We start from the raw sequence: 112,278 nt of genomic DNA, 5'->3' as shown, positions 1-112,278 counted from the left end.
GCTGGTTCGCGCCGCTGGAGAACGGCACGGTCGCCGTCGTCCACGGCCGCGGCACGACCGCGCTGGGCATACTCGACCCGGAGAGCGGCGAACTCGTCGACGCGCCGGGCCCCTGGACGGAGTGGGCCCCGACGCTGGCGGTCAGCGGTACCCGCGTCCTCGGCGTAGCCGCCGGCCCCCGCACCGGCTACGAGGTGGTGGAGCTCGACACCTGCACGGGCCGCAGCCGGGTCGCCGCCGCCGGGCACACCGACGCCGTGGACCGCGCCTACTGCCCCGAGCCGCTGATCCGCGTCTTCACCGGGCCGGACGGCCGCGACATCCACGCCCACGTCCACCCGCCGCACAGCCCCGACCACGTGGGCCCCTCCGACGAGCTGCCGCCCTACGTGGTGTGGGCCCACGGCGGCCCCACCGGCCGCGTCCCGCTCGTGCTCGACCTGGAGATCGCCTACTTCACCTCACGCGGCATCGGCGTCGTGGAGGTCAACTACGGCGGCTCGACGGGGTACGGGCGCGAGTACCGCAACCGGCTGCGCGAGATGTGGGGCGTGGTCGACGTCGAGGACTGCGCCGCCGTGGCCGAGGCGCTCGCCGACGAGGGCACCGCCGACCGGGCGCGGCTCGCCATCCGCGGCGGCAGCGCGGGCGGCTGGACGACGGCCGCCTCGCTCACCTCGACCGACCTCTACGCCTGCGGAACCATCAGCTACCCGGTCCTGGACCTCGTCGGCTGGGCCTCCGACGGCACCCACGACTTCGAGTCCCAGTACCTGCACACCCTGATCGGCCCGCTCGCCGAGGTGCCCGACCGCTACCGCGACCGCTCGCCGCTGCACCGCTCGGCCCACCTCTCGGTGCCCTTCGTGCTCCTCCAGGGGCTGGACGACCCGATCTGCCCGCCCGTGCAGTGCGAGCGGTTCCTCGAAGCGATCAAGGGGCGCGGCATCCCGCACGCGTACCTCTCCTTCGAGGGCGAGGGCCATGGCTTCCGCCGCGCCGACACCATGATCCGGGCGCTGGAGGCCGAACTCTCCCTGTACGCGCAGACCTTCGGCTTCGACGCCGCGGACGTGCCGGAGCTGCGGCTCGCCGAGTGAGCGTCCCGCGTGCCCCGGCATCCGGCCGGGGCACGCGCTAGAGGTCCTGTTGTCGCCGCGCCCCGTCGCTGACCTTGATCATGACGGCGACGAGCAGCCAGTTCGCGACCATGGACGAGCCGCCCTGGGCCAGGAACGGCAGCGCCTTGCCGGTCAGCGGCATCAGGCCGGTGACGCCGCCCGCCACCACGAAGACCTGGAGGGCGAGGACGACGGCGAGGCCGAGGGAGAGCAGCTTGCCGAAGGGGTCGCTGGCGAGCAGGGAGGTGCGCAGACCGCGCTGGATGAGCAGCGCGTAGAGCACGATCACGGCCATGGTGCCGGCCAGCCCCAGCTCCTCGCCGACGCTGGTCAGGATGAAGTCGGAGCGGCCCGCGAACTGGATCAGCTCCGGGTGGCCGAGCCCCAGGCCCGTACCGCTGACGCCGCCGGAGCCGAAGCTGAACAGCGCCTGCGCGGCCTGGTCGGAGACGAGGCCCGGGGGCCGCTGGTCCGGCGGCAGGTAGATGTCGAAGGGGTGCAGCCAGGCGACGATGCGGCCCTTGACGTGCGGCTCCGTCGAGCCGACCGCGAACGCGCCGACCGAGGCCATCAGCACGCCGCAGATCACCCAGCTGGTGCGTTCGGTGGCGGCGTAGAGCATCACCACGAAGAGGCCGAAGAAGATCAGCGAGGTGCCCAGGTCGCGCTCGAAGACGAGGACGAGGAGGCTGATGATCCAGATCGTGAGGATCGGGGCGAGCTGTCGGCCGGGCGGCAGTCGCATGCCCAGGAAGCGGCGGCCCGTCAGGGTGAGCGTGTCCCGGTGCGTGACGAGGTACCCGGCGAAGAAGATCGCGATCATGACCTTCACGAACTCGCCCGGCTGGAACGAGAGCTGCCCCAGATGCACCCACCGCTTCGCGCCGTAGGAGTCGCCCTTGAACATCGCCGGGGCGATGAGCAGCACGAGCGCCGCGGCCATGGTCAGGTAGATATAGCGCTGGAGCCGCCGGTAGTCCTTGAGGGCCGCGATCACCGCGATGGCCACGCCGACGCCGACGACGGTCCATATCAACTGGCCCGGCGCCATCGCGCCGGAGTGCCAGCGCTCCTTGTAGGAGTGGTCCAGCCGGTGGATGAGGACCAGCCCGAGACCGGTCAGCAGCATCGCCAGCGGCAGGATCAGCGGATCGGCGCGCGCCGCGAACCGGCGCACCGCGACATGCGCCACCAGCGAGCAGCACGCCTGCGAGGCCACGAAACCGGCCAGCCCGTCGGGGAGCGAGCCGGTCAGCCCGAGCCCCGCGTCGGTGTAGCCGAAGGTGACGATGAACAGGACGAAGACCAGCAGCAGCGCCTCGGTGCGGCGCGGGCTCCCGGCCACGGACGCGGCGCGCCATCTGCCGCCGTGGGCCTCCTCGCCGGGGCCGGTGAGGGTGGTCGCCTCGCCGGTGTCGGTCATGGCCAGGGGCTCGGTGCTCCGTCCACGCACGGGCGTCCTCCCGGTTCAGGCGGTGGTACGGCCCGCGGGGACCACGTCCGTACGGGCTGATCCGATCATCTCGGACCGCCGCTGAAGAGAACCTGAGGTTCCTGAAGGGGCCTTCAGGAACGAGGGCCCCGCCGGCCGTCCGCGCTCGCGGGGAAGAGGGCCGCCAGCCACGCCCCGGGGGCGTCCTTCGGCGCGGGCTCCACGCGCAGCGTCCCGCCGTGCGCCTGGGCGATCTCCCGGGCGATGGCGAGCCCCAGCCCGGTGCCGCCGCTGCCCCGGTCGCGGGCCGGGTGCAGCCGGGTGAAGCGCTCGAAGACCCGCTCCGCGGACTCGGGCGGGATGCCGGGCCCGTCGTCGGACACCCGCAGCGACGCCTCGCCGGTCGCCGGGTCCAGGGCCGCGGAGATCCGTACGGCGGCGCGCGCGTACCGCTGGGCGTTGTCGACGAGGTTGGTCAGCAGCCGCTCCAACTGCGCGTGGTCGCCCCGGACCGGCACCGGCTCGTCGGCGGCCAGCGTGATGGGCACGCGCGGCGAGCGGCGCCGCGCGATCTCCTCGGCGGCCAGCAGCGCCAGGTCCACCGCCTGGTCCGGGCGCTGCACGCGGGCGTCGAGCCGGGCGAGCAGCAGCAGGTCGGTGATGATCTGCTGGAGCCGGTCGGCGTCGCCGAGCGCCTGCCGTACGGACGCGGCGAGCCGGGGGTCGCTGGAGCCGGCGAGCCCCACCTCCAGCTCGGCGCGCAGCGCCGCGATCGGGTTGCGCAGCTCGTGCGAGGCGTCGGCGACGAACTGCCGCTGCCGGCAGACCGCCTGCTCCAGCCGGTCGAGGGTGGCGTTGACGGTGCGGGCGAGCCGCGCGATCTCATCGCCGCTGTCCGGGTCCGGGACCCGGCGGTCCAGTTCGCTGGCGGTGACGGCGGCCAGTTCGCCGCGGATGGCGGCGACGGGGCGCAGCGCCAGTCCGGTCACCGCCCAGGCGATGCCGACGGTCAGGGCGATCAGCAGGGGCGCGCCGATCAGCAGGGTGAGGGCGAGGGCGCTGGTGGCGTTGGAGACGTCGTTGAGGACGGTGATGCCGTAGACGTAGCGGTCGCCCCCCGGGGAGGGGGCCCGTACGACGACGGCCACGCTGCGCTGCCCGCCGGCGGCCTTCGCGCAGCACAGGACGCGGGTCGCGGAGTCCTGGCCGGGCGGCGGCCGGAAGCCCGCGAGGCCGGCGGCGCGGGCCGCCGGGTCGGGGCCGGTGCCCGCGAGCACCTGTCCGCGCGGGCCCAGGACGAAGACGGAGTCGACGCCGCCGTCGGGTTCGGGGAGGCCGGCCGAGAGGCGCCCGCCGCCCGGTCCGGCGCCGAGTCCGGCGGCGGTCTTGCGGGCGGCCAGTTCGGTGCGTTCGGCGGCGTTGTCGAGGAGGTTGTGGCGCAGTACGAGGTAGAGCCAGCCGCCGCCGGCGGCGAGGATGACGGCCATGGTCAGGGCCGCGGCGACGGTGGCCCGGGCCCGTACGGTGCGGGGGCGGAGCCGGCGGAGGGGGCGGTCAGCCGTCATCGGGCGTCACCCGGTAGCCGACGCCCCGCACGGTGCGGATGGAGCGCCGGCCGAAGGGAGCGTCGATCTTCTTGCGGAGCGAGCTGATGTAGACCTCGACGATATTGGGGTCGATGTCGCCGGGGGCGTCCCAGACCTCGTGCAGGATGTCCGCTTTGGCGACCGCCTGGCCGTCGCCGGCCATCAGGCAGGACAGGACGGCGAGTTCGCGGGTGGTCAGCTCGATCTCCCGGGCGCCGCGCCGGCAGGCGCGCGCGGCGATGTCCAGGACGAGGTCGCCGGCCTGGAGGGTGGTGGGCCGCTCCCGGCCGGCGCGGCGGCCGAGCGCGCGCAGCCGGGCCAGCAGGACCACGAAGGAGAAGGGCTTGGCGAGGTAGTCGTCGGCCCCGGCGTCGAGCCCCTCGGCCTCGTCGTACTCGCCGTCCTTCGCGGTGAGCATGAGGATCGGCGTACGGTCCTTGAGCCGCCGCAGCCGTCCGCAGACCTCGTAGCCGTCGAGGCCGGGCAGCATCACGTCGAGGACGAGCGCGTCGTACCCCTGGGCCAGCGCGAGTTCCAGGCCGCGCCGGCCGTCGTGCGCGACGTCGACCCAGTGGCCGGCGGCGGCCAGCCCCCGCCGGAGGGTGTCGGCCAGCCGCTCTTCGTCCTCGACCACCAGAATGCGCACCCGCAAAGACTACATTTGCGCTCTCTCCCGGCCGGCGGGCGCGGGGGCGGGTGCGGCCGTGGGCGTACGGGCGGCGGGGACCACGACGGGGGAGCCGTCGCCGGGGGCCGCGAGGACGTCGGCGTCGATGCCGTACAGCGTCCGCACCAGCGCGGCGTCGACGACCTCCCGTGACGGGCCGTCGGCGACGATCTCGCCGTCGCGCATGGCGACGATGACGTCGGCGTAGCGGGCGGCGCTCATCAGGTCGTGCAGGACCATCACGACGGTGCGGCCCGCGGCGGCCACCGACCGGACCAGTTCCAGGACCTCGACGGCGTGGCCGAGGTCGAGGGCGCTGGTGGGCTCGTCGAGGAGGACGAGGGGGGTCTCCTGGGCGAGGACCATGGCGAGCCAGCAGCGCTGGCGCTGGCCGCCGGAGAGCCGGTCGAGCCGGCGGCCGGCCAGTTCGGCGGTGCCGGTGGCGTCCAGGGCGGCGCGCACCGCCCGCTCGTCCTCGCGCGACCACTGGCGGAACAGCCCCTGGTGGGGGTGGCGCCCGTACCGTACGAGCCCGGCGACGGTGACGGCCTCGGGGGCCTGCGGGGCCTGCGGGAGCAGCGAGACGAGGTGGGCGGCGCGGCGCTGGCCGAGCTGCCAGATGTCGGCGCCGCCGACCGTCACCGTGCCGGACCGGGGCTGGTGGAGGCGGGCGATGGTGCGCAGCAGGGTGGACTTGCCGCAGCCGTTGGGCCCGACGATGGCGACGACGCGGCCGGCCGGCACGGTGAGGTCCACGCCGCGGACGGCGAGATGTCCGGGGTAGCCCGCCTCGACCCGTTCGACGACGAGGTCGTGGGTGGTCTCTGCCACGGTCATGCCTTTCTGGAGGAGCGGCGGGAGGGGCTGCCGGTGCGCGAGCGGCCGTCGCCGCTGATCAGGACCCACAGCAGGAACGGGCCGCCGAGGACGCTGGTGACCACGCCGACCGGGATCTCGACGGGGGCGATGACGCGGCCGAGGGCGTCCGCCGCGGCGATGAGGCCCGCGCCCACCAGCGCGGAGCCCACGATGGGCACCCGGGTGGGGCCGCAGAGCCGGCCCGCGAGGATGGGGGAGGCGAGCGCCACGAAGGCGATCGGGCCGCCGATGCCCACCGCGACGCCGGCCAGCGCGACGGCGAGCGCCAGGGTGAGGCCGCGTACGAGCCGGATGTTGACGCCGAGGGCGGCGGCCATGTCGTCGTCGAACCGCATGACGTCGAGGCGGCGGCCGGCGATGAGGGCGAGCGGGATGAGCACGACGAGGCAGAGCAGCAGCGGCCGCCCGACGGCGTAGTCGCGGCCGTTGAGGCTGCCGACGCTCCACAGGAAGACGCCGCCCGCGGTGTTCTGGTTCTGCCGCGACATCACGAGGTTGGTGACGGCGCCGATGAGGGTGGAGACGCCGATGCCGACGACCAGGACGCGGTAGCCGCGGGTGCCCGCGCCGCCGGCGCACGCGACCACGACGACCGCGGCGGCGACCGCGCCGAGCGGGCCGAGCCACCAGTCGCCGACCATCGCGGTCGAGCTGCCGACGACGGACGCGACGACGGCGGCGGTCGCGCCCTCGTTGACGCCGATGACGTCGGGGGTGGCGAGCCGGTTGCCGGCCAGCGTCTGGGTGAGGCAGCCGGAGACGCCGAGGGCCGCGCCGACCATCAGCCCGACCAGGATGCGCGGCAGCCGGAAGTCCTGGATCAGCATCACGGTCATCCGGTCGCCCGTGCCGAACAGCCCCCCGAGGGTGTCGGCGGGGCTCAGCCCCGTGGAGCTGGCGAAGGTGGCGAGGGCGACGACGACGGCGATGACGAGGGCGAGGCCGACGGAGACGAGCGCGGTGCGGCGCGGGAAGAGCCAGGAGAGGGTGCCGGTGCGCAGCACGACGCTGTCCGGCGGGGTGAGGGGCGCGTCGGGGACCGTACGGGCGTCGGCGCGCGGTTCGGTCACGCCCTCGGTCGTGCGCTCGGTCATGCGGAGGCCCCCGCCGCGCCGAGGCCGCTCATCCGGTTCGACCGGGCGATCCAGATCAGCAGCGGCCCGCCGAGGAGCGCGAGCAGCACGCTCACCGGGGTCTCCCAGGGGCGGATGACGACGCGCGCCAGGATGTCGGCGGCGATCATCACGTCGGCCCCGATGAGGGCGGAGAGCAGGAGTTGGGGCGCCATGCGGGGGCCGGTCACGGTCCGCGCCGCGTAGGGGGCGAGCAGCCCGAGGAAGGCGATGGGCCCGGCGAGCGCCACGGCGGCCCCGGCGAGGAGAGTGACCGCGCCGGCCACCACGAGGCGGATGCGGCCCGGGTGGTGGCCGAGTGCGCGGGCGGCGTCGTCGCCGAGGGCGAGGGCGCCGAGCGGGCGGGCGGAGCCGAGCGCGACGAGGAGGCCGACGACGACGAGCGGGGCCATGGTCAACGCGGTGGAGGTCTCGATGCCGGCGAGGGAGCCGATGGTCCAGTAGCGGTACTCGTCGAAGGTGGCCTTGGTGCCGAGGAGTACGTACGAGGTCGCGCCGTGGAAGGTGGCGCCGAGCGCCGATCCGGCGAGGACGAGCCGCAGCGGCGAGGCGCCGGCGCCGCGGCCGGAGGCGGCGAGCAGCAGGACGACGGCGCTCGCGGCGAGCCCGCCGGCCAGGGCCCAGACGAGCATCGCGTACGAGGAGTCGGCGCCGAAGTAGGTGAGGCCGACGACGACGCCGAGCGCCGCGCCGGAGTTGACGCCCAGGAGGCCGGTCTCGGCGAGCGGGTTGCGGGTGACGGCCTGGAGGAGGGCGCCGGCGGTGCCGAGGGCGACGCCGACGAGGACGGCGGCGATGGTGCGCGGTACGCGGACGTCCATGACGGCCAGGTGGAGTTGGGCGTCGGCGCGGGCGGCCCGGTCGCCGAGCAGGAAGTCGAGTGCGCGGCCGACGGGCTGGCTGCCGGTGCCGATGAGCAGCGAGAGCAGGGCGAGCACCAGGAGCGCCAGGGTGAGCGCGAGGGCCGTCCAGCGGACCCGGCCGCGTGAGCCGTCGGATATCGGGGGCTCGGGGTCGGGTGGCGCGGGGATCTGGGCCCCGCCCTCTTGCGCAACCAGCATGAGGTTAGCCTAACCTAATGCATGGTGGGGTCTCGGGCGGGTTGAGCCGACGCGTCCGACACTCTGCCATGCCCTCGTGTACCACGACGCGTTGACCTCATCTCGTCGTCCGCCCCTCATGTCGTCCCCAGAGCTCGGAGATCCACACATGTCCTCGCCCCGTTCCTCGCGCACCCGGCTGACCGCCGCGGCCGCGATCGCCGTCGCCGCCGCGCTCTCCCTCACCGCCTGCGGTTCGGACGGCAAGGACAAGACGGACAGCGCGAAGGCGGACGGCGCCCAGGGCGATGTCCACCGGGTCACCGACGCGACCGGCGCGCAGGTGGACGTGAAGAACGCGCCCAAGAGGGTCGTCGTGCTCAGCGAGATGGACCTCGACAGCTCGCTCGCGCTGGGCGTGAAGCCGGTCGGCCTCACCGCGGGCCGCGGCCAGCAGGGGGCCCCGGAGTACCTCAAGGACAAGGCGCAGGACATTCCGGTGGTCGGCGCGGTCACCGGGCCGGACGTGGAGAAGGTCCTCGCGGCCAAGCCGGACGTCATCCTGGCGGGCCAGATCAGCGACCGCCAGGTGCTCACGCAGATGCGGCAAATCGCGCCGACGGTCGTGACGATCGGCAAGGACAAGGACTGGAAGTCCGCGCTCTCCCTCACCGGAAAGATCCTCAACAAGGAAGCCGACGCGAAGAAGTTCCTCGCGGACTACGACAAGAAGGCCGGCGAGGTGAAGAAGGCGATCGGCGCGAACGCCGGCAAGACGGTCAGCGTCGCCCGCTACTCCGGCAAGGGCACGGCCGTCATGCAGCAGGGCGTCTTCGTCAGCGATGTGCTGAAGGATCTGGGCTTCAAGCGCCCCGGTATCCAGAACCAGAAGGGCGCGGGCCACTCCACGCCGATCAGCGATGAGGACATCGAGCAGATCGACGCGGACTGGCTGTTCATCGGCACCCTCGCGGCCAAGGGCAAGGACGCGGACCTCTTCGCGGCGCTGAAGAAGAAGCCGGCGTACGAGCAGCTGGGCGCGGTCAAGGACGGCCACCTCACCGAGATCGACGGTTCGAAGTGGACGAGCCTGGGCGGTCCGCTGGCCGCGATGTCGGTGCTGGACGACATCCAGAAGGCCATGGCCAAGTGAGCTGAGGGCGACGCGGATTGGGGGAGTGGTGGACGCCGGCCGATGCGACGCTCACCACTCCTCACCAGGCTCAGCGCCATGTTAGGTTAGCCTTACCTAACTTCCAGGAGGGGATTCCGTCGTGCAGCAGCCAGAACTCGCCGGACGCGTCGCGCTGGTCACCGGCGCCGGGCAGGGCATAGGCGAGGCGGTCGTCCGCGCACTGATCGAACGCGGAGCCCGGGTCGCGGCCCTCGACGCGACCCCCGACGGCATCAAGGCGCTCGAAGCCGAATTCGGCGCCGCCCGCGTCACCGCCCACCTCGCCGACGTCACCGACAGCGCCGCCGTCGAACGCGTCATGGACGACGTGGAACGCACCACCGGCCCCCTCGGCATCCTCGTCAACGTCGCCGGAGTGCTGCACACCGCACCCGTCGTCGACCTCACCGACGAGGACTGGAACGCCACCTTCGCCGTCAACACCACCGGCGTCTTCAACACCTCCCGCGCCGCCGCCCGCCGCATGAGCGAGCGCCGCGCCGGCTGCATGGTGACCGTCGGCTCCAACGCCGCCGGCGTGCCCCGCACCAGCATGGCCGCGTACGCCGCCTCCAAGGCCGCCGCCACCATGTTCACCAAGTGCCTCGGGCTGGAGCTCGCCCGCAGCGGCATCCGCTGCAACGTCGTCTCGCCCGGCTCCACCGACACCGCCATGCAGCGCAACATGTGGACCGACCCGCAGGCGCCGCTGCGCGTCATCGACGGCGACCCCTCCAGCTACCGCGTCGGCATCCCGCTCGGCCGCATCGCCGAACCCTCCGACATCGCCGACGCCGTGGCCTTCCTCGTCTCCGACCGGGCCCGCCACATCACCATGCACGACCTCTACGTCGACGGCGGCGCGACGCTGCGGGCCTGACGCCCCGTGCTACCCGCCCGGCCGCTCCCCGCGGCCACCGCGGACGGCCGGCGACCGGCGGAACCGGAGCCCGACCGGCCCCGCGCCCACCCCGCCCCCACGCCGCCGGAGCCCACCGGCCCCGCCGCGGCGAGCACTTCCCCCACCCCAGCCGGCGCCACGAGCGCCGGAGAGACGGAGCACCAGGTGACCAGGGCGCATGACGTCGCCGAGCGTCCGATACCCGGCACCGCCGGCGGCACGGCCGTCCCGGCGGACCCGAAGACCGTGAGCCCCGCCCCCGAGGCCGCGCACCGCCCGGCGACCTCCGAGACCCCGGCCGCCCCCACCCGGCCGAAGGCCCCCCGGACCCGCGCCGCCGCCTCCGGCGCTCCCGGAGCCGACACCGTGGGCGTGGCCACCGGCCTCCTCGACGCCTACGCTCCCGGCGACACCCGCTTCTTCGCCTCGCCGACCAGGACCCTCCTCGCCCACGGCGTACGGGCCGAAGTACCGCACGACGAACGGCCGCTGGCCCGCCGCGTCGCCGAGACCCTCGAAGCCCGGCGCGCCGCGGGCGACCCCGCGCCGATCGTCGTCGGCGCCGTCCCCTTCGACCAGGACGCGCCCGCCGCCCTCGCCGTGCCCGAGAGCACCCGCTGGGCGCCGCCGCTCGCCGAGGACCCGCTGATCGCGCTCCCCGCCGCCGCCCCCGAGGCCACCCGCTGGCGGATCCGCCCCGCCCCCGAGCCCGCCGGCTACGGCGATGCCGTCGCCGAGGCCGTACGCCGCATGCGCCGCGGCGACTTCAGCAAGGTCGTGCTCGCCCGCACCCTCGAACTCACCGCGCCCGACGACCCCGACGCGCCGGACCTCCCCGGCCTCCTCCAGCGCCTCGCCCGCCGCGACCCCACCGGCTACACCTTCGCCGTGCCCACCGGCCCCGGCCGCACCCTCCTCGGCGCCAGCCCCGAACTGCTGGTCTCCCGCCGCGGCCGCCGCCTGGTCGCCAACCCCCTCGCCGGCTCCGTGCCGCGCAGCGCCGACCTCGCCGAGGACGTCCGCCGCGCCGCGGCCCTCCTGGAGTCCGCCAAGGACCTGCACGAGCACGCCGTCGTCGTCGACGCAGTACGCGACGCCCTCGCCCCGTACTGCGCGGACCTGGACGTACCCGCGCACCCCACGCTCGTACGCACCGCCGCCATGTGGCACCTGTCCACCACCGTCACCGGGCAGCTCGCCGAACCCCGCGCCTCCGCCCTGGAACTGGCGTGCGCCCTGCACCCCACCCCCGCCGTCTGCGGCACCCCCACCGGCACCGCCCGCGACGTCATCCGCGAACTCGAACCCTTCGACCGCGGCATGTACAGCGGCGTGGTCGGCTGGGGCGACGCCGACGGCGACGGCGAATGGGTCGTCACCATCCGCTGCGCCGAGGCCGACCGGGGCGCGCTGCGCCTCTACGCGGGTGCGGGTATCGTCGCGGCGTCCACGCCGGAAGCGGAGACCGCCGAGACCGGCGCCAAGTTCCGTACCTTCCTGCACGCCGTGGGGGCAGACCAGTGATCCTCGAAACACCCGCGACACCCGACGCGCCGACCTGGCCCGCCGACTACGCGGAGCGCTACCGCGCCGCCGGCTACTGGCGCGGCGAGACCTTCGGCTCGATGCTGCGCGAGCGCGCGCTGAACCACCCCGACCGGGTGGCGGTCGTGGACCCCGCGGGCGAGGGCCGCCGCTGGACGTACGGGCAGCTCGACGAGCGCGCCGACCGGCTCGCCGCCGGGTTCCTGGCCCGCGGCATCGCCAAGGGCGACCGCGTCGTCGTCCAGCTCCCCAACATCGCCGAGTTCTTCGAGACGGTCTTCGCGCTCTTCCGGATCGGCGCGCTGCCCGTCTTCGCGCTGCCCGCCCACCGCGAGAGCGAGATCCGCTACTTCTGCGAGTTCACCGAGGCCGTCGCCTACGTCATCCCCGACGTCAACGGCGGCTTCGACCACCGCGAACTGGCGACGAAGGTACGCGCCGACGTCCCCACCCTGCGCCACGTCTTCGTGGCGGGAGACCCCGGCGAGCACAGCGGGCACACCGCGCTCGCCGACGCGGCGAGCGAACCCGTCGCCGTCGAGAACGGCCCCCGCCCCGACGACCTCGCCTTCCTCCAGCTCTCCGGCGGCTCCACCGGCGTCCCCAAGCTCATCCCGCGCACCCACGACGACTACATGTACTCGCTCTGGGGCTCCAACGAGATCTGCGCGGTCGACGAGGACAGCGTCTACCTCTGCGCGCTCCCCGCCGCCCACAACTTCCCCCTCAGCTCGCCCGGCACGCTCGGCGCCCTCTACGCCGGCGCCCGCGTCGTCCTCGCCCCGCAGCCCAGCCCCGACGTGGCCTTCCCGCTCATCGAGCGCGAAGGCGTCACGATCACCGGCGTCGTGCCGCCGCTCGCCCTGGTGTGGACCGAGGCGGCCGCCACCACCTCCTGCGACCTCAGCAGCCTCGACGTACTGCTCGTCGGCGGCGCGAAGTTCAGCGAGGAGGCCGCCCGGCGCGTCGGCCCCGCCATCGGCTGCACCCTCCAGCAGGTCTTCGGCATGGCGGAGGGGCTCGTCAACTACACCCGGCTCGACGACCCCGACGAGACCATCGTCACCACCCAGGGCCGCCCGATCTCCCCCGACGACGAGATCCGGGTCGTCGACGACGAGGACAACGACCTCCCCGTCGGCGCGACCGGCCACCTGCTGACCCGCGGCCCGTACACCATCCGCGGCTACTGGCGGGCCCCCGCCCACAACGCCAAGTCCTTCACCCGCGACGGCTTCTACCGCACCGGCGACGTGGTGCGCATGACCGAGGACGGCTACCTCGTCGTCGAGGGCCGGGCCAAGGACCAGATCAACCGGGGCGGCGAGAAGGTCGCCGCCGAGGAGATCGAGAACCACATCCTCGCCCACCCCGCCGTCCACGACGTGGCCATCGTCTCCATGCCCGACGACTACCTCGGCGAGCGGACCTGCGCGTACGTCGTGCTCCGCGACGGCGCGGAGCCGATCCGGCCCGTCGCCGTGAAGAAGTTCGTACGGGAGCGCGGGCTCGCCGCCTACAAGGTCCCCGACCGCGTCGAGTTCGTCGAGGCCTTCCCGCAGACGGGCATCGGCAAGATCTCCAAGAAGGATCTGCGCGCCGCCATCGCCGAGCGGCTCAGAGCGCAGACCACCACGCGCTGAGCACCGGCCGGGCGCCCGCACCGCACGGCGGGCCGGGCGCCCGGCGGCAACGCAGCGCACGACACAGCACCTGAAAGGCACCCCATGGCACTGCCGGCCATCGCCCCCTACCCGATGCCCACCGCGGCCGACCTCCCGGCCAATCGCGTCCAGTGGACCGTCGACCCCGACCGCGCCGTCCTGCTCGTCCACGACCTGCAGAACTACTTCCTCGACGCCTTCACCGCCGACGCCTCCCCGGTCACCGAACTCCTCGCGGGCGTCGAACGGCTGACGAAGGAGAGCCGGGAGCGCGGCGTCCCCGTCGTCTACTCCGCGCAGCCCGGCGGCCAGACCCCCGCCGAGCGCGGGCTCCAGCAGGACTTCTGGGGGCCCGGCCTGCCCGACGACGAGCGGCTGAAGGCCGTCGCCGAGCGCGTCGCGCCGCAGGACGGCGACACCGTGCTGACCAAGTGGAAGTACAGCGCCTTCGTCCGCACCGACCTCGCCGAGCGGATGGCCGCACAGGGCCGCGACCAGCTCATCGTGGTCGGCGTGTACGCGCACATCGGCGTGCTGATGAGCGCCTGCGACGCGTGGATGCGTGACATCCAGGCGTTCCTCGTCGCCGACGCCGTGGCCGACTTCTCCGAGGCCGACCACCACATGGCGCTGCGCTGGGCCGCCGCCAAGTGCGCGGTCGTCACCACCGCCGACCGCATCTTCGAAGGACGCTGACCCCATGGCGCTCACCATCCAGCAGATCCGGGACGACGTGGCCGATGTGCTCGGCGAGGACCCGGCCGACATCCCCGACGACGAGAACCTCGTCGACTACGGCCTCGACTCCGTCCGCATCATGACCCTCATCGAGCGCTGGCGCCGCGACCACGGAGCCGAGGTCACCTTCGCCGACCTCGCCGAAGCGCCGGGAATCGACCGCTGGTGGGCGCTGCTGGGGGAGCCGGCATGACCGTACGCACCCCCGAACGGACCCCGGCCGGGGCCGCCGATCCCGAGCCCGCGGGACTCGCCCTCACCGCGGCCCAGGCGGGCATGTGGTTCGCCCAGGCCCTCGACCCCGACAGCCCGGCCCAGAACACCGCCGAGTGCATCGAGATCCACGGCCCCGTCGACCCGGCGCTGTTCGCCGAGGCCCTGCGCCGCACGGCCGGCGAGGCCGAGGCGCTGTGCGTACGGCTCGCGGAGACGGCAGAGGGGCCCCGCCAACTGCCGCTGGCCTTCGGGCCCGTGGACCCCGCGATCGCGCCCGTATCCCTCGGCGCCTCCGCCGCGGGCACCACCGCGCCCGGCGCCTCGGACGCGTTCCTCGGACTGCCCGCGGGCGCGCCGAGCACGCCGCACGACGGCGAACTCCCCTTCCCCCTGCGGGTCTTCGACGCCCGCGCCGAGGCCGACCCCGACGCCGCCGCGCGCGCCTGGATGCGCGCCGACCTCGACATCCCCTTCGACCTCGCCGCCGGACCCCTCTTCGCCCACGCCCTCTTCCGCGTGGCCGACGACCGCTGGCTCTGGTACCAGCGCGTCCACCACGCCGTCATGGACGGCTACGGCTACTCCCTCCTCGCCCGCCGCGTCGCCGAGACCTTCACCGCCCTCGCCGCCGGCGAGGACCCCGGCCCCAGCCCCTTCGGACGCCTCGCCGAACTCGTCGCCGACGACGCCGAATACCGCGGCTCCGACGCGTACGAGAAGGACCGCGACCACTGGGCCGAGGCGTTCGCGGACCGCCCCGACGCGCCCTCGCCCGCCGGCCGCACCGCGCTGCCCTCGCGCACCTTCCTGCGCCGCACCGCCCACCTCGCCCCCGAGGCCACCGAACGGCTCCGCGCCTTCGCCGCCTCCGCACGGGCCACCTGGCCGGACGTCCTGCTCGCCGCGCAGGCCCTGTGCACCGCGCGCACCACCGGCGCCGGCGAGGTCGTCCTCGGCCTGCCGATGATGGGCCGCATGGGCTCCGTCGCGCTGCGCATCCCCGGCATGGTCATGAACGTGCTGCCGCTGCGGCTGACCGTCGGCCCCGACGCCACCCTGGCCCAGCTCACCCGCCAGGTCGTCCTCGCCATCCGGGCCGCCCGCCGCCACCAGCGCTACCGCTACGAGGACATCCGCCGCGACCTCGGCCTCCTCGGCGAGGGCCGGGCGCTGGTCGGACCGCTCGTCAACGTCATGCCCTTCGACTACGCGCTGACCTTCGCCGGCGCGCGCTCGGACGCCCACAACCTCTCCGCCGGCCCCGTCGACGACCTCACCGTCAACGTCTACGACCGCACCGACGGCCGCGGCCTGCGCATCGACTACGACGGCAACCCCGCCCTCTACACCGAGGACGAACTCGCCGTCCACCAGGGGCGCTTCCTCGACCTGCTGGCCCGCGTCGCGGACAGCGACCCGCACACCCCGCTCGCCGCGTTCCCGCTCGCCACCGCCGAGGAGCGCGAGCTGATCCTCGGCGAGTTCAACGACACCGCCGTGGCCGTGCCGCCCACCACCCTCATCGGGCCCATCGAGTCCCGCGCGGCCCGCACCCCCGGCGCCACCGCCCTCGTCCTCGGCGACGAGTCGCTCACCTACAGCGAGCTGAACGCCCGCGCCAACCGCCTCGCCCGCCGCCTCGCGGCCCTCGGCGTCGGCCCCGGCAGCCTCGCCGCCGTCGCCGTGCCGCGCTCCGTCGACCTGGTGGTCGCGCTCCTCGCCGTCCTCAAGGTCGGCGGCGCCTACCTGCCGCTCGACCCGGACTACCCGGCCGACCGGCTCGCCTACACCCTCGACGACGCCGCGCCGGTCTGCGTCCTGACCGACGCCGCCACCCGCCCCGCGCTGCCCCCCACCGAGCTGCCCGTCCTGGTCCTCGACGACCCCGCCCTCCGGGCGGAGCTGGCCGAATACGCCGCCACCGACCCCGGCCGCGCGCTCACCCCGCAGCACCCCGCGTACGTCATCTACACCTCCGGCTCCACCGGCCGCCCCAAGGGCGTCGTCGTCCCGCACTCCGCGATCGACAACCGGCTGCGCTGGATGCAGGCCGAGTACCGGCTCGCCCCCGACGACCGGGTGCTCCAGAAGACGCCGTCCGGCTTCGACGTCTCCGTCTGGGAGTTCTTCTGGCCGCTGCGCGTCGGCGCGACCCTCGTCCTCGCCGAGCCCGGCGGCCACCAGGACCCCGCCTACCTGGCCCGTACGATCAGCGAACAGCACATCACCACCGCGCACTTCGTGCCCTCCATGCTCCAGGTCTTCCTGACCGAGCCCGCCGCCGCCGCGTGCACGAGCCTGCGCCGCGTCTTCTGCAGCGGCGAGGCGCTGCCGCGCGAGTCCGTCGACCAGTTCCACCGCCTGCTGCCCGACGTGCCGCTGCACAACCTGTACGGGCCGACCGAGGCCGCGGTCGACGTCACGTACCACCCCTGCGCGCCGGGCGAGGAAGGGCCCGTGCCCATCGGCAGGCCCGTCTGGAACACCCGGCTCTACGTCCTGGACGCCGCCCGCGCGCTCTGCCCGCCCGGCGTCCCCGGCGAACTGCACCTGGCGGGCGCCCAGCTCGCCACGGGCTACCTCGGCCGCCCCGACCTGACCGCAGAGCGGTTCGTCGCCGACCCCTTCGGCGAGCCCGGCGCGGTCATGTACGCGACCGGCGACCTCGCCCGCTGGCGCCCGGACGGCAGCGTCGAATACCTCGGCCGCACCGACCACCAGGTCAAGCTGCGCGGCCTGCGGATCGAACTCGGCGAGATCGAGGCGGCGCTGAGCGCGGACGAGTCCGTCGCCGCGGCGTGCGTCCTGGTCCGCGAGGACACCCCCGGCGACCAGCGCCTGGTGGGCTATGTGACTCCGGCCTCGGCGGATGCCGCCGCCGAGGCCGGCCCGCCCGACGCCGCAGTGGACACGGCGGCGCTGCGCGACCGGCTGGCGACCCGGCTGCCCGACTACATGGTGCCCAGCGCCCTCCTCGTCCTGGACGGCTTCCCGCTCAGCGCCAACGGCAAGCTGGACCGCAAGGCGCTGCCCGCCCCCGAGATCGCCGCCACCGGCGGGCGCGCGCCCCGCGACCACCGCGAGGAGACCCTGGCCCGGCTCTTCGCGGAGGCGCTTGCGCTGCCCCGCGTCGGGGTCGACGACAGCTTCTTCGACCTCGGCGGCAACTCCCTGCTCGCCGCGCGCCTCGTCGCCCGGGTCCGGGACACCCTCGGCGCCCGGCTCGCCATCGGCGCGCTCTTCCAGGCCCCCACCCCCGCCGCGCTCGCCGCGCGGCTGCACGAGGCGGGCGACGCCGAACAGGCCCTGGACGTGGTGCTGCCGCTGCGCGAGCGCGGCGGGCGCCCCCCGCTGTTCGTCGTGCACCCGGCGGGCGGCATCAGCTGGTGCTACTCCGGGCTCCTCGCCCACCTCGGCCCCGACCAGCCGGTGTACGGGCTCCAGGCGCGCGGCCTCACCCCCGGCACGGCCGTCGAGCGGCTCCCGTCCACCATGGACGAGATGGCCGAGGACTACCTGGCCCGCATCCGGGAGGTACGGCCGCACGGACCGTACCGGCTGCTGGGCTGGTCGGTGGGCGGCGTCATCGCGCACACCGTCGCCGTGCGGCTCCAGGAGGAGGGCGAGGAGGTCGAACTGCTCGCCATGCTCGACGCCTACCCCTCCGACCAGTGGCGCGGCCGGGCCGGGCCCAAGGAGGCGGACGCGCTCGGCGCGCTGCTGCGGATGGCCGGGTTCGAGTTCGACGCGAGCGGGACGCTCACCCGGGAGCAGGTCACCACCACGCTGCGCACCGAGGGCAGCGCACTGGCCAGCCTCTCCGACTACACCCTGACGGCCGTCGTCGACATCGTCGTCAACAACGCCACCCTGATGCGGGAGCACCGCCACCGCGTCTTCGACGGCGACGTGCTCTTCTTCACCGCCACGGCGCCCCGCGCCGAGGACTGGCTGACGAGGGACGCCTGGCGGCCGTACGTCACCGGCGGCCTGGTCAACCGCGACATCGACTGCCTGCATCCGCAGATGACGCAGCCGGGCCCGATCGCCGAGGTCGCCGAGGCGGTGGCCGGGTACCTGGGGGAGCGCGGGGCCGTCCGTACGGGCTGAGCGGCGCGCGGGCGGCCTTCCGCCCGGCGGCCTCCGCCCGGGCGGCCCCGCCGGGCGGAACGGCCGACTCCGGCCCATCCTGGAACCGGAGGCGGTCGGCCGCCGGGCCCGGTGTGCGGGCCCGCGGCCCGCACACCGACGGAAGGGTCACGCCATGAGCTCCAAGACCTCGACGAAGACGAGCGGCGGCGCCTCGGGCGGCAGGGTCAGAGAGCTGGCGACGCCGGGCCGCGTGGTGCTGCTGGTGATCGCGGTCCTCGCGCTCGTCTTCGTCTTCGAGAACACCCGGCAGGTCAAGATCCGGCTGCTGCTGCCCGAGGTGACGGTCCCGCTGTGGATCGCGCTGGCCGTGATGCTGGTGATCGGCTGGCTGGTGGGCCGCTACGTCACCTTCGGCCGCCGCAAATAGCGGCCCCGATCCGCTACGCCACCGTGCCCGCGGGCTCGTCGGCGGTGCGCCGGAACTCGGCGCGGGCCAGTGAGGTCAGCGTGCGCAGGGCCGAGGTGGGCTGACGGTCCTTGTGCAGCACGAGATAGACGCCGAGGACGGGGCGGGAGGTCCACGGCAGCGCGGTGAGCCGGCCGCGCCGGATCTCGTCGGCGACCGTGGTGCGCGGCAGCAGCGCCACGCCCAGCCCGGCCTCGGCGCACCGCTTGAGCGCTTCCGTGCTGACGAACTCCATCGTCGCGGGGCGCACCGCGGCCTTCCTCAGCTCCCGGTCCATCACCTCGCGCTGCGCGCAGCCCTTCTCGATGAGCAGCAGCGTCTCGTCCGCCAGATCCGCGGTACGGACGACCTCGCGCCGCGCCAGATGGTGGTCCGGCCCGGCGACCAGGCGCAGCGCCTCCTCCGCCAGCCGGTCGGCGGTCACCATGGGGCCGCTCACCTCCTCTTCCAGGAGGAAACCGGCGTCGAGGTAGCCCTCGCTGAGCGAGGTCATCAGCGAGGTCCGGTTCGCCGCGCCGAACGCCACCTGGAGGAGCGGGAAGCTGTTCTTCAGCGCGCGCAGCACCGGCGGCAGGCGGTGCGCGCACAGGCTCTCGGGGGCGGCGATGCGCAGCGTGCCGCGCACCCGCCCCGGATCGCCGCCCGCCCGCTGCACCGCCTCCGTGGCCTGCTCGGCGTAGTTGAGGAGGTTCTGGGCGTGGTTGCGCAGCTCGCGGCCCGCGTCGGTGAGGACGACCCGGCGGCCGAGCCGGTCGAAGAGCGGCATGCCGAGATCCCGCTCCAGGGCCTTGATGTGCGCGGTGACGCTGGACTGCACATAGCCCAGTTCCTGCGCGGCGCCGGTGAAGTTCAACCGCTGGGCGACGACCACGAAGGTCGAGAGATGTTTCAGCTCCACTGATCAATCGTATTCTCGAATGGAAGCCATCGCAATCGTTCGTTGGACGCGATCGACGCCGACCGAAAGACTGGCTGGCATGCACCCATCCAGCACACAGCGCCGCCGCGGCTCCGCCGGCGACGAGCGCACCGGCCTGGCCGGACGGGACTTCCTCCTGCTGCTCGCCGCGACGGTGGGGACCTTCGCCAACTACGCCCCCCTGCTGTCGGTCGCGCCGCTATGGTCCGCCCGGGGCGGCTCCGGGAACGCCGGGGTGGGCGCCGTGACCGGCGTGACGATGGCGACGACGGTGGGCGTCCAGCTGTGCATGAGATGGCTGCTGCGGCGGATGAGCCTGCGTCAGGTCCTGGTGACCGGCGCGCTGCTGCTGGGGCTGCCCACCTTCGCGTACCCGCTCTCGACCGGGCTGGGCTGGGTGCTGGCGGTCTCGGCCGTGCGCGGCGTCGGCTTCGGAATGGTCGCGGTGGCGGGCAGCGCGCTGGTGGCCGAACTCGTCCCGGCGCACGCCAGGGGCCGGGCCGTCGGTTGGTACGGCGTCGCCGTCGGCCTTCCCCAGGTGCTCTTCCTGCCGCTGGGCGTGTGGCTCGCCGAGCACATCGGCTTCACCCCGGTCTTCGTCGCGGCGGGCGCGCTCAGCGTGCTGGCCGCGGCGGCGATCAAGGCGCAGCGGCCCGGTCAGGGGACACCGGGCGGAAACCGGGGCGCCAAGGCCGACAAGGTGCCGCTGCGGCCCTTCGGCCGGCCCTTCACCGTCCTGATCACCTCCGCGTGCGCGCTGGGCGGGGTGACGACGTTCCTCCCGCTGGCGCTCACCGGGTCCTCGGCCGCGCCGGTCGCGCTGTTCCTGCTCTCCGGCGCCATCGTGATCGGGCGGTGGGCGGCGGGGTTCTACAGCGACCGCAGAGGCACCGGGCGGCTGCTGGTGCCCAGCGTGCTGGCCTGCGTCGCGGGCATGGGCGGCTTCGGGCTGGCGACCGCGTCGTCCGGCGACGCCGCGGTACTGGCCGCGGTCGCGGGCTTCGTCTACGGCCTGGGCTTCGGCGCTCTCCAGAACGACACCCTGGTGATCATGTTCCGCCGGGCCGGACCGCACGGCCACGGAGCGGCCAGCACGGCGTGGAACATGGCCTACGACGCCGGCACGGGGATCGGCGCCGCGGCCGTCGGACTCACCTCGCACGCTCTGGGCGTCGACGGCTCCTTCACCGCCGCCGCGGTCCTGATCCTCCTGGCCGCCCCGCTCGCACTGCGCGACGCGCGGGCCGAACACCGCATCGCGGAGCTCTCCCCGGACGAGTTGCAGGCCGAGGCCCCGGCCCACACGACGTAGTGACTCCGGGTGGCCGGAACACGACGGGCCTTCTTGTACAGCGCCAGACCCTCCAACGATCATTGCCCATTACATAGAAGAGAAGGTGGACCCTTCATGGTGAACAGCTCCCCTCCCTCTCGTTCCCAGGGGACCTTCCGCCACGGCGGCCCCGGGGACGTGTGCGTGGACCTCAGCCACGAGATCGTCGCCGGCGCGACGGCCTATCCGGGGATGCCGCAGCCGGTGCTCACGGACCACATCTCCCGCGAGCAGTCGCGCGAGATGTACGCGCCGGGGACCGAGTTCCACCTGGGCAAGATCTGTATGGTCGGACAGACCGGCACCTACCTGGACGTCCCCTTCCACCGCTTCGCGGACGGCTACGACCTCACCGCCCTCGACCTGGCCCGCGTCGCGGGCGTGCCCGTCACCTTGATCGAGACGGACGAGCAGACCATTTCGCCGGAGTGCTTCGAGAAGGCCGACCTGCGCGGCCGCGCCGTCCTCATCCGGACCGGCTGGTCGCGGCACTGGGCCACGGACACCTACGTCAACGGTCAGCACCCCCACCTGTCCGCCGAGGCCGCGGCGCTGCTCGCCGAGGCCGACCCGGCGGTGGTGGGAATCGACTCCCTCAACATCGACGCCACACATATTCGCGAACGCCCGGCGCACACGGAATTGCTCGGCGCGGGCATCCCGCTGGTCGAGCACCTCACCAACCTCTCCCTCGTCCCGGAACAAGGGGGAAGATTCACCGCCGTTCCCATCAAGGTCGCCGGCCTCGGCACATTCCCGGTGCGGGCATTCCTTGGATACTCCCGATGGGCCTGACGTCGTCGGCCCTCCGACGAGAGCGGAGAAATGGCCAACCTACAGCAGCTCAGGACATTGGATTCGGTACGCTGCCACGGCGGAATCCACGCCGCGGCCAAGGCATTGCATTTATCCCCGTCCGCGGTGTCCCAGCAGATCAAGGCGCTGAGTTCGGAATGCGGATTTCCGCTGGTGGAGCCTGAAGGGCGCGGTATCCGGCTGACGGACAGCGGTTCGGTGATCGCCCAGGTCGCGTCGAAGATCGCCGACCTGTGGGAGACCTCCGTCTCGGAGCACCAGGAGCACGGGGCGACGCCGACCCGAGGCAAGCCGTGTGTGCGGCTCGGGGCCTTCCCCTCGGCGATGGGTAACTGCGTACTCCCGGCTCTCGGAGTCGGGAGTGACCTTCCCTTCGGCCTCGAACTGCACGAGACGAGCCCGCACGAGGGGCGGGACCTTGTGCAGGCCGGCAGCCTGGACGCCGCGATCTCCATACAGGAGGCGACCGAACCCGCGGACGTGCGCTTTCGCACGGTGCCGCTGCGGCACGAGGCCTTCGTCCTCGTCGGCCCGCCGAAGCTGCTCTCCGCCGCGGTCCGTTCCGGCTCGGACTCGCTGTCCGCCTTCCCCTGGATACTGCCGCGCGTCGGCTCGGACTGCGACCGCCTCGTCACCTCGCACTTCGCGCGCCACGGCATCCTCACCCGGACGGTCGGCCGTACGGACGACTGGGCCCTGGCCCAGGAGATGGCCATAGCCCTCCGGGCGATCACCTACGTTCCCTCGTCGGCGCTGGTACGGCGGGACGGGCTGACCCGGTCCGTGGACGTCGCCGGCATCCCGGCACCGGCGCGGACCATCGTTCTGGTCGCCAAGTCCTCGGCGGCGGTGACGAGCTGGTTCCTCATCCTGCGGCAGCGCCTCAAGCGCGCCTACTCGCGGACCTCGGCCCTCGCGCACAGCAGCTGAAAATCTGTCAGGAATTCCGCAGACGTACCAGACCCTGATATTCGTCCTTCAGTTTCCAGTCCGGGTCGGGCGGGGCGTGGTGGGGACGGGGGACATGCTCCGAGTACTGCTCCACGCGCACGTCATGCAGGTAACGGGGGCAGTTTTCGAATACCTGCCGCACCCGCACCTCGACCACGGCGTCCGCTTCCGGGAACGCGTCGAGGAGCCCGCGGTCCGTTGACACCCGCGCGGTGCCGTTCACCCGCAACTTGATCGGTTTGTCGTAGTCGATGAACAACATGCCGACCTGCGGATTGTCGAGAATATTGCCCAGGCTCCGGAACATGCCGTTTCCGTCGTAGCTGGGAAAGCGGAGCAGTCCGGGATCCGGAACGTGGACGAACCCGGGCAGGCCGCCCTTGTAGGAGCAGTCGGGGTAACCGTCCGCGTCGGCCGTCGCCAAGTAGAAGCAATCCGCCCGCCGCAGCATCGCGGCGGCGGTCTCGTCCAGGTGGTCGGTCACGTACTTGCCGGCGATGTGATCCGCCAGCCGTTGCGTGCGCAGGGTTTCCTGCATACGCAGCGCCCCTTCGCGATAGAAGTGCTGTTCCGTCATCAATGCCTCCCCTGTCCGTTGTGCGTGCCGATACGGAAATCGTTCCGCCTGCGCGCGCTGACACGGGAATCGTTCCGTCGCACCCACGGTCGCACAATGATTGTTCAAGCAATGAGCATGATGACGTACGCCTTTCACACACGACATCGTGCAGCCGCCGCGCCAAGCGGAATGAATCATTCACCCCACGGACGCGCGGCAGGGCCGCGGCCCTGCGGTGGATCACGCCCGCGACCGCGGCCAGTCGATCATTCTCATCTTCTGATGTATTCGGATCTTCCTCGGCCGGCAGCGGAAGGATCTCTACCAGTTGCTCGGCACGGCTCGGTCCGGGGCAGCGCCCCACGCGAACCGTGCGGCGTGGAGCCGTGTTGAGCACACCACGGACAGAACCACGGTCCTCGCTCTGGCAGAGAGGAAGAATATCGTGACATTCACCGCCGTGGGGACGGCGCTCGCCGCCTCGCACACCGAGCAGATCAGCAGCGCATTTCCGCGGCAGGGCGCACCCGATCCGATAGCGAGGGAAGCCCTGCTGAGCCGCCTGCACGCCCACTACGTGGCCTACATGGGCGGCCCCGAGGAATTCGGCAGCATCCCGCGGCTCAACGCGGACCAGGAAATCGTCGACATCGAGGAAGCCTGGCTGGCCTGGGAGGACGCGCAGGTCGACACGGCCACACTGCCCGCGACCGGGGAGGCCTTCCACGACTGGTTCCTGCAAGTGGCGGCACAGCACACGCAGCCGGACTTCTGCGATTACCTCGCCCATGAGGCGAGCCTGGAGGAGATGGCGCTCTTCTTCATGGGCGAGGAACTCGTCGACAGCAAATTCGACGACCTCATGGCCATGGTGCAGATCGGCACGGAGGGACACACCAAGCTCACCATCGCCGAGAACTACTGGGACGAAATGGGCGAGGGGAACATCGACCACGTCCACACCCGCATGTTCGAGCACTCCGCCGTCTACATGCGCAAGCGGCTGGCCGAAGCCGGCATCGGGCGCGAGGCGCTCTTCTGCCCCGAAGCCTTCGAGAACGCCAGCATGCTTCTGATGTACGGCATCCACCGCCACCTCAACCCCCGCGCGCTCGGGGCGATGGGGGTACTGGAGCAGAGCGCCTCACCGCGCTTTCAGGCCATGGTCGACGGCTGCAACCGGCTCGGCGTGCCCGCGGACGTCATCGACTACCAGCGCGTGCACGTGCACGTCGACGCCGACCACGGCGCCGAATGGTTCGAGGGCGTCTTCCTGCCGCTGGTCGGCCGCTCGCCGGAACTCCTGCGGGAGATCTCCTTGGGCGTGGCCACCCGGGTCCGGGTCGCCAATGCCTATTACCGGCGGATCTGGGACGCCATGCGCGGATTGCCGAAGCAAGGGTCGGAGCGATGACCACCGCGGCGTCGAAAGACTCACCCGGACTGCTCTTCCGCAAGAGCCGGGTCTCGGGCTGGGACGAGGCGGTCTTCACCTTCAAGTTGGTTCTGGCCATCGGCCTCGCCGTGGCCTGCGGCTATCTCGCACTGAGTCCGAATTGGCTCCTCGCGCTGACCGGTGCACTGCTCCTCGGCGCGTTATACACCCATATGGTGGAACTCCAGCATCAGTGCCTGCACCACTCCTCCTTCCGGTCCGCCAAACTCCACCGACTGGTGGGAATTCCCCTCGGCGTCCCTTTGCTGGTCTCCTACAGCCACTACCGCGTCAGGCATCTCCAGCACCACCGATATCTGGGCACTCCGCAGGACTCGGAGTTCTTCGGGTTCGACACCCGCAAACCGCTCACTTCGGGGCTGCTGCTCCGCGGCCTGCTGGACTACCCGCGGATCGCCGGCGTGTTCCGCGATGTGCTGCGCAGCTGGTCCGGCAACTGGTCGTACGACATCGGCCAGATCGCCGAGCGGCGGCGCAGAGAGATCATCGCCGAGTACCGGCTGTTCGGGCTGGTAGCTGTCGCCGCCGTGGCCGCCGCCGCCCTCGGCTTCGGCGGGCCCGTGCTCCGGCTGTGGGTCATCCCGCTCGCCTTCGCCGTGCCCCTGCACTTCCTGGTGGAGCTGCCGGAACACCTGCTGTGCGAATCCAGCACCACGGACGTACTGCGCAACACCCGCTCGATCCGGGGCAGTTGGCTGACCACCTGGTTCACCAACGGCAACAACCTCCATGTCGAGCACCACGCGGCGATGGTCGTACCGATCAACAGACTCCGGGAACGCCATCCCGAGGTCGAGGAACTCGCCGTGTACGTCGAGCGGAACTACGCCGGTTTCTTCCGCAAAGTCGCCGCCGTCGCGTGGGAGAACCGCAAGGGAACCGCCGGCGCCGAGCCCGGGGGGAGCCTGTGACGGCGGCTGGGCGCGGACCCCGGATGTCGGTCGCGGGGAGCGCCGCACGCCACGCCGCCCTGCTGTGCACGGAAGCCGTGCCCGACGCGGTACGGATGTCCTGTGTCGGAGACGTCGTCCGGATCGAAGTGCCGGAGGCCGACTTCCACATCCGCCTGGAGGCGGTGTCGGACGCGGTGACGCGGCTCCGCTTCCACGTCACCTTCCGGGAGGACAAGCCCGCGGGCGGCACATGGTGGTCGAGCCGGGAGATCGAGGTCCCCGCCGGGCCCGGGTCCGCGCCGGTGGGCCGGGCGCTGGCCGCCGAGATACGCCGCAGCCGGGACACGTTCACGCACGCGGTCAGCGAAGCGCCGCCCCTTGTGTCCACGGCCTGAGCGCCGGGGAACGAGGCGCCCGCCCGCGAACGACACCGTGCCGCGCCGTCCTCGCTCATGACCGAGGACGGCGCGGCACGGCCCACCACCGCATCCCCCGGACCACCGCCACCGCATTCGGCGGCACTGAGTGCCACACTGGATGTGTGCTGAAACGATCTATTGACGGAACGGCTCACGCCTGGGCGGCCCTCGGCGGAGACCCCGCCCACCTGGCGGCCATCAGCCACCACGGCCCCGACGACGCACTCCCCGCGCGACTGCCCGTACGGGAACTCGCGCGCTCTACCGTCGCCGTCGCCTCGCTCGCCGCGGCCGAACTCTCCGCCGCCCGCGCCGGCGGACCACTCCCCGCCGTCCGGGTCGACGACGGAGCGGTTGCCACCGCGTTCGTCAGCGAACGCCACCTGCGGATCGACGGCCGCGGCGGCTCGACCTTCGCGCCCCTGTCCCGGTTCTGGCACACCGCGGACGGCTGGCTGCGCACCCACGCCAACTACCCGCACCACCGCGCCCGGCTGGCCGCGGCCCTCGGACTCGACGCCACCGCGGACGACGAACTGCTGGTCGAGCAGGCCGCCGCGGAACTCGCGGGCCGCCAGGCCGAACAGGTGCAGGAAGCGGTCTACGCGGCGGGCGGACTCGCCGTCGCCGTCCGAGGGCCCCGGAGCTGGGCCGAACACCCCCAGGGCACGGCGGTCGCCGGACACCCGCTGCTGACCCTCGACCGGATCGGCGAGGCCCCAGCCCGTACGCTCCCGCCCGCCCCGTCCCGGCCCGCCGAAGGGCTGCGCGTCCTCGACCTCACCCGCGTCATCGCCGGCCCCGTGGCCACCCGCACCCTCGCGCTGCTCGGCGCCGACGTGCTGCGCGTCGACGCCCCGCAGCTCCCCGAGAGCCAGGCCGCCCACTCCGACACCGGCTTCGGCAAGCGCTCCACCGTGCTCGACCTCGGCGACGCCGCCGACCGGGCCGTCTTCGAGGAACTGCTCGCCACCGCCGACGCGGTGGTCACCGGCTACCGGCCGGGCGCGCTCGACTGGCACGGCCTCTCGCCCGAAGCGCTCGTCGAGCGCCGCCCCGGCCTGATCGTCGCCCAGCTCAGCGCCTGGGGCCCGTACGGACCCTGGGGCGAGCGGCGCGGCTTCGACTCCCTCGTGCAGGCCGCGAGCGGCATCGCCGCCATCGAGGCGGACCGGGACGGCCACCCCGGCGCGCTGCCCGCCCAGGCGCTCGACCACGGCACCGGCTACCTGCTCGCCGCCGCCGTGCTGCGGGCGGCCACCCTCCGGCAGGCGTCGGGCGGCTCATACCTGGCCCGCCTCGCGCTCGCGCAGACGGCGGCCTGGCTGGTGGACGACCTGAAGCCGGACGCCGGCGAGCCGACGGACGCGTACACCCCCGGCCGGTGGCTCACCGAGGCCGACGGCCCGCTGGGGCACATGCGGTACGCGCTGCCGCCCGTCTCCTTCGACGGCGGCCCGCGGGACTTCCCCTCGCTGCCGGGTCTGTGGGGCGCCGACAAAGCCGCTTGGCGGTGATCGGGCGCCTTCCTGTTCCTAGGATGGTCCGATGCCTGAAGACGACGCATATCTCGCGACCGGCCCCCGCGTGGGCATCCGCTCCGTCGAACGCGGTGACGGCGAGCGGTTCACGGCCCTGGCGCGGGCCAGCGTCGGACTGCACCACCCGTGGCTGGCGCCGCCCACCACGGACGAGGCGTGGGAGACGTACATCAGCCGGCTCGACGCCCCGGACCGCGAGGGCTTCATCATCTGCGAGCGGAAGACGGGCGAACCCGCCGGGTTCGTGAATATCAACAACATCGTGCGCGGCCTCTTCCAGTGCGGGGCCGTGGGCTACGGCGCGTTCGCGCCCAGCGTGGGGCGCGGCTATATGACCGAGGGCATGGGGCTCGTCCTGCGCCATGCCTTCGGGCCGCTCGGCCTGCACCGCCTCGAAGCCAATATCCAGCCGGGCAATGAGCTCTCGCTGGCGCTCGTGAAGCGGCACGGGTTCCGGCTGGAGGGCTTCTCGCCGGACTTCCTCTTCATCGACGGGGCGTGGCGCGACCATGAGCGCTGGGCCGTCACCAGCGAGCTGGCGGGGCGCTGAGCGCTCCGCCACGGCGCTCCGCCACGGCGCTCCGCCACGGTTCTTCCGCCGCCGCGGGCCGGTCCGTCGGCCGCGGGCGCGTCTCGGCTGGTCGCGCAGTTCCCCGCGCCCCTGCGGTGTCCTGAGCGTCACCGGGCCGAGCGGGGCGCGAGTCCGTCTGCTGCGGGCGCGCTGTGGCTGGTCGCGCAGTTCCCCGCGCCCCTTTGGGGCGCCAGGTATCGCTGAGCCCTGCGGGTGCGTCGTGGCCGGTCGCGCAGTTCCTCGCGCCCCTGCGGGGCACGAGTCCGGCCCCTGCGGGTGCGTCGTGGCTGGTCGCGCAGTTCCTCGCGCTCCTGCGGGGCTCGGGGCGTTCAGGTTCCGAGCAGGTGCACCAGGCCCTCGGAGAGTTCTGTGCGCCAGCACAGGTAGTCGTGGCCGCCGTTGAATTCGCGGTAGCGCACGTCGTGGCCGCCGGCCTCCAGTACGTCGCGCAGGCGGCGGGTGGCCGGGAGCAGTACCCATTCCTGTTCTCCGGCCGAGAGGCAGAAGCGCACGGGCAGGTCCTTCGCGGCCGCTATGACGCTCGTCAGCCATTGGGGGTCCGGGCCGTTGGGCCACCAGAAGGAGCCGGACTGGGCCAGCGCGTTGCCGAAGCGGTGCGGGGCGCGGACGGCGGCGTGGGCGGCCATCAGGCCCCCCAGGCTCTGCCCGGCCAGGACGGTGCGGGCCGGGTCGGCCGTCAGCGGCCAGCGGGCCTCCGCCCACGGCAGCAGCTCGTCGGCGAGGAAGTCCACGAAGTCGTCGTTGCAGGTCAGCTCCGCCCAGCGGGCGTCGCTGCCCCGGGACTCCGGGAACAGCGCGACCAGTGGCGGAATGCGGCCGTCCGCGATCAGGTTGTCGAGCAGCGTCGCGACGCCCAGGTCCGGCTGCCACATCTCGCCGTCGAAGAGGACGAGTACGGGCAGGTCGCGGTGGCCGTCGCCGGGCGGCGCGTACGCGCGTACCCGCCGCTCGTTGCCGAGGACGCCGCTCGCGACCGTATGCGTGGAGACCGTGCCGGCCGGAACGCCGGGGCGCGGCAGCCAGTCGGACTGGGCGGGCGCGTCGGGGAGTTCGACCACGGACACCGGCTCGCCGCCCCACCGCGGGGGGAACGAGCGGGGGTTGAGGGGGTCGCGGCGGCCCTGGCCGCGCAGCCACGCCCGGTGCTCGGCGCCTTCGAGCCCCGGCGACCCCTGCCCCTCGTCCACGCAGAGCGCGTACGTGGCCCGCCAGTCGCGGCGCATCCGCACCGACCAGTGCCAGATGTCGGTGCCCGGCACCCGGTCCATGAGGTTGTGCTCCAGCGCGCGCGGGTCGGCGACCTTGTTCGGCAGCACCAGGACGGCGCGCGTCGCGGCCGAGCCGCGCCACAGGAAGGTGACCACGGCGTGCTCGGCCGATCCGGCCGGGTCGGGCTCGATCAGCGGCGTGCCGGGCAGCGAGCGCCAGAATCCGGCCGCGTCCGGGCGCGGCCCGAGCGAGGCGATCAGCGGGCTGCTCGCCCGTTCTACGGGCGCGGGCCGGGGGATGGGCGGCGGGCGCTTGGCCGTACCGGTCGGCGGGGCGGACACCGGCATGGACACGACCTCCGAGGACGGGGCGAACGAGTTAGGTTCACCTTACCCAATGCGCCGCAGCCGCCCCGGCGGCCTCACCGGCCCGCGCGGCCGGCCCGCCTAGGGCCGTGACCGGCACAGCTTGCCGGGAGGGGCGCCCGCGTCCATGTCGGTGGCCTCGCTGCGCAGCTCCGCGTAGCCGTAACCGGCCTCGTCCAGTGTCTGGACCGCCCGTTCCTCCGCGAGCAGCGACGCCAGTTCGTCGCCCTCCTCGGAGTCGGCGGTGACCAGATAGCGGAAGGCGAAGGACGTCAGGTCCGGCCGGTACCGCAACGTCCCGCCCTCGGTGAACCGCCCCCGCTTCGCCTCGAACGCGTCCGCCTCGGCCAGCAGCCGCTCGCGCGCCTCGGGGTCCAGGGAGTCGAACCGCCCCCGCACCGTCACCCGGTAGGTGTGTTCCGTCGCCACCGCTTCCCGCCCCTCGGGTCCTGGCCTCATCGTTCTCGGGTCGGGGTTCAGGTTAGTTACCGCTCTTTGCGCAACCCTGACCGGGGGCGGCCCTGTTCACGGGGGCCCGAAGCGTGTTCCATGGTCATCGGGGGCCGCCGGGCACGGCGTGCCGGAGCGCCGCCGCGAGGCGGCGCCAGACGAGGAGCGAGGTTGCCGTGGCCACGACCATCCGACGTGCCGTCCTGACCCTGCCCGCCGCACCGCTCGGGCCCGAGAACCCGCTGCCCGCCCTGCTGCCGCGCGGACCGCACGGCGACGCGCACGTGCTCGACGCCCGGCAGCGCGCCGCCCTCCCCGCCGACATGGCCCTCCAGAGCGGCTACGCGCCGCTGCGCTCCGTCCTGCCGGTCCGGCTGCGCGACGGCTACACCCGCCACCGCGCCCCCGCCGACCTCGACGCCCTCGTCGTCGAGAACGACCGGCTGCGCGCCACCGTCCTGCCCGGCCTCGGCGGACGCGTCCACTCCCTGCGCCACAAGCCCACCGGGCGCGAACTCCTCCACACCAACCCGGTCCTCCAGCCCGCCGACTTCGCGCTCCACGGCGCCTGGTTCTCCGGCGGCATCGAATGGAACATCGGCGCCACCGGCCACGGCCCGCTGTGCACCGCCCCGCTGCACGCCGCCCGCGTCCCGGCCCCCGACGGCGGCGAGATGCTGCGGCTGTGGGAGTGGGAGCGGCTGCGCGACCTCGTCTTCCAGGTCGACCTCTGGCTCCCCGAAGGCGCCGACTTCCTGTACGCGGGGGTGCGCGTCCGCAACCCCGGCGAGCGCACCGCGCCCGTCTACTGGTGGTCCAACACCGCCGTACCCGAGGACGAGCGCACCCGCGTCCTCGCCCCCGCCGACGCCGCCTGGCACTTCGGCTACGACAGATCCCTGCGCCGCGTGCCCGTCCCCGGCGCGGGGGACGCCGAGTGCACCTACCCGCTGGGCGGCGAGCACCCCGCCGACTTCTTCCACGACATCGAGGACGGCGCGCGCCCCTGGATCGCCGCGCTCGACGGGCAGGGCCACGGCCTCGTACAGACCTCGACCGACACGCTGCGCGGCCGCAAGCTCTTCCGCTGGGGCTCGGGCGCCGGCGGACGCCGCTGGCAGCGGTGGCTGACCGAGCCCGGCGCCGGCGGCTACGCCGAGATCCAGGCGGGCCTCGCCCGCACCCAGCTGGAGCACGTACCGCTGCCGCCGGGCGGTGAGTTCGCCTGGCTGGAGGCGTACGGGCCGCTGTCCGCGGACCCCGCCGCGGTCCACGGCGCCGACTGGGCGGCGGCGCGCGCCGAGGCCGGGCGCCGGCTCGAAGCGGCCCTGCCGCGCGCCGACGTGGACGCCGCCTACGCCGCCTGGCGGCCGTACGCCGACACCGAACCCAAGGAGAGCCTGGCCACCGGCTCGGGCTGGGGCGCGCTCGAAACCGAACGCGGCGGCCACCGGCTGCCCGGCACCCCCTTCGACGCGGCGACCCTCGGCCCGCAGCAGGCCCCCTGGCTCGAACTGCTGCGCACCGGCGCCCTGCCGCCGCACCCCCGGCACCTGCCGCCCGGCCCCTCGCTCGTCGGCCCGTACTGGCGCGAGCACCTGGAGGCGGCGCGGCCGACCCCCGACGTCCGCTACCACCTCGGGGTCGCCCAGTGGCACGCGGGCGACCGCTCCCAGGCCGCCCGCAGCTGGGAGCACTCGGCCAGGGACCACTGGCCCTCGCTGCGCTGCCTGGCCGTCGCCGACCAGGAACGCGGCCACCGCGACCGGTCCGCCGAGCGCTGGCTCCAGGCGTTCCAGGACGCCGGCGACCGCTGCTGCGACGGCGTCGAGCAGCGGGCCGCGCTCGCCGCGCTCGGCCAGGAGGCGGTCCTCGCCCTGCTCGCCGCGGGCCGCCCAGGGGACGCGGCGGACGTGCTCGACGCGCTGCCCCGTGTCACCCGCGACCGCGGCCGCTTCCGGCTGCTGGCCGCCCGCGTCCTGCTCGCCCAAGGGGACGCGCCCGCCGCGCGGGAGCTCTTCGACCGGGGCTTCGAGGTGGACGACCTGCGCGAGGGCGACGAGGCGCTCGGCGACACCTGGTACGCCATCGCGGAACAGCTCGTGGCGGGCGGCGGCCCGGTCACCGACGAGGTGCGCGAGCGCGCGCGGGCCGAGCACCCGCTGCCGGCGGAGTACGACTTCCGGATGCGGCCCATGTGACGGGAGCGCTCCGACGATGGCGCAGAAGGTGCTTTATCGGGCGCGGAGCCGGGAAATATCCTCGCGGACGCTCCATATGTCCGTCAGGTTTCCGTCTCCCGCGTGCCGGCACCGGCATGCGTCCCGTCGTCAGGAGTACCGGCCATGCCCGCGCACCCCCGCCCGCAGCGCCCCGACGACAGCGCCCGACGGCGCGGCCGGCTCAGGCCGGCGGTGGCCGCCGAGGGCGGCGGCATCCACAAACCGCTGCCGCCCGATCTCTTCACCCTGCGCGGCACCAACGCCGAGACCGCGCCCGCCGCCCTGCGCCGCACCGGCTACCACACCCCCAACGACCGGTTCTTCGTGCGCAACCACACCACGACGCCCCGGCTGGACGCCGAGAGCTGGCGGCTCACGGTCTGGGGCGACGGGCTGCGCGGCGCGCCCGTCCGGTTCAGCTACGCCCAACTGCGCGCCCTGCCCGCCGTGGTCCGCGCCGCCTGCCTCGAATGCGCGGGCAACGGCCGCAGCTACTTCACCAGCCAGCAGGGCGACGATGTCACCGGCACGCCCTGGACGCTCGGCGCCGTCGGTGTGGCCCGCTGGCGCGGCGCGCGCCTCGCGGACGTACTGCGCCTCGCGGGCATCCGGCCCGAAGCCGTCGACGTGATGCCGCGCGGCCTCGACGACGCCTATGTCAGCGACGGCGTCGACCACGGCCGGGTGCGCCGGCCGATGCCCGCGGCCAAGGCGCTGGACGACGTGATCCTCGCCTACGAGATGAACGGCGAGCCCCTCCCGTACGACCACGGCTATCCGGTCCGGATCATCGCCCCGTCCTGGGTGGGCGTCGCCTCCGTCAAATGGGTCGGCGACATCGAGGTCTCCGACCGGCCGCTCAGCTCCCCGTGGACCACCGAGTTCTACCGCCTCTTCGGGCCGGACCACCCGCCCGGCGGCGCGCCGATGACCGTGCTCCCCGTCCGCAGCGCCTGGGAGCTCGACGCCGGAACGGCCCTGCCCGCCGGGGTCACGCACCGGCTCACCGGGCGCTCCTGGTCGGGCGGCGGGGGAGTGGCGCGGGTGGACGTCAGCACGGACGGCGGGGCCCACTGGAGCGCCGCGCGGCTGCGCGACGAGCCGTGCGGGGACGGCTGGGTGCGCTGGGAGACCGACTGGCGGCCCCGCGACCCCGGCCCCGCCGAGCTCCTGGCCCGGGCCACGGACACGGCGGGCCGCACCCAGCCCGACCGGTCCGTGCCCAACACCCAGGGCTACTTCTTCGACGCCGTGGTGCGCTGCCCGGTGACCGTGGTCTAGGGACCGCCGCCGGATACGCCCGTCACAGCGCCGGTTTGCGGTCCACGTACTCGAAGACGGAACCGTCCGGATGGCGGGCGACGAGGTTGCGCCCGATGGGCGACGGCACCGGCCCGGCGATGACCTGCGCACCCACCGCCCGCAGGTCGTCGACCGCGACGTCCACGTCCGCCACCGCGATGGTCGCGGTGATCTTGCGGAGGATCGACAGCTCCGCCTCCGGGCCGCTCATCAGGAAGAAGCAGCCGACGGCCGCGACCGAGACGGCGCCGCGCTGGAAGCGCTGCGCCTCGGCCCCCGTCAGCCGTTCGTACACACCGATCGCGGCGTCCAGATCGTTCACGCACACCCTCAGTGAGGTCCCCAGAATGTCCATACGGGACAGCCTAGTTGGGGAAGATCACGCGCGGCAGAGGAGTTCGCCGTTCAGTACGCCGAACCAGGCGTCCGGCTGCCGGCCCCACTCGCGCCACGCCTCGGAGATCTCGGCCAGCTCCCCCTCCGTGGCGTGCTCGCCGTCCACCGCGACCCGCGCGTACGAGGAGGCGACGGTGCGGTCCGCCCACAGACCGCTCCACCACGCGATCTCCTCGGGTGTGGAATAGCACCAGGTCGCCGCCGACGCCGTGACGTCGGTGAACCCCGCCTGCCGCGCCCAGGAGAGCAGCCGCCGGCCGGCGTCCGGCTCGCCGCCGTTGGCGCGGGCCACCCGCCGGTAGAGGTCCAGCCACCGGTCGAGGGCGGGCGGCTGCGGGTACCAGGTCATGGCGGCGTAGTCGGCGTCCCGTACGGCCACGATCCCGCCCGGCTCGCAGACCCGCCGCATCTCGCTCAGCGCCCGCACCGGGTCCCCGACGTGCTGGAGCACCTGGTGGGCGTGGACCACGGAGAAGGAGTCGTCCGGGAAGTCCAGCTCGTGGACGTCGCCGACGGCGAAGTCGACGTTGTCCAGGCCGCGTTCGCGGGCCACGCCGCGCGCCTGCTCCAGTACCCCGGCGGCGGCCTCCAGCCCCGTCACGCCGCCCTGCGGCACCAGCTCCGCGAGGTCCGCGGTGATGGTGCCGGGGCCGCAGCCGACGTCCAGGACGCGCATGTCCGGCTTGAGGGAACCGAGCAGGTAGGCGGCGGAGTTGGCGGCCGTGCGCCAGGTGTGCGAACGGAGCACCGACTCGTGGTGCCCATGGGTGTAGACGGCGGTCTCCTGCGGCATGGCGTCCTCCTCGGCCTGCGTGAAGCGGTGCCGCCACCGTACGCGCGCATCTCGGATTACGAGAGAGTCGTCTCACAGTATGGGCGCTCCCCGCCTGCCCCTTCACTCCTCCAACAGCCGGTAGACCACCAGCGCCTCGTTCTCCTTCTCCAGCGTCAGCCGCTCCGGGCACGGCATGACCTCCCCGTCGAAGGCCAGATGCGTGCCGTTCCGGAACCCGCTGATCCGCAACTGCCGCTCCCGCGCCGAGCCGAGCACCGGCGAGTGCTTCAACGCCCCCGTCAGCGCCGCCGTGAGCAGCCGCGTACGGGCCAGCCGACCGCCGTAGACGGCCCGTACGTCCAGCACCCCGTCCGCCAGGTCGTGCCGCCGCACCGGGGCCAGGCCGAGGCCGCGATAGGTGCAGTTGCCCACGAACAGCAGCCACAGCGAGCGCCGCCGCCCGTTCACCGTCACCTCGATCGGGGTCGCCGTGCGCAGCACGTGCACCGCCGCCAGCACCCCCGCCGGCCAGGCGCCGACCCGCGGCGCCCAGCGCTCGCGGACCCGCACCAGCTCCGGATAGGCGCCGATGGAGAAGGTGTTGAGGAAATACTCCCCGTCCCCGAACCGCGCCAGATCGACCGCCACCGCCTCGCCCCGGTTCACCGCCCGGCACGCGTCGGCGACCGTCTCGATGCCCAGGTCGTACGCGAAGTGGTTGCGGGTGCCGCCCGGCAGCACCGCCAGCGGCAGCCCGTGCCGGACGGCGGCGGTGGCGGCGGTGTTGACGGTGCCGTCCCCGCCGAACACGCCCAGCGCGCCGCCGAGTTCACGCGCCCGTTCCGCCGCCGCCTCCACCGCCTTGTCCAGCGGCTCGCCCTCGTCCGCGGAGCACTCGACGACCTCCGCGCCGGGCAGCGCGTCGCGCACCTCCTGGGCCCGGTCCGGGCGGGTCGACGTCCGCTGCCCGGAGCCGGCGTTGGTGACCACCACCAGCCCGCGCCCCTCCGGCAGCGCCGGCGCGTCGGCCTGCGGCCGGGCCGGGGGCGCGAGCTGGGAGCGCGTCGGCGCGAGCCCGCGCACCGCGTAGGCCGCGCCGGCGCCGAGCGCGGCGCCCGCCAGCACATCGCCCGGATAGTGGACGCCGGTGTAGACGCGGGAGAAGCACACGGAGGCGGCGAGCGGCGCGAGAGCCAGCCCCCACCAGCGGTTCTCGAACGCGACGCCGGTCGCGAAAGCAACCGCCGAAGCGGCGTGCCCCGACGGGAAGGAAGTGGTGAACGGCTGCCGGGCGAGCCGCCGTATCACCGGCACCGAGTCCAGCAGCGGCCGCCGCCGCCCCACCGACCTCTTGCCCAGGGTGTTCACGGTGGCCGAGGCAGCGGCGAGCGAGACCGCGCCGCGCAGCGCGGCCCGCCGGGCGGGCCGGCCTCCGAGCACGGCCGCGCCGGCGGCGATGCCCAGCCACAGGGCGCCGTGGTTCGCGCTGCGGGAGAGCCCCGGCAGCACGCGGTCACCGCCCGGCCAGTGCCGGGTGGCGACCTGGTGGAAGGCCGAGCGGTCCCATGTGTTCAACGGATTTCGCATGCGCGACGTCTACCCCGGCGCGCCGCCGGGATGCGGCACCGACACCAGGGGCCGGGGGCGGCGCCGCGTGCGCATGGCCGCTCGCGCGTGTTCAGGCCGAGGCGGTGCCCGGCCAGGTGTTGGGCGAGGCGCGGCTGATGTCGGCCAGCGCCGAGCCGGGTTCCTGTTCCTGGAGGAGGTCCCCGATGCTGATGACGCCGAGCGGCCGGCCGTTCTCGACGACGGGCAGCCGCCGTACGGCGTGCTCGCGCATCAGGCGGACGGCCGCCCGTACCTCTTCCTCGGGGCCGACCGTCACTGGTTCGCGGGTGCACACGGAGTGGCAGCTCACGGTCAGCGGGTCCACGCCGTCGGCGACGGCGCGCAGGGTGATGTCGCGGTCGGTGAGCACGCCGAGGAGCCGCCCGCCCTCGGCGATCAGCACATCGCCGATGCCCTGCGAGCGCATCAGCTGCGCGGCCTCGACCAGTGAGGCGTCTGGGGAGACCGAGGCGATCGCGGGTGTCATGACGTCCTTTACGAACTGGGCCATCTCTGTTCGACCTCTTATCGGTTTCTCGGTGATTCCCTTCCGTGCCGGCCCGCCGCGGTACCCGCGACGCGCGGGTGAGCACGTCAGAGCCGGATTGCGTGGAGCGGGTACCCGAGACGGCGTAATCGACACGAGGGGATCGCGGCCGTCCGCCCGCGGTCGCCGGGGTCGCAGCCGGCCGGCCCCGCGGTGACAATGGCGGCATGGCCGATCCGTTGCACACCACACTGCACAATCCGCTGCTCACCCGGCACGAAGAGGCGCTCGACCTGTTCACCGAGCGGCTGCGCGCCGTCCGGCCCGATCAGTGGGGCGCGGCGACGCCGTGCGCCGAATGGACCGTACGCGACCTCGTCAACCACCTCACCGTCGAACAGCTCTGGGTGCCGTCGCTGGTCCGCGACGGCTCCTCCATCGACGCGCAGGGCGACGCCTTCGACGGCGACCGGCTCGGCGACGACCCCGCCACGACCTGGGTCCGGGCCGCGGCGGCGGCCCGGGCGGCCTTCGCGGAGCCGAACGCGCTGGAGCGCACGGTCCATCTCTCCTACGGGGACAGCTCGGCCGCCGACTACTGCGCGGAGATGATCACCGACGCCGTGGTGCACTCCTGGGACCTGGCGCGCGCCATCGGCGGCGACGAGCGGCTGCCGGGCGAGCTCGTCTCCTTCGCGGCCCGCCAAGTGGCGCCGCACGCCGCCGACCTGGCCAAGAGCGGCCTTTTCGCGGAGCCCGTGGAACCGCCGCCGGGTTCGGACCCGCAGACCAAGCTCCTGTGCCTGCTGGGCCGCCGGCCCTGAGACCGAACCGTAGGGGCCGTAAGGGGCCGTAAGGGGCAGTACGGGCCCCTACGGCACCCGCGGGCGGCCGTGCTCAGCCGCCGGCCTTGTCGAATGCCTGGGTGAACGCCTCCCGGAACGCCTTGAGGTCGTCCGGCTTGCGGCTGGTGATCAGCGTGTTCGGCCCGCCCGTGCACACCTTGACCTGCTCGTCCACCCAAGTGCCGCCCGCGTTGCGGATGTCGGTGGCCAGGCTCGGCCAGGAGGTGAGGGTCCGGCCGCGCACCACATCGGCCTCGATCAGCGTCCACGGCGCGTGGCAGATCGCCGCTACCGGCTTCCCCGCGTCGAAGAAGCCCTTGACGAACGCGACGGCCCGCCCGTCCATCCGCAGCGCGTCGGGGTTGGCCACGCCGCCCGGCAGCACCAGCCCGTCGTAATCCGCCACCGCCGCCTCGTCCAAGGTCCGGTCCACGGCGAACGTGCCGGCCTTGTCGAGGTGGTCGAACGCCTGGATGCGGCCGGACTCCGTCGACACCAGCTCGGGCGTGCCGCCCGTGTCGAGCACGGCCTGCCAGGGGTCGGTCAGCTCGATCTGCTCCACGCCTTCGGGCGCCACCAGAAAAGCGATCCGCATGATGCTCACTTCCTTACACGCTGCGCGCGCGGTTCTCCCGCGAACGGTGGGACTCCTACGAACGTAGGCGAGGCGCGGACATCCCGACACTCGACGGGCTCCGCCGCCCCGCGGAGACGGGTGTCCGCGGGAAGCGGGAAGAAAACCCCGTTTGGGCCCCGCACGGCGGGGCACCCGAAAGTATGTGCTTCGGACTGGAGGCACGCCCGTGGGAGCGGATCATCGCTCCAGGCGTGCTCTGTCCGCCTCGCGCAGTGCGCTCCCGCGGTGCCACCACCCACCCACCGCTGAGGAGACCAGCAATGGCCACCGCGATCACGGTACGCACACACCGTCGGCACCCCCATGACGACGCCCCTGACACGATGGGCGACTTCCGCCGCATCGTCGCCATGCCCGACGGCCCCGAGAAGGACGAGCTGAGGCAGCGCGTGGTCCGGGCCTGGATACCGATGGCCGAGCGCCTGGCGCGGCAGTTCCGCAACCGCGGCGAGTCCGTCGAGGACCTTCAGCAAGTGGCCCTGCTCGGCCTCGTCAAGGCCGTCAAGAGGTACGACCCGGACCGCGGCACCGCCTTCGAGAGCTTCGCGGTGCCCACCATCGTCGGCGAGGTCAAGCGGCACTTCCGCGACCACATGTGGGGCCTGCACGTCCCCCGCCGCGTCCAGAACCTCCGCAACCGGGTGCGGACCGCCACCCACGAACTGACCCGCTCGCTCGACGGCCACGGCCCGAGCGTCGCCGCCCTGGCCCGCCACACCGGTCTCACCGAGGAAGAGGTGCTGGTCGGCCTGGAGGCGATGGAGAGCTTCACCACCCTCTCCCTGGACGCCGAACTGCCGGGCGCCGAGGACGGCTACTCCCTCGCCGACACCCTCCGCTCGCCCGAGCACGGCTTCGACCTCGTCGTGGACCGCGAGGCCCTCAAGCCCAAGCTGCGCGCCCTGCCCGAGCGCGAGCGGAACATCCTCTACATGCGGTTCTTCTGCGACATGACGCAGAGCCGGATCGCCGACCAGCTCGGCATCTCCCAGATGCACGTGTCCCGGCTGATCAGCCGCACCTGCAACCGGCTGCGCCGCCAGGTGCTCCAGGAGGCCGCGTGAACCCAGCGGAAGTGAGGCGGCGTCAGGAGGCGGCCTCCGCCGTGTCCCGGCCCCGGGACGGCTCGACGGCCGCCATGGCCAGCGCCACATGCCGGGATATCCGGTCCACCACACCCGCCTCCGCCATCTCGAACGCGTGCCGCGCGCCCGAGCGCAGGAGCGTCAGCGCGCCCCGCACCGGCGACGCCGGGCCCGGCCGCAGCGGTACGCACACCAGCGAGGTGACCTCCGCCCGTACCAGCAGCGCGGCCCCGTCCCCATCGCGGCCGAAGAGTTCAGGATCGTCCGGGCGCACCTGGAGCGCCGAGGTCCCCGCGGCCGTCGCCTCGACCACCAGCGGGCAGTCGGCCGGGTTGCCCTCGGCCACCGCCGCGCGCAATCCGTCCGCCTGCGACGGGCCCAGCACGACGACGCGCCGCAGCGTCCCCCCGTCGTTGAGGTCGGCCACCACCCAGTCCGCGAACTGGCCCTGTAACACCCGCGCCGCCCGCTCCAGCAGTTCGGCCGGGCCGCCCGCGCGCCGGCCCAGCAGCGCCGTCGCCATCGCGTCGAGGAGGTCCATCAGCTCGGCGTGCCGGGTCACTTCCGCCAGGTACGGACCCGCCGCGGAGCCCTGGGCCGCGACCTGCTTGGACTGGGCGGCCTTCGAGGCGGCCGGCGCGGGGCCCGGCCGTTCGCCGTCGGCGGCGGGCTGGAAGACGGCCAGCACCGCGTTCCGCAGCTCGCCCGACGGCCGCAGCGCCGTCAGCGTCACCCGCAGGGCCGCGCCCGCCCGGCCGCCGGGCAGGTGCACCAGCAGGCTGCGCGCCCCCTCGCCGCGCGCGACCGCCGCGACTTGACCGCGCAGCGCCGCCCGCCCGTCGTGCCGCAGCGACCCCGTGAGCCGCCGGCCCGTCGCGAACCCCGCGCGCATCCCGAACAACTGGGTCGCCGCGAAGTTGAGCCGCCGGACCACCGTCTCCCGGTCGAGCAGCGCCACCGCCATCGGCATCCGCTGGAACAGCGCCCGCAACAGCTGCTGTTCCTGTCCGCTCTGCCCGCGCAGACCCTCCGCGCCGCCGCGCGCGGCGGCGGCCAGCTCCTCGTACCGGGGCCACAGGACGTCCGCGGCGTGCTCCAGTTCGAACAGCGCGGCGTCCAGCGCGGACAGCCGCTCCTGCGCGGGCAGTGCCCGCGCGGTGCGCAATTCGTCGACGCGGCTGCGGAAGTCCGCCAGTTCCGCACCGAATTCCTCAGCCCCGGTCATGGGCACACCGTAGCCCGGACGGGTGACGGCCAGCCCAGCAGATTCGGCCTGTTGTCATCGCTCCGTATTCGCCGTCCGTTTCCGGTACGGGCCCGGCGGGCAGCCGGACAGTTAGGGCACGGGAGGAACGAATCGAACCGAAGGGACTGATCCAGCCCATGCCGGACCGTATGAGCACCTCAATCGCGCAGGTCGCCGGCGCCTCCGAGTACGGCGCGGCGTCCCTCGACCGCGGCCTCGCGCACCTCGCCGAGCAGACCGCCTGGTGCGCCCCCGAGATCTGCGGCGCCACGGTCACGGCCGTAACCGACGGCGCCGACGACGCGTCCACGGCCGCCACCCACCCGGACCTGTCGACCCTGGTGACGGCCCAGTTGGAGACCGGCGAAGGCCCCATACCGGCGGCCCTCGACACCGGCCGGGAGGCCGCCGCGGACGACCTCCTCCACGACCGCCGCTGGCCCGGCTTCCGGGCCCGCGCCCTGGACGCGGGCGTGCGCTCCAGCGCCACCCTCGTCTTCAGCCGCGACGCCCTCACCGTCACCGTCAGCGTCTACGGCTTCCGCCCCGGCCCCCTGCGGCAGGAGACCCACGAGGCCACCGAGATGCTCGGCGACCTCGCCCTCACCAACTTCGTCCGCGACCGCCGCTACCGCCGGGCGCTCGCCGAGGTCGACCAGCTCGACACGGCGCTGCGCCGCCGGCCCGTCGTCGACCAGGCGTGCGGCATCGCGATGTACGTCCTGGGCTGCGACGCGGAGGAAGCGTTCGACCTGCTGCGGCGCCACTCCCAGCGGGCCAACCGCAAGCTCGCGGACCTCGCCGAGATCGTCGTGCGCACCCGCGGCCACGGGCTCGAAGGCGAACTGCGCAAGCTCCGCCGGAACGCCGCGCCCGCCGCCGAGGACGCGCCTGCCGCCGGGCCCGCCGCCGCGGCCCGCCCGACGGGGACCTGACCCGGCGCGTCCGCTCCGGCCACGCGCCACCCCGCGCCTGTAGCCGCGAGGTCTGCGAAGGTGGACGGGTCCGCACTCTGCCGACGGCCCGTCCACCCACTCGCAGCCGGAGGTCCGGATGCAGCCCACCGCCCCGGCTCTGTCCGCGCCCGAGAGCGGGCTGCCCGTCCTCGCGGAACTCGCCGAACAGCTCGCCGCGGCGGCCGGCCGCTCCGCACCGGAGCCCGCCGGGGGAGGGCCCGCCCTGCACGCCGCCGCCCGCGGATACTTCGCCCGGCGCGGCCTGTGGACCGACGCCGGCCAGCTGATCGCGGCCCCCGGCGCCCAGCCCCTGCTGCTCGCGCTGCTCGCCTCGCTCGGCGGCGACGTGCTGCTGACCCGCCCCTGCGCGGCCTGGTACACGCAGGTGGCCCGCCTCGCCGGCGGCGCCTCGTACCACGTGCCCGTGCCCGCCGAGTGCGGCGGCGTCCCCGACCCGTTCGCGCTGCTGGAGACCGTGCGGCGGATTCGCGGCGAGGGCGGCAGGCCGCGCGCCCTGGTGCTGTCCGTCGCCGACGACCCCACCGGCACGCTCGTACCGCCCGAGACGCTGCACGAGGTGTGCGAGGCCGCCACGGCAGAGGAACTGCTGGTCATCAGCGACGAGACCTGGCGGGACACCCGGTACGACGCGCACGGCACCGTGGTCGTCGGCCCCGCCGAGATGTGCCCCGAGCACACCGTCGTCCTCACCGACCTCGCGGGCTCCCTCACCCCCACCGCCTGGCCGGCCGCCCTCGCCCGCTTCCCGGACACCGGGCCGGGCCGGGCGCTGCGCGCCCGTACGCTCTCCACCTGCACGGCCCTACGGGCGCTGCTCGCGCCCCCGGTCGCCGCGGCCGCCGCCCACGCGCTCGACGAGCCCGCGCCGGTCCGGGCCCGGACGGCCGCCGCCGCCCGGCTCTTCGGCGCGCTCGCCACCGCCGCGTACGGCCGCCTCACCCTCGCGGGCGCGCTCTGCCGGCCGCCGCAGGCCGGTCCGTTCCTCTACGCCGACCTCGGCGAACTGCGCACCGCGCTCGCCGCCCGGGGCATCACCGACTCCGTGGAGCTGGAGGACCACCTCAGCGCGCGCCTCGGCTGCCACACCCCCGGCGGCCACCGCTTCGCCGACAGCCCCGACGCGCTGCGCGTCCGCTTCTCCCCGCTGGCCCTCCTGACCGGCGACGCGGCCCGGCAACGGGCCCTGGACGCCGCCGAGCCGCTGGAGTCACCGGACGTCGCGCAGGCGCTGGCCCGCTTCGGCGCGGTGCTGGGGGAGCTGGCGGGGGGCTGAGCGAGCGGCGCTCCCGCCTCAGCGCTCCCGTGCCCGCCGCCTCACCGCTGCCGCACCTTGCGCCACACCGTCGGCGCCGCGCTGACCAGCAGCGTCAGGCCGACGGCGGTCGCCACGCCCTCCCACGGCCGGGGGAAGAGGGAGCCGCCGAGGATGCCGATCAGCTGGTACGTGGCGGCCCAGGCCAGGCAGGCGGGGACGTCGCCGCGGACGAAGCGGCGCATCGGCGTCCGCGACAGCAGGCACGCCAGCATCACCGGGATGCGGCCCGCCGGCATCAGCCGGGAGAGGACCAGCACGGCGACCCCGTGCTCCTCCAGCTTGGTCCGCGCCTGCGCCAGCCGCTCCGGCGCGGCCCGGTCGCGCAGCCGTTCCAGCCATCGTGAGCCGTTGCGGGAGCGGACGCCGCGCTGTCCGAGCCAGTAGAGCGCGATGTCGCCGAGGAACGCGCCGAAGGACGCGACGCCGAAGACCACCAGCAGGGCGAAGGGGTCCGTCTGGTGGACGGCGACCACGGCGGCCGAGCTGACCACGGCCCCCGTCGGCACCACCGGCACCAGCGACCCCAGGAACACCAGCAGGAACAGCGAGGGGTAGCCCACCGCCTGCTGCGTCGACTCCGGCGGCACCTGGCGGGCCAGCTCCGCCAGGGCCATGCGGCCGTTCACCCCGCGGCCCCCAGCCGCACGCTCTCGCCGTGCCCCAGCCGGTGCACCGCGGTCCGCGGCGCGAGCCGGGCCGCGTGCCGTACGAAGTCGTCGCCCGGCGCGTGGAATTCGTGCGGGCGCACCGCGTCCATGCCGATCGGCCAGTACGTGCCGTAGTGCACCGGCACCGCGTCGCGCGCCGCGAGGCGGGCCAGCGCGAGCGCCGCCCGGCCCGCGTCCAGATGGCCGTGGCCCAGGAACGGGCCCCAGCCGCCGACCGGGAGCAGCGCCACGTCCACCGCCCCGACGGCCTCCGGCATCTCGTCGAAGAGCCCGGTGTCGCCCGCGAAGTACGTCGCGGCCTCCCCCCGCACCACATAGCCGAGCGCGGCCGCCCGGTGCGGCCCGTACGGCAGCCGGCGGCCGTCGTGCGCGGCGGGCACCGCCCGCACCACGACGTCCCGCACGCGGAGCTCGTCGCCCGCCGCCACCTCGGTGACCCGCAGCCCCCGGTCCGCCGCCACCTTCCGCAGCCCCGGCACGGCACGGCCCGCGCCGCGCGGCACCACGAGCCGGGTGCCGGGCGCGAGCCGGCGCAGCGAGGCGGGGTGCAGGTGGTCGGCGTGTAGATGCGAGACGAGCACGATGTCCGCGGCCGCGGCGGCGGGCGGCGGCACCGGGCCCCGGCGGCGGCGCAGGTGCGCGAGGCGGCGGGCGAAGAGGGGGTCGGTCAGCACCCGCACCCCGGAGTCCTCCACCGTCGTGGTGGCATGACCCCACCAGGTGATCTCGACCGGCACCCGCCGCCTCCCATCGTGTCGTGTCCGCGTGTCCGCTGCTGTCCGCGCTCCGCCTGAGCGTAGTTGAGTCCGGTTCGCACGCGAATCCGCCCATTCCCCACCGGGGCGGCAGCCCTCGGCAGGCGCACCGAACAGGAAGTAAAGTGTGCCGAGTTGACGGAACAGCGGTTCGATTGGTGGGCAGTTCGCAGTGGTGGACGTCTCGCGGCTGGCGGTCTGGAGCGCGGAGGGCTACGACAGCGCCCGGCCCCGGCTCGTACCGCATCTCAACGCCTTCTACGAGGTCGCCGTCGAGCTGGCGGCGGCGGGCGAGCGGCAGGCGCCGAAGGTGCTCGACCTGGGCGCGGGCACGGGCCTGTTCGCCTGCGGGCTGGCCTCGGTGCTGCCCGAGGCCACCTTCGACCTCGTCGACTCCTCGGAGCGGATGCTGGCGGCGGCCCGGCCCGCCCTCGACCTGTTCGCGGTGGGGCACACCCCGCACGTACGGGACCTGCGGGAGGCGCTGCCGCCCGGCCCGTTCGACATCGTGGTCTCCGCGCTCGCCATCCACCAGCTGCCCCGGCCCGACCAGCGGCGGCTCTACGGGCGGGTCCGGGAGGTCCTCGCGCCGGGCGGGGTGTTCGTCAACGCGGAGCAGGTCGCCGGGCCCGAGCCGGGCCTGGACGCGCTGTACGGCGAGGTATGGCTGCGCGAGGCGGCGGACCGCGGCGCGAGCGGGGAGGAGATCGACGCGGTGCGCGAGGAGCTGGTGCGCGGCGACCCCGCCCCGGTCGCGGACCATCTGGCGTGGCTCGCGGAGGCGGGCTTCCAGGGCGCGGACTGCTTCTACAAGCGGTACGGCTTCGCCGTGTTGGCGGGCTGGGGCTGAGCGCGTCGCGGGAGGCGGGGAGTTCCCCTCGATCTGAAGTTAGGTTAGCCTAACCTTGCATCGGAAGGGGTGGGCATGTCAGTGACCGCGGCGACCGGAATCCCGGCGGCCGAACGCGAACGGGCCGCCAGGCCATGGCTGTTGATGGTCCTGGCCTGCGGAGCGCAGTTCCTCGTCGTGCTCGACGCGACGATCATCTCCGTCGCCCTGCCGCCCATCGCCCGGGACCTCGGCTTCACCGCCTCCTCCATCGGCTGGGTCGTCACCGCCTACACCCTCGCCTTCGCCGGATTCCTGCTGCTCGGCGGACGGCTGGCCGACCTCTTCGGCACCCGCGCCATGTACCTGACCGGCCTCGGCGTCTTCACCGCCGCCAGCGTCGGATGCGGAGTGGCGAGCGGCTCCGGCTGGCTCGTCGCCGCCCGCGCCGTGCAGGGGATCGGCGGAGCGCTGCTCATGCCGACCACCCTGACCATCGTCCACCAGGCGTACGCCGAACCGCGGCGCAGGGCGCGGGCGCTCGGGCTCTGGTCCATGGTCGGCGCGGTGGGGGCCGCCGCCGGCACCCTGTGCGGCGGGGTGCTGACCGACACCCTCGGCTGGCGCTGGGTGTTCCTGGTGAACGTGCCGATCGGCGTCGCCGTCCTCGCCATCGCCGCGCTCACGCTCGCCCGCCGGGCCCGTACGGAAGCCCGCCGCCAGCCCCTGGACCTCACCGGCGCACTGCTGGTCACCTGCGGCCTCGTCGCACTGGTCTACGGCGTGGTCTGCTTCGGCGGCGACGGGGGAGCGGCCCGGGGCGGCTGGTTCCTCGGGGCCGCCGCGGTGCTGCTCGCCCTCTTCCTCATCAGCCAGCACAAATGGGCGCGCAGCCCGCTCGTACCGCTGCGGATCTTCACCCACCGCTCCGTGAGCAGCGCCAACGCGGTCATGTTCGGCCTGGGCCTCGGATACCTGGCCAGCCCCGTGCTGATCTCGCTCTACCTCCAGAACGTCCAGCACTTCTCGCCGCTCCGCGCCGGGCTCGGCTTCCTGCCCGCCGCCTTCGCGGTGATGATCGGCGCCCAGTTCGCGGGCCGGCTCACCCCGCGCTGGGGCGCCCGGCGCACCGCCTTCACCGGCCTCGTCCTGGTGTCGGCCGGCTTCCTGCTGCTCTCCCGCCTCGGCCCGCACACCTCCTTCTTCCCCTCCGTCGTGCTGCCCGTCGCGCTCTTCGGCCTCGGCGCGGGCCTCGCCTTCACCCCCATCACGGTGGCCGCCACCGGCGGCGTGGACCCCGCCATGACCGGCCTCGCGTCCGGCCTGCTCAACACCGTCCGCCAGGTCAGCACGGCGCTGGGCATCGCCGGGTTCTCCGCCGTCGCCAACACCCGCACCGGCGGGGACGGCTACGGCCTCGCCTTCCTCCTCGCGGGCATCATCGCGGCGCTCGCCGCCGCCGGGGCCGCCACCCTGATACCGGGGCGGACGCCCCGCGTCACCCCGCGTACTCGCTGAGATCGATCGCGTGCACCCGCAGCGGGAAACCGTAGAGCGGGTGCGTCGTCTCGCGCTCCAGCTCCATGCCGAGCTTGCGCATCACATTCTCGGACGCCGTGTTGCCCGTCCGGTGAATGCTGATCACCCGGTCCAGCCCCCGGTCCTGCAGCGCGAACTCCAACGTGGCCTGCGCCCCCTCCGACGCGTACCCCTGCCCCCAGAACTGCCGCGCCAGCCGCCACCCGATCTCCACCTCGTGCTCCACCTCCGGGAGGAACGACGGCACGGACAGCCCCACGAACCCGGCCAGCTCACCGGAGGCCAGCAGCTCGACGGCGAACAGCCCGAAGCCCTCGTCGTCCCACTCCTCCTCCCACCGCTCGACGGCCTCGGCCGTCTCCTCCCGGTCCCGGACCGAACCGTCCCCGATCCACTCCATGACCTGCGGATCGGCATTGATCTCCGCCATCGGGCCGAGGTCGTCCTCGTGCCAGCGGCGGAGCAGAAGTCGGGGCGTACGGATCTCAGTCACGGCGCTCATACTGCCCAGGGCGCGCGCCCGAACGCCAACCGGCTTGCGCCGGGGCAGTGGCGGGTGGCGCGCTGCCGCGCCGGCGGGCTCGCGCGGGAGGTCCGGCCTGCGCGTGCCGATGTGCCGATCGGCGTGTGCCGGTGCGCGCTGCCGCGCCACCACGTCGTACGCGCTGACGCCCGACCCCGCACGTGCCGTGGCTGCGGCCCGTACGTGCTGCTGGACCGTCGGCCTGTGCGTGTCCGAACGTCGGCCCGTGCGCACCGCCGCGCCGACTGGCGTGCCGCCGGAACGCCGGCCCGTACGCCCCGGAGCGCCCACCGGCGCGTCCCGGAGGTCCGGCCGGTGGGTGGCGTCGCGCCGGCGGGCTCGCGCCGGAGGTTCGGCCTGTGCGTGCCGATCGGCGTGTGCCGGTGTGCCGGCCGGTGCGTGCTGCCGCGCCACCTTGTACGCGCCGGAGTTCGACCCTGCACGTGCCGTGGCTGCGGCCCGTACGTGCTGCTGGACCGCCGACCTGTGCATGCCGGAACGCCGACCCGTGCGCGCCGGAGCGTCGTATAGGCGTCCCGGAGGCCTGGCCCATGCGCGCCGGAGTTCCGGCGTGCGCGTGCCGATGTGCCGATCGGCGTGTGCCGGTGCGCCGGCCGGTGGGCGCTGCCGCGCCACCTCGTGCGCGCCGGGGCTCGACCCTGCACGTGCCGTGGCTGCGGCCCGTACGTGCTGCTGGACCGCCGACCTGTACGCACCGGAGCCTCGTATGTCGCGTCCGCGCGCTACCGCGCCGACTGGCGTGCCGCCGGAACGCCGACCCGTACGCCCCGGAGTGTCCACCGGCGCATTCCGGAGGTCCGGCCGGTGCGTGGCGTCGCGCCGTCGGGTTCGCGCCGGAGGTTCGGCCTGCGCGTGCCGATGTGTCGACTGGCGTGTGCTGGTACGCCGGCTGGTGCGCGTTGCCGCGCCACCTGGTACGGGCCGGGGCTCGACCCCGCACGTGCCGTGGCTCCGGCCCGTGCGCGCCGCCGGACCGCCGGTCTGTGCGTGCCCGAACGCCGGCCTGTACGAGCCGGAACGTCGTATGGCGCGTCCGCGCACCGCCGCGCCGACTGGCGTGCCGCCGGAACGCCGACCCGTACGCCCCGGAGTGTCCACCGGCGCGTCCCGGAGGTCCGGCCGGTGCGTGGCGTCGCGCCGGCCGTCGGCTCCCGGCCGCTCCTCTCGGCGCTATGACAGGCTGTGAAGCGAGTCCGCGTGCGCGATGCGGGCGGCGGACGTGAGGTGAGAACGGCGTGCAGGTGCCCCGATGGCGGACCGTGGGCATGGCCCTGTTCCGGGTGCTGGTGGTCTGGGCGGTCGGCACCGCCACCATGGTCGTCCTCGCGGCGATCCTCCCCGACTTCCGGCTCCAGTCCGCCGACGGCGACAGCGCCACCCGGATCGCGATCACGGCGGCGGCCGGCGCCGGGGCGTTCGGCCTGCTCAGCGCCCTGGTCTGGCCCGTGCTCGTACGGGCCCTGCTGCTCGTGCCCGCCTTCGTGCTCGGCCTCCTGGTCTTCTTCCTCAACGCCTCGCTGCTGCTGATCGCCCTCGACCTGGTGCCCGTCGGCAACGGCAGGGTCGGCCTGAAGACCGCCGTCGTGGTCGCCGCGGTGATGTCCGCCGCCTCCTCCGCCACCAGTACCGCGCTCACCGTCCACGACGACGGCGCGTACCGGCGGCGGCTCGCCCGCCTCGCCGACCGCCGAAGACGCCGCGAAGACGCCGAGGCGGCCGACGCCGCCGGGGACGCGGCCCGTCCGCTGCCGCCCGGCACGGTCTTCCTCCAGCTCGACGGCGTCGGCCACGACGTCCTGCGCGACGCCCTGCGCGAGCGGCCCGGCACGGGCGGCCGGCCCCGGCCGCCGCTGATGGAGCACGTCGCCGAATGGGCCGCGACCACCCACCGCCTCACCCCGTGGCGCACCGACTGGTCCAGCCAGACCGGCGCCAGCCAGCTCGGCATCCTGCACGGCTCCAACGAGGACGTGCCCGCCTTCCGCTGGTACGAGAAGGAGAGCGGCGAGGTGATGATCAGCAACCGGCCGACCAGCGCCGCCGAGCTCCAGCGCCGCGCCGCCGCCCGCAGCGGCCACGGCGGGCTGCTCACCGACGACGGCGCCAGCCGCGGCAACCTCTTCACCGGCGGCGCCGACCAGCTCGCCCTGGTGCTGTCCATCGCCGCCCGGCGCGGCCGGAACAACCGCTCCCGCTCCGGCTACTTCGCCTACTTCTGCGACCCCGCCAACGCCGCCCGCACCGCCGCCTCCTTCGTCGCCGAGCTCTTCCGGGAGATCGGCCAGTCCCTCGCCGCCAGGGCGCGCCGCCGGCGCCCCCGGGTGGGGCGCGGCGGGCTGTACCCCTTCATCCGCGCCTTCGCCACCGTCGTCGAGCGCGACGTGGTGGTGGCCGCCGTCATCGGCGACATCCTCTCCGGCCGCACCGCCGTCTACGCCGACCTGGTCGCCTACGACGAGGTCGCCCACCACTCCGGGCCGCGCAGCCGCGACACCCACCAGGTGCTGCGCCGCCTCGACCGGTCGCTCGCGCTGATCGCCAAGGTCATCGACCACGCGCCGCGCGACTACCGGCTGGTGCTCCTGTCCGACCACGGCCAGAGCCCCGGCGCGACCTTCGCCGACCGCTACGGCCTCACCCTCCAGGACCTGGTACGGGCCGGGTGCGGGCTGCCCGTGCCGCGCCGTGCCCGGCGCACCCGCAGCGGCGCCGAGGCCCGCGTCGCGGTGCGCGCCGCACTGCGACGGCCGGAGGCCGCGGAGGCCCCGGAGCGGGAGACCCGGCCCGGCCCGTCGCGGGACCCCGTCGTGCTCGGTTCCGGGAACCTCGGCCTCGTCTCCTTCCCCGACCTCCCCGGCCGCGCGAGCCGCGAGGAGATCGAGCGCCACCACCCGGCCCTGCTGCGCACCCTCGCGGAGCATCCGGGCATCGGCTTCCTGCTCGTACGCTCCGCCGAACACGGCCCCGTGGTCCTCGGCCGCGACGGGGCCGAGCACCGGCTGGACACCGGCGAGGGCGCCGAGCGCAGTCCGCTCGACGCCTTCGGGCCGGGAGCCGTCGAGGCCGTGCGCCGCACCGCCGGCTTCCCGCACGCCGCCGACATCATGGTCAACTCCGCCTGCGACCCGACGACCGGCGCCGTGCACGCCTTCGAGGAGCAGATCGGCTCGCACGGCGGGCTCGGCGGCGAACAGGGCCGCCCCTTCCTGCTGTGGCCCCGCGAGCTGACCCCGCCGACGGCCGACGGGGCCGAACTCGTGGGCGCGGAGGGCGTTCACGCGGTCCTGCGCCGCTGGCTCGACGAAGCCGCCGCCCTCCGGCCGCGGACCGGACCGCCGCTGGACGAGAAACTGGCCGCGGGCCGCGTCCCGTAGTTCCTTATGCCGTTCCTGCTCTTCTTTTCCCCCGGTTTCTCCGTAATGCACACTGGTCCGGCCATGTGCCTGGCGGGCCCTATAATCCCCCCATGGCACAGAAGGTAGTTACCACTTACGTTGACGATCTGACCGGCGAAGAGTCGGCGGAGATCGCGAAGCACACCATCCTTGTCGACGGCGCCGGAGTCGAACTCGACCTCACCGACGAAAACTACGACAAGCTGCTGGAGCTGCTTCAGCCCTATCTGCACGCCGAGGGCGCCCGGCGGGTCCGGGGGAGCGTGGCGGCCTCCAAGGGCAAGCCGCGCAAGGCGCCGGCCGCCGGGGAGAATACGGCGGAGATCCGCGCCTGGGCGAAGGCGAACGGATACGAGGTCAACGACCGCGGCCGAGTGCCGGCGTCGGTGAAGGAAGCCTACGAAAAGGCCGGCCGCTGAGTCCGTGCGTTTTCGGGAATGCCGGGCCCCAAGGTAATCGCCTTGGGGCCTTTGCTATTGGCGCGGCCGGCCGGCCGCCGAAATCCGGTGCGTACTCGCGGCTACGATCCCGCGCCTACGAACCGTACGTACGATTCGCCGTACCGCCGTCCGCACCGCGGCCGATGCGGTGGACGAATCGTCGCGGTGCGCGGTGATCGCTGAACGTTTTACGGTCGCGGACAGCGCCTCGCGCAAGGAAACGCGGTGATTTGTCCGTGCGGCGTGGTTCGGTGAGCATGTTCTGTCGCCCGGAACCGTACGGGGGCCTGCACGACGAGAGGCGCACCACCTCATGCACGACACCGACGGCACCCACACCCGCCGCTTCGGGCTCCCCACCGCGACCGCCCTGGTCATGGGGAACATCATCGGCGGCGGCATCTTCCTGCTGCCCGCCTCGGTCGCCCCGTTCGGCACCGTCAGCCTGGTCGCCTTCGGCGTGCTGACCATCGGGGCCATCGCGCTCGCGCTCGTCTTCGGGCGGCTCGCGAAGCGCGACCCGCGCACCGGCGGACCGTACGTCTACGCGCGATCGGCCTTCGGCGACTTCGCCGGGTTCCTGTCCGCCTGGTCGTACTGGACGATGACCTGGGTGAGCAACGCCGCGCTCGCCGTGGCCGGGGTCGGCTACTTCCATGTGCTGGCGGGCGGCCGGCACTCCATGGGCGTGGACCTCACGGTCGCCCTCGTCGCGCTCTGGCTGCCCGCGCTCGCCAACCTCGCGGGCACCCGCTGGGTCGGCGCGGTCCAGCTCGTCTCCACCGTGCTGAAGTTCGTACCGCTGCTCTTCGTCGCGGTCGTGGGCCTCTTCTTCTTCGATCCGGACAACCTGGGCGCGTTCAACGAGGGCGGCGGCAGCGCGGTGGGCGGGCTCTCGGCCGCGGCCGCGATCCTGCTCTACAGCTATGTGGGCGTCGAGTCGGCGGCGATGAGCGCCGGCGAGGTCCGCGATCCGGAGCGCAACGTGGGCCGGGCCAGCGTGCTCGGCGTGATCGGCGCGGCCGTCGTCTACCTGCTCGGCACGGTCGCGGTCTTCGGCACGGTCGCCCATGACAAGCTCGTCGCCTCCACCGCCCCCTTCTCCGAAGCGGTGAATGTGATGTTCGGCGGCGAGTGGGGCGGCACGCTCATCGCGGTCGCCGCCGTCGTCTCCATCGTCGGCGCGCTCAACGGCTGGACGCTGATGAGCGCGCAGGCCCCGTACGCCGCCGCGAAGGACGGGCTGTTCCCGGTCTCCTTCGCGCGCAAGCGGCGCGGCGTGCCGACGTTCGGGGTGCTGGTCGGCACGGTCCTGGCCTCGCTGCTCACCGTCGTCAACTACGTCTCGGGCTCCGGCGGCGTCTTCAAGATCCTCGTCCTGATCACCACCTTCTCGGCCACCGTGCCGTACCTGCTCGCCGCCGCCGCGCAGCTCTACTTCCTGCTGACCGGGCGGCGCGAGCAGGTCCGTACGGGCTCCTTCGCGCGGGACGTCGTGCTCGCCGCCGTGGGCTTCGGTTTTTCCTTCTGGCTGGTCGCGGGCGCCGGGTACGCCGCGATCTACCAGGGCGTGCTGTTCCTCTTCGCCGGCATCCCGGTCTACGTGTGGATGGCCGCCCGCCGTCAGGCCGTGGCGCCGCCGTCGACGACCAGGTCCGCGCCGACGGTGGACGCGGCGTCCTCCGACGCGAGGTAGAGGACGGCGGCGGCGATCTCCTCGGGGCGGGCGGCCCGCCCGGTGAGCATCTCCCGCCGCATCCGCTCGGTCTTCTCCCGCGGGCTCTCGCCCGGCAGCGTGGACATGGGGGCGTCCACCTTGCCGGGGCTGACCGCGTTGACGCGGACGCCGTCGGCGATGTGGTCGAGGGCGGCGTTGCGGGTCAGCGCGGACAGCGCCGCCTTGCTCGCGACGTACGCGCCGAGGCCCGCCGCCCGCTGGTGCGCGCCGAGGTTGGACGAGACGTTGACGACGGCGCCGCCGCCGTGCGCCCGCATATGGGCGATCTCGTGCTTGAGGGACAGGAAGACGCCCGTGACGTTGGCGTCCAGGGCCTGCCGGAAGTCCGCCTCGGGGATGTCGGCGACCGGGGCCGACGGCACGAACAGCCCGGCGTTGTTGACGGCGACGTCGAGCGAGCCGAAGCGGTCCACGGTCTCCTCGACCAGGCGTTCCACGGACCGCGAGTCCGTCACATCGGCGGTGACGGCGGCGCCCGCACCGCCCGCGGCCTCGATGAGCGCCACGGTCTCCTTGAGCGGTTCGGCCCTGCGGCCGGAGACGACGACGTTCGCCCCCTCGCGGGCGAAGGCGAGGGCGATGCCGCGCCCGATGCCGGTGCCGCCGCCGGTGACGAGGACGGTCTTGCCGGTGAAGCGTGCGGTCATGGGTGGTGACTCCTCTGGAGAGATATGGCGTTGCGAAAATACAAGAACGAACGGTCTCGAATAAGGGCATGAAAAGCGAAGAGGGACTCCCCTCGCGTGTTCTCAGTCCAGCAGTGACAGGGCCTGCCGCGCCGCGTCCCGCAGCCGGGCCGGCTCGCTGCCCGACTTGCCGACCACCCGCATGCCCTGGAGCAGTACGAGCAGCATCCGGGCGAGCGCCGCCGGGTCCCGGTCGGCCGCGAGCTCCCGCTGCGCCCTGGCGCGCAGCAGCGCCGAGGTGAGCGCGGTCTCCATGCTGTTCCAGTTGGCCTCGACCCGGCGGGCCGCCGCCGTGTCGTGCGGCGCCAGCTCCACGGCCGTATTGGCGACGAAGCAGCCGCGCCGCAACTCGTCGCGGGCGGACTCGTCCGCGAAGCGCCGCACCAGCGCCCGCACGGCCGGCAGGGCCGGCCCCGGCTGGGACAGCGCCTCGACCATGGGCGGGGTCTGCTGCTCCCCGTACCGTTCGAGCGCCTTCAGGTACAGCTCGCGCTTGCCGCCGAAGGTGGCGTAGATGCTCGCCCGCGCGATGCCGAGGTGCTCGACGAGGTCCGCCATCGACGTCGCCTCGTAGCCGCGCCGCCAGAACAGCTCCACGGCCGACTGCAGCGCGGCGTCCGGATCGAATTCCTTGGTCCTGGCCACATCGGGAACTCTAGGAGTATCGAGAACGGTCAGTCAAGAAAATGGGTGGGTGGCCCGGCCGGCCGCTCCCCTGCGTCCTGCGCCGGGGGACAACCGTCGTGTACGGACGTTTGGTCACTGGGGTTCGGTCACTTCAGCTCGACCTGGAAGACCTTGTCCGAACCGGCCGGCTGGTGGCCGTTGAGGTCGGCGTTGGTGGTGGAGAGCCACAGGGTGTTCTCGCCGGGCACCGTCTCGACGGTGCGCAGCCGCCCGTAGCTCTTGGTGTAGTACGCCTTCGGGGTGCCCGCGTCCGTGCCGTCGACCGGGATGCGCCACAGGCGCTGGCCCTTGAGGGCCGCCATGTACAGCGCGCCGTCGGCGTAGGCGACGCCGCTCGGGGACGCCTCGCCGACCTTCCATTGGCGCTTGGGGTTGGTCATGCCCGAAGTGGAGCACTGGCCCTCGCACTTGGGCCAGCCGTAGTTCTTGCCGGGCTCGATGAGGTTGAGCTCGTCGAACTTGGCGTCGCCCAACTCGGCTTCCCAGAGCCGCCCTTGCGGGTCCCAGGTGAGGCCCTGCGGATTGCGGTGGCCGTAGGAGTAGACGAGGGTGCCGAACGGGTTGCCGGGGGCGGGGTCGCCGTCGGTGGTCATGCGCAGGATCTTGCCGTTGAGCGCGGACTTGTCCTGTGCGAGGTCGGATGTCTGGGCGTCGCCCGCGGTCGCGTAGAGATAGCCGTCCGGGCCGAACTTCAGCCGTCCGCCGTTGTGGAACCTGTTCTTCTTGATGCCCTTGACGAGCACCTTGTAGTCGCTGAGCTTGGACCCGTCGAACGTCATGCGCGCGACGCGGTTGCCCTCCGCCGCGGTGTGCATGAAGAAGACGTGGTGGTCGCTCTTCCAGTTCGGCGAGACGGCCGCCCCGAGGAGGCCGCCCTCGCCGCCGGTGGCCACGGCCTCGGGGACCTTGCCGACCTGCTTCTTGGCGCCCGACCGCGTGAGCGTGAAGACCTTGAAGGAGTCGCGCTCGGTGATCAGGGCCGAGCCGTCGGGGAGCCAGCTCAGGCCCCAGGGGATCGTCCAGTCGGAGGAGACGGTCTTGACGCCGCCGGGGGCGGAGTCGGAGGTGTCAGCCGCTGTTCGCGGGCCGGCCGCGGCGGGCCCGGCGGTACGGGGCTCGGCCGCGCCGCCGGGGTCGGCGGTCGCCAGCAGCAGGCCGGCTGCCAGCGCCGTCGCGGCGGCGGAGGCCGTCAGGGCGTGGCGGGCGGCTCCGGTTCGTGTGCGCATGGGGGATCTCCGATGGGGAAGCGCGGCCCGCGCCTCGGGATCGGCGCGGCCGTCGTTGCCGGTGCGGGAGGTTGCGCGCTGGTGCGGCTGCGAGGCCGGGGGAGGCCGGACACCAGTGGAGGTCGAGTGATTGGAAGGTTTCCTTCTGGTTCGGCGGTTCGGCGGGAACGTACAACTCTGTCGTGCCCAGGTCAAGGGAGTGGAAGGTAGGAGGTCTCTATCCGGCGCGTTCGCGGGCGCCGGTGGTCTGGAATTTTCGCCCGGCGCGAGGCATCGCCCCGTATCGCCCGCCGAGTGGGGAAAGGGTCGCTGGTGGGTCCTCAGCGGCTGTTTGCCGCTCTCCGCCGAGCCTGCTGTTCCGCTGCCGGCTCGCGATAGATCGGACCAATGTGCTCGGCCCTCTTGACCGTGTCCTGTCGACTCGCGATTCTGCATCGGAAGGGAACGCGACGGACGGCGGCCGTCGCCCAACGCCCGTCGGCCAGGAGGCGGTTCGGGGGAGAGCGCCTTGTGCTGCGGGCTCGACGCCCCGTGTCCGCGCGCGGACGTACGGACCCCGCGCCGCTGACCGCCCCCGACCCGGAAGGCAGGCCCCTCCCGATGAACGCAGCCCCCGCGCCCGTACAGACGTCACGCGTGCTCGTACGGACGTCGTCCATGCTCGTACGGACGTCGTCCATGCTCGTACGGACCTCACCCATGCTCGTACGGACCTCACCCGCGCTCGTGCGGTCGGTCCCCGCCCCCGTGCCGAGTCCCCGGTAGCGCCGCCGCCATGAGCAGCAGACTCCGCTGCGCCCTGACCGCCGCCGCGCTGGCCCTGGTGACGCTCGCCGCGCCGGCCGCCGGCGCCGACGCCCTCGCCCGTCCGGCGCACCCCGCCCCGGCCGTCGAAGCGGCGACTCCGCGCGCCCCCGCCGACTGGTCCTCAGCGGTCGTGGACTCGACCGTCGCGCGCTACACCCCGGACACCATCGGCGGCTGGTCGTACCCCGTGGGGCTCTACCTCTACGGCCAGTACCTCGTCTACCGGCGCACGCACGAGCCCCGCTATCTCTCGTACATCAAGGAGTACGTGGACCGGTTCGTCGACAGCGCGGGAAAGATCGGCCAGGGGTTCAACAGCCTGGACAGCATGCAGGCCGGGCGGCTGCTGGTCGTCCTGCACCACGAGACGGGCCAGGACCGCTACCGGATCGCCGCACAGAAGATCCGCAAGCGGCTCGACAGCTATCCGCGAACCGCGGACGGAGGGTTCTGGCACGCCACGGCCGCCAGCAGGGCGCACCAGCTCTGGGGTGACGGGGTGTACATGGTGAACCCCTTCCTCGTCGAGTACGCGCGCGAGTTCGGTGACCGGGCCTACGCCTACGACGAGGCGGCCCGGCAACTGACCGTATACGGCGGACACTTGCAGGAATCCAACGGGCTGCTGAAGCACGCCTACGACGAGTCGGGGGCGGCGGGCTGGGCCGATGAGGACACCGGGCGCTCGTCGGAGAGCTGGTGCCGCGCCGTCGGCTGGTACTCCATGGCGGCCGTCGACGTCCTTGATGCCATCCCCGCGGACCACCCCCGGCGCGCGCGGCTCCTGACCGTCCTGCGGCGGCTCGCCGCCGGGCTGGAGAAGTACCAGGACCCCGCCACCGGACGCTGGTTCCAGGTCGTCGACAAGGGGGGCCGGTCCGACAACTGGACCGAGACCTCCTGTTCGAGCATGTTCACCTTCGCCCTCGCGCGCGGCGCCCGTCAGGGCTACCTCGACGCGGGCTACGCGGATGTCGCGGAGCGCGGCTTCCAGGGGGTGCTGGAGCGGATCTCGCTCGGCGGCGACGGGCGGACCGAGCTGTCCGGCATCTCGGTGGGCACCAACGTCGGCGACTACGGCTTCTACGTCAAACGCCCGCGCGCGACCAACGACTTCCACGGACTCGGGGCCTTCCTGATCATGTACGAGCAGCTACGGCACCCGGCGGCGGCAGCGGCGCACGGCGGCCCGGGAGGGACGGCATGAGCAGGAGAGTGTTCACCAGGGTCGCGGCGGCGCTCGCGCTGCTGCTCGGGCTGCTCGCCCTGCCCGGCGCGGCGCGCGCCGAAGTGGAGCACCCGCGCCAGGAGTTCCTGCGCGGCTCGGTCTCCGGCCTCTTCCTGCACTGGGGCGAGCGCACGTACCCGCAGCACACCGACTGCGCGCGGTGGGAGTCCGACGTCACCAAGGGCGGCTGGTCCCCGGCGTACTGGGTGCGCGAGGCCCAGAAACTGCACACGCGGTACCTCGTCCTCGCCACCTTCCACAGCCGCCTCGGCTACGCCCGCGCCTGGCCGTCGAAGATCCCCGGCTCGTGCAGCACGAAGCGGGACTTCCTCGGCGAGCTGATCACGGCGGCCGAGGCGAAGGGCCTCAAGGTCATCCTCTATATGACCGACGATCCCCAGTGGCACGACCAGGGCGGCCACGAATGGCTCGACTCGGCCGCGTACTCCCGCTACAAGGGCCGCGACATCGACCTCACGGAGCGGGACGGCTTCGGGGAGTACTCCTACGACAACTTCCATGAGGTCATGGACCGTTACCCCCGGCTCGGCGGGTTCTGGATCGACAACGACAACGACTACTGGCTCGACCACGGCCTCTACCGGCAGATCCGTGAGGAGCGCCCGGACTACACGCTCAGCAACAACAACGAGGACACGCCGATCATGGACATGATCAGCAATGAGCAGAAGACCGGCATGTCCCCGGCGTACGACTACCCCCAGGCCGTCTACACCGCGGCCCCCCGGCTCATCGAGGCCGACTTCAAGCTCCCCTCCAAGGGGGCCTGGTGGTACGACGGCACCGACCCCGCCGTCGACCGGGCGCTCACCCTCGGCCGGCTCGTCACCAACGCGGGCTCCTCCATCAAGGCGCTGATGGCGGAGACGGCGCAGGTCAACGGGCGCTTCCCGGCGAAACAGGAGGCGTTCAACGACTTCGCCGACGGCTACCTCGACGCGATCTGGCCGTCCCTGCACGGCACCGAGGGCGGCGGCTACCTGCACGGCGGCCTCCAGCCGGGGCAGTGGAACGACGGCGCGTACGGCGTCACGACCGTCAGCAAGGCCGACCCCGACCGGCATTACGTGCACGTCCTCACGCCCCCGAAGGGCGACGCCCTGCGCGTCCGCGACAACGGCTACCGGGTGGCGGCCGTGAGCGACCTGCGCACCGGCGAGCCCGTGCCCTTCACCCAGTCCGGCGGCGCGCTCACCCTCCGCCGCACCGGCGGCTGGGACCCGTACGACACCGTCTTCCAGGTGCGGACCGCCGGCCGTACGGGCATCCTGCCGCCCGCCTCGTACCGGATGAGCGCCGACGCCGCGGCGAGCGGCCACGCGCCCGCGGCGGCGGCCGACGGCGACTACCGCACCTACTGGGACAGCGCGAACACCCTCCCGGTCTCGCTCCGCTTCGACCTCGGCGCGGACCGGACCGTGCGCTACCTCGCCCTCAACCAGCGCGAGGACTCGGTGAGTTACGCCCGTTCCGCCACCGAGCAGTCCGCGCGGATCAAGGACTACCGCGTGTACGCGAGCGAGGACGGCCGGAACTGGGGGAGTCCGATCAAGAGCGGCACCCTGCCCAGCCACCGGGCGGTCGCCTTCATCGACCTCCCCGCGACCATCGCACGGCACATCCGGCTGGAGGTCCTCAGCACCCACGCCGCGGCCTCCGACAAGACCCGCTACCAGCGCCTGCGCGTCGACGAGGCATGGCTGGGCACCGCCTACGCCACGCCCGCCGCCGGACACCGGAAGGAGGCCAGTCCATGACGCGCCGCGCACGGCCGCCCGGCCTGTACGGGCGTGCGGGATTCCCGACCTGACCGACGACCGACCATCGAACCTTGAATTCCCCCCATTGAAAGGCAGGCACAGCCCATGAACGACCACCAGGACCAGACGGCCCCCGCCGCCCCCACCCGCACGGACACTGCCGCCGGCGCCGGCCACACCGTCTGGACCACCCCGGACTACGACGTCATCGAGACCGGACTCGAAGTCACCGCCTACTCCCTGTCCGCTCGCTGAGCGCCCCCGCCATGCTGCTGCGCGTGCTCGGCACCGCGGCGGGCGGCGGGCTGCCCCAGTGGAACTGCGCGTGCCCCGGATGCTCCGGGGCACGCCGCCGTCCGCAGCGCGTCCGCCGCCACGCCTCCCTCGCCGTACGGGCCGACGACGCCCGCTGGTACCTCGTCAACGCCACCCCCGACATCGGCGACCAGATCGAATCGCACCCCGAACTCCACCCCGGACCCGGCCCCCGCGACACCCCCGTCGCGGGCATCGTGCTCACCGACGCCGAGCTGGACCACACCCTCGGCATCGCCCGGCTGCGCGAGGCCCGCGCCCTGGACGTACTGGCCACCGGGCCAGTGCGGGGCGCGCTGCTGGACCGGCTGCGGCTGGGCGACATCCTCGGCCCGTACACCGGAATCACCTGGCGGCCGCTGTCGTACAGTCCCCAACCGCTGGTCGAGGGCGGCCCGTTGGAGATCAGCGCCATTCCGGTGGCCGCCAAGAGGCCGCGCTACGCCGCCGACGACGCGGCCGCCGACGACTGGGTGGTCGCGCTGCGGCTGGCCGACCGCTCGACGGGCGGCACCCTCGTCTACGCCCCGGCGCTCGCCGCCTGGCCCGACGCCCTCCAGCGGGCCGCCGCCGAGGCCGACTGCGTGATCGTCGACGGCACCTTCTGGGACGACGAGGAGCCCCGGCGGGCCGGATTCACCGAGCGTACCTCGACCGGCATGGGCCACCTGCCGATCGACGGGCCGGGCGGCACGGCCCGTCTCCTGCGCAGGCTCGGCGCTCGCTGCCTCTACACCCACCTCAACAACACCAACCCCCTGGGTGATCCGGCCGCCGAGGAGTACAAGATCCTGGCGGAATGGGGCATCGAGGTGGCCGCCGACGGAATGGTGATCGAACTGTGAGCACGCCGACTGCGAGCACGCCGAAGGAAGCAAGCGCCCTGAAAGGCACGAGCGCACTGGAAGAGCGGCTGCGCGACGTCGTGGCGCGGCGCTACCACGACCGGCACTCCTTCAACCGCCGTATGCACGACGGCGAACTGACCCCGCCCGAGCTGCGCCGCTGGATTCGCAACCGCTTCCACTACCAGCGCTGCATCCCCGTCAAGGACGCCCTGATCACGGCCAAGTTCGACAGTCCCGAGCTGCGCCGCATGTGGGTGCGGCGCATCCAGGACCACGACGGCGGCGCCGACGGCGAGGGCGGCATCGAACGCTGGCTGCGGCTCGGCGAGGCGGCCGGTCTGAAGCGCGATCAACTGCTCGACACGGATGCGGTGTTGCCTGGCGTGCGGCTCGCCGTGGACGGCTACGTCAACTTCTGCCGGCTGCGCTCCCCGCTGGAGGCCGTCGCCGCCTCGCTCACCGAACTGTCCGCGCCGGACATCATGCGCACCCGCATCGACGCCTTCGAACGGCACTACCCCTGGATCGAGGCCGACGGGCTCGAATACTTCCGCACCCGCGTCGGACAGGGCGGCCGCGACAGCAAGGAGGCGCTGCACCTCGTCCTGGAATGGGCCCGTACGGAGGAACAGCAGGACCGGGCGGTGGCGGCGCTCGCCTTCAAATGCGACGTGCTGTGGTCCCTGCTGGACGCGGTGGACCACGCGGACGGCGACGAGGAGCCCCCGGCGTGAACGACTGGCGGCCCGCCCTCGTCCCGGCGGCCGTGCTGCGGCACGACGCGGTGCGCGACGCGGAACTCCTGCTCCTGCCCGAGCGGGTGGTGGTGCTCCGCGGCACGGCCGCGGAGATCCTCCGGCTGTGCGACGGCGACCGCGACGTGTCCGCGATCGTCGAGGAGCTGGCGGCGCGCTACCCCGGCGCGCCCGTGGCCGCAGAGGCCCCGCGCTTCCTCGACCGGGTGCGCGGGGAGGGCTGGCTGCGATGACCGTCCCGCGCCCCTGGGCGCTGCTCGCCGAGCTGACCCACGGCTGCCCGCTGCACTGCCCGTACTGCTCCAACCCCCGCGAACTCACCCGAAAATCAGCCGAGTTGTCCACCGAGCAGTGGCGGAGCGCGATGCGCCAGGCCGGCGCTCTCGGGGTGGTGCAGACCCACCTCTCCGGCGGCGAGCCGCTGCTCCGCGCCGACCTGGCGGAGATCGTCGACGCCGCCGAAGCCGCCGGCGTCTACACGCAGCTCGTCACCAGCGGCGTCGGCCTCACCGCCACTCGCCTCGCCGCCCTGAAGGCCGCCGGGCTGCGCAGCGTGCAACTGTCCGTACAGCACTCCGACGCGGCGGCCAACGACCGCATCGGCGGCCGCAGGTCCTTCGCCGACAAGGATCGGGCCGCCGCCCTCGTACGGGCCGCGGGGCTGCCCCTCGGCCTCAACGTGGTGCTGCACCGCGCCAACCTCGACGCCGTCGGTGACCTCATCGACCTGGCCGCGGCCTGGGGCGCCGACCGGATCGAGCTGGCCAACACCCAGTTCTACGGCTGGGCACTGGAGAACCGGGCCGCGCTGCTGCCCACCCGCGACCAGCTCGACCGCGCGCGGCAGACCGTGGAGCGCCGCCGCTGGGCGGGCGGCCCGGAGCTGGTGTGGGTCGTGCCCGACTACTTCGACGGCGAGCCGAAGCCGTGCATGGGCGGCTGGGGCGCGCGCTCCCTCACCATCGCGCCCGACGGCACCGTGCTGCCCTGCCCGGTCGCCGCCACCCTGCCCGGCCTCGATCCGCCCAGCCTCCGCGACCACTCGCTGGAGTGGATCTGGAACCGCTCCAAGGCGTTCAACGCCTACCGCGGCACGGACTGGATGCGGGACCCGTGCCGTACCTGCGCCCGCCGCACCGAGGACTTCGGCGGCTGCCGCTGCCAGGCGTACGCGCTGACCGGGGACGCCGCCCGTACGGACCCGGCCTGCGCGCTGTCCCCCGACCACCGCCTCGTACGCGCCCTCGTCGACGACGCGCCGGGCGGCGGGGCCGGGCCCGTGCCCGGCTTCGTCTACCGCGGACCGGGGGCCGGCCCCGCCCGGCCCGCGTCCTCGCCGAGCGACGCCGACCACCGGGCGTAGAGGAGCCCGAACGGCCCGCCCGCGACGGCCAGTTCGCGGGGGGTGCCGTCCTCCACGACGCGGCCCCGCTCCAGGACCAGCACCCGGTCGGCGGCCAGGACCGTGGACAGCCGGTGCGCGATGATCACCGCGGTGCGGTCGGCGAGCAGCGCGCCCAGCGCCCGCTGCACCGTCAGCTCCGTCGGGATGTCCAGGCTCGACGTCGCCTCGTCCAGCAGCAGCACGGTCGGATCGGCGAGGAACGCGCGGGTGAGCGCCACCATCTGCCGCTGGCCCGCCGAGAGCCGGTTGCCCCGCTTGCGGACCTCCGTGTCGTACCCCTCGGGCAGCCCCGAGATGAACGCGTCGGCGCCGATCGCCTCCGCCGCCGCCCGGATCTCGGCCCGGCTCGCACCGGGCCGCGCCAGCGCGATGTTCTCCGCGATCGAGCCGGTGAACAGGAAGTTCTCCTGCGTCACCAGCGTCAGCTCGCGGCGCAGCTCCGCGTCGGCGACCTCCCGCAGATCGACGCCGTCCAGCAGCACCTGGCCGCTCGACGGATCGTAGAAGCGGGCCGCGAGCTTGCCGATGGTGGACTTGCCCGCGCCCGTCGCGCCCACCACGGCGACCGTCTGCCCGGCCGGGATGGTCAGGTCCAGGCGGTGCAGGACCAGCGGCCCGCCCGCCGGGTAGCGGAAGTCCACCTCGCGGAAGACCAGCTGCCCGCGGCCGGGGCGGCCGGGTGTGAGCGGCACCGGGGCCGCCGGCTCCGGCACCGAGGACGGCGTGGCGAGGAAGCCGGAGATCTTCTCCAGCGCCGCGCTGGCCGCCGCGTACAGGTTGGTGAACGTCGCCAGCTCGTCCAGCGGGTCGTAGAACCGGCGCAGATAGAGCACGAACGCCGTGAGGATGCCCAGCGGCAGCGCCCCGTTGTTCACCCGCCAGCAGCCGAGCGCCAGTACCAGGGCGAGCGCGATGTTGCCCGCCAGCCGGACTCCCGCCGTATAGCGAGCCACCACGCTGAGCGCCTCGCTGTGGGCGTCCCGGAAGACCTCGTTGAGGTCGTTCATCGCGGTGTGCTTGCGGCGCTCCGCGCGGAACGCCTGAACCGCCCGTACGGCGTTCATCGTCTCGCCGAACTGCGTGATGATGTCCGCGACGGTGTTGCGGGCGCGGCGGTACGCGCGCTGGGACCGCTCCCGGAACCAGCGCGTCATCATCACCAGCGGCACGATGGAGACGAGCACGATCAGGGCGAGCGGCAGGTCCAGCCAGAGCAGCAGCACGGTGATGCCCGCCACCGTCAGCAGCGAGGTCAGCAGCCCGTCCAGGCTCCCCTCGACGAGATCGCGCACCGCGTCGATGTCGGACGTCAGCCGGGAGATGACCTTCCCCGAGGTGTACGACTCGTGGAAGGCGACCGGCAGCCTGCGCGCGTGCTGGAAGATGCGGGTGCGCAGGTCGAGCAGGAGCGACTGGCCGATGCTGCCGGACAGCCGGAAGAACCCGAACCGGGCCCCGGCCGCCAGCACCCCGCAGCCGGTGAAGCCCGCGACGCACCACATCAGCGTGGCGGAGTCCCCGGCGACCGCCTCCGGAATTCCGTGGTCGATGGCCTGCGCGATGAGCAGCGGGCCGATCAGCTGGGCCGCGTTCTCGACGATCAGCGCCGACATCGCGATGATCACGCGCCCCAGCCAGGGGCGCAGCAGGGAGTAGAGGAGCACGCGGGAGCGCTTGCGCACCCGCCGGTGGGTGGCCCGGTCGAGTACGGCCGCGTCCTCGGCGGCCTCCGTGCTCTCCGTACTCGCCGTGGCCTCGGGGACCGCGGTGGGTACGGGCTCCAGGACCTCCGCCGTCTGCTCGCCGCCGCTCATCGGCTGATCACCTCGCCGTCGGGGGAGCCGGGCGTCCGCAGCGGGGCGACCGACATCAGGGAGCGGTAGTGGGCGCTGGAGTCCAGGAGTTCGCGGTGGGTGCCCAGCGCCGCGATGCGGCCGTCGGCGAGGACGGCGACGCGGTCCGCCATCCGCGCGGTGTTGGGCCGGTGCGCGACGACCAGGGCCGTCGAGTGCCGCAGCACCCGGCGCAGCGCCCGCTCGACCTCGGCCTCCGTGTGCAGGTCCAGGGCCGACAGCGGGTCGTCGAGGACCAGCAGGGCGGGGCTGCCCACGATGGCCCGGGCGAGCGCGAGGCGCTGCCGCTGGCCGCCGGAGAGCGAGAGCCCCTGCTCGCCGATGCGGGTGCCCAGCCCGTCCGGGCCGAGCGCGTCGACGAACTCCTCGGCGCTCGCGGTGCGCAGGGCGGCGCGGATCTCGTCGTCGGTGGCGTCCGGAGCGCCGAGCGCCACGTTGTCGCGGATGCTGAGGGAGGAGAGCATCGGGTCCTCGAAGGCGCAGCCGACGATGGTGCGCAGTTCGGCGAGGGCCAGCTCGCGGATGTCGACGCCGTCGACGGTGATCCGGCCGGAACTCACATCGGCCATCCGCGGCACCAGCCCCGCCAGGGTGGTCTTGCCGGAGCCGGTGGCGCCCACCAGCGCGAGCGTCTCGCCGGGCCGGATCTCCAGATCGACGCCGCGCAGCACGGGCCGGTCCGCGCCGACCTGCCGGAAGTGCACGTTCTCGAAGCGCAGCGCGCCGCGCACCGGTCGGGCCGCGGGCCGCGGCTTCGGCGGGTCGGTGATGTCCGGCTCGGTGTCGCGGATCTCCCAGTACCGGTCGCAGGCCGCGGCGGCCGTGCTCGTCTCGGCGAGCGCCCACCCGATGCACTCGGTGGGCCAGCGCAGATACGTGCTGACGGTGACGGCGGCGACGAGGTCGCCCAGCGTCAGGGTGCCGTGGGCGATGCCCGTGCCGCCCAGGGCCAGCTGGCCGGCGATGCCGAGCTCGGGGAGGATCAGCAGCGCCGTGGAGAGCGCGGCCATGATCCGTACGATCCGCATCTCGCTGTGGCGAAGCAGCCGGGCCTGGTCGCGGAAGACGCGGGCGCGCGCCCTGCCCTGCCCGAAGGAGCGCAGCACCCGGATGCCCAGCATCGTCTCCTCGACGATCGTCGTGAAATGTCCCGTCTGGTCCTGGACTTCACGGGCCGCCACCTTGTAGCGGGTCTCGAAGAAGAAGGAGACCAGCAGCAGGGGAGCGAAACTGCACAGCCCCACCAGGGCCAGCGACGGGTCGATGGAGAACAGCACCGCGAGCCCGACCAGCAGGGTCAGCGAGTTGACCACCAGGAAGACGGCGGCAAAGGCCAGGAACTTCCGCAGCGTGACCAGGTCGTTGACCGCCCGGGACAGCAACTGGCCCGACTGCCAGTGCTCGTGGAAGCCGATCGGCAGCCGCAGCAGATGCCGGAAGAGGTCGGCCCGCATGCGCGACTCCACCAGCGCGGTGGGCCGCGCGATGAGCTTGCGGCGGCCGTAGAAGCAGACGGCCTCCGCGGCGCCGAGCGCCGCGACGAGAAGAATCAGCCAAACCGCCTGCCCGGTCCGGCCGTTGCTCAGCGGTCCGTCGATGATGCGCTGCGTGACCAAGGGGATGGTGAGGCCGCACAGCAGCGCGGCCAGCGTGGCCGCGGCGGCCCCGGACACCGGCACACTCACCGGCCGTAAATAGGGACCGAGCCGCCAAAGAGCCGTAAACGAGGAACGTGACCTCCTGGGCGCGGCGTGGTTCACGCTCAATTCCTGCTCCTCACCATCATCGAGTGGTGGCCAAACTTCATCGTTGTCCTAGTTGTGTGCCGTGCTAGCCTGAATGGAATTCCGACGGGCGTGTGCAAACGAATCGAGGGTCTTTCGTGCAGAATAATCACCTCGCCGACCTGAGCCGAATCAATTCGGACGACAGCTATGCCGAACTCCGAAACGACGCGGCGTTCTGGGAGCCCTGGGTCCGCCGCGCCCTCGACGAGCTCGGCCTGCCCGCGCCCGGCGAACTGCGCGTCCCCGGCGAGAGCACGAACCCGGTGCTGATCAGCGACACCGGCCTGGCGGTGAAGCTGTACGGGGAGCACTGGTGCGGTCCGGAGTCTCACGCGTCGGAGCTGGAGGCGTACGAGGTGCTGGCCGGCGCCGACCTGCCCGTGCCGAAGCTGCTCGGCCGCGGCGAACTGCGCCCGGGCGGGACGGGGTGGCCGTGGCCGTTCCTCGTCATAGAGCGGGCGTCGGGGCGCACCTGGCGGGAGGCCGCCGACGCCGCCGGCCCGGCCGACCGGCCCGCGCTGCTGGCCCTCGCCAAGGAGTTCGGCAAGGTCCTGCGCCGGCTGCACGACGTGCCCCTCAACGGCACCGCCGTGCTGCGGCCCGGCTCGCCGACCTTCCCCGACCTGCTCAAGGAGCGCCGCGAGGCCACCGTCGCCGACCACCGCGAGTGGGGATACCTCTCGCCCAGGCTCCTCGATGACGTGCCCGCCTTCCTCTCCGACGTCGACGATCTGCTAGCCGGCCGCGAGCCGCGGTTCGTCCACGGCGATCTGCACGGCACCAATCTCTTCGTCGACCCCGGCCTGGGCGGGATCAGCGGCCTGATCGACTTCACCGACGTATACGCGGGCGACCCCCGGTACAGCCTGATCCAATTGCATCTCAATGCCTTCCGGGCCGACCGCGAGCTCCTCGCCGCGCTCTTGGAGGGAGCCGACTGGGACGTGAGTGACAGCTTCCCCAGGGAAATGCTGCAGTTCACCTTCCTGCACGATTTCGAGGTGCTGGAGGAGACCCCGCTGGACCTGACCGGCATCGACGACATCGACGAGCTGGCGCAGCGGCTGTGGGGCGTCGGCTGAGAGCCCGAGCGGCGCCCCGGGCCGGGCGTCCGACGCCCGGCCCGCGCGCGTCGTACCGCACCCGGCGCCCTCGCCGCACCCGGCGCCGCCGCCCATGCCGAGCCCGGCGCCCTCACCCGCGCCGGGCCCGGTGGAAGCGGTAGGCGTCCTCGATCATCTCCTCCAGATCCGGCCGGCCGGGCTTCCAGCCGAGCTCGCGCCGGATGAGTTCGCCCGCCGCCACCAGGGTCGGCGGGTCGCCCGGCCGCCGGTCCGTCGGCCGGGACGGCACGGGCCGGCCGGTGACCCGCGCCACCGCGTCCAGCACCTCCAGGACCGAGAAGCCCTGGCCGTTGCCGAGGTTGTAGATCCGGTGCTCGCCCGGGGCGACGGAGCGCAGCGCCGCCAGGTGAGCCTCGGCGATGTCTCCCACGTGGATGAAGTCCCGCACACAGGTGCCGTCCCGGGTCGGGTAGTCGTCGCCGTAGACCGAGAACTCGGGCCGCCTGCCCAGCGCCACGTCCAGCGCGATGGGAATGACGTGCGTCTCCGGCTCGTGCCGCTCGCCGCAGTCGCCCACCGAGCCCGCGACGTTGAAGTACCGCAGGCTGACCGCGCCCAGCGGATGGGCGCGCGTGTAGTCGCCCAGCGCCTTGTCGACGGCCAGCTTCGACGCCCCGTACGGATTGGTCGGCGCCGTCGGCGCGCTCTCCGTGATCGGCACCTCGGCCGGCTGCCCGTACGTGGCGGCGGTGGAGGAGAAGACGAGCCGCTCGACGCCCGCCGCCAGCATCCCGTCCAGCAGCCGCAGCGTCTCGACGGTGTTGCCCGTCCAGTACCGCTCCGGGCGCCGCACCGAGTCGTCGATCAGCGACCGCGCCGCCAGATGGACCACCCCGTCGAAGCGGTGCGGCCCGGCGAGGACGCGGGCCGCCTCGGCCATCGTGCCGCGCACGAACTCGGCGCCGCGCGGCACCGCGTCCGCGAACCCGCTGGACAGATCGTCGACCACCACCACCCGGTGCCCCTCGTCCAGCAGCCGCTGCGCCACCACGCTGCCGATATAGCCCGCGCCGCCGGTCACCAATAGCCTCATCGTCCGTCGCCTTTCCACGCGCAGTCGCCGAGCAGTACGGAATTCCGCAAGCAAAATGCCGGCCGGACAGTATCGGCCGGTGTCTCGTAAAGGTGTGATCCGGGGCGGCCGGGGTGAAATGCCGCCGGCCTTTTCATGGGCTCCGGCTTTTTCCACATGCGTGCTTCCCCAAGATTGTCGGCGCTGATATCGTTCTTTCGTATCCCGCTGCCGCCCGAAGTAATTCGACGGGCTGCGCGGAAATTGCTGCGGCGTTTTCGCCGCACATTTCGGAGGTGGTACGCACATGAGTGAGACCAAGCGGGCGCGGCCTCGTATTCTCTTCGTGTCGGCCAACGAGTCGGCGCCCTGGGGCCCCAGCGAGACCAACTGGTCGCTGGCCGCCGCCCATTGGCTGCGCGACGGCGCCGAGATCCATGCGAGCGTCAAGGGCTGGGACGAGACCCCCGGCGAACTCGCCGACCTGGAGAAGGCCGGCTGCGTAGTGCACCGCAGGTGGGACCACCCGCCGTACGATCTGCGCCCCGTCCATGAACTGCCCTACTCCGAACGGCGGCTGAGCACCCTGGAGGACGTGCGGCCCGACTTCGTCGTCGTCTCCCAGGGCGACAACTACGAGGGCCTGGGCTGGCTGGAGGAGTGCCGCCGCCGCGGCTACCCCTACGTCGCCTACTCCAACTCCGCCTCCGAGTACGAATGGCCGACCGACGACGTCGCCGAGCGCCTGGCCAGCGCCTACAACGACGCCCGCGCCTCGTTCTTCGTCTCCGAGAGCAACCGTGACCTGACGGAGCGCCAGGTAGGCGCCCGGATACCCAACGGCCGCGTGGTGCGCTGCCACTTCAAGGTCGACTACGACGCCGCCCCGCCCTGGCCCACCGAGGACACCCCGGTGCGCCTCGCCTGCCTGGCCCGCCTGGACCCCAACAGCAAGGGCCACGATGTGCTCTTCGACGTACTGGCGCGGCCCAAGTGGCGGGAGCGGCCGCTGACCGTCTCCGTCTTCGGCTCCGGCGAGTATGAGGGCGTGCTGCGGGCCCTGGCCTCGCGGCTCGACCTCGCGAACGTGGAGTTCGCCGGGTACACCAAGGACATCGAGGAGGTCTGGCGCACCCACCACGGGCTGGTCCTGTGCTCGCGCGCCGAAGGCCTGCCGACCGTGATCATCGAGGCGATGCTCTGCGGCCGGCCGGTGATCGTCAGCGATGTGGCGGGCAACGCGGAACTCCTCACCGACGACGACACCGGCTTCGTCGCCGCCGGGCCCGTGGCCGCCTGCCTGGACGAGGCGCTGGAGCGGGCCTGGCAGCGCCGCTCCGAGTGGCCCGCGATCGGCCGGCGCGCCGCGGCGGCCGTCCGCCGGCAGATGCCGCGGGACCCGATCGCCCTCCTGATCGAGCAGTTCAAGGAACTGGCCGGCTGAGCCCGCCGCCGCTTCCGGGCGCCCCCTGCCCGGAAGCGGCACCACCGCCGGGCTTGTGCCGTACGAGACCGTTGGCGTGCGGCCGGTCCCGTACGAGGCCGTGACGCTCCGGCTTGTCCCGTACGGGGTCGCTGACGTGCTGCTTGTGTCGTACGGCGCCGCCGAGGTGCGGCTCATGTCGTACGAGGCCGCTGACGCGCGGCTCATGTTGCACGAGGCCGCCGATACGCGGCTCACGTCGTACGGGGCCACAGGTGCCCGGCCCGCGCTGTACGGCGTCACCGTGCTCCGGCCCGTGCTGTACGGAGCCGCAGCCGCCCGGCCCGCGCCGTACGGCGTCACCGCGTTCCGGCCTCCGCCGTACGAGACCGCCATCGCGCCGCCCGCGTCGTACGAGGACGCCGTCGTCCACCCGGTGCCGAACAAGGCCCCCGCAGCCAGCCCTCCACCGCACGGCGACGCCGCCGCATCCCAGCCCCTGCCGCAATACGGCACCATCGCCTCACGCCTCCCGCAGCCGTTCGGCGGCCACTTCGGGCTCCAGCGGGGTGAAGAAGATGCCGCTGCCCAGCTCACCGGCGGCGATATAGCGCGGCACGCCCGGCGACCGCCACACCGAGACGACCTCCACGTACAGATGGGCGCGCGGCCAGTCGCCGCCGTCCGCCGGGTGCTGGTGCACCCACAGGAAGTACGGCGCCGGGCCGCCGAAGAAGCGCTCGAACCGGCCGATCACCCCGGCCAGCAGCCGCGCCAGCGACCGCCGGTCCCGCGCGTCGCAGTCCGGCAGCCCGGCGAGGTGGCCGCGCGGCGCCAGCCGGACCGTGTACGGGTAGATCGGCGCCCGCGGCACCCACGCGCACCACTCGTCCTCCTCCGCGACCAGCAGTTCCTTCGCCGGTCCGGTGCACAGGGAGCAGCCATCCGCACCCGAACCCCCGGCCAGCTGGGCGGCAGCGGTCGGCGGCACCCGCTCCAGGCCGAACGCCTGGCCGTGCGGATGGTCGACGGTCGCCCCCGCCTCCGCGCCCCGGTTCTCGAAGAGCAGCACGTAGCCGACGTCCGGCAGCGCGCTCAGCGAGCGGGTGCACTCGTCCCACAACTCGACCGCGCGGACGGCCTGTTCCTCGGCCATCGACGCCCACGAGGCGGCGTGGTCGGGGGAGTACAGCAGGACTTCGCATCGCCCCGCCTCCAGCGCGGGCCAGCGGTTGGGGAACCGCCGCACCCGGTAGGGCTCCGGCGCCTCCAGGCCGCCGGGGCAGAACGGGCAGTCCGCGCCTCGGGTGCGGGGGCGGCCCTGGCGGCTGCCCCGCACCATGACGCGCGCGCCCGTCAGCGGATCCCTCCTCAACTCGGCCACGGAACGGGCCCCTTCCCCTCGCTCATGCCCCGCCCGGGGCGCCGGACGACGCTCCCTCCGGGCCCTCCGGGCGGACATCGCCGGTCACGGCACTGGCACTACGCGTCCGCGCGGATCGCGACCCGGATGACCTCGTCCCCCGGCTCGTCCGCCAAGTGGAACGCCTTGTCCGCGTCGGAGAGGTCCACGACATGGGTGATGACCTCGTCGGTGCGTATCGCGCCCCGGCTCACCAGCCCCGCGGCCGCCGGCATATAGCGGCCCGGCCCCATCGTGCCGATCATCTCCATCAGCTTCAGCGGCCACCGCGCGGACTCCAGTTCCACGCTCCGGCCCATCCGGTAGCCGATCAGCCCCACCCGGCCGCCCGACACCACGAGATCGGTGGCCAGTTGGACGGCGGGCGGTTCGCCGCTCGCCTCCAGCACCACGTCGGGCAGTCCGGCCGGGCCCGCGTCGGCGATCCACGCGGCGACGTCCTCGGGGTCGCTCAGCGCCGTCCCTGCGCCGAGCGCGGCCGCCGCCCGGGCCCGCTTGGCGATGGGGTCCACGGCCAGCACGACCCGCGCGCCCACCGCGTGTACGGCCTGGAGCACGTTGAGGCCGATGCCGCCGCAGCCCAGCACGGCGACGTTCTCGCCCGGCTCCAGCCGCACCCGGTGCAGCGCGTGCAGCGCCACGGCCAGCGGCTCCGCCTGGGTGGCGGTCAGCAGGTCCGTGCCGGGCGTCAGCCGGACCAGGTTCGCCGCGGGCACGGTGATGTACTCGGCGCAGGCGCCCGGGTCGGTGAAGCCGAACTCCCGCAGCTCGGGGCACATCACCAGCTGGGACCGGCGGCACCAGCGGCAGTGACCGCAGCCCAGCGCGAGGTCCGCGACCACCAGGTCGCCCGCCGTGAAACCGCCGCCGCGGCTCTCCACGACGGTGCCGCTCCACTCGTGACCGGGCACGGCCGGGAAGGCGGTGCCGTGCCACGCGTTGTTGTACAGCGACACGTCGCTGCCGCAGATGGAGTTGTACGCGACCTTCACCAGCGCCCAGCCCTCGGGGACCTCGGGGTCGGGCACCGTGCGCACGCCGATGTCGCGGGGGCCGTTCAGGACTGCTGCTCGCATGCCGTGGCCTTTCTGGAAAAGGGAGAGGGGGCTCAGCGGGGACCGGGGACGTCGCGGAGCGACTGGGTGACGTAGTGGAAGATCATGCTGTGCATCGCCTCGGCCAGTCCCACGTCCTTGGTCGGGGCGTTCACCTCCAGATCGGCGATGTCCCGCAGCGTGCCGCCGGTGCCGGCCGTCACCGCGATGACGCGCACCCCGGCGTCCTTGGCGTGCTGGGCGGCGGCCACCACATTGGGGCTGGTGCCGGAGCAGCTGATCACCAGCAGCCGGTCGCCGGGGGCCGCCATCAGGCGCAGCGGCTCCACGAACACCCGGTCGTAGCCGCAGTCGTTGGCATAGGCCGTCAGCATCGAGAGGTTGTCGGTCAGGGCGATGGCCCGCAGCGGCGGCCCGTCTCCCGTGTACGCGCCCTTGAGCAGGTCCTGCGCGAGGTGGGAGGCGGCCGAGGCGCTGCCGCCGTTGCCCGCGAGGAAGACGGTCGACCCGTCGCGGCGGACCGCGTCGAGTTCGGTGATGAGCCGGCCGACCTGCTCGCCCATCGAGCCGAGCAGCGGGCCCGCCGTGGCCAGATATTCGTCCCATGGGCCCAGGTCCGGGCGGACCGGGGCGGCGAATGCGTTCTGTGTCATGTCTGCGTCCCTGCAATCCTGTCGGAGAATCCGGTGCGCCGCGCCGAAGGAGGCACCCGCACTCAGTGCACGAAGTCCTCTTCGACGTCGTGGTCGACGTAGCCCGCGCCGCGCAGATCGCTGGTCTCCCCGTCCAGTTCGCGCCAGTCGGAGAGGAACGTCGGCCCGTACCCGAACGCCAGCAGCAGCCGGTCGCCGTCCGTCAGCTTCCGCCGGGTGCCGTGCATCAGGGCCTCGTTGAGCAGCAGCATGTCGCCGGAGCGGACGAAGACATCGGTGAGGGTGGGGAAGCCCGTATCGATCATCGAGGCGCGCACCCCGCGTTCGGCGCGGGAGCGCAACAGCGGGAAGTTGGCCTTGTGCGACCCCTGCACGTAGCAGAACGAGCCGTCCTCCTGGGACTGGATGTCGCTGAGGTAGACGAGGGTCTTGACGTACGGGCAGTACAGCTTGCCGTCGTGGTAGGTGTGCGTGATCGACATGTCCCGGCCCACGGAGCCGCCGCCGAGGTCGAGGAGTTCGGAGTTGCCGCCGTGCAGGTAGAGGACGCTGTCCTTGCTCCGCCGCAGCCCGTACCCCTCCAGAATGCGCAGCGGCTGGTTGACGACGTCGCGCACCGGGCCGACCAGCCGCTCGTCGAGGGCCAGCCGGTCGAAGACGGGGCTCGCGGCCGGCAGGTCCTTGTAGCGCACCGTGTTCGCGAACCCGGGGTCCACGGTGGCCAGCCGGCCCAGTTCCGCCTTGTACGTCTCCACCTCCACGGGGCCGAACGCGCCCCGGACCACGAGGAACCCCGTGGTGTCGAACAGATACAGCTCTTCCTGCGATAGTGCGGGCACGGCTGTCCTTTCGCGATGCCGGGGCGGGCGGGGCCGCGGCGGTCAGGTGAGGGCTTTCTCCAGGGCCGTCAGGACGAAGTCGACGTCGTCCTCGTCCATGCGGGTGTGCAGGGGGAGGCAGATGTGCCGGGCGCACACGTCCTCCGACACCGGGTGCCGCGCGTCGCGCGGTATCCGGCCCTCGAAGACCGGCTGGGCGTCCAGCGGCATCTCGTAGATCTCGCCGCCGAGGTGTACCCCCGCCTCCTTGAGCGTGGCCTTGAGCGCGGCCCGGTCCACGGAGGGCTCCAGCAGTACCGCGTACTTGTACCAACTGGCCGGCGCGTGCGAGGGGAGTACGGGCGTGAGAGCGGGCAGCCGGGTCAGGCCCGCCGTGTAGCGGTCGGCCAGCCGCTGCCGCACGGCGAGGAACTCGTCCAGGCGGCGCAGCTGGGCCCGCCCGACGGCGGCGTGCAGCTCGCTCATCCGGGCGTTCTCGCCGAGCACGGTGTGGTAGCTGCGCCACAACTCGGGCTTGCCGAGGTTGCGGTAGCACTCGATCGACGCGGCCAGCTCGTCGTCGTCGGTGGTCAGCATGCCGCCCTCGGCGCAGGTGATCACCTTGGTGGCGAAGAAGGAGAACGCGCCGGCCACTCCGAAGTTCCCGGCGTGCCGCCCGTCGAGGCGGCTGCCGTGCGCGTGCGCGCAGTCCTCGAACAGCCACAGCCCGCGTGCCGTGCACCAGTCGGCGATCGCCCGCAGTTCGGGGGTGATGAGGCCGCCCATGTGCACGACCAGAACGCCGACGGTGTCCTTGGTGACGGCGCGCTCCAGCGTCTCGACGGAGGGCGCGAACGTCTCCGCCTCCACGTCGACGAGGCGGGTGCGCAACCCGGCGAGCAGCGGGGCCGCGGCCGTCGAGTAGAAGGAGTTGGCGGGTACCAGCACCTCGCCGGCGCCGCGCTCCGCGAGGGCCCGCAGCCCGCAGACGAGGGCCGCGGTGCCGGACGCGAGCGCCACGGCGTGCCGGGCCCCGGTGTACGCGGCCATCTCCCGCTCGAACGCGGCGACTTCCTCGCCCTGCGCGAGCTGCCCGCTCTCCAGGGCGGTGCGGATGGAGCCGAGGATGGTCTCGATGTCCCGCTCGGAGAAGTCCGGCCGTACGGGCACGACTTTGTGTTCCGTCATCGGTTCGCCGCCTCCGCGTCCGGGGCGGTGCGGCCGGTCGCGGCGAGCTGCATGGCAAGCCCCTCGTCGATGCCGATGCGCGGGGACCAGCCCAGCTGGCGCCGGGCCTTCTCAGTGGAGACGAAGCGCTGGGCGTAGACGAGTTCGCCGCGCCGGGTGGGCTCCTCGCGATGGGTGATGGGCACGCCGCCGAACAGGGCGGACACCTTCTGGGCAAGCTCCAGGGTGGTGATGATCTCCGGCCCCTCCAGGTTGTAGACCTGGCCCGCCGCCACCGGCGCGGTCGCCCGGTAGAAGGCGTCGGCGAGGTCGTGGGCGTGCAGGAAGGCGCGGCGCTCGGAGCCGTCGCCGAAGACGGTGAGCGGGCCGCCCTCGGCCGCCGCCCGCAGGAACGCGGAGACGACGAGGCCGGGCCACATGCCGGGGCCGTAGATCGGGCTGTAGCGCAGCACCGTGGACTGGAGGCCGTGCAGCCGGGCGAAGTCGCGGGCCAGCAGCTCCTTGGTGATCATCGAGGTGGTGTAGAAGTGGCCGGCGCCGGTCGGCAGGAACGGTTCGTCCTCGTCGATGGCCTCGGTCCGCATCGCGTTGTAGACCCAGCAGCTGCTCGCGATCACGACGCGGGACGCGCCACTGGCCGCCGCGGCGGCCAGCACGGCCGTGGTCCCGGTGACGTTTGCGTCCATGGCCGTGACCGGGTCGGCCAGCACGGCGCGCGCGTCGGCGACCCCGGCCAGGTGCATCACGTTGTCCGGCCGCCAGGACGTGAACAGCTCGACCAGCTCGTCCTTGGCCGTGATGTCGATCGCACTGCCGGGGAAGGGGTCTTCGGGGGTCCACCGGTTGTCGAGGACCATGACCTCATGGCCGGCCGACTCGAAGCGGCGGGCGACGTGCCGGCCGATGAAGCCGGAACCGCCGGTTACCAGGCAGCGCATCAGGACCTCTCTCGGGTGCGGGGGGCGTGCGGGGCGGTGGTGGACACAGCGGCTGCCGGGCGTTCGCCGAGCTGTTCCTGCCGGCCGTCGGGGCTCTCGACGGCGCAGCCGTCGTCGGCGTCCGGCCGCTGTTCCAGCAGGGTCAGGAAGCGGTGGTCGGTCAGTTCCTCGGTGCTGTGCTGCTGGAGGTCGCGGAAGTCGCGCCGGGTGCGCTGCTGGTGCGGCATCCGGTGGCCGACGCTGCCCATGCAGTTGCGGCAGGCGCCCAGCGGCTCGGTGTCCTGGAGGTAGGCCAGCAGCCGTGCGGGGAAGTCCGGCTCGTCGGTGATCCGCAGGCCGTCCTCCCACAGCGGCTTGGCCCCTTCGAGGACCTGGGGCAGGAAGACGGACTGCGGGCACTTGAAGAAGTGCCCCTCGTACAGCGTGTGGCAGCGCCAGACGTGCGCGATCTGGCAGGTGGAGAAGATGCGCCGGACCAGTGCCTCGTCATCGGTGCCGCGCTCCGCGTACGAGTAGCGGAAGTGCGAGTAGTGCGAGATGTTCAGCAGCACGTCGTGCTCGGCCGCGTACGCCCGTACCCGGGCCATCTTCTCCTCGTCGAGCTCCCGGTCCGGGTAGACGGAGATCTCGATCTCGTCGACCGCGGCGTAGAAGTCCTCGCGCATCCGCGGCAGGAGGATGCCGTTGGTGCAGACCGTGATGTGCGGCGCGAGGCCCGAGGCGCGCACGTGGTGGAGGATCGGCACCAGCTGGGGGTGCAGAAGCGGTTCGCCGCCCAGCACCTTGACGAACTTCGCCGCGAACGACCGGGCCAGCAGGGAGAGATCGCGGGCGGCGGTGTCGGGGTCGATGAAGGACCGGCGGAAGACCGGTGAGAGATGGCTGCACGAGGCGCAGCCGAGATTGCAGTGGTGCGCGACGTTCAGCTCGCAGCCTTCCGGACTTACGACCTTCCCGTCCGCGATGTGATAGGTCATCAGTTCCTCATTCTCGCCAGGAGAACGTCGAGTCGAAGGAGAGGGAGAAGTTGTTGGAGTAGCCCCCGAGGTAGTAGCGCAGTGTCGGAAGTTCCGTGCAGGAGACGGGCTCGCGGCGGGCCCGCAGATCCATCGCCAGCTTGTCGTCCTCGCCGATCCGGTCGGCCTCGTCCCGCGCGTCGAAGGAGTCGCGGAAGGGGACGTCCAGCAGCAGTTCCCGCGCGAGCATCCACTCCCCGGTGTCCACCTCGATCACCGGATCGGGCACCCCCAGCGGATCGAGCCGGTCGCGCCGCACACAGGAGCCCGGCTCCACCACGCCCTTCGCCCGCAGCCGCTCGTACTCCGCGCGCCCCTCGGCCTCGTCCTCGGACCACGGAGAGCGCGTTTCGAGATACGGGGTGCCGTCGGCGTTGACCATCCGCAGCTGGGAGTGGACGGCCCGGTGGCCCGTACGGGCGGCGCACTCCAGCAGGGACGAGAGGTGGTCGGGCTCCCATTCGTTGTCGTCGTCGAGGAACGCGATCCAGGGGCTCCGGCAGATCCGTACGGCCATATTGCGCAGCCGCGAGGAGCGGCCCGGCCCGGACACGTCGCGGGGCCCGCGGCCCGCCAGCAGCCAGCGCACATTGGCCGGCGGGTCGGGCAGGTCGCGCAGCGAACGGTAGGTGTCCAGGCAGTCGTCGATGACGATCAGATGCTCGAAGCCGCCCGGCGGGCGCTGCCCCTGGGCGCTGCGCACCGCCCGGGCCAGCAGCTCGGGCCGGGTGCGGGTGATCGTCACGACGGTGACCGGCGTCGCCGCCGGACGGTCGGATGCTCCGACGCCGCTCACAGCGGCAGCCGCCCGGTCCGGGAGCCCTCGTCGGTCAGCCGGAACGGCAGCTCCCGCAGCCCCGCCTCGCCCAGCGACCGGCGCACGTCGGCGTGGGCCGCGGGCGGGCAGACCAGCAGCAGGAACCCGCCGCCGCCCGAACCGAGCAGCTTCGCGCCGCCCGCGCCCGCCTCCAGCGCCCGGTCGTGCAGGGCCTGGAGATGCGGGCTGCTGATCCGCGAGCCGAGCCGCGCCTTGAGCGACCAGTGCTCGTTGACCAGCGCGGCCACGGCGTCCATATCGCCCTTGGCCAGCGCCTCGGCCATGCCGTGCGTGATGGAGCGGATGGCGTGCAGCCGCCGCAGGGACTCGTCGTGGCCGCTGAGCGTGCGCTGGTTCTGCTCGGCGAGGATGTCGCCCGCGTCCCGGCTGATGCCGGAGTGGAAGAGCATCAGATGCTCCTCCAGGGCGGTCCGGGAAGCGGCCGGCAGGTCGAGCCGGTCGGGGGCGACGCGCCCCGAGGGGTGGAACCGCAGCAGCCGGATTCCGCCGAACGCGGCCATGTAGTGGTCCTGCTTGCCGACCGCGCGCCCCAGGTCGTCGATCTCCACCGCGCTCGCCGCCTCGGCGAGCGCCTGCCGCGACAGGGCGCCCGGCGCCGCCGCGGCGTGCAGCAGCGAGACGCCGAACGCGGCGGACCCGCCGAGCCCGCTGCCGCTGGGCACATCGCTGAAGGAGGCGACCTGGTAGCCGCTGTGCAGCCCGGCGCGCAGCAGGCAGGCCCGCGTCATGGGGTTGGGGTGCTGGTGCGCGCCGTCGCACAGGTCGTAGCTGTCGGTGGCGGCCCGTACCCGCCCGTCGAACTCGCGCGGGAAGACGGTCACGCCGACGTACCGGTCGATGGCGCAGCTGAGCACCAGCCCGCCGTGGCGGGAGGAGTAGCTGGGCAGATCGGTGCCGCCGCCGGCCAGCGAGATGCGCAGCGGGGAGCGGGCCGTGACGATGGCGGGCGCGGCTTGGTCGACACCATCAACACTGTCAACACCGCCAACAGCGTCGGCGGCGTCGGGGGCGGCCGGGGGCGGGGTGAGGGCGGTGGGCAGCGGCCAGCGGATGTCGGTCATGAGATGCCGTGCCCCTCGGCTCCCCGCGCGCCCCCGGAGCACTCCCCGCCCCGCCGCAGCAGGTCGTGGACGGCGGCGGCGACATGGGCGTGCGGCACCGGCGTGAGGTAGTGCTCGTCCGCGCCGAGCGGTTTGCCGAGCGCGCTCAGCAGCACCATGGCCACTTCGTCGCCGTCGCACGAGCGGTAGCCGCGCTTGTTGTCGAACGCGATGTGGTGCAGCACCGTCTTCGGCGCGATGCCCGCCGTCAGGCACCGGCAGACGCCCACCCGGTCGATGAGCTCCTCATGGACGGCCACGTCCGCCGCATCGAGCAGCCCCATCCGGCGCGCCACGTCGGCCGCCGCGATCATGCCGAGGGCGACGGCCTCGCCGTGCTTGAGCGCCGCCTCCTTGGGGCCGTGCGCCGTGCTGGCCAGTTCCAGGGCGTGGCCGATGGTGTGCCCGTACTCCAGGAGCAGGCCGGAGTATTTCTCGTACGGGTCCTCCAGCAGCAGCCGGCTCTTGACGGCGAGGCTGAGGTCGAAGATCTCGCCGAGGTCGGCGGGGGCGTAGTCCGCCCGGGGGCGCAGCAGCCGGCGCAGCCGGGGGATCTGCGAGGGGTCGATCGCCAGGGCGTTCTTGACGGTCTCGCAGGTGCCGGAGCGCAGGTCGCGGGGCGAGCCCTGGGCCACCACGGCGAGGTCGACGAGGATGAGTTCGGGCGGGTGGTAGAGGCCGACCATGTTCTTGGCGTGCGAGGTGTTGACGGCCTGCTTGACCGAGATGACCGAGTCGCAGGCGGCGATCACGGTCGTCGGCACGTGCACCAGCCGCACCCCGCGGAAGAGCAGCCCGGCCAGCAGCCCCGCGATGTTGCCGGGGATGCCGCCGCCGACCGCCACGACCACGGTCCTGCGGGTGGCCCCGAAGTCGAGCGCCAGGTCGATGAAGCGGGACAGCGTCGCCAGGTTCTTGTGCTCCTCGCCCGGCGGGTGGGAGAGCAGCAGGGCGGGGGCGACGGCGTCGAGGGCGCCGGCCAGTTTCCCGGCGACGACGTCCGCCACATTGTCGTCGGTGACCACGATGAAGCGGTCGGCCTGCATGGAGCCGAGCGTCTCGGCGAGTTCGTCCTGCACGTCCTCGCCGAGCAGGACGCGCACCCGTTTGTCCGCCACGTCGAAGTGGCGCTCGCGCAATCGCCGCCGGTCGGCCGAGGTCTCGGTATCCGCGGGGGCGGGGGCTGCCGGGGAAGGGGCCTGAAGATCCATCGTCATCACTTTCGGAGAGAGTCGATGCGCTGCTTCGCGATGCCGATCGCCTCGGCGGAGAAGTCGTTGCACGACCACTCGCGCCCGGCCGACTCGGCGGCCAGCGCCGTCGAGCCGATCCCGCAGAACGGGTCGACGACGTGCTCGCCCTCCTCCGTGAGCAGGCGGATGAAGTACAGCGGCGCCGCGACCGGAAAGCGGTCCGCGTCGGCCCGGCTCCGCTGCTCGGACACCCCGTCGAGATACGGGTAGTCGGCGGCGGAGTCGCCCATGGTGAGGAAGTTGCCGAACGGCTGCGTCAGATAGTTCTGGAAGCCGCGCACCCGCCGCGTGTCGACCGGCACATCGGGGGTCCGCGACAGCCAGAACCACGTGGTGACGCAGTCGTGCAGGCGGATCCGGCCCTGGGTGACCCACTCGTCCCGCGCGTCGAGGAGTTCGGGGTTGTACCAGTAGAACTCCTGGAGGAGGTGCCAGTCGCCGCGTGCGAGCAGCCGGCTGACGGCGGCGAAGTTCTGCACCGTGCGCACCGGCCGGTCCCGCGCCCAGCTGCAGCCGGTCTCGATGACCACGCTGCCGTCCGGCCGCAGCACCCGGGCGAACTCGTCCATATAGCCGTCCAGCCAGTCGCCGAACGCGGGGTTGGTCGGATCGTCGGACGACGGCTCGTAAGGGCCGGTGAACCACGGGGACGTCACCACCAGCCGCACGCTGGCGGCGGGCAGCGACCGCAGGAACGCGGTCGCGTCTCCCTGCGTCAGGGTTCCGGCGGCGGTGGCCGCCACCGTGCGTACGGTGGAGCCGGTCTCGGTACGAGCGCTCATCGAGGGCCTCTCGCTCGGCGACGGGGAATCGGGGCGACGGCTTCAGGACAGGGGCAGCTGGGCGCGGGCCTTCTCCAGCGCGGTGACGACGAGCTCCATGCGCTCCGGCGGCGCGAGGAAGAGGCGGTGCGGCAGGACCACCGCGTTCTCCCCGGCGAACTCGGCCGCGGGCAGCTCGAACCGGGTGGGGTCCAGCGGCCGTGCGCCGCCCGGGCCCTTGGTCCACCCGGAACGCAGCGGCTGGTAGAGGACGTTGTGATGGAGCGCGGAGTCGATGGGCTCGACGTGCAGGCCGAGCGCCTGGGAGAGGACGGCGGCCACCGCGTCCTTCGCGCCGGGGCCGAAGACCGCCGGGTCGAGCCGGACGCAGAACTGGTAGGCGGCGTCCGCGGTGAGCGCGGCCGGCCGCTTCAGCGGGCGCGCCCCGTCGAAGCCGCCGAGCAGTTCCTCCAGCCGCCGCATCGAGACGCGCCGGCGGTCGTTCTCCGCGTCCAGCCGGGTCAGCCCCTCCAACGCCACCGCGGCGTTGAACTCGCTCATGCAGTAGTTGTAGCCCTGCACCCCGGGCAGCTCCGCCAGCTCCAACTCGCCGACGGGCGCGGCCCGGTGGCCCCGGCCGTCCGCCCGCTTGCGGAACAGCCGGTCGTGGATCTCCGGGTCCGAGGTGACGGCGACTCCGCCCTCGCCGCAGGTCAGCAGCTTGGTCTGCTGGAGGCTGAAGGCGGCGGCGTCGCCGATCGCGCCGAGCCGCCGGTCCCGCCACATCGCGCCGTGCACGTGCGAGCAGTCCTCCAGGAGGGCGATCCCGTGCCGCCTGGCGAGGGCGGTCATCGCGTCGAGGTCCACCGCGGAGCCGTACAGATGCACGGCCATGATCGCCTTGGTGCGCGGGGTGACGGCCGCCGCGGCGGCCTCCACCGACATGCACAGGGTGTCCGGCTCGATGTCGACGAGCACGGGCACCGCGCCGACGCGCAGCACGGAGGAGGCACAGGCCACCCAGGTCAGACCGGGTACGAGCACCTCGTCACCGGCCCCGACGCCGAGCGCCTCCAGCGCGATGGTGAGCGCCGCGGAGCCGTTGCAGGTGGGCACCGCGTAGGGCACCTTCATGAAGCCGGCGAACGCGGCGGCGAAGGACTGCTCGTACGATTCCTCGCCCGTATAGGCGCCGCTCACCGCCCAGCGGCCCGACCTGAGCGCGGCGAGCAGGTTCTGCTCGGTCTGCGGGGAGTGCGTCGGCCACTGAGGCCAGGGGAGAGCGTCGGTCATCGTGACCCTCCGGTGAGGTCTCGGTCAGTCAGCGGATGGGGGCGGTGGGGGAGTCGGGGCAGCCGGAGATGCTCGGGCATGGGGGTGCCGATGGAGGGTGCGGGACGACGGCCCCGGGCGGGGGCCGTGAAGAGGCGGAACCGTACTGGCCGTGCTGGACAGGTCTGACGTGCCGGCGGTGCCTGACGTACTGGACGTGCCTGACGTGCTGGTTCACGGGGAGCGCCGCGGCGGTGGGGAGGGCGCGCGACGAGCGGGCCGGGCTGGGGGAGTGCGTCTGAGGAACGTACTGGCATCCATAGGAGCGGGTGATCCGCGGTGTGAGCGTACGCCCGCTGCTGATGTTTCTGTCAACCATGGTGAATGGTGATGGCTTATTGCTGCCGTATGCCGTCCGCTGTAGTTGTGGCACATGGGACGGCGCGATCGTGGTGAGCGCGCCCGTGAGGCGGGGGGATGGCTCGAAACGTACCGGACGGAACGCTCCCGGTTGGCTGATTCGTTATCAACGTGGCTGCGGGCAGGCCCTGTTGTCAGCTGTGACGGATGAGGGTTGACTGTCCTCCGGCGCCGCCTACCGGCGACGCCCGCGAACGGGGACGCGCGGAACGGGCTCTCAGGCGCCTGCGAGACCGCCGCAGTCAGGGGCGAGAAGATGACCAGAGGCGAGTCGGCGGCATCGGGCCACTCCGGCAGGCCGATTCTGCGCAAGCTCGACCAACGGCTGAACGAGCTGATCGCCGCGCTCTACCCCGAGGAGCGCAAGCGGCCCGGCTACGCCCGGCTCGCCAAGGAGATCAGCGAGCAGACCGGCGGTGCCATCTCGGGCACCTACCTGTGGGAGCTGGCCACCGGCCGCAAGCGCAACGTCACCCTGGAGCAGCTCGACGTCCTCGCCGAGTTCTTCGGCGTGCCCCCCGGCTACTTCCTCGACGACGAGGTCGCCGAGCGCGTCAACGCCCAACTGGCCCTGGCCGCGGCCCTGCGCGACACCCGCGTGCGCAACCTCGCGCTGCGCGCCGAGGGGCTCTCGCCCGCCAGCCTCGACGCGCTGCTGACGATGGTGAACGAAGCGCGCAAATTCCAGAACCTGTCGACCGATGAGGACCCCGACCATCCCACCATCACAGAGCGCTGACCGGGGCCGGCCGCCGCCGGCCGCACGAGGTTCGCCGACGCGGGCCGAACCCGCCCGAGCCTCTTCCAGTCCCACGGGGGCCTTCCGCCGACAGGCGCGATCCACGCGCCTCGAACATGGTCGTAGGAGCACCGCATGCACCCTCGCGACATTCGGATACGTCGCCGCTGCAACTCCGCGCTGGCCCAGCTCGACCCGCCGCGGCCGTTCTCCGTGACAGCGCTCTGTGACCAACTGGCCGAACAGCGGCGACGCCCCATCCACCTGCATCCGCTGCCGGCGCACGCGGCCGCGTCGGGAACCTGCGGGATGTGGCTGGCGACCGAGGCGGCGGACCACATCTTCTTCGAGCAGCGGACCGGGCGGCTGCACCAGGAGCACATCGTCCTGCACGAACTCGGCCACGTCCTGCTCGACCACTACGCGCTCGGCCCGGACGGCGACGGAGCGGCCGGACTCCTGCCCGACCTGGACCCCAAGCTCATCCACCGCCTCCTGCGGCGCACCAACTACACCACGCCCCAGGAGAAGGAGGCCGAAACGCTCGCCGGACTGATACGGACCAGGGCGGAGGCCGCCGGCCGGCGGCTCGACGGGGTGCTGGGCAACCTCCAGGCCGCCATGGGCGTACGCGGCTGATATGAACCCGGGCCTGCCCACCTGCGTCGCCGGGTTCGAGGCCGTCTCGACCTTGCTGCTGCTCGCCGCCGTCCTGTGGCGGCTGCCGTCGGTCCTGCGGCGCCCCCAGGAGCGCCTGCTCTGGGGCACGATGGCGCTCACCGCCGTCGCCATGGCCATGGACCTGCCGCCCATCGCCCGCCTGCTGAGCGACGGGCCCGCCACGATGTGCACCGTGGCCCTCGCCAGAAACATGATCGGAGTGCTCTCCGCCTGCGGCGTGCTGTACTTCGTCGCCGCCTCGGGCGGCAACCGGCGGTTCGAGAGAGCGGTCCTGTTCGGCGTGCCGTTCGTCCTGGCCGGCATGGTGCTCATCGCGTACGGAGTGGACCCGCCCGGCGCGGAAGCCGCCCCCGGCCCCACCGGAGCCCCCCGCACCGCCGGCTACTGGCTGCTCCTCGGCTCGACGCACCTGATCGCCGACTCCGCCTGCGCCGTGATGTGCCGGCGCTACGCCGGCCGGTGCGCGGACCGGAGCCTGTGCGTCAGCCTGGCCCTGTTCGGCTGGGGCGCGGTCTTCGCCGGCGTCTTCTGGGGGGCCCGGCTCGTAGGGCTCGTCACGCCGCTCGGGGACGTCGGCCGGTATCTGCCGATCGCGCTGGGGCTGCACGCCGTGCTGCGCGCCGCCGCCCTGCTCGTACGCGACCTGGCCGCCGTCGGCCGCGCGGTGACGGACGCCCGCGCGATCTGGCTGCTGTGGCCGCTGTGGCGGGCCCTGGTCGCGGCCGTGCCGCACGTCGCCCTGAAGAAGTACCGGTTCCGCGGCGCCGAGCTGCTGTGCGGGCCCTCCCACTGGCGCTACCTCGTCTACCGCAAGGTGATCGAGACGCGCGACGCCATCCTCGTACTCCAGGACTACGCGGGCCGCGCCACCCTGGAGCGCGCCCGCCGCCACGTCGCGGCCTCCGGCGTCCCGGCCCGCGCCGCCCGTCCCGCCGTGCTCGCCTGCGTCATCCGCGAAGCCTGCGCGGCCAAGCGGGCCAACCTCCGGGACGGCGGCCAGGAGAGCGCGGCCATCGAGGTGGACCGGGGCGAACTGGCCGCGGAGATCGACTTCTTGCTGGAGGTGGCCGAGGCGTACACCTCGGCCGGTGTGAAGTCCTTCGTGAAGTCGTTCGCGAAATCCTCCGAGAAGCCTCCCGACGAGCCTGCCGAGCCCCCTGCCGAAACCTCTGACGGGAAGCCCCCCGCCGGGAAGCCCCCTTGCAGGCGGTTCAAGTCCCGACCTCAGCGGCAGTTGTTCGGGCGTCAGCCCAGATCGAAGGCGTTGCGCAGCCCGAGCCGGTAGCGCAGCTCGTCGTCCGCCTTGAACGGCGCGAGCTCGGGTGCGCGGTACAGCGGCGTGACGGCGCACCGCTCGGCCCCCGATCCAGCGGCGTCCAGCAGGGCGTTGACGGCGGCCCGCGCGGAGGCGTTCGCGCCCTCCATCGTCGCGAGGTCGACGTCGGTGGCCACATAGTCCCCGGAGAGGAAGAGGTTGGGAATCGCGGTGCGCGCGGTGGGCCGGTTGTACCAGGTGCCGGTCGGGTGGATGAACAGCTGCTCGTCATTGGTCGGGTGCGAAGTGCCGATCACCACGGCCGGGTCGAGGAACCAGGAGTGCAGCGCCCCGTCGCGCAGCACCGTGCGGCCCGTGTCGTTGAGCCCCGCCTTCATCTGCGCCCACACCTCCCGCGCGACCTCCTCGCGCGTGCACTCCTTGGCCGTCTTGCCGTAGAGGATGCCGGGCCGGCCCCACTCGGAGACGTCCACCGACAGGCAGTCGGCGGCCGCCCCGTCGCCGTAGTCGCGGGGGAAGTCGCGCCCAGCCCAGTACTGCGCCTGCCCGACCGCCGTGATCGACCACGGCGAGTCGATGTGGTTGATGTGCCCGTGCAGGATCGGCGTCGGCTCGGTCAGATAGAACTGGATGCCCGTCATCCAGTCCGTCTCCAGCTTGTCGCAGCGCGCCAACTGCGGGTCGGCCGCCCGCACGCGCGCATTCCAGGTGGTACGGGCGTGCTCCACCGGCATCGCGGAGACGAAGTGATCGGCGGTGACCGACCGCCGCGCGCCCCGCGCGTCCGTCACCACCGCTTCGGATATCCGGCCCCCGGCCAGCGTCAGGTCCTGTACCGCCCAGCCGGTGTTGAACTCCACGCCCAGCGACCGCAGATAGGACGTCCACGGGTCGATCCACGCCTCATTGGTGGGCGCGTTCAGCACCCGGTCCGGCTGCCCGTCCGCGCCCCGGCCCAGCAGGTTGTAGAAGAACGCCTCGAAGCAGTTGGCCACGGTCTTGGTGCTCGCGACCTCCGCCTTGGTCGCGACGATGTTGCGGGTGATGCCGATCGCCAGCAACTGCTGGTAGTTCTTCGACATCTTCGCGGCCTTCAGGAACTCCCACCACGGCGTGCGCTCCCAAGTGTCGAGGCGCCGCTTGTCGCAGCTGGTGAAGAAGACGAGGATGCGGTTCACGAAGTACGCGATCTCGTGGGCGGGCAGCTTCGAGAAGGTCTCGAACAGCGCGGTCAGCGCCCGCAGCACGGCGTCCGGGGTGAGCACGGGCGGCGGGCTGCCGACGATCTGGAACGGCAGCCGGATGTCCTCCTGCCCGATACGGGCCAGCATGACCTCGGAGGAGGCCACGAGGTTGTCGTGGCAGCCGTTCGCGTTGCCCGCGAAGGGGATGCGGCGCAGGGTGTCCGGCAGGTTCCGGTACCAGCCGGGGATGAAGCGGAACCCGTGCTCGCCCGGCAGCGGCTTACGGCCGCCCCGCGCGCTGCCCGGCACGTCCATGCTGCGCGCCTTGCCGCCGAGCGCCTTCTTCTCGTACACCGTCACCTTGAAGCCGCGCTCGGCGAGTTCGTGCGCGGCGGTGAGCCCGGCGACGCCGCCGCCGAGCACCGCGACGCTCCGGCCCGGGACGCGGCGGGGCGGCGCCGCCGTCGCGCGGCCGGTCAGCGCGGCCGTGCCCGCCACCGCCGCCGCCCCGCCGATGAAGCCTCTTCGCGTGCTGCCGGTACCGTCCATGCCCCTGGTCCCCTACCCTCGGTAACCCATCACGTCAGGCGCAGGAGCATAGAAGCGGCGCGCCGCCCCCGGAAGGCAACCGCCGACACACCCGCACATTGGCGCGAAAGAGACCGCGGCACGGGGCAGGCTGGAATCACCGCCGCGCACGGAGATGCCGCCGCGAGGAAGCCGCCACCCGCGAAGAACGTCCACGCACGAAGAACCGTCCACGCACGAAGAACCGTTCACTCATGAAGAACCGTTCACGCACGAAGAAGACGAAGGGGCAGCGTCATGGCAGCAGTCCAACCGCTCTCGCAGAAAGACGTCGAGGAGCGCCTCCAGGAGCTTCCCGGCTGGTCCGCCGACGGCGACCGCATCAGCCGTGACTACACCTTCGAAGGCCACTTCCAGGCGGCGGCGATGGTGATCCACATCGCGCAGATCCAGGAGGAGCTCGGCCACCACTCCGAGCTGACCCTCGGCTACAACAAGATCGGCATCACCGTGAACACGCACAGCGCGGGCGGCAAGGTCACCGGCCTCGACGTCGAACTCGCCCGGCGGGTGGAGGAGATCGCCGCGGGCCACGGGGCACGCTGAAGAGCACGGCCCGCCCGCCCAGCAGGACCGCCGGACACCGGCGCACTAGGACCGCACGGCCCGCCCCGAATACAGGCGGGCCGTGCGGCTGTCATCAGCGACCGGCGGGCTACTGCACGCGGGTCTCCACCTCGTCCTCCGTCGTCTCGTCGGGCAGCCGCACGTCGATCACGGCGATGTTCACCTCCACGACCTCCAGCCCCGTCATCCGCTCCACGGCGGCTATCACGTTCTCCCGGATGTCGCCCGCGACCTCGGTGATCGGCACTCCGTACTCGACCACGATGTCCAGGTCCACGGCCGTCTGCCGCTCGCCGACCTCGACCTTGACGCCGCGGGTGACGTGCGAACGGCCGCCCGGTACCCGGTCGCGCACCGCGCCGAGCGTACGGGCCAGCCCGCCGCCCAGCGCGGCTACGCCCGGCACCTCGCGTGCGGCCATTCCGGCGATCTTCTCGACCACGCCGTCCGCGATCGAGGTCTTCCCGCGGGTGGCGGGCACGGTGTCGGCGCCGGCCGGCCCGGCCTGCACGGTCGCGCCGCCGCCCTGCGGTGTCCCGCCGGTGCGCGGCTCGTTGACCGCGGGGGCGGCCGTCTTGGGGGACGTCGACATGGGCTCTCTCCTCGGTTCGTCGTCGGATAGCTCGTCCTGACACCTGTTCGGACACGGCCCGTCGCCTTGCGTCACGCGCCGCCTCGGATTTCCTATCCTTCGCTCACCGCGTGAGGAACGCGGTTCCCGTACGTCGAACAGGATGGCCGCAGGACCGGCGGAACGGAACCGGGCCGAACGGAACGGAAAGGAGCCGGCGAGTGCCCGAACGCAGCGACGCCCTGCTGGCGGTACGGGCCGGGGAAGGCGACGAGGGCGCGTTCGAGGTGCTGGTCCGGCGGCACAGCGCGACGCTGCTCAGCCTGGCGACGCGCCTCCTCGGCAGCCGCGCCGACGCCGAGGACGCCGTGCAGGAGGCATTCGTCAGCGCCTGGCGCAGGCTCCCGGAGTTCCGCGGCGACGCCGCCTTCTCGACCTGGATGTACCGCATCGTGACCAACCGCTGTCTCAACGTACTGCGCGCCCGCCGCCCCACCCAGGACCTCGCCGCGATACCGGAACCACCCGCCCCGGAACACGCGGCGTCCCCGGTCCGCGCGGCCGAGGGGACGGCGGCGGTCGAGGCGCTCACCGAAGCCCTGGCCGGGCTCACCCCCGAGCAGCGCGCCTGCTGGGTGCTGAGAGAGCTGCACGGACTCTCGTACAGCGAGATCGCCGAGGCGGTGCGGATCAGCGAGCAGTCCGTACGCGGCAGGATCTTCCGAGCACGGCGCTACCTGACGGAGGCGATGGGCGCATGGCGCTAGACGACGCGACCGACGACGCCACCCTGCCGTGCGGCCGGACGCTCAGCGCGGTCTGGGAGAGCGCCGGCGACGACCCGCACGTCGCCGGCTGCCCGCACTGCCGGGAGGCGCTGGCGGGGCTGGGCGTCCTGGACAGTTACGTACGCCAGGCGCGGGCCGTCGCCGAACCGCCCGCGGAGGAGGTCACCGCACGGGTCATGGATCTCGTACGGGCCGAACTCCGCCCCGGCCGGCCGCTGCCGCTCGGCGAGCCGGACGAGGACGCCTGGATCGTGGAGACCGCCGCCGCGCGCACCTTCCGCGCGGCCGCCGAGAGCCTGCGCGGGGTCCTCGCGGGCAGCTGCCGCGTCGTGCCCGTGGACGCCGAGGCCGCCCGCGGCGCGTCGGCGCAGGGCCGGGACCCGTACCGGGGACCGCTGCGGGTAACCCTGGAAGTGGCGGCCACCGCGGACTGGACGGTGCCCGAACTGGCCGAACGGGTACGGGAACTGGTCGCCGACGCGGCGCGCCGCACGGTCGGCATGGACGTGGCCGAGATCGACGTCTCGGTGGTCGACATCCTCGACGACGAACCGCCGACGACCCAGGAGAGCACTCGGGACGGCGAGAGGAGAACCCGATGAGCGGCACCGCACCGGAGACCGCCCGCGTGCTGACGGCGGCGGCCGACGCCGCCCGTGCCACGCCCGGCGTCGCCTTCCTGCGCCCCGGCCTCGCCGACGTCGTGCGGGGCGCCGCCGCCCGCCGGCTGCCCACGGGCGCGGGGAGCGCGGTGGCCGCCTGGGGCGCCGCCCGGACCCGGGTCGCGGGCGTACGCGCGGAGCGGCTGCCCGGCACGGGCGGCTGGCAGCTCCGCGTCCACCTGGCCGTGCGCCGCGGCCATCAGGCCCTCGCCGTCACCCGCGCGGTACGCGCCGCCGTCACGTCGGCCGTCGTCGCGGCCGTGACGGAGCGGGGGGAGCCCGCGCCGCACGTCGGCGTGACCGTCACCGTCACCGACATCACCTGACACGGCGACGGCCGGGGCGCTTTGCGGGAACGGCAACAGGGTTTGGCGAAACGGCGTGGTCCGGCGGACGCTCGTACGCGTACGCACCAGGCGGCCGACCGGAGGCAGCGATGACCGACCAGCAGCACGCGCAACAGCAGCAGCACGAGAACGGGCACAAGCACGGCCACCAGCACGGCCACGACGCCACGCACATGGACTGGGACGTGATGGGCCCGCTGCTCGAACTGGGCGCCGAAGTGGAGTCGCCCGTCGTCGACCAGGCCGCGGTCTGGCTCCGGGAGCGCCGGGAGGCCGCGGGCAGGCCCGAAGTCCGGCGGCTGCTCGACGTCGGCAGCGGCCCGGGCGTCGGCGCCTGCCAGTTCGCCCAGGCGTTCCCGGACGCCGAGGTCGTCGCCGTGGACGGCACGCGAGCACTGCTGGAGCGCGCCCGCGCCCGCGCCGAAGGACTCGGCCTCGCCGGGCGCGTACGGACCTGCCTCGCCGACATCCCCGACGGGCTCGGCACGGTCGGCGACGCCGACCTCATCTGGTCCGGCATGGCCCTGCACCACATCGGCGACCAGCGGTCCGCCGTGGACCGGCTCGGCCGGCTGCTGCGCCCCGGCGGCCTCCTCGCCGTCGCCGAGGGCGGCCTGCCGACGCGCTCCCTCCCCCGTGACATCGGCTTCGGCCGCCCCGGCCTCCAGGCGCGGCTGGAGGTGCTCAACGACAACTGGTTCAACGAGATGCGCGCCGCGCTGCCGGACTCCAAGGAGACCGTCGAGGACTGGCCGGCGTTCCTCACCGCGGCCGGGCTCACCGACGTGCGGAGCCGGACCTTCCTGATCGACCTGCCCGCCCCGCTCGGCGCGGACGCCCGCGCGTACCTCCACGCCACGCTCACGCGCCGGAGCGAGAGCCTGGGCGAACTCCTCGACGCCGAGGACCGCGCCGCCCTCGCCCGCCTCCTCGACCCCGAGGACCCCCAGGGCCTGATGCTCCGCCCGGACGTCTTCCTCCTCAGCGCCCGCACGGTGCACACGGGCGTGAAGCCCGCCTGACGCCGGGTGCACGGCAGCGGCCCGCCGCCGCGTGCGTCATGCCGAACACACGCGGCGGCGGGCCGCTTCTCTTCGCCGTTCTCCGCTCGTCGGCCGCGAAGCGGACGAGGCGCCGGAGGACCGTCAGAGGTCGGAGGTCTCCGGGTCCGGGCCCAGCCGGGTGCCGGAGTCCAGCGTCGCGATCGACGCCAGGTCCTCGTCGTCCAGCTCGAAGCCGAAGACGTCGATGTTCTCCTTGATCCGGGACGGGGTCACGGACTTGGGAATGACGATGTTGCCGAGCTGGATGTGCCAGCGCAGCACCGTCTGCGCCGGGGTGACGCCGTGCTTCCGCGCGACGGCGGCGATCTTCGGGTCGTCCAGCAGGTCCTTGCCCTGGCCCAGCGGGGACCACGCCTCGGTGGCGATGTTGTGCTGCGCGTGGTAGGCGCGCGCCTCGGCCTGGGCGAACTGGGGGTGCAGTTCGATCTGGTTCACGGCCGGGACGACGGACGTCTCGGCGGCGAGCTGCTCCAGGTGATGCGGCTGGAAGTTGGAGACGCCGATCGCCTTGGCCCGGCCGTCGGCGAGGATCTTCTCGAAGGCCCGGTAGGTGTTGACGGTCTCGCCGCGCCACCAGATCGGCCAGTGGATGAGGTACAGGTCGACATAGTCCAGGCCGAGTTTGGACAGCGACGCGTCGAAGGCGCGCAGCGTGGCGTCGTACCCCTGATCGGAGTTCCACAGCTTCGTCGTGACGAACAGTTCGCCGCGGTCGATGCCGGAGGCCGCCAGCGCCTTGCCGGTGCCTGCCTCGTTTTCGTACGCGGCGGCAGTGTCGATGCTGCGGTAACCGGCCTCCAGGGCGTGGCCCACCGCGGTGAACGCCTCGTCGTCGGCGACCTGCCACACACCGAAGCCGAGCTGTGGCATTTCGACGCCGTTGTTGAGAGTGATGGAAGGGATCTTGCTCACGCTCGATCGGTCCTTAATCGTCGGAATGCTGATACTCCATGGTGAACTATCAGCCACATTGGCGCATTCCCGCTCAGTCGATCGGATGTCATGCGCACTGCGACGTATGCCCGGCGCCACGGGGTGGCTATGCGCGGTACAGCGCGTCGACCTCCGCCGCGTACGCGCTCTCGATCGCCTTGCGCTTCAGCTTGAGCGAGGGCGTCAGCAGCCCGTCCTCCTCGCTGAACGGCGCGGCCAGTATCCGGAACGTACGGATCGACTCGGCGTGCGAGACGAGCGTGTTCGCGGCCACCACCGCCCGCCTGATCTCCGTCTCCAGATCCGGGTCCCGTACGAGCGCGGCGGCGGCCGGCACCGGCTTGCCGCGCATCATCAGCCAGTGCGCCACGGCCTCCGCGTCGAGAGTGATGAGCGCCGCCACGTACGGACGGTCGTCGCCGACGACGATGCACTGGGCGACCAGCGGATGCGCCCGGACCCGCGCCTCCAGGGCCACGGGCGACACGCTCTTGCCGCCCGAGGTCACCAGGATCTCCTTCTTGCGGCCGGTGATGGTCAGATACCCGTCCTCGTCGAGAGCGCCGAGGTCCCCGGTGGCGAGCCAGCCGTCCCGCAGCGCCGCGTCCGTCGCCTTGGGGTCGCCCAGGTAACCGGCGAAGACCTGGCCGCCGCGCAGCCACACCTCCCCGTCCTCGGCGATGCGCACAGTGGTGCCGGGCACCGGCAGCCCCACCGTGCCGAAGCGGGTCCGCTCGGGCGGATTGCCGGTGGCCGCCGCCGTCGACTCGGTGAGCCCGTACCCCTCGAAGACGGTCACGCCCGCGCCCGCGAAGAACAGGCCGAGCCGCCGCTCCATCGCCGAACCGCCCGACATCGCGTGCCGCATCCGGCCGCCCAGCGCCTCCCGCACCTTGGCGTAGACGACCTTGTCGAAGAACTGATGGCGCATCCGCAGCGCCCCGCTCGGGCCGTGGCCGGTGCCGAACGCCTTGTGCTCCACCGCCTCCGCGTACCGCACCGCCACCTCGACGGCCTTGTCGAAGGGGCCCGCCTTCCCCTCCGCCTCGGCCGCGCGCCGGGCCGCGCCGAAGACCTTCTCGAAGATGTACGGAACGGCCAGCACGAACGTCGGCCGGAAGGACCGGAGGTCCGCGAGCAGCACCGGGGCCGCCAACTGCGGCTGGTGGGCCAGCTTGACCCGGCCGCGCACCGCCGCGATCTGCACCATCCGCCCGAAGACATGCGCGAGCGGCAGAAAGAGCAGCGTCGACGCCTCGTCGTCGGGACGGGAGTGGAAGACGCTCTCGTACCGCTGGACGATGTTGTCCGTCTCGGCCATGAAATTGGCGTGCGTGATGACGCAGCCCTTGGGCCGGCCGGTGGTGCCCGAGGTGTAGATGACCGTCGCGGGGGAGTCGGGCGTGAGCGCCAGCCGGTGCCGGTGCACCACCTCGTCCTCGATGTGCGCCCCGGCCGCGTACAGCTCCGCCAGCGCGCCCGCGTCCAGCTGCCACAGCCGGGCCAGCCGCGGCAGCCGGTCGATGACGGAGCCGACGGTCATCGCGTGGTCCTCGTGCTCCACGACGCAGGCGCACACGCCCGAGTCGTAGAGCGTCCAGAAGACCTGCTCGGCGGAGGCCGTGGGGTACAGCGGGACCGGCTGGGCGCCGATGGTCCACAGGGCGAAGTCGAAGAGCGTCCACTCGTAGCGGGTGCGGGACATAAGAGCCACCCGGTCGCCGAACCGCACCCCCTGGGCCAGCAGCCCCTTGGCGAGCGCCAGCACCTCGTCCCGGAAGAGCGCCGCGCTCACGTCCTGCCAGCGGCCGTCGACACGGCGGCTGAGCGCAGCCCGGTCCGGGTCCTCCGCGGCATGGTCGAACACGACGTCCGCCAGCCCGCCGACGTGGGGCGCCGTCGCCATCGGGGGGACGGTGAACTCACGCAACTACCCGCTCCTTGTGACACTCCGTATCCGCCTGGTGTCGCGACCGTATTCGATCCCGCACGGCTCCAGAACACCCTCTCGGCGGCCCGATGACGCGGCCCCGCGCGCATCTGCACCGAATCCCCCCGACGCGGGCACTGGGCCGTTACCCCAGGACCGGACCAATCCGGGGAGCCCCCTGGAGCCGGTCCCCGCCCGCCAGAATGGTCTCCGCGAGCGCCTCGGCGGGCCCCCGCGCCGAGCCCGCGCGGGCCGCGTGCAGCAGCACCACGTCGATGCCGCCGAGGTCGGGCAGGCCGGCCCGGGCCGGCACGCCGAGCAGCCCCGGCGGAATCATGCCCCGGGTGTGCGCCATCACTCCCAGCCCGGCCCGCGCCGCCGCGATCAGGCCGTTCAGGCTGCGGCTCGTACACGCCACGCGCCAGGAGCGGCCGTGCCGCTCCAGCACCTCCAGGGCCCGCGCGCGGGTGACGCCCGGCGAGGGGTACAGGACCAGCGGCAGCGGCCGGTGCGGATCGATCCGCAGCCGCGCGCTGCCGATCCACACCAGCTTGTCCCGCCACACCAGTTCCTCCCGCACCCCGCCGTGGCCGCGCGGCTCCTCCGGGTGGCGCTTGGCCAGCACCAAGTCGAGCCGCCCGGCGGCCAGCAGCTCGTGCAGCGTCTCGGACAGCTCCACGGTCAGCTCCACCTCGACGTCCGGGTGGTCGCGGCGGAAGGCGTCCAGGATCTCGGGCAGCCGGGTCAGGACGAAGTCCTCGGAGGCCCCGAACCGCAGCCGCCCGTGCAGCCGGGTGCCCGCGAACCAGGTGGCCGCCCGTTCGTTGGCCGCCAGGATCGTACGGGCGAAGCCCAGCATCGCCTCGCCGTCCTCCGTCAGCTGCACGCTGTGCGTGTCCCGGACGAAGAGCTGCCGGCCGGCCTGCCCCTCCAACTTGCGCACCTGCTGGCTCACGGTCGACTGGCGCACCCCGAGGCGCTGCGCGGCCTGGGTGAAACTGAGGGTTTGCGCGACCGTCAGGAACGTATGGAGCTGCGCCGGATCGAACATGCCGACCAGGCTAGCCGCGGCGGCGGGTGTTATCGCGTTTTGTGATGACAGTCAGCACGGTCAGAGGGGTTCCCGATGCCGCTGAACAGGGGCAGGCTGGGGAGGGCACCGTGTAACGCCAGTCAGCTAGTGGGACAGACAGACACCGTTTCGGCCGGTTCTCCCGAAGCGGGAGCAGCCGGCCGCCGATCGAAGAGAGACCATGCGTCGCCCAGCTTTCCTGTCCAGACTCCCGGTGGACCCCTACATATGCGCGCTGCTCGGCACGGTGGCCCTGGCCGCGGTACTGCCCGCGCGCGGCTCAGCCGCACCGGTCGCCGACGGCGCCTCCACGGGCGCGGTGGCGCTCCTCTTCTTCCTCTACGGAGCGCGGTTGTCCACCCGCGAGGCCATGGACGGGATGCGGCACTGGCGGCTCCATCTCACCGTACTGGCCTGCACGTTCGCCATCTTCCCGGTGCTGGGACTGGCCACCCGCGGCCTGGTCCCCTACGTGCTGAGCCCGCAGCTCCACACCGGACTGCTCTTCCTGTGCCTGGTGCCGTCCACGATCCAGTCCTCGATCGCCTTCACCTCCATCGCACGCGGCAACGTGGCGGCGGCGGTCTGCGCGGGCTCCTTCTCCAGCATCATCGGCATCGTCCTCACCCCGCTGCTCGCCGCCCTGGTCCTGGGCAACAGCGGCGGCGGCTTCTCGCTGGACTCGCTGGTCTCGATCCTGCTCCAGCTCCTGGCGCCGTTCGCCGCCGGACAGCTGCTGCGCCGCTGGGTCGCGGCCTTCCTCGTACGGCACAAGAAGGTGCTCGGCTACGTCGACCGCGGCTCCATACTCCTCGTCGTCTACGCGGCCTTCAGCGAAGGCATGGTGCGCGGCATCTGGCACCAGGTGACGGTGTGGCGACTGCTCGGCCTGCTGGCGGCCGAGGCCCTGGTACTGGCCGCGATGCTCACCCTGACCACCTTCGGGGCGCGCAAACTGGGCTTCAACCGCGAGGACCGCATCGCGATCACGTTCTCGGGCTCGAAGAAGAGCCTCGCCGCCGGGCTGCCCATGGCCACCGTGCTCTTCGGGGCCCAGGCCAGCCTGGCGGTGCTGCCGCTGATGCTCTTCCACCAGATGCAGCTGATGGTCTGCGCGGTCCTGGCCAAGCGCTACGCGCGCCAGGCGGACGCGCTGGCCTCGCCGCCGGGCGATGGCGAGGAGCCGGCGGCCCCGGTCTCAGGCTCGGCCTCTGACGCGGTTTCGGTGTCGGAGTCCTCCGGCGAACGGGCGGACGCGGTGGCGTAGTTCGGGGATGTCATGGGGCCTGCGGTGGGGGCGGGGGCCGCTTCGGGGTTCGAGGGCGGGCCCTGACCCTGGGCCTGAGCTGGGGATACTCCAGCGGCTCGTCGGCTCGTCGGCCCGTACGCCAGGCGAGCAGCGCGCCCAGCGCGAAGGCGCCGGAGGCGATCACCGCCGACAGATGGACCCCGGCGACGAGACTGCCGCCGGTCGCGGCGAGGGTGCCGAAGAGCGCGACGCCGATGGCGTTGCCCACCTGGCGGGCCACGTTGAACACGGCGGATGCCATGCCCGCGCCGTCCGCCGGGGCCGACTCCATGATCGCGGCGGTGGCCGCGGGTACGGTCATCGGAACCCCGAACCCCGTCACGACGAGCGGCAGCAGCAGCCACGCGTACGAGGTGCCGGTCCCCGCCGCCAGCCACCCGAGAAACCCGACGGCGCCCAGCAGGAGCCCCCAGGCCATGGGCCGGTACGGACCGAAACGCGCGGTGAGCCGCCCGGACAGCGGCGCGGAGACGAGCACCATGGCGGCGGCGGGCAGGATGGCGAGACCGGTGGCGAGGGGGCCGTACCCGCGTTCCCGCTGGAAGTAGAGGGTGGCGAGGTAGAGCAGCCCGAAGAAGCCGAGGTTCAGCAGCACCCCGATCACGGCGGTGGCCGCGATCCCGCTCCGCCGGAACAGGGAAGGGGGAAGCAGCGGAAGACGCGGCGGCCGGGAGGCGGAAGCGAGGTGACCACGGCGAGGTATGAGGGCGGCTTCCAAGCGCCGCTCGACGGCGACGAAGGCGCCCAGGGCCAGTGCCGCGACGCCGAACGCACCGAGTACGAGCGGCGATCCCCACCCCGCGCCGCTCGCTTCATTGAGCGCCGCCGCCAGCGCCGCGAGCCCCAGCACGGCCAGCGACTGCCCGACCGGGTCGAACCGCCCGCGCACGGCACGCGGCGCGGCGGCCGATGCCGGTCCGCCCGGGCCGCTGGGCGCGGTGGCGGATGCCGAATCGACCCGGCGACTGGGAGGGGTGGCCGATGCCGGTCCGCTCCGGCCGCGAGGGGCGGGGCCCGGTACGTACCGCAGGGTCAGCAGCACCGCGAGGGCGCCGACCGGCAGGTTGAGCCAGAACACCGCGCGCCAGTCCAGCCCCGCCAACATCAGCCCGCCGAGCACCGGTCCGGAGGCGAACCCGACCCCGGACACCGTGGCCCAGATCCCGAACGCCCGCGCCCGCACCGCCCGTTCCGGATAGGTGTCACCCACGAGCGCCAGCGAGGACGGCACCAGGAACGCCGCGCCCACGCCCTGAAGGAGGCGGGTCGCGATCAGCGCCCCCGTCGTGGGCGCGAGCCCGCAGCCGATCGAGGCGAGGGTGAATGCACCGAGACCCGCCAGGAAGACCTTGCGGTGCCCGAGCCGGTCGCCCAGCCCGCCGCCGAGCAGCAGCAGCGCCGCGAAGACGGCGCTGTAACCGTCGACGATCCACTGCAACCCGGCGGCCCCCGCGTGCAGGGACGTACGGATCCCCGGCACGGCGACGGTCACCACGGTGACATCCAGCATGACCATGAAATAACCGAGGCTGAGTGCTATGAGCGGCGGCAACGGCATCGAGGGCCGGGCAGCGGGGCCCGGGCCCGACCGGGGGGCGGCGAAGGCGGTCTTGGCAGCGAACATTCACCGAGTCTCGAACGGGAATACTTCGCCGCCCGACGAAATGTGACCGCCGTACTCTCGGACCATGACCACGCAGCAGAACTGGGACTCGGACATCGCGCGCGCCGCGGCCCTGTTCGCCGACCCGTCCCGCGCCCGCATCCTCAAGGCGCTCTCCGACATGCGGGCGCTGCCGGCCTCGCTGCTGGCCGCCGAGGCAGGCGTCTCGGCCCCGACGGTCAGCGCCCACCTGGCCAAACTCGTGAAGGCGGGCATGATCGGCGTCGAGAAGAACGGCCGCCACCGCTACTACCGCCTCGCCGGCCCCGAGGTCGCCGCCGCCATCGAATCCCTCGCCCTCATCGCGCCCCCGCTGCCCGTCACCTCACTCCGCGAAGGCAGCCGCGCCAACGCCCTCCGCCGCGCCCGCACCTGCTACGACCATCTGGCCGGGCGGCTGGGCGTAGCGCTGATGAGCGCCCTCATCGACCGCTCCCTGCTCACCGGCCACGACGGCATCCACCGCCCCGAACAGGCCGTACGCGACCGGCTCTCCGCCTACGGCCGCGATATCGACTACCAGCTCACCGAGGCCGGCCGGCGCGAACTCACTTCCTTCGGCGTCGACATGGACCAACTCCCCTCCCGCCGCCCCGCCATCCGCTACTGCGTCGACTGGAGCGAACAGCGCCACCACCTCTCCGGCGCCCTGGGCGCAGCCCTGACCCAGCGCCTGTTCGAACTGACCTGGATCCGCCACGGCCCGAGCCCCCGAGTCGTCCACCCCACAGAAGAGGGCACAGCCGGCCTGCGGCACGTCTTCGGCGTTCGCACCGAGGAACCCAGCAGGAGTTAGCTCTCCCGTGGCGAAGAAGGTGAAGAGGGTGAGTAGGGAGCCGTCTTCGCCGGGGCGCGACCGCAGAGCCCCCGGCACCGCAGAGCCCCCGGCACCGCAGGGGCGCGCGGGTCGGACCGCGTGCGCCCATACGCCGATGCGAGACCCGAGAGGCGAATGGGAGCATGAGTTCTATGCCCTCAACTGCCGCGTCCACAGAAGTTCCTGACGACATACGCCAAAGAACCTCCCCCGCCTGGCTGGTGACACTGCTGGTCTGCGCCGGGCAGTTCCTCGTGGTGCTGGACGTCTCCGTCGTCAATGTGGCGCTGCCCGCGATGCGGGGCGGGCTCGGGCTGAGCGAACTGGGGCTCCAGTGGGTGGTCAACGCCTATGTGATCACCTTCGCCGGGTTCATGCTGCTCGGCGGCAGGGCGGCCGACATCTTCGGTCGTAAGCGGATCTTCGTGGTCGGGCTCGTGCTCTTCACGATCGCGAGCCTGGCGGGTGGCCTCGCGCAAGAGGGGTGGCAACTGGTCGCCGCACGCACGGTGCAGGGCGTCGGCGCGGCCGTACTCTCCCCGGCCTCCCTCACCATCCTCACCACCTCCTTTCCGGCCGGGCACGCGCGCACCCGCGCGATAGCCACCTGGACCGCCGTCGGCGCGGGCGGCGGCGCGGTGGGCGGGCTGGTCGGCGGGGTGCTCACGGAGTACCTGTCCTGGCGCTGGGTGCTGCTGATCAACGTGCCCGTCGGCGCCCTCGTCCTGGCCGGCGCCGCACTGTGGCTGACGGAGAGCCGCCGGAGCGAGGGACGGCGGCTGGACATCCCGGGAGCGCTTCTGGTGACCGGCGGCCTCGCCCTCGTGGCGTACGGCATCGTGCAGACCGAGTCGAAGGGCTGGACCGCCCCGGTCGCCCTGCTGCCGATGACCGCCGGACTGGTCGTGATCGCGGCCTTCGTGACGGTCGAGGCCCGCACCAAGGCGCCCCTGATGCCGCTGAAGCTCTTCCGCATCCGGTCGGTGTCGTCGGCGAACGCGGCGATGGTCCTGGCCGGCGCCGCCATGTTCTCGATGTGGTACTTCCTCTCCCTCTACATGCAGAACGTCCTCGGCTACACGCCGCTGCAAGCCGGCCTCTCCTTCATCCCGCACTCCCTGAGCATCGTCCTCGGCTCGAAGATCGCCCCCCGACTCATGCACCGCACCGGCGCCAAGAACCTCGCCATCACCGGAGCGCTGATATCCGCGGCCGGCATGGTCTGGCAGAGCCGCATGAGCGCCGACGGCGCCTACCTCACCGACATCCTCGGCCCCGGCATCCTCATGGCCCTCGGCGCCGGCCTGACGGCCACCCCCGTCGCCTCGCTCGGCACCTCCGGCGCCGACCCCTCCGACCAGGGACTCGTCTCCGGCCTGATCAACACCTCCCGCCAGATGGGCGGCGCCCTCGGCCTGTCGATCCTCTCCACCGTCGCCGCCTCCCGCATCGGCTCCGGCGGCGGGAAGAGCGCCATGGCCGGCGGCTACGGCCTGGCCTTCGGCGTCGGCTCGCTCATCCTGCTGGGCAGCGTGCTCATGATGGTCCTCACCCTGCCCCGCCACCACGACACCGCCCGCAACTGACCACCACCCCTCATTCCCGTCCCGCACTGACCGACCACAGGCCCACCACTGGCCGATCGCTCCCTCAACAACTGGCCGTTGCTGTCCCGACCGGCACTTGACCAACCGGGCCAAGCGAGCCCCCGGCCAAGCGAACACCCGGCCAACCGCCCATCCGGCCAACCGCCCCATCGACCATCCGGCCACGTGACCGACTGACCGCCCGATCAATCCGTCGGCCTCAGAACCGCCCCACGCGGTCCAGCGGCAGCCACAGCACCGGGGGCTCGCCGTCGACCGGAGAGTTGTCCGTACGGAAACGGTCCAGCTCCGCGTCGGACAGCGCCCGGCCGTACACCCTCGCCTCGTCCAGATCCCCCGTCAGATACGCGCGGCTGTCGGTCCTCTGCCCCAGATGCACCCCGAACGGCGAAGTGCGACTCACCGTGCCCGGCACATCGGGCGCGGTCGCCGCCACGCCGTCGACGGTCAGAACGAGCCGTCCGCCGCCGCGCCGCAGCGCGAGATGGTGCCACTGGCCGTCGTTGTACGCCCCCTGGCTGCTGACGACGGCGGTCCTGGCCGGCGCCGAGCCCGATAACACTGTGATCCGCCCGGATATTCGGTCACCCGCCGGGTCCGCCCATAACGCCACCTGCGGGGACCTGTCTCCCACCCCTCCCATCCACAGGAGCGGCTGCTCGCCGCCGGCCGCGCCGTAGCGGAACCAGAGCGCCGCGGTGAAGTCACGGGAACCGAGCGGCAGCGAGTCGCGGTAGGGCAGGCGGACGGCGTCGTCCTTCCCGTCGAAGGCGAGCCCGGGCCCGAACCTGCCGTCAGTGGGCCGCGCATCGCCGAGCACAGAAGCGGCTCGCGCGCCCGCCGCCCGGTCCCGGGTCCTGTGATCCGCCGCCCGGCGCGGACCGAGCCAGCGCTCCGTGAAGCGCGCGAACCGGATCTCCTCCCGTGCTTCGTGCGCGCCCCCCTCGTAGAGCAGTCCGGTCCGTCGGCGGTCGATCGTCACCATGTCCGAGTAGCCCGACCAGTCGTTGGTGACGGCTTTGCCGCGGTCCGCGCTCTCCCAGGTGCGCCCCTCGTCGTAGGAGGAGCGGATCATCATCGTCCGGCGGCGGTCCGGGTCGCCCGGCAGGGACAGGAGCCAGCGCCCCGGCCGCCGCTGGATGACGGACCCCTGCACCATGGGCGAGTAGAGGTCCGGGATGGTACGGAACGGCGCGGCGAAGCTGTCGCCGCCGTCGCGGCTGACGGCGTAGTCGCGGTTGCCGAGGTCGACGCCGTCCTGCTCGCGCCCGTTCACATAGATCGCGCCGTCCCTCCGCTCGGCGAGCGTCATCTCGGAGGGCTTCTGACGGAAGGTGCCGCCGGGGGAGATGGGCCAGCTGTCGACCGCGCCGATATGCCAGTGCCGTCCGCCGTCGTCGCTGTGCATGAGAGCCGCGTGATTGGCGGTCACCCGGTGACCGTTCCAGCTCTCGGCGTTGACGGAGAAGACGAGGCGGCCGCGGTGCCGGCCGTGGGCGAGCTGGATGCCGTGCACGGGGCCGGTCGCGTACCAGGAGTTCCAGCCGCGCGGCCGCAGCTTGCGGCTGACGTTCCGTGAGGGCGACCAGCTCACGCCGTCGTTGTCGCTGTACTGCATATGCGGCGTGCGGTCGCATGGCACGTCGCAGCTCTTCGCGTCGGCGCGGCCCTTGTTATGGGTGGTCGCCAGCACGATACGGCCGCTGGCACGGTCGACGACCGGTGCGGGGTTGCCGTGGGTGTCGCCGTTGCCCCTGTCGACCACCCGCAGCGGGCCCCAGGTGCGGCCGCCGTCGGTGGAGCGCTTGAGGACGAGATCGATATCGGTCGAGTCGCCGCAGTTGCGTTTCCTGCCCTCGGCGAAGGCGAGGAGGGTGTTATGAGTCGAGCGGACGATCGCGGGAATCCGGAAACACGCGTAGCCGCGCTCCTGCGACGCCTTGAAAAGGACGCGCTGGTCGAAGTCGGCGGGCGCCGCCGAAGGGGCGGCGCCCGCGGCCGGAGCGGGGAGGGGGAGGAGTGCGAGCAGCGCGCCCGAGGCTACGGCCATGGCCCGCCGCAGCCACCGCCTGACGGCGTGTCCGCTGATGAGGCGTCTGCTGACGACATGTCGGTGTAGTGCACGAAGATCTGAATCCATGGTGCGCCCTTCACGACAGCTGGAGGTCCAACGTCCCATGTCCTGTGTGCGGTGCGCAGAACGTAATCACCGCTCCTTCGCACCCACAAGAACCGTGCGTCACCTGGCCGGGAGTCACCCGGGTTGCAGGATCACCTTGCCGAGGTTGGCGCGCGTCTCGATGATCTCGTGGGCCGCCGCAGCCTGCACCAGGGGCAGTTCGGCGTGGATCGCCGGTCGCAGGGCCCCCTCGGCGAAGAGCCGCCACAGCTCCGCGCGCCACCGCTCGTATAGTCGCGGCTGCTCACGGGCTATCAGCCCGAGCTGGAAGCCGATGGCGGATTTCGCCCCCACGAGGAGGTCGTACGCCTGGATGGCCCCACCTCCCGAGCTGTAGGCCACCAGCCGGCCGCCCGGCGCGAGGGCGGCGATGGAGCGGGGGAGCAGCTCCCCGCCCACCGCGTCCAGCACGATGTCCACCGGATCGCCCCAGGACTCGTCCCCGTATGCCACTACTTCGTCGGCCCCCAGCCCCTTCAGGAACACGGCCTTCTCCGGCGAGCTCGCCGCGGCCACGACTCGGGCCGCGCCACGCGCCTTGGCGAGCTGTACGGCGAGGTGCCCCACTCCGCTCGCCGCGCCGGTGACCAGCACGGACTCGCCCGCCGCGGGCCGAGCCGCCTCGTACGCGCCGAGGGCGACCAGCCCGGACCGCACGAGCGCGACGGCGTCGGCCGCGCTCGTGCCGTCCGGGATGTGCGACGCCATGGCGGTGCTGAGGAGCGCGCGGTCCGCGTAGCCGTCGCCGAAGCAGAGGCCGGTGACGCGGTCGCCCAAGGAGAAACCGGTGGTGTCCGGGCCGAGCGCGACGATCTCTCCGGCCACCTCGCCGCCGAGGCTCGCGGGCAGTGGCTGACCGCCCTCGCGCACCTTCCGCACGGTGGGCAGGGTGACGCCGATCGCCTCTGTGCGCAGCAGCAGCTCACCAGGGCCGGGGACGGGCACCGGAGCTTCCTCGACGCGCAGGACCTCGGGACCGCCGTTCTCGAAATACCGGACGCGTCGCACGCCTACCTCCAGCTGTCGTTGGGAGCCCCAACGGTACACGTTTTTCGTTGGGAAGCCCAATGTTTTTTCGATAGACTTTCCCCATGACCGAGAACCCTCCCGCCCTCGCGCGGATACAGGCCCTGCCGAGCTGGCTTCTCAACCGTGCCGCCGCCCGTGGCCGCCGCCTGGTGAGCGAGGCCCTCGCGCAGGACGGCCTGCGCATGCCGCACCACGCCGTGCTCTCGGCCGTCGCAGATTTGGGGCCGGTGGCCCAGGCGGAGCTGGGGCGCTCGACGGGCTTCGACCCCAAGGACATGGTCGGCTTCCTCAACGATCTGGAGGCCGTGGGGCTCATCACCCGCACACCGGACCCGAAAGACCGCCGCAAGAACGCCATCGCCATCACCGCGGCGGGCCGCCGCCGCCTGATCCGGCTCGCCAGGCTGGGGGACGAGGCCAACGAGGCGCTTCTGGCTCCGCTCTCGGTCACGGAGCGCGAGCTGCTCCTGGCCTTGCTCGCGCGCGTGGTAGATGCCGAATCGGACGCCGCCGACGAATAGGCGAGCAGGCGAATAGGCGAGCAGCGGCGAGCCGGTGTCGGGGGGTGGCGGGGGTGAACCCACCACCGGCGCTCGCCGGAGCCCACGACCGATATCCGCCGACACCGGCAACCGATATCCGTCGGCACCCGCACCCGGTATCCAGCGGCAGTCGGTACCGGCGGTACTGCCCCCGGAGTAGGTCAGCCCCTGCCGGCCTCCGTGCGCAGGGCGATCCGGTGATCGCCCGCGTACACGTTCATCGAAGAGCCGCGGAGGAAACCGACCAGGGTCAGCCCCGTCTCCGCGGCGAGATCGACGGCGAGGGAGGAGGGAGCGGAGACGGCCGCGAGGGCGGGGATGCCGGCCATCACCGCCTTCTGCGCCAGCTCGAAGGAGGCCCGGCCGGACACGAGCAGGATCGCGTCGGAGAGCGGCAGCCGCCCCTGCTGAAGGGCGCGGCCGACGAGTTTGTCGACGGCGTTGTGTCGGCCCACGTCCTCGCGTACGTCCAGGAGTTCGCCGTCGGTGGTGAAGAGCGCCGCCGCGTGCAGCCCCCCGGTCCGGTCGAAGACGCGCTGCGACGCGCGCAGCCGGTCGGGCAGGGCGGCCAGCAGTTCGGGTTCGATGCGGACGGGCAGCGCGTCGGCGATCTCCCAGCGCGTCGTGGTCCGTACGGCGTCCAGGCTCGCCTTGCCGCACAGGCCGCACGACGAGGTGGTGTAGACGTTGCGTTCCAGGGTGATGTCGGGGACCGGGACGCCGGGCGCGAGCCGTACGTCCACCACGTTGTAGGTGTTGGACCCGTCCTCGGTCGCCCCCGCGCAGTAGACGATGTTCGCCAGTTCGTCCGCGCTGCCGAGGACGCCCTCGCTCACCAGGAAGCCCGCCGCCAGCGCGAAGTCGTCGCCAGGCGTGCGCATCGTGATGGCCAGCGGCTTTCCGTTCAGCCGGATTTCCAGCGGCTCCTCGGTGACGAGCGTGTCCGGGCGCGAGCTCACGGCTCCGTCGCGAATGCGGATGACGCGGCGTCGCGCGGTGACCCGTCCCATGTCGATCAGTCCCGTCCGTCCGATCCAGTGTGTACCGTCCGGGGTGTCACCCGGCAGGTCCATTGTCCTGTACCTATATGGAGAGTCGGCGTGCGGCCCACCCCGCGGCGAGCGGAGGGCGTGTCGACGGTGGTCGAAGACGACGCCCAGGGGCCCGAAGCCGCCCCGGAGTACGAATATGGTGCCGAACGAGCCAAGAAGGCGTCGAAACCGTCGAGAATGCGGCGAAAGTCGAAAAAGCGGTGTCGAGAACGCGGATTCACTCTCCATACAGTGGAATATTGTCTACAGTATTCCACAGAAATCGAGTAGAGCGCGGAGCGTGCTCGAACTTTCTTGCGAGGCATGCTGCTCCGCCGTCTAGAGTTCGCCGTAGACCGTAGACAGAAACCAACGGAGGGGCCCGATGCTGTCCGCCGGACTGCCACAGGGATCGGTACCGAAACTCGAACGCCCCGGACCACTGCGCGAGCGGGTATATGAGGCGTTGCTCGACCTGATCACCACGCGCGCGCTACAGCCCGGTCAGCACCTCGTGGAGAGCGAGCTCGCCGGCCATCTCGGCGTCTCCCGGCAGCCGGTGCGCGAGGCGCTTCAGCGGCTCAACACCGAGGGCTGGATCGACCTGCGCCCCGCACAGGGCGCGTTCGTCCACGAGCCAACCGAGGAAGAGGCCGACCAGCTGCTCTCCGTCCGTACGCTGCTGGAGGCCGAGGCCGCCAGGCTCGCCGCGGCGAACGCCGCCTCCGCCGGCATCGCGGAACTGGAGACGCTGTGCGCACAGGGCGAGCACGCCGTGCGCGAGGACGATGTGGAAGCGGCTGTCGCGGCCAACGCCGAGTTCCACGCCAAGGTCATGGAGCTGGCCGGCAACGCCGTGCTGACCGAACTGGCCGGGCAGGTCGGCCGCCGCGTCCGCTGGTACTACACGCCGATCGCCCGGCAGCGCGGCAAGCAGTCCTGGATCGAGCACCGTGAACTGATCGCCGCGATCACCGCCCGCGACGAGCAGAAGGCGACGGAGGTCATGCGCACTCACACCGAGCACACGCGCCTCTCCTATCACGAGCGTGACACCTCGATCCCTTCCTGAGGCGGGACTGGAGGACTGGGGACTGGGCCTGAGCCTCGGCCTCGGTATCAGCCCGAGTTCGAGACCGACCCTGAATCCCGGCCCGAGCCTCTACCCCGCCCGGGCCCGGGGCTCGAACGCGGGCCCGAGCCCGCGCCGCTCCCCGCGTCCATACGTACGTACGGCCCGGCGGCATTCACACCACCGGGCCGTAGCCGTACGCGCGAGCACCGCCGGCCGCTACGCAAGCCGCGCATTCGGCATGAAAGCCCCGAAACCGGCTGGACCGTCAGACTGTGACGCCACCAGACAGCCGGGCCGCCCAACGGTCGAGCCGACAGACCGCCAGGCCGCTAAATCGCCTCACGGTGCACCGGCAGTGGATTCGGCTTGACCTTGACCCGCCGGGGCAGTCGCGGCTGCCCCGGCGGTCGCAGCAGCATCGAGCACCCCGCCGCGATCAACGAGATGCCGCCGGCCAGGACGTACGCCCCGGAGTACCCCCAGGCCGAGACCACCATCGCGCCCAGTCCGCCGCCGAACAGACCGCTGACCAGTTTCGCGCTGTAGACCAGCCCGTAATTGGACGCGTTGTGGTTCTCGCCGAAATAGTCCGGGACCAGCGCGGCGAACAGCGGGAAGAATGCCCCGCCGCCGAAGCCGGAGACGACGGCGAAGAACAGGAACATGAACTGGTTGCGGGCATCGCCCGCCCACAGCACCCCGAACTGCGCCACGCCCTCGATCACCAATACGCACACCAGCGTCGGCTTTCGCCCCCACCGGTCCGAGATCCAGCCGACGGCGCCCCGCCCCGTTCCGTTGATCACCGACATGACGCCCATGGAGAGGGCCGCCACCATGGGGCCGAATCCGACCTCCTTGGCGAAAGGCACCTGGAAGGAGATGCCGAAGATCGACACCCCCGCGATGATGACGAGGCAGAACCACATCAGCGGCAGCATTCCGGTCCGGGTGGCTTCCATCGGACCGTACTGACGAGCCGCCGGGGGGTTCTTCGAGAGGCTGCCCGCATTCTTGCCGGCTGTGCGCGGGCTCAGCGGGTCGACGTGCGCGGGCCACCAGTTCTTGGGCGGGTCCTTGAAGAAGAAGGCGCAGCAGCCCACCACGAGCAGCACATACAGCCCGACCAGGTCCAGCACCTCCTGGTAATCCCCGGCGTCGAAGGTGTAGTTGAAGATGAAGATGAACGGCAGCGCGCCGTACGCGAACCCGCCGTTGACGAATCCGGTCTTTCCGCCGCGCCGCTCCGGATACCACTTGCCGACCATGTTGATGCAGGTCGCGTAGACCATTCCGGCGCCGATGCCGCCGATGACCCCGAAGCCGATGATCGCTTCGACGACGCTGTGCAGATGTGAGATCGACAGGAATCCGACGCAGGCGAGCGCGGAGCCCAGGAACATCGCCGCGCGCGCCGACAGCAGCCCCTTCTCCCGCAGCCGACCGGCGGGGAAGGCGATTCCGGCCTGGAAGAAGACCCAGACGCTGAGGATCCAGAAGGTGTTGGTGTTCGTCCAGCCGTGCGCCTTGTGGAGGGTGCTTTCGGCGGACCCGTAGGCGTACTCGAAGACGCTGATGCCCATCATGGCGACCCACGGCAGGATCACCATCAAGCGGCGTTTGTGTCCGAGGATGTCGAGGTCGCTCTCGCCGACGCGATAAACGCGCCCTTTGCTGTCCGTGATCTCCCGGTAGGCAGGCGATTCGATGTCCCGCCGTTCAGTGTCCCGTCGTCCGTCGTTCGGTCGTCCGTCGTTCCGTCGTTCCGCTGTGCTCATGCTGTTGTCCCCTTGGCTTCGAAAGAACCTGATCAGTTCCCCCTGTTCCGGTCTTTTCGTGAGCTCGGGGATGCGTTACGTCACCAAGTGGCCCGCCGCGCGGTTCCAGTGGCGGCGGCTGCTGCCGTGCATGTCGGCGATCGGCTTGTACTCGGGGGAGGCGAGTCCTGTACGGCCCGTCACGCGGGCCGCGCTCAGGGGTGCGCGTACGGCGCGTACCGCGCCTACCGCCGCCCCGGCATAACCTTTCATCACATCACTCCATCCGTTTTGAGCAGCTGAATTTCGTTCTCGTCGAGACCCAACTCCCCGGCGTATATCTCCGAGTTGTGTTCGCCGAGCAGTGGAGAGCGGTCGATGGTGGTGGGGGAGTCGGAGAGTTTGATGGGCGAGCCGACGGTGGTGAACGTTCCGCGCTCGGGGTGTTCGACCTCGACGACCATTCCGTCGGAGGCGAGCGAGACGTCCGCGAGGATCTCCTTGGTGGAAAGGATCGGGCCGCAGGGGATATGGCGCGCGGTGAGCCGGTCCAGCACGTCCCACTTGGGCAGCGTGCTCGTCCACTCCTCGATCAGCTGGAACATCTTGCCGAGCTTGGGCAGCCGGGCCTCAGGCGTCGCCCACTCCGGGTCCGCCGCCAGCTCCGGCCGACCGAGCAGCTCGGTGATGGGCCGCCAGCCGGCGGGCTGGACGATGACATAGACGTAGTCGTTGGCCCCGCCGGGCGCGCACTTGACCGCCCAGCCGGGCTGGCCGCCGCCGCTCGCGTTGCCCGAACGCGGCACCTCGTCGCCGAAGCTCTCGTTCGGGTACTCGGCCAACGGTCCGTTCGCGAGCCGCTGTTGATCGCGTATCTTCACCCGGCACAGATTGAGTACGGCGTGCTGCATGGCGACGTTCACGCGCTGCCCGCGCCCAGTCCGCTCGCGCTGGTAGAGGGCGGCGAGGATGCCGGCGACCACGTGCACGCCGGTGCCCGAGTCGCCGATCTGCGCCCCGGTCGCCATCGGCGGCCCGCCCTCGAAGCCGGTCGTGGACATCGCCCCGCCCATGGCCTGCGCCACCACCTCGTACGCCTTGAAGCCGGTATACGGGCCGTCCCCGAAGCCCTTGACGGAGGCGTAGACGAGGCGGGGGTTGATCTCGTGGATTCGCTCCCAGGAGAAGCCCATCCGGTCCACCGCTCCAGGCCCGAAGTTCTCCACCATCACGTCCGAGCGGCGGATCAGCTCGGTGAGGATCTCCTTGCCGCGTGGGGTCTTGGTGTTGAGGGTGATGCTGCGTTTGTTGCAGTTGAGCATCGTGAAGTAGAGCGAGTCCACATCAGGGAGATCGCGGAGCTGGCTGCGGGTGATGTCACCGGTGGGGGATTCGAGTTTCACCACGTCCGCGCCCATCCAGGCGAGGAGCTGAGTGGCGGACGGGCCGGACTGCACGTGTGTCATGTCGAGCACACGCACACCTTCAAGCGCCCTGACTGTGCCCTGAGTTGCCACAGCGGGCCTCCTTACTGTCGTACCTGTGCTTCGTGGGGGAGGGGTTGGCGTGGTTCTGGACTCGCGGCAAATTGCATACAGTCGACGAATACTGTATGAGACTTGGTACTCCCCTTGGCGGTCGCTGTCCAGAGGGCCGGGGAGGGAAGGAGGCAATTGAGACAGGGCAATCGGGGCAGGGGCATCGAGGTACGGGCGTCGAAGCGCAGGCGTCTGAAGCGCTGACTAGCCGATGCCCTGCCGGTCGGGGCGCAGTGCGAATGCCCGGTCGGCGGCCTCCGGAACCGTACGCTCCACGGCCTGCACCAGAAGCGCGCGGTGCCGGGCCAACGGCACCCGCCGTTCCTCGTCGGCGAGCCACCACAGATCGTCGAGCGCGGCCATCATCCGCCGGCTGACCTGCGGGTTGCCCTCGACGCACCCCCGGATTTCGCTGAACCCCAGATCCACCAGATCGGTCCATTCCGGCAGCTCCTGCACCAGCCGTACCTCCCCTTTGGCGTCACGGTGCAGGAGCGCCCCCAACGGCCGGTCCGCGATGACCGCCAGGAATTGGGTGATCCGGTCCAGGCACTGCACGGCGGTCGTCGGATCGTTCACGGCGGGGGACAGGGCGCGCAACGCGATGTCGGAGAGCTGGCGCAGCCCGAACGCCGGGTCCTGGTGGTACGTCCGCTCGACGCCGACGGTCATGGTGTGCCGCAGGGCGCGCCGCGAGGGCGTGGTGCCGCCGTGGACAGTGAGTACGGGCGTCCCCGGCACCACGAAGTCGCCGATCCGCGGCACGAGCCGGAACACCGCCCGGTTGCGCCGGGCGATCCGTACGAGCCGCGCGATGTGCACATCCCGCAGCACCCCGGCCCGTCCCTGATGCGCGGCTTCGGCCACCGCCTCAGGCAGGTCGGGCGCGTCCCCGCTCCCGTGCTCGTACCGGTCGAGCACCCGGAACGCCTCGCGCGTGATCCGGTCGACGACGTGGCTGACCCGCATCAGCCGGATCGTCGAGTTCACGTAGGCGATGAACAGCACCAGGCTCACCAGCACCAGAACCACACAGGTGATGCCGGAGATGAAGGGCACCGTGGACACCGTGCGCGGGTTCGCTTCGCTCTCGTACGACGCCTGCACCAGCAGGGCGAAGAGGAAGGTGGCCAGGAACACCGCGAACGTGGCCTTGGTGATCCGGCTGCGCACGTAGAGCCGCACCACGCGCGGTGAGAACTGGCCGCTGGCCATCTGGAGCGCGACCAGGCTGATGGAGAAGACCACGCCGATGAAGGTGAGCATCGCCGACCCGACGGTCGTGATGATCGACTTGGCGTCCTCGGCGATCTTGATCAGTGAGGAGACGGTCCCGTACTCGCCGTCCTCCTGGAGCGCCTCGACCACCAGATTGTCCAGTGTGAGCACCACCGCGGCCAGCACGATCGCCCCGACGAGCCCCACCGCGGGCGTGAACCAGAACGTATCCCGCAGATGCTCCCGCAACGGCGAGAGCGGCCGTGGCCTGCGCATCCTGTCACTCTGTACTGTTTGCCCGCTATTGACCATAAATAGAGGTTATGGCCCGGGTGAATAGCGGGGTGAAAGGCACTCCGAAACCTTGGTATTGTTGTCCATGTCGCCGCGGGCAACGCCCCGCGCCGACAACACCTGGTCCGGGTGGCGGAATGGCAGACGCGCTAGCTTGAGGTGCTAGTGCCCTTTATCGGGCGTGGGGGTTCAAGTCCCCCCTCGGACACCAGCTAAGGCCCCACTTCACGTGGGGTCTTTTGCGTTTCTGGGCAGTGCGTGACCAGGCCGCGCGGCCAACAGCCCGGCGAATCGCCTGGTCGGGCCGAGGGTGACAGGTCGTACCTGCCGTGAATGCGGAACTCCGATGCGGGGTCCCTCTCTGCCGCGCCGTGTTGTGCCGGGGTGGATCTGCGTAAGTGCGCTACTCGGCTGGGTACTCTGAGTTTATGTCCGGTGACTCAAAGGGGCCGCAGGGGCCGTGAGGCGGGCGGCGTTGGCGGATCTCGGTTGCCGGGAAAAAGAGGGGCGGCCGACGGGGGAGGCGGAGCGGCTGTGCGTCAGGCGGTGGTGCTGGCGGGGGGATTCGGGCGGCGGCTTCGTCCTCTGACGTGTGATCGGCCGAAGGCGATGGTCGACGTGCGGGGCACGCCGATTCTGCGGCATCAAATCGACTGGTTCGCTGAGTCCGGAGTGGAGCACGTCATCGTCTCGGCGGGGTATCTGGCCGCCGTCATCATCGACTATCTGGAGTCGCAGAGACTGCCGCTGCGCGTCGATGTGGTGGTGGAAGAGCGGCCCTTGGGGCGCGGTGGGGGGCTCAAGCGAGGCGCAAGGGTGTTGCCGTACCCCGACGAGCCCTGGCTCGCCGCCTATGGGGACATCTGCACCCGTTTCCCCCTCGCGGGCATGCGTGCGCACCACGTACGGCACGCCGCGCCGGCGACCGTGGCCTTGGCTCGCTCCGCCCGGCCCCGGGCCGGCGTCGAGCTTGATGAGTGCGGCCGGGTGACGGCACTGGAAACAGCGTGGGCGCCGGGTGCTCGGGTGAACGCCGGCGTCTACCTCTTCGACCCTGACGTGGTCGGTCTGCTCCCCGACGAAGGGGATCACGCGCCCAGCGCGCTGGCCCGTCTGATCCGAATCCGCCAGCTCATGGGGTACCCGGTGGATGCGCCGTGGTGGGCCGTGAACACCTCGCGGGAT

Annotated in this window: 103 protein-coding genes and 1 tRNA gene (2 of these 104 running past the window's edge); 53 read left to right on the top strand and 51 right to left on the bottom strand. The window is 72.7% G+C overall.

Annotated elements, in window-relative coordinates; translation table 11 throughout:
• On the top strand, nt 1-1,100 hold the 3' portion of the coding sequence (locus tag AB0I22_RS05380; RefSeq protein WP_363129302.1) for a prolyl oligopeptidase family serine peptidase. Its footprint begins 895 nt before the window's first position; the window shows 1,100 of its 1,995 coding nt (coding positions 896-1,995); the start codon falls outside the window, past its left edge; the stop codon is at nt 1,098-1,100.
• A 37-nt stretch (nt 1,101-1,137) separates the two neighbouring features.
• Here AB0I22_RS05380 and AB0I22_RS05375 read toward each other — a convergent pair whose 3' ends face one another.
• The 6 genes from AB0I22_RS05375 to AB0I22_RS05350 form a co-directional block, all read right to left on the bottom strand.
• The gene (locus tag AB0I22_RS05375) at nt 1,138-2,574 is read right to left on the bottom strand and encodes an FtsW/RodA/SpoVE family cell cycle protein (RefSeq protein WP_363129301.1); all 1,437 of its coding nucleotides are present in this window, start codon (nt 2,572-2,574) and stop codon (nt 1,138-1,140) included.
• A gap of 113 nt (nt 2,575-2,687) precedes the next feature.
• Nucleotides 2,688-4,118, bottom strand: coding sequence for an ATP-binding protein (locus tag AB0I22_RS05370; RefSeq protein ID WP_363129300.1), 1,431 nt, complete (start codon nt 4,116-4,118; stop codon nt 2,688-2,690).
• A complete protein-coding gene (locus AB0I22_RS05365) occupies nt 4,108-4,785 on the bottom strand; it encodes a response regulator transcription factor (protein ID WP_363129299.1) in 678 nt (225 codons plus the stop codon). Before AB0I22_RS05365 ends, AB0I22_RS05370 begins: the two co-directional genes overlap by 11 nt.
• 9 nt (nt 4,786-4,794) lie before the next feature.
• Nucleotides 4,795-5,637, bottom strand: coding sequence for an ABC transporter ATP-binding protein (locus AB0I22_RS05360; RefSeq protein WP_363129298.1), 843 nt, complete (start codon nt 5,635-5,637; stop codon nt 4,795-4,797).
• Between the two features lie 2 nt (nt 5,638-5,639).
• Nucleotides 5,640-6,779, bottom strand: a complete 1,140-nt coding sequence (locus AB0I22_RS05355; RefSeq protein ID WP_363129297.1) for an iron ABC transporter permease — start codon at nt 6,777-6,779, stop codon at nt 5,640-5,642.
• A complete protein-coding gene (locus AB0I22_RS05350; RefSeq protein ID WP_363129296.1) occupies nt 6,776-7,879 on the bottom strand; it encodes an iron ABC transporter permease in 1,104 nt (367 codons plus the stop codon). The genes AB0I22_RS05355 and AB0I22_RS05350 overlap by 4 nt, the downstream gene beginning before the upstream one ends.
• 148 nt (nt 7,880-8,027) lie before the next feature.
• Between AB0I22_RS05350 and AB0I22_RS05345 the strand changes: the two genes are divergently transcribed.
• The 8 genes from AB0I22_RS05345 (at nt 8,028) to AB0I22_RS05310 (ending at nt 18,615) form a co-directional block, all read left to right on the top strand.
• Nucleotides 8,028-9,011 (top strand): iron-siderophore ABC transporter substrate-binding protein, encoded by a 984-nt coding sequence (locus tag AB0I22_RS05345; RefSeq protein ID WP_363129295.1) that lies wholly within the window; start codon nt 8,028-8,030, stop codon nt 9,009-9,011.
• 121 nt (nt 9,012-9,132) lie between these two features.
• Nucleotides 9,133-9,912 carry a 2,3-dihydro-2,3-dihydroxybenzoate dehydrogenase gene (locus tag AB0I22_RS05340; RefSeq protein ID WP_363129294.1) on the top strand — a complete coding sequence of 260 codons (780 nt, stop codon included), beginning with the start codon at nt 9,133-9,135 and terminating at the stop codon, nt 9,910-9,912.
• A 387-nt stretch (nt 9,913-10,299) separates the two neighbouring features.
• Complete coding sequence (gene dhbC, locus AB0I22_RS05335) at nt 10,300-11,457, top strand: isochorismate synthase DhbC (RefSeq protein ID WP_363129449.1); 1,158 nt, start codon at nt 10,300-10,302, stop codon at nt 11,455-11,457.
• The gene (locus AB0I22_RS05330; RefSeq protein ID WP_363129293.1) at nt 11,454-13,121 is read left to right on the top strand and encodes a (2,3-dihydroxybenzoyl)adenylate synthase; all 1,668 of its coding nucleotides are present in this window, start codon (nt 11,454-11,456) and stop codon (nt 13,119-13,121) included. Before dhbC ends, AB0I22_RS05330 begins: the two co-directional genes overlap by 4 nt.
• A gap of 84 nt (nt 13,122-13,205) precedes the next feature.
• Entirely contained in the window at nt 13,206-13,838 is a 633-nt protein-coding gene (locus AB0I22_RS05325) for an isochorismatase family protein (RefSeq protein ID WP_363129292.1), read from the top strand.
• 4 nt (nt 13,839-13,842) lie between these two features.
• Entirely contained in the window at nt 13,843-14,073 is a 231-nt protein-coding gene (locus AB0I22_RS05320; protein WP_363129291.1) for a phosphopantetheine-binding protein, read from the top strand.
• Complete coding sequence (locus AB0I22_RS05315; RefSeq protein WP_363129290.1) at nt 14,070-18,206, top strand: amino acid adenylation domain-containing protein; 4,137 nt, start codon at nt 14,070-14,072, stop codon at nt 18,204-18,206. Before AB0I22_RS05320 ends, AB0I22_RS05315 begins: the two co-directional genes overlap by 4 nt.
• A 154-nt stretch (nt 18,207-18,360) precedes the next feature.
• The gene (locus AB0I22_RS05310; RefSeq protein ID WP_363129289.1) at nt 18,361-18,615 is read left to right on the top strand and encodes a DUF1049 domain-containing protein; all 255 of its coding nucleotides are present in this window, start codon (nt 18,361-18,363) and stop codon (nt 18,613-18,615) included.
• Nucleotides 18,616-18,628: 13 nt separating this feature from the next.
• Here AB0I22_RS05310 and AB0I22_RS05305 read toward each other — a convergent pair whose 3' ends face one another.
• Nucleotides 18,629-19,552: a LysR family transcriptional regulator gene (locus AB0I22_RS05305; RefSeq protein WP_363129288.1), complete on the bottom strand. Its 924-nt coding sequence runs from the start codon at nt 19,550-19,552 to the stop codon at nt 18,629-18,631.
• A 79-nt stretch (nt 19,553-19,631) separates the two neighbouring features.
• On the opposite strand from AB0I22_RS05305, the gene AB0I22_RS05300 reads away from it, so the two are divergent.
• From AB0I22_RS05300 to AB0I22_RS05290, 3 genes are all read left to right on the top strand, one after another.
• Nucleotides 19,632-20,885, top strand: a complete 1,254-nt coding sequence (locus tag AB0I22_RS05300; RefSeq protein WP_363129287.1) for an MFS transporter — start codon at nt 19,632-19,634, stop codon at nt 20,883-20,885.
• Nucleotides 20,886-20,981: 96 nt separating this feature from the next.
• On the top strand, nt 20,982-21,701 hold the full coding sequence (locus tag AB0I22_RS05295) for a cyclase family protein (protein WP_363129286.1): 720 nt from the start codon (nt 20,982-20,984) through the stop codon (nt 21,699-21,701).
• A 30-nt stretch (nt 21,702-21,731) separates the two neighbouring features.
• Nucleotides 21,732-22,652: a LysR family transcriptional regulator gene (locus tag AB0I22_RS05290; RefSeq protein ID WP_363129285.1), complete on the top strand. Its 921-nt coding sequence runs from the start codon at nt 21,732-21,734 to the stop codon at nt 22,650-22,652.
• A gap of 7 nt (nt 22,653-22,659) precedes the next feature.
• On the opposite strand, the gene AB0I22_RS05285 is transcribed toward AB0I22_RS05290, so the two are convergent.
• Complete coding sequence (locus AB0I22_RS05285) at nt 22,660-23,250, bottom strand: pyridoxamine 5'-phosphate oxidase family protein (RefSeq protein WP_363129284.1); 591 nt, start codon at nt 23,248-23,250, stop codon at nt 22,660-22,662.
• Nucleotides 23,251-23,677: 427 nt separating this feature from the next.
• Here AB0I22_RS05285 and AB0I22_RS05280 point away from each other — a divergent pair, with 427 nt between their 5' ends.
• The 5 genes from AB0I22_RS05280 (at nt 23,678) to AB0I22_RS05260 (ending at nt 28,091) form a co-directional block, all read left to right on the top strand.
• Entirely contained in the window at nt 23,678-24,646 is a 969-nt protein-coding gene (locus tag AB0I22_RS05280; RefSeq protein ID WP_363129283.1) for an iron-containing redox enzyme family protein, read from the top strand.
• Nucleotides 24,643-25,599: a fatty acid desaturase gene (locus AB0I22_RS05275; protein WP_363129282.1), complete on the top strand. Its 957-nt coding sequence runs from the start codon at nt 24,643-24,645 to the stop codon at nt 25,597-25,599. The genes AB0I22_RS05280 and AB0I22_RS05275 overlap by 4 nt, the downstream gene beginning before the upstream one ends.
• 23 nt (nt 25,600-25,622) lie before the next feature.
• Nucleotides 25,623-25,976, top strand: coding sequence for a hypothetical protein (locus AB0I22_RS05270; protein WP_363129281.1), 354 nt, complete (start codon nt 25,623-25,625; stop codon nt 25,974-25,976).
• Between the two features lie 146 nt (nt 25,977-26,122).
• On the top strand, nt 26,123-27,517 hold the full coding sequence (locus AB0I22_RS05265; RefSeq protein WP_363129280.1) for a CoA transferase: 1,395 nt from the start codon (nt 26,123-26,125) through the stop codon (nt 27,515-27,517).
• Nucleotides 27,518-27,548: 31 nt separating this feature from the next.
• Nucleotides 27,549-28,091 carry a GNAT family protein gene (locus tag AB0I22_RS05260; protein WP_363129279.1) on the top strand — a complete coding sequence of 181 codons (543 nt, stop codon included), beginning with the start codon at nt 27,549-27,551 and terminating at the stop codon, nt 28,089-28,091.
• Nucleotides 28,092-28,441: 350 nt separating this feature from the next.
• On the opposite strand, the gene fes is transcribed toward AB0I22_RS05260, so the two are convergent.
• Both fes and AB0I22_RS05250 read right to left on the bottom strand, forming a co-directional pair.
• Nucleotides 28,442-29,689, bottom strand: a complete 1,248-nt coding sequence (gene fes, locus AB0I22_RS05255; protein WP_363129278.1) for an enterochelin esterase — start codon at nt 29,687-29,689, stop codon at nt 28,442-28,444.
• 99 nt (nt 29,690-29,788) lie between these two features.
• Nucleotides 29,789-30,136 carry a DUF6204 family protein gene (locus AB0I22_RS05250; RefSeq protein WP_363129277.1) on the bottom strand — a complete coding sequence of 116 codons (348 nt, stop codon included), beginning with the start codon at nt 30,134-30,136 and terminating at the stop codon, nt 29,789-29,791.
• A 197-nt stretch (nt 30,137-30,333) separates the two neighbouring features.
• Between AB0I22_RS05250 and AB0I22_RS05245 the strand changes: the two genes are divergently transcribed.
• The gene (locus tag AB0I22_RS05245) at nt 30,334-32,358 is read left to right on the top strand and encodes a DUF5107 domain-containing protein (RefSeq protein WP_363129276.1); all 2,025 of its coding nucleotides are present in this window, start codon (nt 30,334-30,336) and stop codon (nt 32,356-32,358) included.
• A gap of 144 nt (nt 32,359-32,502) precedes the next feature.
• On the top strand, nt 32,503-33,660 hold the full coding sequence (locus AB0I22_RS05240) for a sulfite oxidase (protein WP_363129275.1): 1,158 nt from the start codon (nt 32,503-32,505) through the stop codon (nt 33,658-33,660).
• A 22-nt stretch (nt 33,661-33,682) separates the two neighbouring features.
• Here AB0I22_RS05240 and AB0I22_RS05235 read toward each other — a convergent pair whose 3' ends face one another.
• The 4 genes from AB0I22_RS05235 to AB0I22_RS05220 form a co-directional block, all read right to left on the bottom strand.
• Nucleotides 33,683-34,036 carry a VOC family protein gene (locus AB0I22_RS05235; protein ID WP_363129274.1) on the bottom strand — a complete coding sequence of 118 codons (354 nt, stop codon included), beginning with the start codon at nt 34,034-34,036 and terminating at the stop codon, nt 33,683-33,685.
• Nucleotides 34,037-34,060: 24 nt separating this feature from the next.
• Entirely contained in the window at nt 34,061-34,870 is an 810-nt protein-coding gene (locus AB0I22_RS05230) for a class I SAM-dependent methyltransferase (RefSeq protein ID WP_363129273.1), read from the bottom strand.
• A gap of 102 nt (nt 34,871-34,972) precedes the next feature.
• A complete protein-coding gene (locus tag AB0I22_RS05225) occupies nt 34,973-36,439 on the bottom strand; it encodes a phosphatase PAP2 family protein (protein WP_363129272.1) in 1,467 nt (488 codons plus the stop codon).
• A 91-nt stretch (nt 36,440-36,530) separates the two neighbouring features.
• Nucleotides 36,531-36,971, bottom strand: a complete 441-nt coding sequence (locus AB0I22_RS05220; RefSeq protein WP_363129271.1) for a CBS domain-containing protein — start codon at nt 36,969-36,971, stop codon at nt 36,531-36,533.
• Between the two features lie 203 nt (nt 36,972-37,174).
• Between AB0I22_RS05220 and AB0I22_RS05215 the strand changes: the two genes are divergently transcribed.
• Complete coding sequence (locus AB0I22_RS05215; protein WP_363129269.1) at nt 37,175-37,771, top strand: TIGR03086 family metal-binding protein; 597 nt, start codon at nt 37,175-37,177, stop codon at nt 37,769-37,771.
• 73 nt (nt 37,772-37,844) lie between these two features.
• Here the strand turns inward: AB0I22_RS05215 and AB0I22_RS05210 are convergent, their stop codons facing one another.
• Nucleotides 37,845-38,387 carry a type 1 glutamine amidotransferase domain-containing protein gene (locus AB0I22_RS05210; protein WP_363129268.1) on the bottom strand — a complete coding sequence of 181 codons (543 nt, stop codon included), beginning with the start codon at nt 38,385-38,387 and terminating at the stop codon, nt 37,845-37,847.
• A 302-nt stretch (nt 38,388-38,689) separates the two neighbouring features.
• Here AB0I22_RS05210 and AB0I22_RS05205 point away from each other — a divergent pair, with 302 nt between their 5' ends.
• Complete coding sequence (locus tag AB0I22_RS05205; RefSeq protein WP_363129267.1) at nt 38,690-39,493, top strand: SigB/SigF/SigG family RNA polymerase sigma factor; 804 nt, start codon at nt 38,690-38,692, stop codon at nt 39,491-39,493.
• 22 nt (nt 39,494-39,515) lie between these two features.
• Here AB0I22_RS05205 and AB0I22_RS05200 read toward each other — a convergent pair whose 3' ends face one another.
• Nucleotides 39,516-40,739 carry a PAS domain-containing protein gene (locus AB0I22_RS05200; protein WP_363129266.1) on the bottom strand — a complete coding sequence of 408 codons (1,224 nt, stop codon included), beginning with the start codon at nt 40,737-40,739 and terminating at the stop codon, nt 39,516-39,518.
• Nucleotides 40,740-40,909: 170 nt separating this feature from the next.
• On the opposite strand from AB0I22_RS05200, the gene AB0I22_RS05195 reads away from it, so the two are divergent.
• Together AB0I22_RS05195 and AB0I22_RS05190 are read left to right on the top strand one after the other, a co-directional pair.
• A complete protein-coding gene (locus tag AB0I22_RS05195; RefSeq protein WP_363129265.1) occupies nt 40,910-41,695 on the top strand; it encodes an ANTAR domain-containing protein in 786 nt (261 codons plus the stop codon).
• Nucleotides 41,696-41,813: 118 nt separating this feature from the next.
• A complete protein-coding gene (locus tag AB0I22_RS05190) occupies nt 41,814-43,010 on the top strand; it encodes an aminotransferase class I/II-fold pyridoxal phosphate-dependent enzyme (protein WP_363129264.1) in 1,197 nt (398 codons plus the stop codon).
• A 41-nt stretch (nt 43,011-43,051) separates the two neighbouring features.
• On the opposite strand, the gene AB0I22_RS05185 is transcribed toward AB0I22_RS05190, so the two are convergent.
• Both AB0I22_RS05185 and AB0I22_RS05180 read right to left on the bottom strand, forming a co-directional pair.
• Nucleotides 43,052-43,666, bottom strand: coding sequence for a VTT domain-containing protein (locus AB0I22_RS05185; RefSeq protein WP_363129448.1), 615 nt, complete (start codon nt 43,664-43,666; stop codon nt 43,052-43,054).
• A gap of 8 nt (nt 43,667-43,674) precedes the next feature.
• On the bottom strand, nt 43,675-44,457 hold the full coding sequence (locus AB0I22_RS05180) for an MBL fold metallo-hydrolase (protein ID WP_363129263.1): 783 nt from the start codon (nt 44,455-44,457) through the stop codon (nt 43,675-43,677).
• 190 nt (nt 44,458-44,647) lie between these two features.
• Between AB0I22_RS05180 and AB0I22_RS05175 the strand changes: the two genes are divergently transcribed.
• Both AB0I22_RS05175 and AB0I22_RS05170 read left to right on the top strand, forming a co-directional pair.
• Complete coding sequence (locus AB0I22_RS05175) at nt 44,648-45,325, top strand: class I SAM-dependent methyltransferase (protein ID WP_363129262.1); 678 nt, start codon at nt 44,648-44,650, stop codon at nt 45,323-45,325.
• A 75-nt stretch (nt 45,326-45,400) separates the two neighbouring features.
• Nucleotides 45,401-46,822, top strand: a complete 1,422-nt coding sequence (locus AB0I22_RS05170; RefSeq protein WP_363129261.1) for an MFS transporter — start codon at nt 45,401-45,403, stop codon at nt 46,820-46,822.
• Here AB0I22_RS05170 and AB0I22_RS05165 read toward each other — a convergent pair.
• Nucleotides 46,803-47,336 (bottom strand): GNAT family N-acetyltransferase, encoded by a 534-nt coding sequence (locus tag AB0I22_RS05165; RefSeq protein WP_363129260.1) that lies wholly within the window; start codon nt 47,334-47,336, stop codon nt 46,803-46,805. The two genes, AB0I22_RS05170 and AB0I22_RS05165, sit on opposite strands and share 20 nt — an antisense overlap.
• Nucleotides 47,337-48,652: 1,316 nt before the next feature.
• Between AB0I22_RS05165 and AB0I22_RS05160 the strand changes: the two genes are divergently transcribed.
• From AB0I22_RS05160 to AB0I22_RS05150, 3 genes are all read left to right on the top strand, one after another.
• On the top strand, nt 48,653-50,761 hold the full coding sequence (locus AB0I22_RS05160; protein WP_363129447.1) for a phage holin family protein: 2,109 nt from the start codon (nt 48,653-48,655) through the stop codon (nt 50,759-50,761).
• Nucleotides 50,762-50,853: 92 nt separating this feature from the next.
• A complete protein-coding gene (locus AB0I22_RS05155) occupies nt 50,854-51,201 on the top strand; it encodes an Lsr2 family protein (RefSeq protein ID WP_363129259.1) in 348 nt (115 codons plus the stop codon).
• Between the two features lie 334 nt (nt 51,202-51,535).
• Nucleotides 51,536-52,918, top strand: coding sequence for an amino acid permease (locus tag AB0I22_RS05150; protein WP_363129258.1), 1,383 nt, complete (start codon nt 51,536-51,538; stop codon nt 52,916-52,918).
• On the opposite strand, the gene AB0I22_RS05145 is transcribed toward AB0I22_RS05150, so the two are convergent.
• From AB0I22_RS05145 to AB0I22_RS05135, 3 genes are all read right to left on the bottom strand, one after another.
• Complete coding sequence (locus tag AB0I22_RS05145) at nt 52,846-53,607, bottom strand: glucose 1-dehydrogenase (RefSeq protein ID WP_363129257.1); 762 nt, start codon at nt 53,605-53,607, stop codon at nt 52,846-52,848. The two genes, AB0I22_RS05150 and AB0I22_RS05145, sit on opposite strands and share 73 nt — an antisense overlap.
• 102 nt (nt 53,608-53,709) lie before the next feature.
• Nucleotides 53,710-54,291, bottom strand: coding sequence for a TetR family transcriptional regulator (locus tag AB0I22_RS05140; protein WP_363129256.1), 582 nt, complete (start codon nt 54,289-54,291; stop codon nt 53,710-53,712).
• 128 nt (nt 54,292-54,419) lie between these two features.
• The gene (locus AB0I22_RS05135) at nt 54,420-55,559 is read right to left on the bottom strand and encodes a PQQ-dependent sugar dehydrogenase (protein ID WP_363129254.1); all 1,140 of its coding nucleotides are present in this window, start codon (nt 55,557-55,559) and stop codon (nt 54,420-54,422) included.
• Nucleotides 55,560-56,159: 600 nt separating this feature from the next.
• Here AB0I22_RS05135 and AB0I22_RS05130 point away from each other — a divergent pair.
• From AB0I22_RS05130 to pqqE, 8 genes are all read left to right on the top strand, one after another.
• Nucleotides 56,160-56,324: a hypothetical protein gene (locus AB0I22_RS05130; RefSeq protein WP_363129253.1), complete on the top strand. Its 165-nt coding sequence runs from the start codon at nt 56,160-56,162 to the stop codon at nt 56,322-56,324.
• 10 nt (nt 56,325-56,334) lie between these two features.
• Nucleotides 56,335-57,573, top strand: a complete 1,239-nt coding sequence (locus AB0I22_RS05125; RefSeq protein ID WP_363129252.1) for a glycoside hydrolase family 88 protein — start codon at nt 56,335-56,337, stop codon at nt 57,571-57,573.
• Nucleotides 57,570-59,372, top strand: coding sequence for a discoidin domain-containing protein (locus tag AB0I22_RS05120; RefSeq protein ID WP_363129251.1), 1,803 nt, complete (start codon nt 57,570-57,572; stop codon nt 59,370-59,372). Before AB0I22_RS05125 ends, AB0I22_RS05120 begins: the two co-directional genes overlap by 4 nt.
• A 108-nt stretch (nt 59,373-59,480) precedes the next feature.
• Nucleotides 59,481-59,630, top strand: coding sequence for a pyrroloquinoline quinone precursor peptide PqqA (gene pqqA / locus AB0I22_RS05115; RefSeq protein WP_363129250.1), 150 nt, complete (start codon nt 59,481-59,483; stop codon nt 59,628-59,630).
• Between the two features lie 11 nt (nt 59,631-59,641).
• Nucleotides 59,642-60,535, top strand: a complete 894-nt coding sequence (gene pqqB / locus AB0I22_RS05110) for a pyrroloquinoline quinone biosynthesis protein PqqB (protein ID WP_363129249.1) — start codon at nt 59,642-59,644, stop codon at nt 60,533-60,535.
• Between the two features lie 38 nt (nt 60,536-60,573).
• A complete protein-coding gene (gene pqqC, locus AB0I22_RS05105; RefSeq protein WP_363129446.1) occupies nt 60,574-61,272 on the top strand; it encodes a pyrroloquinoline-quinone synthase PqqC in 699 nt (232 codons plus the stop codon).
• On the top strand, nt 61,269-61,526 hold the full coding sequence (gene pqqD, locus AB0I22_RS05100) for a pyrroloquinoline quinone biosynthesis peptide chaperone PqqD (protein ID WP_363129248.1): 258 nt from the start codon (nt 61,269-61,271) through the stop codon (nt 61,524-61,526). Before pqqC ends, pqqD begins: the two co-directional genes overlap by 4 nt.
• On the top strand, nt 61,523-62,656 hold the full coding sequence (pqqE, locus tag AB0I22_RS05095; RefSeq protein ID WP_363129247.1) for a pyrroloquinoline quinone biosynthesis protein PqqE: 1,134 nt from the start codon (nt 61,523-61,525) through the stop codon (nt 62,654-62,656). Before pqqD ends, pqqE begins: the two co-directional genes overlap by 4 nt.
• Here the strand turns inward: pqqE and AB0I22_RS05090 are convergent.
• Both AB0I22_RS05090 and AB0I22_RS05085 read right to left on the bottom strand, forming a co-directional pair.
• Nucleotides 62,587-64,512, bottom strand: a complete 1,926-nt coding sequence (locus AB0I22_RS05090) for an ABC transporter ATP-binding protein (RefSeq protein WP_363129246.1) — start codon at nt 64,510-64,512, stop codon at nt 62,587-62,589. The two genes, pqqE and AB0I22_RS05090, sit on opposite strands and share 70 nt — an antisense overlap.
• Nucleotides 64,509-66,236 (bottom strand): ABC transporter ATP-binding protein, encoded by a 1,728-nt coding sequence (locus AB0I22_RS05085; RefSeq protein WP_363129245.1) that lies wholly within the window; start codon nt 66,234-66,236, stop codon nt 64,509-64,511. The genes AB0I22_RS05090 and AB0I22_RS05085 overlap by 4 nt, the downstream gene beginning before the upstream one ends.
• Before the next feature lie 197 nt (nt 66,237-66,433).
• Here AB0I22_RS05085 and AB0I22_RS05080 point away from each other — a divergent pair, with 197 nt between their 5' ends.
• Nucleotides 66,434-67,420, top strand: coding sequence for an aminoglycoside phosphotransferase family protein (locus tag AB0I22_RS05080; RefSeq protein ID WP_363129244.1), 987 nt, complete (start codon nt 66,434-66,436; stop codon nt 67,418-67,420).
• Between the two features lie 112 nt (nt 67,421-67,532).
• Here the strand turns inward: AB0I22_RS05080 and galE are convergent, their stop codons facing one another.
• A complete protein-coding gene (galE, locus tag AB0I22_RS05075; protein ID WP_363129243.1) occupies nt 67,533-68,495 on the bottom strand; it encodes a UDP-glucose 4-epimerase GalE in 963 nt (320 codons plus the stop codon).
• Nucleotides 68,496-68,781: 286 nt separating this feature from the next.
• Here galE and AB0I22_RS05070 point away from each other — a divergent pair, with 286 nt between their 5' ends.
• Nucleotides 68,782-69,918, top strand: a complete 1,137-nt coding sequence (locus AB0I22_RS05070; protein ID WP_363129242.1) for a glycosyltransferase family 4 protein — start codon at nt 68,782-68,784, stop codon at nt 69,916-69,918.
• On the opposite strand, the gene AB0I22_RS05065 is transcribed toward AB0I22_RS05070, so the two are convergent.
• From AB0I22_RS05065 to AB0I22_RS05005, 13 genes are all read right to left on the bottom strand, one after another.
• Entirely contained in the window at nt 69,899-70,132 is a 234-nt protein-coding gene (locus AB0I22_RS05065; RefSeq protein WP_363129241.1) for a hypothetical protein, read from the bottom strand. The genes AB0I22_RS05070 and AB0I22_RS05065 overlap by 20 nt on opposite strands.
• A gap of 288 nt (nt 70,133-70,420) precedes the next feature.
• A complete protein-coding gene (locus tag AB0I22_RS05060; protein WP_363129240.1) occupies nt 70,421-71,281 on the bottom strand; it encodes a hypothetical protein in 861 nt (286 codons plus the stop codon).
• A gap of 98 nt (nt 71,282-71,379) precedes the next feature.
• Entirely contained in the window at nt 71,380-72,396 is a 1,017-nt protein-coding gene (locus AB0I22_RS05055) for an alcohol dehydrogenase catalytic domain-containing protein (RefSeq protein ID WP_363129239.1), read from the bottom strand.
• Between the two features lie 32 nt (nt 72,397-72,428).
• Entirely contained in the window at nt 72,429-73,028 is a 600-nt protein-coding gene (locus tag AB0I22_RS05050) for an SIS domain-containing protein (protein WP_363129238.1), read from the bottom strand.
• A 62-nt stretch (nt 73,029-73,090) separates the two neighbouring features.
• Complete coding sequence (locus AB0I22_RS05045; protein WP_363129237.1) at nt 73,091-73,867, bottom strand: phytanoyl-CoA dioxygenase family protein; 777 nt, start codon at nt 73,865-73,867, stop codon at nt 73,091-73,093.
• Between the two features lie 42 nt (nt 73,868-73,909).
• Nucleotides 73,910-75,034, bottom strand: coding sequence for a DegT/DnrJ/EryC1/StrS aminotransferase family protein (locus AB0I22_RS05040; protein WP_363129236.1), 1,125 nt, complete (start codon nt 75,032-75,034; stop codon nt 73,910-73,912).
• The gene (locus tag AB0I22_RS05035) at nt 75,031-75,972 is read right to left on the bottom strand and encodes an NAD-dependent epimerase/dehydratase family protein (RefSeq protein ID WP_363129235.1); all 942 of its coding nucleotides are present in this window, start codon (nt 75,970-75,972) and stop codon (nt 75,031-75,033) included. Before AB0I22_RS05035 ends, AB0I22_RS05040 begins: the two co-directional genes overlap by 4 nt.
• Entirely contained in the window at nt 75,972-76,949 is a 978-nt protein-coding gene (locus AB0I22_RS05030; protein WP_363129234.1) for a radical SAM protein, read from the bottom strand. The genes AB0I22_RS05035 and AB0I22_RS05030 overlap by 1 nt, the downstream gene beginning before the upstream one ends.
• A gap of 7 nt (nt 76,950-76,956) precedes the next feature.
• A complete protein-coding gene (locus AB0I22_RS05025; protein WP_363129233.1) occupies nt 76,957-77,784 on the bottom strand; it encodes a glycosyltransferase family 2 protein in 828 nt (275 codons plus the stop codon).
• Entirely contained in the window at nt 77,781-78,887 is a 1,107-nt protein-coding gene (locus tag AB0I22_RS05020; RefSeq protein WP_363129232.1) for a hypothetical protein, read from the bottom strand. Before AB0I22_RS05020 ends, AB0I22_RS05025 begins: the two co-directional genes overlap by 4 nt.
• Complete coding sequence (locus AB0I22_RS05015; protein WP_363129231.1) at nt 78,884-80,137, bottom strand: 2-deoxy-scyllo-inosose synthase; 1,254 nt, start codon at nt 80,135-80,137, stop codon at nt 78,884-78,886. The genes AB0I22_RS05020 and AB0I22_RS05015 overlap by 4 nt, the downstream gene beginning before the upstream one ends.
• A 5-nt stretch (nt 80,138-80,142) precedes the next feature.
• On the bottom strand, nt 80,143-80,961 hold the full coding sequence (locus AB0I22_RS05010; RefSeq protein ID WP_363129230.1) for a DNA methyltransferase: 819 nt from the start codon (nt 80,959-80,961) through the stop codon (nt 80,143-80,145).
• A 42-nt stretch (nt 80,962-81,003) separates the two neighbouring features.
• On the bottom strand, nt 81,004-82,233 hold the full coding sequence (locus tag AB0I22_RS05005) for a DegT/DnrJ/EryC1/StrS family aminotransferase (RefSeq protein WP_363129229.1): 1,230 nt from the start codon (nt 82,231-82,233) through the stop codon (nt 81,004-81,006).
• Nucleotides 82,234-82,888: 655 nt separating this feature from the next.
• Here AB0I22_RS05005 and AB0I22_RS05000 point away from each other — a divergent pair.
• The 3 genes from AB0I22_RS05000 to AB0I22_RS04990 all read left to right on the top strand — a co-directional run bounded on the left by AB0I22_RS05000 (nt 82,889) and on the right by AB0I22_RS04990 (nt 85,337).
• Nucleotides 82,889-83,371, top strand: coding sequence for a hypothetical protein (locus AB0I22_RS05000; protein WP_363129228.1), 483 nt, complete (start codon nt 82,889-82,891; stop codon nt 83,369-83,371).
• A 135-nt stretch (nt 83,372-83,506) separates the two neighbouring features.
• Nucleotides 83,507-84,010, top strand: a complete 504-nt coding sequence (locus tag AB0I22_RS04995) for a hypothetical protein (RefSeq protein WP_363129227.1) — start codon at nt 83,507-83,509, stop codon at nt 84,008-84,010.
• 1 nt (nt 84,011) lies between these two features.
• The gene (locus AB0I22_RS04990; protein WP_363129226.1) at nt 84,012-85,337 is read left to right on the top strand and encodes an MAB_1171c family putative transporter; all 1,326 of its coding nucleotides are present in this window, start codon (nt 84,012-84,014) and stop codon (nt 85,335-85,337) included.
• On the opposite strand, the gene AB0I22_RS04985 is transcribed toward AB0I22_RS04990, so the two are convergent.
• Entirely contained in the window at nt 85,298-87,061 is a 1,764-nt protein-coding gene (locus tag AB0I22_RS04985; protein WP_363129225.1) for an FAD-dependent oxidoreductase, read from the bottom strand. The genes AB0I22_RS04990 and AB0I22_RS04985 overlap by 40 nt on opposite strands.
• 276 nt (nt 87,062-87,337) lie before the next feature.
• Between AB0I22_RS04985 and AB0I22_RS04980 the strand changes: the two genes are divergently transcribed.
• The gene (locus AB0I22_RS04980) at nt 87,338-87,646 is read left to right on the top strand and encodes a 4a-hydroxytetrahydrobiopterin dehydratase (protein WP_363129224.1); all 309 of its coding nucleotides are present in this window, start codon (nt 87,338-87,340) and stop codon (nt 87,644-87,646) included.
• A gap of 109 nt (nt 87,647-87,755) precedes the next feature.
• Here AB0I22_RS04980 and AB0I22_RS04975 read toward each other — a convergent pair whose 3' ends face one another.
• Nucleotides 87,756-88,259, bottom strand: a complete 504-nt coding sequence (locus AB0I22_RS04975) for an Asp23/Gls24 family envelope stress response protein (protein WP_363129223.1) — start codon at nt 88,257-88,259, stop codon at nt 87,756-87,758.
• Nucleotides 88,260-88,459: 200 nt separating this feature from the next.
• Between AB0I22_RS04975 and AB0I22_RS04970 the strand changes: the two genes are divergently transcribed.
• The 4 genes from AB0I22_RS04970 to AB0I22_RS04955 all read left to right on the top strand — a co-directional run bounded on the left by AB0I22_RS04970 (nt 88,460) and on the right by AB0I22_RS04955 (nt 91,057).
• Nucleotides 88,460-89,005, top strand: a complete 546-nt coding sequence (locus AB0I22_RS04970; protein ID WP_363129222.1) for an RNA polymerase sigma factor — start codon at nt 88,460-88,462, stop codon at nt 89,003-89,005.
• Nucleotides 88,996-89,628, top strand: coding sequence for an Asp23/Gls24 family envelope stress response protein (locus tag AB0I22_RS04965; RefSeq protein WP_363129221.1), 633 nt, complete (start codon nt 88,996-88,998; stop codon nt 89,626-89,628). Before AB0I22_RS04970 ends, AB0I22_RS04965 begins: the two co-directional genes overlap by 10 nt.
• Entirely contained in the window at nt 89,625-90,014 is a 390-nt protein-coding gene (locus tag AB0I22_RS04960; RefSeq protein ID WP_363129219.1) for a hypothetical protein, read from the top strand. The genes AB0I22_RS04965 and AB0I22_RS04960 overlap by 4 nt, the downstream gene beginning before the upstream one ends.
• A 110-nt stretch (nt 90,015-90,124) precedes the next feature.
• Entirely contained in the window at nt 90,125-91,057 is a 933-nt protein-coding gene (locus AB0I22_RS04955; RefSeq protein WP_363129218.1) for a methyltransferase domain-containing protein, read from the top strand.
• 123 nt (nt 91,058-91,180) lie between these two features.
• Here AB0I22_RS04955 and AB0I22_RS04950 read toward each other — a convergent pair whose 3' ends face one another.
• The 3 genes from AB0I22_RS04950 to AB0I22_RS04940 all read right to left on the bottom strand — a co-directional run bounded on the left by AB0I22_RS04950 (nt 91,181) and on the right by AB0I22_RS04940 (nt 95,013).
• The gene (locus AB0I22_RS04950; protein ID WP_363129217.1) at nt 91,181-92,011 is read right to left on the bottom strand and encodes an aldo/keto reductase; all 831 of its coding nucleotides are present in this window, start codon (nt 92,009-92,011) and stop codon (nt 91,181-91,183) included.
• 127 nt (nt 92,012-92,138) lie between these two features.
• Nucleotides 92,139-93,938: a long-chain fatty acid--CoA ligase gene (locus AB0I22_RS04945; protein ID WP_363129445.1), complete on the bottom strand. Its 1,800-nt coding sequence runs from the start codon at nt 93,936-93,938 to the stop codon at nt 92,139-92,141.
• Between the two features lie 169 nt (nt 93,939-94,107).
• Complete coding sequence (locus AB0I22_RS04940) at nt 94,108-95,013, bottom strand: LysR substrate-binding domain-containing protein (RefSeq protein ID WP_363129216.1); 906 nt, start codon at nt 95,011-95,013, stop codon at nt 94,108-94,110.
• A 202-nt stretch (nt 95,014-95,215) separates the two neighbouring features.
• Here AB0I22_RS04940 and AB0I22_RS04935 point away from each other — a divergent pair, with 202 nt between their 5' ends.
• A complete protein-coding gene (locus tag AB0I22_RS04935; RefSeq protein ID WP_363129215.1) occupies nt 95,216-96,301 on the top strand; it encodes a bile acid:sodium symporter family protein in 1,086 nt (361 codons plus the stop codon).
• Between the two features lie 10 nt (nt 96,302-96,311).
• Here AB0I22_RS04935 and AB0I22_RS04930 read toward each other — a convergent pair whose 3' ends face one another.
• Nucleotides 96,312-97,967, bottom strand: coding sequence for an MFS transporter (locus tag AB0I22_RS04930; RefSeq protein ID WP_363129214.1), 1,656 nt, complete (start codon nt 97,965-97,967; stop codon nt 96,312-96,314).
• 64 nt (nt 97,968-98,031) lie between these two features.
• Here AB0I22_RS04930 and AB0I22_RS04925 point away from each other — a divergent pair, with 64 nt between their 5' ends.
• On the top strand, nt 98,032-98,802 hold the full coding sequence (locus AB0I22_RS04925) for a winged helix-turn-helix domain-containing protein (RefSeq protein WP_363129213.1): 771 nt from the start codon (nt 98,032-98,034) through the stop codon (nt 98,800-98,802).
• A 164-nt stretch (nt 98,803-98,966) separates the two neighbouring features.
• On the top strand, nt 98,967-100,409 hold the full coding sequence (locus AB0I22_RS04920; protein WP_363129212.1) for an MFS transporter: 1,443 nt from the start codon (nt 98,967-98,969) through the stop codon (nt 100,407-100,409).
• A 220-nt stretch (nt 100,410-100,629) separates the two neighbouring features.
• On the opposite strand, the gene AB0I22_RS04915 is transcribed toward AB0I22_RS04920, so the two are convergent.
• Both AB0I22_RS04915 and AB0I22_RS04910 read right to left on the bottom strand, forming a co-directional pair.
• Nucleotides 100,630-102,480, bottom strand: a complete 1,851-nt coding sequence (locus AB0I22_RS04915; RefSeq protein ID WP_363129211.1) for a sialidase family protein — start codon at nt 102,478-102,480, stop codon at nt 100,630-100,632.
• A 204-nt stretch (nt 102,481-102,684) separates the two neighbouring features.
• The gene (locus tag AB0I22_RS04910) at nt 102,685-103,617 is read right to left on the bottom strand and encodes a zinc-binding dehydrogenase (protein ID WP_363129210.1); all 933 of its coding nucleotides are present in this window, start codon (nt 103,615-103,617) and stop codon (nt 102,685-102,687) included.
• A gap of 83 nt (nt 103,618-103,700) precedes the next feature.
• On the opposite strand from AB0I22_RS04910, the gene AB0I22_RS04905 reads away from it, so the two are divergent.
• Nucleotides 103,701-104,159: a MarR family winged helix-turn-helix transcriptional regulator gene (locus AB0I22_RS04905; RefSeq protein ID WP_363129209.1), complete on the top strand. Its 459-nt coding sequence runs from the start codon at nt 103,701-103,703 to the stop codon at nt 104,157-104,159.
• Between the two features lie 182 nt (nt 104,160-104,341).
• On the opposite strand, the gene fdhD is transcribed toward AB0I22_RS04905, so the two are convergent.
• Nucleotides 104,342-105,190 (bottom strand): formate dehydrogenase accessory sulfurtransferase FdhD, encoded by an 849-nt coding sequence (gene fdhD / locus AB0I22_RS04900; RefSeq protein ID WP_363129208.1) that lies wholly within the window; start codon nt 105,188-105,190, stop codon nt 104,342-104,344.
• A gap of 406 nt (nt 105,191-105,596) precedes the next feature.
• Between fdhD and AB0I22_RS04895 the strand changes: the two genes are divergently transcribed.
• Entirely contained in the window at nt 105,597-106,283 is a 687-nt protein-coding gene (locus AB0I22_RS04895) for a GntR family transcriptional regulator (RefSeq protein ID WP_363129207.1), read from the top strand.
• A gap of 332 nt (nt 106,284-106,615) precedes the next feature.
• Here AB0I22_RS04895 and AB0I22_RS04890 read toward each other — a convergent pair whose 3' ends face one another.
• The 4 genes from AB0I22_RS04890 to AB0I22_RS04875 all read right to left on the bottom strand — a co-directional run bounded on the left by AB0I22_RS04890 (nt 106,616) and on the right by AB0I22_RS04875 (nt 111,075).
• Entirely contained in the window at nt 106,616-108,064 is a 1,449-nt protein-coding gene (locus tag AB0I22_RS04890) for an OFA family MFS transporter (protein WP_363129206.1), read from the bottom strand.
• 75 nt (nt 108,065-108,139) lie between these two features.
• Nucleotides 108,140-108,316, bottom strand: coding sequence for a hypothetical protein (locus AB0I22_RS04885; RefSeq protein WP_363129205.1), 177 nt, complete (start codon nt 108,314-108,316; stop codon nt 108,140-108,142).
• Nucleotides 108,316-109,560: a formyl-CoA transferase gene (gene frc / locus AB0I22_RS04880; RefSeq protein WP_363129204.1), complete on the bottom strand. Its 1,245-nt coding sequence runs from the start codon at nt 109,558-109,560 to the stop codon at nt 108,316-108,318. The genes AB0I22_RS04885 and frc overlap by 1 nt, the downstream gene beginning before the upstream one ends.
• Nucleotides 109,561-109,785: 225 nt before the next feature.
• Nucleotides 109,786-111,075 (bottom strand): DUF2254 domain-containing protein, encoded by a 1,290-nt coding sequence (locus tag AB0I22_RS04875; protein ID WP_363129203.1) that lies wholly within the window; start codon nt 111,073-111,075, stop codon nt 109,786-109,788.
• 141 nt (nt 111,076-111,216) lie between these two features.
• Between AB0I22_RS04875 and AB0I22_RS04870 the strand changes: the two genes are divergently transcribed.
• Together AB0I22_RS04870 and AB0I22_RS04865 are read left to right on the top strand one after the other, a co-directional pair.
• A tRNA-Leu gene (locus tag AB0I22_RS04870) sits at nt 111,217-111,304 on the top strand.
• Between the two features lie 323 nt (nt 111,305-111,627).
• Nucleotides 111,628-112,278, top strand: the 5' portion of a protein-coding gene (locus AB0I22_RS04865) for a nucleotidyltransferase family protein (protein ID WP_363129202.1). Its footprint extends 54 nt past the window's final position; the window shows 651 of its 705 coding nt (coding positions 1-651); the start codon lies at nt 111,628-111,630; the stop codon falls past the right edge of the window.

This window comes from Streptomyces sp. NPDC050610, assembly GCF_040654875.1.
In the GTDB taxonomy this organism is placed as follows: domain Bacteria; phylum Actinomycetota; class Actinomycetes; order Streptomycetales; family Streptomycetaceae; genus Streptomyces.
The sequence above is the reverse complement of the archived record's forward strand: the minus strand, read 5'-3'. Positions and strand labels throughout refer to the sequence as shown.

Excerpts from the sequence above, each read along its gene's own strand:
- AB0I22_RS05170 (WP_363129261.1), top strand. The coding sequence starts at position 45,401 with ATGTCAGTGACCGCGGCGACCGGAATCCCGGCGGCCGAACGCGAACGG.
- fes (WP_363129278.1), bottom strand. The coding sequence starts at position 29,689 with ATGCCGGTGTCCGCCCCGCCGACCGGTACGGCCAAGCGCCCGCCGCCC.
- AB0I22_RS04935 (WP_363129215.1), top strand. The coding sequence starts at position 95,216 with ATGCGTCGCCCAGCTTTCCTGTCCAGACTCCCGGTGGACCCCTACATA.
- AB0I22_RS05190 (WP_363129264.1), top strand. The coding sequence starts at position 41,814 with ATGCAGCCCACCGCCCCGGCTCTGTCCGCGCCCGAGAGCGGGCTGCCC.
- AB0I22_RS05325 (WP_363129292.1), top strand. The coding sequence starts at position 13,206 with ATGGCACTGCCGGCCATCGCCCCCTACCCGATGCCCACCGCGGCCGAC.
- AB0I22_RS05260 (WP_363129279.1), top strand. The coding sequence starts at position 27,549 with ATGCCTGAAGACGACGCATATCTCGCGACCGGCCCCCGCGTGGGCATC.
- AB0I22_RS05240 (WP_363129275.1), top strand. The coding sequence starts at position 32,503 with ATGCCCGCGCACCCCCGCCCGCAGCGCCCCGACGACAGCGCCCGACGG.
- AB0I22_RS05205 (WP_363129267.1), top strand. The coding sequence starts at position 38,690 with ATGGCCACCGCGATCACGGTACGCACACACCGTCGGCACCCCCATGAC.
- AB0I22_RS05270 (WP_363129281.1), top strand. The coding sequence starts at position 25,623 with ATGTCGGTCGCGGGGAGCGCCGCACGCCACGCCGCCCTGCTGTGCACG.
- AB0I22_RS05195 (WP_363129265.1), top strand. The coding sequence starts at position 40,910 with ATGAGCACCTCAATCGCGCAGGTCGCCGGCGCCTCCGAGTACGGCGCG.
- AB0I22_RS05275 (WP_363129282.1), top strand. The coding sequence starts at position 24,643 with ATGACCACCGCGGCGTCGAAAGACTCACCCGGACTGCTCTTCCGCAAG.
- AB0I22_RS05370 (WP_363129300.1), bottom strand. The coding sequence starts at position 4,118 with ATGACGGCTGACCGCCCCCTCCGCCGGCTCCGCCCCCGCACCGTACGG.
- AB0I22_RS05315 (WP_363129290.1), top strand. The coding sequence starts at position 14,070 with ATGACCGTACGCACCCCCGAACGGACCCCGGCCGGGGCCGCCGATCCC.
- galE (WP_363129243.1), bottom strand. The coding sequence starts at position 68,495 with ATGAGGCTATTGGTGACCGGCGGCGCGGGCTATATCGGCAGCGTGGTG.
- AB0I22_RS05040 (WP_363129236.1), bottom strand. The coding sequence starts at position 75,034 with ATGACGGAACACAAAGTCGTGCCCGTACGGCCGGACTTCTCCGAGCGG.
- AB0I22_RS05145 (WP_363129257.1), bottom strand. The coding sequence starts at position 53,607 with ATGACCGCACGCTTCACCGGCAAGACCGTCCTCGTCACCGGCGGCGGC.
- AB0I22_RS04885 (WP_363129205.1), bottom strand. The coding sequence starts at position 108,316 with ATGAAAGGTTATGCCGGGGCGGCGGTAGGCGCGGTACGCGCCGTACGC.
- AB0I22_RS05230 (WP_363129273.1), bottom strand. The coding sequence starts at position 34,870 with ATGCCGCAGGAGACCGCCGTCTACACCCATGGGCACCACGAGTCGGTG.
- AB0I22_RS04915 (WP_363129211.1), bottom strand. The coding sequence starts at position 102,480 with ATGGCCGTAGCCTCGGGCGCGCTGCTCGCACTCCTCCCCCTCCCCGCT.
- AB0I22_RS05345 (WP_363129295.1), top strand. The coding sequence starts at position 8,028 with ATGTCCTCGCCCCGTTCCTCGCGCACCCGGCTGACCGCCGCGGCCGCG.
- AB0I22_RS05225 (WP_363129272.1), bottom strand. The coding sequence starts at position 36,439 with ATGCGAAATCCGTTGAACACATGGGACCGCTCGGCCTTCCACCAGGTC.
- AB0I22_RS05020 (WP_363129232.1), bottom strand. The coding sequence starts at position 78,887 with ATGACCGACATCCGCTGGCCGCTGCCCACCGCCCTCACCCCGCCCCCG.
- AB0I22_RS05125 (WP_363129252.1), top strand. The coding sequence starts at position 56,335 with ATGAGCAGCAGACTCCGCTGCGCCCTGACCGCCGCCGCGCTGGCCCTG.
- AB0I22_RS05090 (WP_363129246.1), bottom strand. The coding sequence starts at position 64,512 with ATGAGCGGCGGCGAGCAGACGGCGGAGGTCCTGGAGCCCGTACCCACC.
- AB0I22_RS04930 (WP_363129214.1), bottom strand. The coding sequence starts at position 97,967 with ATGTTCGCTGCCAAGACCGCCTTCGCCGCCCCCCGGTCGGGCCCGGGC.
- AB0I22_RS04965 (WP_363129221.1), top strand. The coding sequence starts at position 88,996 with ATGGCGCTAGACGACGCGACCGACGACGCCACCCTGCCGTGCGGCCGG.
- AB0I22_RS05285 (WP_363129284.1), bottom strand. The coding sequence starts at position 23,250 with ATGACGGAACAGCACTTCTATCGCGAAGGGGCGCTGCGTATGCAGGAA.
- AB0I22_RS04895 (WP_363129207.1), top strand. The coding sequence starts at position 105,597 with ATGCTGTCCGCCGGACTGCCACAGGGATCGGTACCGAAACTCGAACGC.
- AB0I22_RS05130 (WP_363129253.1), top strand. The coding sequence starts at position 56,160 with ATGAACGCAGCCCCCGCGCCCGTACAGACGTCACGCGTGCTCGTACGG.
- AB0I22_RS05185 (WP_363129448.1), bottom strand. The coding sequence starts at position 43,666 with ATGGCCCTGGCGGAGCTGGCCCGCCAGGTGCCGCCGGAGTCGACGCAG.
- AB0I22_RS04990 (WP_363129226.1), top strand. The coding sequence starts at position 84,012 with ATGAACCCGGGCCTGCCCACCTGCGTCGCCGGGTTCGAGGCCGTCTCG.
- AB0I22_RS05015 (WP_363129231.1), bottom strand. The coding sequence starts at position 80,137 with ATGGATCTTCAGGCCCCTTCCCCGGCAGCCCCCGCCCCCGCGGATACC.
- AB0I22_RS05290 (WP_363129285.1), top strand. The coding sequence starts at position 21,732 with ATGGCCAACCTACAGCAGCTCAGGACATTGGATTCGGTACGCTGCCAC.
- AB0I22_RS04940 (WP_363129216.1), bottom strand. The coding sequence starts at position 95,013 with ATGTTCGATCCGGCGCAGCTCCATACGTTCCTGACGGTCGCGCAAACC.
- pqqB (WP_363129249.1), top strand. The coding sequence starts at position 59,642 with ATGCTGCTGCGCGTGCTCGGCACCGCGGCGGGCGGCGGGCTGCCCCAG.
- AB0I22_RS04875 (WP_363129203.1), bottom strand. The coding sequence starts at position 111,075 with ATGCGCAGGCCACGGCCGCTCTCGCCGTTGCGGGAGCATCTGCGGGAT.
- AB0I22_RS05320 (WP_363129291.1), top strand. The coding sequence starts at position 13,843 with ATGGCGCTCACCATCCAGCAGATCCGGGACGACGTGGCCGATGTGCTC.
- AB0I22_RS05010 (WP_363129230.1), bottom strand. The coding sequence starts at position 80,961 with ATGAGCGCTCGTACCGAGACCGGCTCCACCGTACGCACGGTGGCGGCC.
- AB0I22_RS05150 (WP_363129258.1), top strand. The coding sequence starts at position 51,536 with ATGCACGACACCGACGGCACCCACACCCGCCGCTTCGGGCTCCCCACC.
- AB0I22_RS04975 (WP_363129223.1), bottom strand. The coding sequence starts at position 88,259 with ATGTCGACGTCCCCCAAGACGGCCGCCCCCGCGGTCAACGAGCCGCGC.
- AB0I22_RS05005 (WP_363129229.1), bottom strand. The coding sequence starts at position 82,233 with ATGACCGACGCTCTCCCCTGGCCTCAGTGGCCGACGCACTCCCCGCAG.
- AB0I22_RS05000 (WP_363129228.1), top strand. The coding sequence starts at position 82,889 with ATGACCAGAGGCGAGTCGGCGGCATCGGGCCACTCCGGCAGGCCGATT.
- AB0I22_RS04960 (WP_363129219.1), top strand. The coding sequence starts at position 89,625 with ATGAGCGGCACCGCACCGGAGACCGCCCGCGTGCTGACGGCGGCGGCC.
- AB0I22_RS05035 (WP_363129235.1), bottom strand. The coding sequence starts at position 75,972 with ATGCGCTGCCTGGTAACCGGCGGTTCCGGCTTCATCGGCCGGCACGTC.
- AB0I22_RS05215 (WP_363129269.1), top strand. The coding sequence starts at position 37,175 with ATGGCCGATCCGTTGCACACCACACTGCACAATCCGCTGCTCACCCGG.
- AB0I22_RS05120 (WP_363129251.1), top strand. The coding sequence starts at position 57,570 with ATGAGCAGGAGAGTGTTCACCAGGGTCGCGGCGGCGCTCGCGCTGCTG.
- AB0I22_RS05055 (WP_363129239.1), bottom strand. The coding sequence starts at position 72,396 with ATGCGAGCAGCAGTCCTGAACGGCCCCCGCGACATCGGCGTGCGCACG.
- AB0I22_RS04985 (WP_363129225.1), bottom strand. The coding sequence starts at position 87,061 with ATGGACGGTACCGGCAGCACGCGAAGAGGCTTCATCGGCGGGGCGGCG.
- AB0I22_RS05295 (WP_363129286.1), top strand. The coding sequence starts at position 20,982 with ATGGTGAACAGCTCCCCTCCCTCTCGTTCCCAGGGGACCTTCCGCCAC.
- AB0I22_RS04955 (WP_363129218.1), top strand. The coding sequence starts at position 90,125 with ATGACCGACCAGCAGCACGCGCAACAGCAGCAGCACGAGAACGGGCAC.
- pqqE (WP_363129247.1), top strand. The coding sequence starts at position 61,523 with ATGACCGTCCCGCGCCCCTGGGCGCTGCTCGCCGAGCTGACCCACGGC.
- AB0I22_RS05355 (WP_363129297.1), bottom strand. The coding sequence starts at position 6,779 with ATGACCGAGCGCACGACCGAGGGCGTGACCGAACCGCGCGCCGACGCC.
- AB0I22_RS05030 (WP_363129234.1), bottom strand. The coding sequence starts at position 76,949 with ATGACCTATCACATCGCGGACGGGAAGGTCGTAAGTCCGGAAGGCTGC.
- AB0I22_RS05070 (WP_363129242.1), top strand. The coding sequence starts at position 68,782 with ATGAGTGAGACCAAGCGGGCGCGGCCTCGTATTCTCTTCGTGTCGGCC.
- AB0I22_RS04995 (WP_363129227.1), top strand. The coding sequence starts at position 83,507 with ATGCACCCTCGCGACATTCGGATACGTCGCCGCTGCAACTCCGCGCTG.
- AB0I22_RS04945 (WP_363129445.1), bottom strand. The coding sequence starts at position 93,938 with ATGGCGACGGCGCCCCACGTCGGCGGGCTGGCGGACGTCGTGTTCGAC.
- AB0I22_RS04920 (WP_363129212.1), top strand. The coding sequence starts at position 98,967 with ATGAGTTCTATGCCCTCAACTGCCGCGTCCACAGAAGTTCCTGACGAC.
- AB0I22_RS04905 (WP_363129209.1), top strand. The coding sequence starts at position 103,701 with ATGACCGAGAACCCTCCCGCCCTCGCGCGGATACAGGCCCTGCCGAGC.
- AB0I22_RS05200 (WP_363129266.1), bottom strand. The coding sequence starts at position 40,739 with ATGACCGGGGCTGAGGAATTCGGTGCGGAACTGGCGGACTTCCGCAGC.
- AB0I22_RS05050 (WP_363129238.1), bottom strand. The coding sequence starts at position 73,028 with ATGACACAGAACGCATTCGCCGCCCCGGTCCGCCCGGACCTGGGCCCA.
- AB0I22_RS05160 (WP_363129447.1), top strand. The coding sequence starts at position 48,653 with ATGGCCCTGTTCCGGGTGCTGGTGGTCTGGGCGGTCGGCACCGCCACC.
- AB0I22_RS05135 (WP_363129254.1), bottom strand. The coding sequence starts at position 55,559 with ATGCGCACACGAACCGGAGCCGCCCGCCACGCCCTGACGGCCTCCGCC.
- AB0I22_RS05155 (WP_363129259.1), top strand. The coding sequence starts at position 50,854 with ATGGCACAGAAGGTAGTTACCACTTACGTTGACGATCTGACCGGCGAA.
- AB0I22_RS04925 (WP_363129213.1), top strand. The coding sequence starts at position 98,032 with ATGACCACGCAGCAGAACTGGGACTCGGACATCGCGCGCGCCGCGGCC.
- AB0I22_RS05220 (WP_363129271.1), bottom strand. The coding sequence starts at position 36,971 with ATGGCCCAGTTCGTAAAGGACGTCATGACACCCGCGATCGCCTCGGTC.
- pqqA (WP_363129250.1), top strand. The coding sequence starts at position 59,481 with ATGAACGACCACCAGGACCAGACGGCCCCCGCCGCCCCCACCCGCACG.
- fdhD (WP_363129208.1), bottom strand. The coding sequence starts at position 105,190 with ATGGGACGGGTCACCGCGCGACGCCGCGTCATCCGCATTCGCGACGGA.
- AB0I22_RS05350 (WP_363129296.1), bottom strand. The coding sequence starts at position 7,879 with ATGCTGGTTGCGCAAGAGGGCGGGGCCCAGATCCCCGCGCCACCCGAC.
- AB0I22_RS05310 (WP_363129289.1), top strand. The coding sequence starts at position 18,361 with ATGAGCTCCAAGACCTCGACGAAGACGAGCGGCGGCGCCTCGGGCGGC.
- AB0I22_RS05235 (WP_363129274.1), bottom strand. The coding sequence starts at position 34,036 with ATGGACATTCTGGGGACCTCACTGAGGGTGTGCGTGAACGATCTGGAC.
- AB0I22_RS04890 (WP_363129206.1), bottom strand. The coding sequence starts at position 108,064 with ATGAGCACAGCGGAACGACGGAACGACGGACGACCGAACGACGGACGA.
- AB0I22_RS04980 (WP_363129224.1), top strand. The coding sequence starts at position 87,338 with ATGGCAGCAGTCCAACCGCTCTCGCAGAAAGACGTCGAGGAGCGCCTC.
- AB0I22_RS05210 (WP_363129268.1), bottom strand. The coding sequence starts at position 38,387 with ATGCGGATCGCTTTTCTGGTGGCGCCCGAAGGCGTGGAGCAGATCGAG.
- AB0I22_RS05300 (WP_363129287.1), top strand. The coding sequence starts at position 19,632 with ATGCACCCATCCAGCACACAGCGCCGCCGCGGCTCCGCCGGCGACGAG.